At 34.6% G+C, this 115,343-nt stretch carries 108 protein-coding genes, 10 pseudogenes, 3 riboswitches and 1 other annotated feature (2 of these 122 running past the window's edge); of the genes and pseudogenes, 82 read left to right on the top strand and 36 right to left on the bottom strand.

Translation table 11 applies throughout. The features are described from left to right. Together LCF45_RS16360 and LCF45_RS16355 are read left to right on the top strand one after the other, a co-directional pair. Nucleotides 1-262: pseudogene (locus LCF45_RS16360) on the top strand (methyltransferase domain-containing protein); its annotated part reaches 197 nt to the left of the window's first position; the annotation flags it as partial. A 146-nt stretch (nt 263-408) separates the two neighbouring features. After that, complete coding sequence (locus LCF45_RS16355) at nt 409-1,341, top strand: collagen-like protein (protein WP_263892975.1); 933 nt, start codon at nt 409-411, stop codon at nt 1,339-1,341. A gap of 81 nt (nt 1,342-1,422) precedes the next feature. On the opposite strand, the gene LCF45_RS16350 is transcribed toward LCF45_RS16355, so the two are convergent. Together LCF45_RS16350 and LCF45_RS16345 are read right to left on the bottom strand one after the other, a co-directional pair. After that, nucleotides 1,423-1,566: a hypothetical protein gene (locus tag LCF45_RS16350; protein ID WP_000945246.1), complete on the bottom strand. Its 144-nt coding sequence runs from the start codon at nt 1,564-1,566 to the stop codon at nt 1,423-1,425. A 97-nt stretch (nt 1,567-1,663) separates the two neighbouring features. Next, nucleotides 1,664-1,806: riboswitch (cyclic di-AMP (ydaO/yuaA leader) on the bottom strand. A 28-nt stretch (nt 1,807-1,834) separates the two neighbouring features. Next, nucleotides 1,835-2,305, bottom strand: a complete 471-nt coding sequence (locus LCF45_RS16345; protein ID WP_002128309.1) for a GNAT family N-acetyltransferase — start codon at nt 2,303-2,305, stop codon at nt 1,835-1,837. A 231-nt stretch (nt 2,306-2,536) separates the two neighbouring features. On the opposite strand from LCF45_RS16345, the gene LCF45_RS16340 reads away from it, so the two are divergent. After that, entirely contained in the window at nt 2,537-2,785 is a 249-nt protein-coding gene (locus LCF45_RS16340) for a GlsB/YeaQ/YmgE family stress response membrane protein (RefSeq protein ID WP_002014007.1), read from the top strand. A gap of 64 nt (nt 2,786-2,849) precedes the next feature. Further along, complete coding sequence (locus tag LCF45_RS16335) at nt 2,850-3,971, top strand: AI-2E family transporter (protein ID WP_002128308.1); 1,122 nt, start codon at nt 2,850-2,852, stop codon at nt 3,969-3,971. A gap of 28 nt (nt 3,972-3,999) precedes the next feature. Here the strand turns inward: LCF45_RS16335 and LCF45_RS16330 are convergent, their stop codons facing one another. Then, nucleotides 4,000-5,157 carry a 1-deoxy-D-xylulose-5-phosphate reductoisomerase gene (locus tag LCF45_RS16330; protein WP_002014005.1) on the bottom strand — a complete coding sequence of 386 codons (1,158 nt, stop codon included), beginning with the start codon at nt 5,155-5,157 and terminating at the stop codon, nt 4,000-4,002. A 137-nt stretch (nt 5,158-5,294) separates the two neighbouring features. After that, nucleotides 5,295-5,501 (top strand) — a binding site (T-box leader). 5 nt (nt 5,502-5,506) lie between these two features. Between LCF45_RS16330 and LCF45_RS16325 the strand changes: the two genes are divergently transcribed. The 6 genes from LCF45_RS16325 to LCF45_RS16300 all read left to right on the top strand — a co-directional run bounded on the left by LCF45_RS16325 (nt 5,507) and on the right by LCF45_RS16300 (nt 10,498). Continuing rightward, nucleotides 5,507-6,544 (top strand): tryptophan--tRNA ligase, encoded by a 1,038-nt coding sequence (locus tag LCF45_RS16325; protein WP_078203911.1) that lies wholly within the window; start codon nt 5,507-5,509, stop codon nt 6,542-6,544. Between the two features lie 185 nt (nt 6,545-6,729). Beyond that, complete coding sequence (locus tag LCF45_RS16320; protein ID WP_002033363.1) at nt 6,730-7,293, top strand: maltose acetyltransferase domain-containing protein; 564 nt, start codon at nt 6,730-6,732, stop codon at nt 7,291-7,293. Between the two features lie 69 nt (nt 7,294-7,362). Further along, nucleotides 7,363-8,556, top strand: a complete 1,194-nt coding sequence (locus LCF45_RS16315; RefSeq protein WP_003190495.1) for an MFS transporter — start codon at nt 7,363-7,365, stop codon at nt 8,554-8,556. Nucleotides 8,557-8,679: 123 nt separating this feature from the next. Further along, nucleotides 8,680-9,720 carry an ROK family transcriptional regulator gene (locus tag LCF45_RS16310; RefSeq protein WP_078203910.1) on the top strand — a complete coding sequence of 347 codons (1,041 nt, stop codon included), beginning with the start codon at nt 8,680-8,682 and terminating at the stop codon, nt 9,718-9,720. A gap of 45 nt (nt 9,721-9,765) precedes the next feature. After that, the gene (locus LCF45_RS16305; protein WP_002128301.1) at nt 9,766-10,146 is read left to right on the top strand and encodes a VOC family protein; all 381 of its coding nucleotides are present in this window, start codon (nt 9,766-9,768) and stop codon (nt 10,144-10,146) included. A 97-nt stretch (nt 10,147-10,243) separates the two neighbouring features. Then, on the top strand, nt 10,244-10,498 hold the full coding sequence (locus LCF45_RS16300) for a YbeF family protein (protein WP_078203909.1): 255 nt from the start codon (nt 10,244-10,246) through the stop codon (nt 10,496-10,498). A gap of 118 nt (nt 10,499-10,616) precedes the next feature. Here LCF45_RS16300 and LCF45_RS16295 read toward each other — a convergent pair whose 3' ends face one another. Further along, nucleotides 10,617-11,066 (bottom strand): NUDIX hydrolase, encoded by a 450-nt coding sequence (locus LCF45_RS16295; RefSeq protein ID WP_002128299.1) that lies wholly within the window; start codon nt 11,064-11,066, stop codon nt 10,617-10,619. A gap of 17 nt (nt 11,067-11,083) precedes the next feature. Then, nucleotides 11,084-11,923, bottom strand: a complete 840-nt coding sequence (locus LCF45_RS16290) for a DUF2785 domain-containing protein (protein WP_002013997.1) — start codon at nt 11,921-11,923, stop codon at nt 11,084-11,086. A 123-nt stretch (nt 11,924-12,046) separates the two neighbouring features. Here LCF45_RS16290 and LCF45_RS16285 point away from each other — a divergent pair, with 123 nt between their 5' ends. The 3 genes from LCF45_RS16285 (at nt 12,047) to LCF45_RS16275 (ending at nt 14,849) form a co-directional block, all read left to right on the top strand. Next, a complete protein-coding gene (locus tag LCF45_RS16285) occupies nt 12,047-12,769 on the top strand; it encodes a GNAT family N-acetyltransferase (RefSeq protein WP_002128297.1) in 723 nt (240 codons plus the stop codon). A gap of 180 nt (nt 12,770-12,949) precedes the next feature. Then, entirely contained in the window at nt 12,950-13,981 is a 1,032-nt protein-coding gene (locus LCF45_RS16280; protein WP_002128296.1) for a tyrosine-protein phosphatase, read from the top strand. A gap of 157 nt (nt 13,982-14,138) precedes the next feature. Continuing rightward, entirely contained in the window at nt 14,139-14,849 is a 711-nt protein-coding gene (locus LCF45_RS16275; protein WP_078206700.1) for a YjjG family noncanonical pyrimidine nucleotidase, read from the top strand. Nucleotides 14,850-15,346: 497 nt separating this feature from the next. Here LCF45_RS16275 and LCF45_RS16270 read toward each other — a convergent pair whose 3' ends face one another. Next, entirely contained in the window at nt 15,347-15,844 is a 498-nt protein-coding gene (locus LCF45_RS16270) for a DinB family protein (RefSeq protein WP_002128293.1), read from the bottom strand. Nucleotides 15,845-16,380: 536 nt separating this feature from the next. On the opposite strand from LCF45_RS16270, the gene LCF45_RS16265 reads away from it, so the two are divergent. Further along, on the top strand, nt 16,381-17,343 hold the full coding sequence (locus tag LCF45_RS16265) for a tubby C-terminal domain-like protein (RefSeq protein ID WP_263892973.1): 963 nt from the start codon (nt 16,381-16,383) through the stop codon (nt 17,341-17,343). 301 nt (nt 17,344-17,644) lie between these two features. Here the strand turns inward: LCF45_RS16265 and LCF45_RS16260 are convergent, their stop codons facing one another. Beyond that, nucleotides 17,645-17,845 (bottom strand): helix-turn-helix transcriptional regulator, encoded by a 201-nt coding sequence (locus LCF45_RS16260; protein WP_002084410.1) that lies wholly within the window; start codon nt 17,843-17,845, stop codon nt 17,645-17,647. Continuing rightward, nucleotides 17,833-18,192 (bottom strand): DUF3796 domain-containing protein, encoded by a 360-nt coding sequence (locus tag LCF45_RS16255; protein WP_002033294.1) that lies wholly within the window; start codon nt 18,190-18,192, stop codon nt 17,833-17,835. Before LCF45_RS16255 ends, LCF45_RS16260 begins: the two co-directional genes overlap by 13 nt. Before the next feature lie 331 nt (nt 18,193-18,523). On the opposite strand from LCF45_RS16255, the gene LCF45_RS16250 reads away from it, so the two are divergent. The 6 genes from LCF45_RS16250 to LCF45_RS16225 all read left to right on the top strand — a co-directional run bounded on the left by LCF45_RS16250 (nt 18,524) and on the right by LCF45_RS16225 (nt 23,582). Continuing rightward, nucleotides 18,524-18,718 carry a hypothetical protein gene (locus LCF45_RS16250; protein ID WP_002128286.1) on the top strand — a complete coding sequence of 65 codons (195 nt, stop codon included), beginning with the start codon at nt 18,524-18,526 and terminating at the stop codon, nt 18,716-18,718. Between the two features lie 88 nt (nt 18,719-18,806). Next, nucleotides 18,807-19,532: an ABC transporter ATP-binding protein gene (locus LCF45_RS16245; RefSeq protein ID WP_002033261.1), complete on the top strand. Its 726-nt coding sequence runs from the start codon at nt 18,807-18,809 to the stop codon at nt 19,530-19,532. Beyond that, a complete protein-coding gene (locus LCF45_RS16240) occupies nt 19,525-21,189 on the top strand; it encodes a putative ABC transporter permease subunit (RefSeq protein ID WP_002128285.1) in 1,665 nt (554 codons plus the stop codon). Before LCF45_RS16245 ends, LCF45_RS16240 begins: the two co-directional genes overlap by 8 nt. A gap of 56 nt (nt 21,190-21,245) precedes the next feature. Next, complete coding sequence (locus tag LCF45_RS16235; RefSeq protein ID WP_063226515.1) at nt 21,246-22,004, top strand: SDR family oxidoreductase; 759 nt, start codon at nt 21,246-21,248, stop codon at nt 22,002-22,004. Between the two features lie 336 nt (nt 22,005-22,340). Continuing rightward, a complete protein-coding gene (locus tag LCF45_RS16230) occupies nt 22,341-23,054 on the top strand; it encodes a hypothetical protein (RefSeq protein WP_078206702.1) in 714 nt (237 codons plus the stop codon). 375 nt (nt 23,055-23,429) lie between these two features. After that, a complete protein-coding gene (locus tag LCF45_RS16225) occupies nt 23,430-23,582 on the top strand; it encodes a hypothetical protein (protein ID WP_002128281.1) in 153 nt (50 codons plus the stop codon). A 372-nt stretch (nt 23,583-23,954) separates the two neighbouring features. On the opposite strand, the gene LCF45_RS16220 is transcribed toward LCF45_RS16225, so the two are convergent. Continuing rightward, entirely contained in the window at nt 23,955-24,329 is a 375-nt protein-coding gene (locus LCF45_RS16220) for a winged helix-turn-helix transcriptional regulator (RefSeq protein WP_002128279.1), read from the bottom strand. Nucleotides 24,330-24,457: 128 nt separating this feature from the next. Here LCF45_RS16220 and LCF45_RS16215 point away from each other — a divergent pair, with 128 nt between their 5' ends. Further along, entirely contained in the window at nt 24,458-25,138 is a 681-nt protein-coding gene (locus LCF45_RS16215) for an NAD(P)H-dependent oxidoreductase (protein WP_078203905.1), read from the top strand. Nucleotides 25,139-25,222: 84 nt separating this feature from the next. Here the strand turns inward: LCF45_RS16215 and LCF45_RS16210 are convergent, their stop codons facing one another. Continuing rightward, a complete protein-coding gene (locus LCF45_RS16210) occupies nt 25,223-26,896 on the bottom strand; it encodes an alkaline phosphatase (protein ID WP_078206703.1) in 1,674 nt (557 codons plus the stop codon). A gap of 267 nt (nt 26,897-27,163) precedes the next feature. Here LCF45_RS16210 and LCF45_RS16205 point away from each other — a divergent pair, with 267 nt between their 5' ends. Beyond that, on the top strand, nt 27,164-28,216 hold the full coding sequence (locus LCF45_RS16205) for a pyruvate kinase (RefSeq protein ID WP_078203903.1): 1,053 nt from the start codon (nt 27,164-27,166) through the stop codon (nt 28,214-28,216). A 363-nt stretch (nt 28,217-28,579) separates the two neighbouring features. Then, the gene (locus LCF45_RS16200; protein ID WP_002013967.1) at nt 28,580-28,861 is read left to right on the top strand and encodes a DUF1292 domain-containing protein; all 282 of its coding nucleotides are present in this window, start codon (nt 28,580-28,582) and stop codon (nt 28,859-28,861) included. A 157-nt stretch (nt 28,862-29,018) separates the two neighbouring features. Here the strand turns inward: LCF45_RS16200 and LCF45_RS16195 are convergent, their stop codons facing one another. Continuing rightward, nucleotides 29,019-30,314: a histidine--tRNA ligase gene (locus LCF45_RS16195; protein WP_078203902.1), complete on the bottom strand. Its 1,296-nt coding sequence runs from the start codon at nt 30,312-30,314 to the stop codon at nt 29,019-29,021. Between the two features lie 276 nt (nt 30,315-30,590). After that, nucleotides 30,591-32,384 (bottom strand): helix-turn-helix transcriptional regulator, encoded by a 1,794-nt coding sequence (locus LCF45_RS16190; protein WP_002167965.1) that lies wholly within the window; start codon nt 32,382-32,384, stop codon nt 30,591-30,593. 291 nt (nt 32,385-32,675) lie between these two features. Between LCF45_RS16190 and LCF45_RS16185 the strand changes: the two genes are divergently transcribed. The 4 genes from LCF45_RS16185 to LCF45_RS16170 all read left to right on the top strand — a co-directional run bounded on the left by LCF45_RS16185 (nt 32,676) and on the right by LCF45_RS16170 (nt 38,465). After that, nucleotides 32,676-34,838: a serine hydrolase domain-containing protein gene (locus tag LCF45_RS16185; protein ID WP_002033276.1), complete on the top strand. Its 2,163-nt coding sequence runs from the start codon at nt 32,676-32,678 to the stop codon at nt 34,836-34,838. A 225-nt stretch (nt 34,839-35,063) separates the two neighbouring features. After that, nucleotides 35,064-35,540, top strand: coding sequence for a Cys-tRNA(Pro) deacylase (gene ybaK / locus LCF45_RS16180; protein WP_002167967.1), 477 nt, complete (start codon nt 35,064-35,066; stop codon nt 35,538-35,540). A 465-nt stretch (nt 35,541-36,005) separates the two neighbouring features. Further along, a riboswitch (purine riboswitch) is annotated at nt 36,006-36,109 on the top strand. A 175-nt stretch (nt 36,110-36,284) separates the two neighbouring features. Further along, a complete protein-coding gene (locus tag LCF45_RS16175; RefSeq protein WP_002128267.1) occupies nt 36,285-37,163 on the top strand; it encodes a 5'-methylthioadenosine/S-adenosylhomocysteine nucleosidase in 879 nt (292 codons plus the stop codon). A 474-nt stretch (nt 37,164-37,637) separates the two neighbouring features. Continuing rightward, nucleotides 37,638-38,465 (top strand): endonuclease I family protein, encoded by an 828-nt coding sequence (locus LCF45_RS16170; RefSeq protein WP_002033283.1) that lies wholly within the window; start codon nt 37,638-37,640, stop codon nt 38,463-38,465. A gap of 142 nt (nt 38,466-38,607) precedes the next feature. On the opposite strand, the gene LCF45_RS16165 is transcribed toward LCF45_RS16170, so the two are convergent. Further along, nucleotides 38,608-40,038 carry a YfcC family protein gene (locus LCF45_RS16165; protein ID WP_002013955.1) on the bottom strand — a complete coding sequence of 477 codons (1,431 nt, stop codon included), beginning with the start codon at nt 40,036-40,038 and terminating at the stop codon, nt 38,608-38,610. Between the two features lie 198 nt (nt 40,039-40,236). On the opposite strand from LCF45_RS16165, the gene rraA reads away from it, so the two are divergent. From rraA to LCF45_RS16130, 7 genes are all read left to right on the top strand, one after another. Continuing rightward, on the top strand, nt 40,237-40,722 hold the full coding sequence (rraA, locus tag LCF45_RS16160) for a ribonuclease E activity regulator RraA (RefSeq protein WP_002185379.1): 486 nt from the start codon (nt 40,237-40,239) through the stop codon (nt 40,720-40,722). Nucleotides 40,723-41,117: 395 nt separating this feature from the next. Next, the gene (locus LCF45_RS16155; protein WP_078203900.1) at nt 41,118-42,902 is read left to right on the top strand and encodes a DUF4430 domain-containing protein; all 1,785 of its coding nucleotides are present in this window, start codon (nt 41,118-41,120) and stop codon (nt 42,900-42,902) included. Nucleotides 42,903-43,025: 123 nt separating this feature from the next. Beyond that, complete coding sequence (locus LCF45_RS16150; RefSeq protein WP_078203899.1) at nt 43,026-43,832, top strand: DUF4430 domain-containing protein; 807 nt, start codon at nt 43,026-43,028, stop codon at nt 43,830-43,832. A gap of 23 nt (nt 43,833-43,855) precedes the next feature. Beyond that, nucleotides 43,856-44,734 (top strand): energy-coupling factor transporter transmembrane component T, encoded by an 879-nt coding sequence (locus LCF45_RS16145; RefSeq protein WP_033713217.1) that lies wholly within the window; start codon nt 43,856-43,858, stop codon nt 44,732-44,734. Then, nucleotides 44,707-46,368, top strand: a complete 1,662-nt coding sequence (locus LCF45_RS16140) for an ABC transporter ATP-binding protein (RefSeq protein WP_263892970.1) — start codon at nt 44,707-44,709, stop codon at nt 46,366-46,368. Before LCF45_RS16145 ends, LCF45_RS16140 begins: the two co-directional genes overlap by 28 nt. Beyond that, nucleotides 46,341-47,042, top strand: coding sequence for an ECF transporter S component (locus tag LCF45_RS16135; RefSeq protein WP_002167975.1), 702 nt, complete (start codon nt 46,341-46,343; stop codon nt 47,040-47,042). Before LCF45_RS16140 ends, LCF45_RS16135 begins: the two co-directional genes overlap by 28 nt. A 184-nt stretch (nt 47,043-47,226) precedes the next feature. Beyond that, the gene (locus tag LCF45_RS16130) at nt 47,227-47,949 is read left to right on the top strand and encodes a YwiC-like family protein (protein WP_002167976.1); all 723 of its coding nucleotides are present in this window, start codon (nt 47,227-47,229) and stop codon (nt 47,947-47,949) included. A 31-nt stretch (nt 47,950-47,980) separates the two neighbouring features. On the opposite strand, the gene LCF45_RS16125 is transcribed toward LCF45_RS16130, so the two are convergent. Next, complete coding sequence (locus tag LCF45_RS16125) at nt 47,981-48,172, bottom strand: hypothetical protein (RefSeq protein WP_002084448.1); 192 nt, start codon at nt 48,170-48,172, stop codon at nt 47,981-47,983. A 121-nt stretch (nt 48,173-48,293) separates the two neighbouring features. Next, a riboswitch (SAM riboswitch) is annotated at nt 48,294-48,392 on the top strand. A gap of 38 nt (nt 48,393-48,430) precedes the next feature. Here LCF45_RS16125 and LCF45_RS16120 point away from each other — a divergent pair. The 4 genes and pseudogenes from LCF45_RS16120 (at nt 48,431) to LCF45_RS16105 (ending at nt 50,342) form a co-directional block, all read left to right on the top strand. After that, nucleotides 48,431-48,751, top strand: coding sequence for a hypothetical protein (locus tag LCF45_RS16120; RefSeq protein WP_002110869.1), 321 nt, complete (start codon nt 48,431-48,433; stop codon nt 48,749-48,751). Nucleotides 48,752-48,956: 205 nt separating this feature from the next. Beyond that, complete coding sequence (locus tag LCF45_RS16115) at nt 48,957-49,394, top strand: SWIM zinc finger family protein (RefSeq protein WP_003190441.1); 438 nt, start codon at nt 48,957-48,959, stop codon at nt 49,392-49,394. A 22-nt stretch (nt 49,395-49,416) separates the two neighbouring features. Beyond that, nucleotides 49,417-49,992: pseudogene (locus LCF45_RS16110) on the top strand (NAD(P)H-dependent oxidoreductase). Beyond that, complete coding sequence (locus tag LCF45_RS16105; protein ID WP_002167980.1) at nt 49,989-50,342, top strand: hypothetical protein; 354 nt, start codon at nt 49,989-49,991, stop codon at nt 50,340-50,342. Before LCF45_RS16110 ends, LCF45_RS16105 begins: the two are co-directional and overlap by 4 nt. Nucleotides 50,343-50,382: 40 nt before the next feature. On the opposite strand, the gene LCF45_RS16100 is transcribed toward LCF45_RS16105, so the two are convergent. The 3 genes from LCF45_RS16100 to LCF45_RS16090 form a co-directional block, all read right to left on the bottom strand. Continuing rightward, nucleotides 50,383-51,729: a short-chain fatty acid transporter gene (locus LCF45_RS16100; RefSeq protein ID WP_002033241.1), complete on the bottom strand. Its 1,347-nt coding sequence runs from the start codon at nt 51,727-51,729 to the stop codon at nt 50,383-50,385. A gap of 272 nt (nt 51,730-52,001) precedes the next feature. Beyond that, nucleotides 52,002-52,349 (bottom strand): VOC family protein, encoded by a 348-nt coding sequence (locus tag LCF45_RS16095; RefSeq protein ID WP_263892968.1) that lies wholly within the window; start codon nt 52,347-52,349, stop codon nt 52,002-52,004. Between the two features lie 174 nt (nt 52,350-52,523). Beyond that, a complete protein-coding gene (locus LCF45_RS16090) occupies nt 52,524-53,948 on the bottom strand; it encodes an amino acid permease (protein ID WP_002128250.1) in 1,425 nt (474 codons plus the stop codon). Nucleotides 53,949-54,212: 264 nt separating this feature from the next. On the opposite strand from LCF45_RS16090, the gene LCF45_RS16085 reads away from it, so the two are divergent. The 3 genes from LCF45_RS16085 (at nt 54,213) to LCF45_RS16075 (ending at nt 57,750) form a co-directional block, all read left to right on the top strand. Further along, complete coding sequence (locus tag LCF45_RS16085; RefSeq protein ID WP_002128249.1) at nt 54,213-54,962, top strand: IclR family transcriptional regulator; 750 nt, start codon at nt 54,213-54,215, stop codon at nt 54,960-54,962. Nucleotides 54,963-55,037: 75 nt separating this feature from the next. Continuing rightward, on the top strand, nt 55,038-56,678 hold the full coding sequence (locus tag LCF45_RS16080) for a M20/M25/M40 family metallo-hydrolase (RefSeq protein WP_197236392.1): 1,641 nt from the start codon (nt 55,038-55,040) through the stop codon (nt 56,676-56,678). A 403-nt stretch (nt 56,679-57,081) separates the two neighbouring features. After that, nucleotides 57,082-57,750 carry a serine/threonine protein kinase gene (locus LCF45_RS16075; RefSeq protein WP_078203896.1) on the top strand — a complete coding sequence of 223 codons (669 nt, stop codon included), beginning with the start codon at nt 57,082-57,084 and terminating at the stop codon, nt 57,748-57,750. A 271-nt stretch (nt 57,751-58,021) separates the two neighbouring features. Here LCF45_RS16075 and LCF45_RS16070 read toward each other — a convergent pair whose 3' ends face one another. Both LCF45_RS16070 and LCF45_RS16065 read right to left on the bottom strand, forming a co-directional pair. Next, entirely contained in the window at nt 58,022-58,585 is a 564-nt protein-coding gene (locus LCF45_RS16070; RefSeq protein WP_002128246.1) for a GNAT family N-acetyltransferase, read from the bottom strand. A 117-nt stretch (nt 58,586-58,702) separates the two neighbouring features. Next, on the bottom strand, nt 58,703-58,852 hold the full coding sequence (locus LCF45_RS16065; RefSeq protein WP_002185389.1) for a hypothetical protein: 150 nt from the start codon (nt 58,850-58,852) through the stop codon (nt 58,703-58,705). A 391-nt stretch (nt 58,853-59,243) separates the two neighbouring features. On the opposite strand from LCF45_RS16065, the gene LCF45_RS16060 reads away from it, so the two are divergent. Together LCF45_RS16060 and LCF45_RS16055 are read left to right on the top strand one after the other, a co-directional pair. Next, nucleotides 59,244-59,456 carry a hypothetical protein gene (locus LCF45_RS16060; protein WP_215565972.1) on the top strand — a complete coding sequence of 71 codons (213 nt, stop codon included), beginning with the start codon at nt 59,244-59,246 and terminating at the stop codon, nt 59,454-59,456. A gap of 146 nt (nt 59,457-59,602) precedes the next feature. After that, nucleotides 59,603-59,878, top strand: coding sequence for a hypothetical protein (locus tag LCF45_RS16055; RefSeq protein ID WP_002084476.1), 276 nt, complete (start codon nt 59,603-59,605; stop codon nt 59,876-59,878). A gap of 384 nt (nt 59,879-60,262) precedes the next feature. Here LCF45_RS16055 and LCF45_RS16050 read toward each other — a convergent pair whose 3' ends face one another. Continuing rightward, nucleotides 60,263-60,745 carry a PRK06770 family protein gene (locus LCF45_RS16050; protein ID WP_002167984.1) on the bottom strand — a complete coding sequence of 161 codons (483 nt, stop codon included), beginning with the start codon at nt 60,743-60,745 and terminating at the stop codon, nt 60,263-60,265. Between the two features lie 246 nt (nt 60,746-60,991). On the opposite strand from LCF45_RS16050, the gene LCF45_RS16045 reads away from it, so the two are divergent. Both LCF45_RS16045 and LCF45_RS16040 read left to right on the top strand, forming a co-directional pair. Continuing rightward, nucleotides 60,992-61,417, top strand: a complete 426-nt coding sequence (locus LCF45_RS16045) for a hypothetical protein (protein WP_002167985.1) — start codon at nt 60,992-60,994, stop codon at nt 61,415-61,417. A gap of 169 nt (nt 61,418-61,586) precedes the next feature. Then, the gene (locus LCF45_RS16040; RefSeq protein WP_002084479.1) at nt 61,587-62,045 is read left to right on the top strand and encodes a hypothetical protein; all 459 of its coding nucleotides are present in this window, start codon (nt 61,587-61,589) and stop codon (nt 62,043-62,045) included. A 472-nt stretch (nt 62,046-62,517) separates the two neighbouring features. On the opposite strand, the pseudogene LCF45_RS16035 reads toward LCF45_RS16040, so the two are convergent. Then, nucleotides 62,518-62,774, bottom strand: a pseudogene (locus LCF45_RS16035) (IS4 family transposase); the annotation flags it as partial. 366 nt (nt 62,775-63,140) lie between these two features. Here LCF45_RS16035 and LCF45_RS16025 point away from each other — a divergent pair. The 3 genes from LCF45_RS16025 to LCF45_RS16015 all read left to right on the top strand — a co-directional run bounded on the left by LCF45_RS16025 (nt 63,141) and on the right by LCF45_RS16015 (nt 67,053). Then, nucleotides 63,141-64,310, top strand: coding sequence for a serine hydrolase domain-containing protein (locus tag LCF45_RS16025; protein WP_087962841.1), 1,170 nt, complete (start codon nt 63,141-63,143; stop codon nt 64,308-64,310). Between the two features lie 94 nt (nt 64,311-64,404). After that, the gene (locus LCF45_RS16020; protein WP_002167987.1) at nt 64,405-66,489 is read left to right on the top strand and encodes a serine hydrolase domain-containing protein; all 2,085 of its coding nucleotides are present in this window, start codon (nt 64,405-64,407) and stop codon (nt 66,487-66,489) included. 309 nt (nt 66,490-66,798) lie between these two features. Then, on the top strand, nt 66,799-67,053 hold the full coding sequence (locus LCF45_RS16015; RefSeq protein WP_242476675.1) for a MerR family transcriptional regulator: 255 nt from the start codon (nt 66,799-66,801) through the stop codon (nt 67,051-67,053). Between the two features lie 539 nt (nt 67,054-67,592). Here LCF45_RS16015 and LCF45_RS16010 read toward each other — a convergent pair. From LCF45_RS16010 to LCF45_RS15995, 4 genes are read right to left on the bottom strand one after another with little or no spacing between them, the layout of a single operon-like run. Next, on the bottom strand, nt 67,593-68,201 hold the full coding sequence (locus tag LCF45_RS16010) for a response regulator transcription factor (RefSeq protein WP_002128205.1): 609 nt from the start codon (nt 68,199-68,201) through the stop codon (nt 67,593-67,595). After that, nucleotides 68,173-70,314 (bottom strand): sensor histidine kinase, encoded by a 2,142-nt coding sequence (locus tag LCF45_RS16005; protein ID WP_033730040.1) that lies wholly within the window; start codon nt 70,312-70,314, stop codon nt 68,173-68,175. Before LCF45_RS16005 ends, LCF45_RS16010 begins: the two co-directional genes overlap by 29 nt. Continuing rightward, nucleotides 70,307-71,275 carry a polyprenyl synthetase family protein gene (locus tag LCF45_RS16000; RefSeq protein WP_002128202.1) on the bottom strand — a complete coding sequence of 323 codons (969 nt, stop codon included), beginning with the start codon at nt 71,273-71,275 and terminating at the stop codon, nt 70,307-70,309. The genes LCF45_RS16005 and LCF45_RS16000 overlap by 8 nt, the downstream gene beginning before the upstream one ends. Continuing rightward, the gene (locus tag LCF45_RS15995; protein WP_001030236.1) at nt 71,250-71,423 is read right to left on the bottom strand and encodes a hypothetical protein; all 174 of its coding nucleotides are present in this window, start codon (nt 71,421-71,423) and stop codon (nt 71,250-71,252) included. Before LCF45_RS15995 ends, LCF45_RS16000 begins: the two co-directional genes overlap by 26 nt. A 241-nt stretch (nt 71,424-71,664) precedes the next feature. Here LCF45_RS15995 and LCF45_RS15990 point away from each other — a divergent pair, with 241 nt between their 5' ends. From LCF45_RS15990 to LCF45_RS15920, 15 genes are all read left to right on the top strand, one after another. Continuing rightward, the gene (locus tag LCF45_RS15990; protein ID WP_000606628.1) at nt 71,665-71,805 is read left to right on the top strand and encodes a gallidermin/nisin family lantibiotic; all 141 of its coding nucleotides are present in this window, start codon (nt 71,665-71,667) and stop codon (nt 71,803-71,805) included. A 49-nt stretch (nt 71,806-71,854) separates the two neighbouring features. Continuing rightward, nucleotides 71,855-71,995 carry a gallidermin/nisin family lantibiotic gene (locus tag LCF45_RS15985; RefSeq protein WP_000606628.1) on the top strand — a complete coding sequence of 47 codons (141 nt, stop codon included), beginning with the start codon at nt 71,855-71,857 and terminating at the stop codon, nt 71,993-71,995. A gap of 49 nt (nt 71,996-72,044) precedes the next feature. Continuing rightward, nucleotides 72,045-72,185, top strand: a complete 141-nt coding sequence (locus tag LCF45_RS15980; RefSeq protein ID WP_000606628.1) for a gallidermin/nisin family lantibiotic — start codon at nt 72,045-72,047, stop codon at nt 72,183-72,185. A 49-nt stretch (nt 72,186-72,234) separates the two neighbouring features. Beyond that, entirely contained in the window at nt 72,235-72,375 is a 141-nt protein-coding gene (locus LCF45_RS15975) for a gallidermin/nisin family lantibiotic (protein ID WP_000606628.1), read from the top strand. Between the two features lie 86 nt (nt 72,376-72,461). Beyond that, entirely contained in the window at nt 72,462-75,677 is a 3,216-nt protein-coding gene (locus tag LCF45_RS15970; protein WP_002128200.1) for a lantibiotic dehydratase, read from the top strand. Further along, the gene (locus LCF45_RS15965; RefSeq protein ID WP_002128199.1) at nt 75,649-77,532 is read left to right on the top strand and encodes an ABC transporter ATP-binding protein; all 1,884 of its coding nucleotides are present in this window, start codon (nt 75,649-75,651) and stop codon (nt 77,530-77,532) included. Before LCF45_RS15970 ends, LCF45_RS15965 begins: the two co-directional genes overlap by 29 nt. A 17-nt stretch (nt 77,533-77,549) precedes the next feature. Continuing rightward, the gene (locus tag LCF45_RS15960; protein ID WP_263892963.1) at nt 77,550-78,905 is read left to right on the top strand and encodes a lanthionine synthetase C family protein; all 1,356 of its coding nucleotides are present in this window, start codon (nt 77,550-77,552) and stop codon (nt 78,903-78,905) included. A 25-nt stretch (nt 78,906-78,930) separates the two neighbouring features. Then, on the top strand, nt 78,931-79,539 hold the full coding sequence (locus LCF45_RS15955; protein WP_263892962.1) for a flavoprotein: 609 nt from the start codon (nt 78,931-78,933) through the stop codon (nt 79,537-79,539). A gap of 115 nt (nt 79,540-79,654) precedes the next feature. Beyond that, nucleotides 79,655-80,389 carry an ABC transporter ATP-binding protein gene (locus tag LCF45_RS15950; protein ID WP_001058380.1) on the top strand — a complete coding sequence of 245 codons (735 nt, stop codon included), beginning with the start codon at nt 79,655-79,657 and terminating at the stop codon, nt 80,387-80,389. Next, complete coding sequence (locus LCF45_RS15945; RefSeq protein ID WP_002128195.1) at nt 80,386-81,216, top strand: ABC transporter permease; 831 nt, start codon at nt 80,386-80,388, stop codon at nt 81,214-81,216. Before LCF45_RS15950 ends, LCF45_RS15945 begins: the two co-directional genes overlap by 4 nt. 19 nt (nt 81,217-81,235) lie before the next feature. After that, nucleotides 81,236-81,994 (top strand): ABC transporter permease, encoded by a 759-nt coding sequence (locus LCF45_RS15940; RefSeq protein WP_002128193.1) that lies wholly within the window; start codon nt 81,236-81,238, stop codon nt 81,992-81,994. A gap of 25 nt (nt 81,995-82,019) precedes the next feature. Then, a complete protein-coding gene (locus LCF45_RS15935) occupies nt 82,020-82,799 on the top strand; it encodes an ABC transporter ATP-binding protein (protein ID WP_002128192.1) in 780 nt (259 codons plus the stop codon). Next, the gene (locus LCF45_RS15930) at nt 82,774-84,621 is read left to right on the top strand and encodes an FtsX-like permease family protein (protein ID WP_263892961.1); all 1,848 of its coding nucleotides are present in this window, start codon (nt 82,774-82,776) and stop codon (nt 84,619-84,621) included. The genes LCF45_RS15935 and LCF45_RS15930 overlap by 26 nt, the downstream gene beginning before the upstream one ends. A gap of 63 nt (nt 84,622-84,684) precedes the next feature. Beyond that, complete coding sequence (locus LCF45_RS15925; RefSeq protein ID WP_001014563.1) at nt 84,685-85,365, top strand: response regulator transcription factor; 681 nt, start codon at nt 84,685-84,687, stop codon at nt 85,363-85,365. Continuing rightward, the gene (locus LCF45_RS15920; protein ID WP_002128187.1) at nt 85,365-86,819 is read left to right on the top strand and encodes a sensor histidine kinase; all 1,455 of its coding nucleotides are present in this window, start codon (nt 85,365-85,367) and stop codon (nt 86,817-86,819) included. The genes LCF45_RS15925 and LCF45_RS15920 overlap by 1 nt, the downstream gene beginning before the upstream one ends. Before the next feature lie 10 nt (nt 86,820-86,829). Here LCF45_RS15920 and LCF45_RS15915 read toward each other — a convergent pair whose 3' ends face one another. After that, nucleotides 86,830-88,245 (bottom strand): S8 family peptidase, encoded by a 1,416-nt coding sequence (locus LCF45_RS15915; protein WP_000743643.1) that lies wholly within the window; start codon nt 88,243-88,245, stop codon nt 86,830-86,832. Nucleotides 88,246-88,653: 408 nt separating this feature from the next. On the opposite strand from LCF45_RS15915, the gene LCF45_RS15910 reads away from it, so the two are divergent. Beyond that, nucleotides 88,654-88,776, top strand: coding sequence for a hypothetical protein (locus LCF45_RS15910; RefSeq protein ID WP_000541014.1), 123 nt, complete (start codon nt 88,654-88,656; stop codon nt 88,774-88,776). A gap of 128 nt (nt 88,777-88,904) precedes the next feature. Next, a complete protein-coding gene (locus LCF45_RS15905) occupies nt 88,905-89,135 on the top strand; it encodes an alpha/beta-type small acid-soluble spore protein (RefSeq protein ID WP_002128181.1) in 231 nt (76 codons plus the stop codon). A 332-nt stretch (nt 89,136-89,467) separates the two neighbouring features. Here the strand turns inward: LCF45_RS15905 and LCF45_RS15900 are convergent. Continuing rightward, a pseudogene (locus LCF45_RS15900) lies at nt 89,468-90,049 on the bottom strand (recombinase family protein). A gap of 163 nt (nt 90,050-90,212) precedes the next feature. Here LCF45_RS15900 and LCF45_RS27175 point away from each other — a divergent pair. The 4 genes and pseudogenes from LCF45_RS27175 to LCF45_RS15885 all read left to right on the top strand — a co-directional run. After that, a pseudogene (locus tag LCF45_RS27175) lies at nt 90,213-90,308 on the top strand (DUF4158 domain-containing protein); the annotation flags it as partial. A 311-nt stretch (nt 90,309-90,619) separates the two neighbouring features. Beyond that, a pseudogene (locus LCF45_RS15895) lies at nt 90,620-92,151 on the top strand (thiol-activated cytolysin family protein). Between the two features lie 508 nt (nt 92,152-92,659). Further along, nucleotides 92,660-93,889: a serine hydrolase domain-containing protein gene (locus LCF45_RS15890; RefSeq protein ID WP_002128176.1), complete on the top strand. Its 1,230-nt coding sequence runs from the start codon at nt 92,660-92,662 to the stop codon at nt 93,887-93,889. A 472-nt stretch (nt 93,890-94,361) separates the two neighbouring features. Then, a pseudogene (locus LCF45_RS15885) lies at nt 94,362-94,787 on the top strand (alpha/beta fold hydrolase); the annotation flags it as partial. On the opposite strand, the pseudogene LCF45_RS15880 reads toward LCF45_RS15885, so the two are convergent. Together LCF45_RS15880 and LCF45_RS15875 are read right to left on the bottom strand one after the other, a co-directional pair. Next, nucleotides 94,753-95,151 (bottom strand): annotated as a pseudogene (locus tag LCF45_RS15880) (IS4 family transposase); the annotation flags it as partial. The pseudogenes LCF45_RS15885 and LCF45_RS15880 sit on opposite strands and share 35 nt — an antisense overlap. Before the next feature lie 290 nt (nt 95,152-95,441). After that, a complete protein-coding gene (locus LCF45_RS15875; protein WP_002017132.1) occupies nt 95,442-96,842 on the bottom strand; it encodes a MocR-like pyridoxine biosynthesis transcription factor PdxR in 1,401 nt (466 codons plus the stop codon). Between the two features lie 131 nt (nt 96,843-96,973). Here LCF45_RS15875 and LCF45_RS15870 point away from each other — a divergent pair, with 131 nt between their 5' ends. The 5 genes and pseudogenes from LCF45_RS15870 to LCF45_RS15850 all read left to right on the top strand — a co-directional run bounded on the left by LCF45_RS15870 (nt 96,974) and on the right by LCF45_RS15850 (nt 100,454). Then, nucleotides 96,974-97,867, top strand: coding sequence for a DMT family transporter (locus LCF45_RS15870; RefSeq protein WP_033713434.1), 894 nt, complete (start codon nt 96,974-96,976; stop codon nt 97,865-97,867). A 290-nt stretch (nt 97,868-98,157) separates the two neighbouring features. After that, nucleotides 98,158-98,601, top strand: a pseudogene (locus LCF45_RS15865) (acyl-ACP desaturase); the annotation flags it as partial. 194 nt (nt 98,602-98,795) lie between these two features. Then, nucleotides 98,796-99,257: a CarD family transcriptional regulator gene (locus LCF45_RS15860; RefSeq protein WP_002131165.1), complete on the top strand. Its 462-nt coding sequence runs from the start codon at nt 98,796-98,798 to the stop codon at nt 99,255-99,257. A gap of 551 nt (nt 99,258-99,808) precedes the next feature. Next, on the top strand, nt 99,809-99,955 hold the full coding sequence (locus LCF45_RS15855) for a BC1881 family protein (RefSeq protein WP_000738549.1): 147 nt from the start codon (nt 99,809-99,811) through the stop codon (nt 99,953-99,955). Nucleotides 99,956-100,220: 265 nt separating this feature from the next. Beyond that, complete coding sequence (locus LCF45_RS15850; RefSeq protein WP_263892959.1) at nt 100,221-100,454, top strand: hypothetical protein; 234 nt, start codon at nt 100,221-100,223, stop codon at nt 100,452-100,454. 355 nt (nt 100,455-100,809) lie between these two features. On the opposite strand, the gene LCF45_RS15845 is transcribed toward LCF45_RS15850, so the two are convergent. Further along, on the bottom strand, nt 100,810-101,085 hold the full coding sequence (locus tag LCF45_RS15845) for a hypothetical protein (RefSeq protein WP_063225674.1): 276 nt from the start codon (nt 101,083-101,085) through the stop codon (nt 100,810-100,812). Nucleotides 101,086-101,628: 543 nt separating this feature from the next. Then, nucleotides 101,629-101,815, bottom strand: a pseudogene (locus LCF45_RS15840) (hypothetical protein). 848 nt (nt 101,816-102,663) lie between these two features. Between LCF45_RS15840 and LCF45_RS15835 the strand changes: the two are divergent. The 3 genes from LCF45_RS15835 to LCF45_RS15825 all read left to right on the top strand — a co-directional run bounded on the left by LCF45_RS15835 (nt 102,664) and on the right by LCF45_RS15825 (nt 107,273). Then, nucleotides 102,664-104,868 carry a bacteriocin-associated integral membrane family protein gene (locus LCF45_RS15835; protein WP_215576336.1) on the top strand — a complete coding sequence of 735 codons (2,205 nt, stop codon included), beginning with the start codon at nt 102,664-102,666 and terminating at the stop codon, nt 104,866-104,868. A 9-nt stretch (nt 104,869-104,877) separates the two neighbouring features. Then, nucleotides 104,878-105,516: an ABC transporter ATP-binding protein gene (locus LCF45_RS15830; RefSeq protein ID WP_215576337.1), complete on the top strand. Its 639-nt coding sequence runs from the start codon at nt 104,878-104,880 to the stop codon at nt 105,514-105,516. 326 nt (nt 105,517-105,842) lie between these two features. Then, complete coding sequence (locus tag LCF45_RS15825) at nt 105,843-107,273, top strand: IS4 family transposase (protein WP_263892958.1); 1,431 nt, start codon at nt 105,843-105,845, stop codon at nt 107,271-107,273. Nucleotides 107,274-107,567: 294 nt separating this feature from the next. On the opposite strand, the gene LCF45_RS15820 is transcribed toward LCF45_RS15825, so the two are convergent. The 4 genes from LCF45_RS15820 to LCF45_RS15805 all read right to left on the bottom strand — a co-directional run bounded on the left by LCF45_RS15820 (nt 107,568) and on the right by LCF45_RS15805 (nt 111,092). Beyond that, nucleotides 107,568-107,939 (bottom strand): cupredoxin domain-containing protein, encoded by a 372-nt coding sequence (locus LCF45_RS15820; protein ID WP_002084529.1) that lies wholly within the window; start codon nt 107,937-107,939, stop codon nt 107,568-107,570. A 159-nt stretch (nt 107,940-108,098) separates the two neighbouring features. Next, nucleotides 108,099-109,358, bottom strand: coding sequence for a serine hydrolase domain-containing protein (locus tag LCF45_RS15815; protein WP_263892957.1), 1,260 nt, complete (start codon nt 109,356-109,358; stop codon nt 108,099-108,101). A gap of 99 nt (nt 109,359-109,457) precedes the next feature. After that, nucleotides 109,458-110,657: an MFS transporter gene (locus LCF45_RS15810; protein WP_263892956.1), complete on the bottom strand. Its 1,200-nt coding sequence runs from the start codon at nt 110,655-110,657 to the stop codon at nt 109,458-109,460. 15 nt (nt 110,658-110,672) lie between these two features. After that, nucleotides 110,673-111,092, bottom strand: coding sequence for a MarR family winged helix-turn-helix transcriptional regulator (locus LCF45_RS15805; protein WP_002128165.1), 420 nt, complete (start codon nt 111,090-111,092; stop codon nt 110,673-110,675). A gap of 173 nt (nt 111,093-111,265) precedes the next feature. On the opposite strand from LCF45_RS15805, the gene LCF45_RS15800 reads away from it, so the two are divergent. The 5 genes from LCF45_RS15800 (at nt 111,266) to LCF45_RS15780 (ending at nt 114,722) form a co-directional block, all read left to right on the top strand. Further along, nucleotides 111,266-112,183, top strand: coding sequence for an intracellular short-chain-length polyhydroxyalkanoate depolymerase (locus LCF45_RS15800; protein WP_002013809.1), 918 nt, complete (start codon nt 111,266-111,268; stop codon nt 112,181-112,183). Between the two features lie 60 nt (nt 112,184-112,243). Continuing rightward, complete coding sequence (locus LCF45_RS15795; RefSeq protein WP_002128163.1) at nt 112,244-112,468, top strand: hypothetical protein; 225 nt, start codon at nt 112,244-112,246, stop codon at nt 112,466-112,468. A gap of 114 nt (nt 112,469-112,582) precedes the next feature. After that, a complete protein-coding gene (locus tag LCF45_RS15790; RefSeq protein ID WP_002128162.1) occupies nt 112,583-113,779 on the top strand; it encodes an MFS transporter in 1,197 nt (398 codons plus the stop codon). Continuing rightward, on the top strand, nt 113,763-113,963 hold the full coding sequence (locus tag LCF45_RS15785; protein ID WP_000166305.1) for an NETI motif-containing protein: 201 nt from the start codon (nt 113,763-113,765) through the stop codon (nt 113,961-113,963). The genes LCF45_RS15790 and LCF45_RS15785 overlap by 17 nt, the downstream gene beginning before the upstream one ends. 309 nt (nt 113,964-114,272) lie before the next feature. Further along, a complete protein-coding gene (locus tag LCF45_RS15780) occupies nt 114,273-114,722 on the top strand; it encodes a VOC family protein (protein ID WP_002185408.1) in 450 nt (149 codons plus the stop codon). A 147-nt stretch (nt 114,723-114,869) separates the two neighbouring features. On the opposite strand, the gene LCF45_RS15775 is transcribed toward LCF45_RS15780, so the two are convergent. Beyond that, nucleotides 114,870-115,343, bottom strand: partial view of an S-layer homology domain-containing protein gene (locus LCF45_RS15775; protein WP_033730817.1) — the 3' end only. It continues 609 nt past the right edge of the window; 474 of the gene's 1,083 nt are visible here — the last part of the coding sequence; its start codon lies beyond the right edge, outside the window — the gene reads right to left on this strand; its stop codon occupies nt 114,870-114,872.

The raw sequence follows: 115,343 nt of genomic DNA, 5'->3' as shown, positions 1-115,343 counted from the left end.
TTTTAAGTCTTCTTATCATGAGGAAACTCCTATTACGTTTGAAACATTTAAAGGAGAAAATGTACAAGCGACATTATATAAGAGAAAAATAAGTACATACATAAATGAGTTAAATAGAGTGGGATTTACAATTGAGAGAATAGAAGAGCCTGAACCGTCTCGTGTATTTGATGAAGAAGTAGCTACACCTTCTACGAAATATTATTCTTTATATAAAGCTAGAATGGTACCAACTACTTTTATTATTAAGGCGAGGAAGTAAAATGCTTTATAAAAAGAAGCCTATCATTTCAAATAAATGAAATGATAGGCTTCTTTATTTTTAAAAAATGAGGTCAAAGATGTACTTTTCATATAAAAATGCATTTCATATAAAAAGTGTAATTATTTTGGGGAAGGGGGATTGTTGTGCGTCATCATAGAAAGTGCAAAAAATTTGGAGTGGCACTGCCTCTTCCGCTTGAAGGAGCAACTGGCCCTACTGGTAACAGTGGTCCAACAGGCCCAACTGGAGGGCATGAAGGTCCGGTCGGGCCTCCGGGAATCACTGGACCTAGAGGAGCAACTGGTCCACAAGGTCCTCAAGGTATTCAAGGAATCCAAGGTCCACAAGGGATAACGGGGCAGGCAGGAGCAACTGGATCGACGGGAGTAACAGGTCTACAAGGAATTCAAGGTCCACAAGGTGCCACGGGAGCAACCGGAACAACCGGGGCAACTGGAGTAACAGGTTCTCAAGGAATTCAAGGAGTGCAAGGTCCACAAGGAGTGACCGGATCGACTGGAGCAACTGGATCGACTGGTTCAACAGGTGCGACTGGACCGACAGGGATACAAGGAATAAGAGGAGTAACGGGTCCAACAGGTGCGACTGGCCTAACGGGCTCAACCGGAGCAACTGGATCATCTGCTATATCAACAGGTGGTGGGTATTTCTTTTCTACATCAACAAGTACAATTGTAGCAAATGCCAACATTCCAATTAATTCAGGATCTACTGTATATGGAACTGGTGTATCTTTAACTAGTGCTACAACTGTCACAGTATCCACACCAGGAATATATTTAGTAAGCTACTATTTCCAAGGGGATGTAAGTGGTGGGAATGAGACAGTATCTGTCAGATTGCTATTAAATGGAACTCAAGTAACAGGGAGTTTTATACAAAATGTAACGACATCAACTGTAGTAATCGAACCAGCTATTTCAAATACACTTCTTGTGAATGTCGCGAGCGCAAATTCAACGTTAATATTACAAAATGGCCCATTAGGTGTTGGGCATGTGACCACTATAGCAGGCACGATTACAGCAAGTTTAAATGTAGTGAGGATATTATAAAAAGTATAGGGAATATAAAAAACACAAGGAATGTCTTTATAGACACACCTTGTGTTTTTTAATATTAAATAAACATTTTCTTTATCTTTTCGGTTGAAAAATATGCTGAAAGAAGTATTTGTGATGTAAGTTATCTACAACTTTATTTGCTTGATATGTGCGGTGTTGTTCGAGTCGAAGTCTTTGCTCCATCATTTTTATTGCGTGATCTGATAAACGTAACATTGTACCAGTCTCCTTTTCTATAAATATAGTTTTCTGATTGATATCGATTCCATATTTATAACTAAGGAGGCAAAGTGTGTAACATAGGCAAAAAGCACCTTCCTCTCCCATTACGCTTACGAGGTTAGCTGTCGGACTCGGGAAGTGAGAGTTTCCCTACTTAAAAAAGATTCGCCCCAAGTAGCATAGCTACAAAAATGGTTCCCCCGCTCCAAAATTTGGATTCAGCAAAAGGTTGTATAAAGTAAAAAATAACATAAATAAACAATTAAGTCAAACTATTTTGTGTTTTCTGTCTTTTTAGTTGCGTAAGGATCATGCCATCAGGTAGTGTTGTATCTGTTACTTCAATGAAGCTGTGTTTTTTATATAATGCGAGAGCTGGAGTATTGGCTTTACCTGTTTGTACAATGTATGTCATTGAAGACGAGAACATGTTAAATATATAAAGTAGCAGTTTCGTTGCGATTCCTTTTTGAAAAAAATTGGGCGATACAACTAATCTGTGGATATCGATTAGTTCTTCTTCTTGTATAAAAGAAATAAAGCCGACGAGTTTATTTTCAGAGAAATATCCATAGAATGTTTCATCACAATTTTGAATATCGTTTACAGTATCATATAAACGAGGTATTGCAGTACTGTTTAAAAAGTCTGCTTCAATTTTATAAGCTGGAAGTTGAACATTTAAAATGGATGTTGCTACTTCATAAGAAGTGGGAAGTAATTTATGAATCATAGATAATAACGCCTCCTTTAAATATGATATATTAATATAATTGATTTGTGGGTAAGTTTGACAATTTTTTTCTTTTTTGCATATAATATATGTATCTCCATACATAAAATGTTCGTAGGTATATTTCTATAGTAGGATATGGTTAGCGTAGATAAATACGTAATCTTATATAAGAGTTTAGCTACTCTTGTATTTGATAATACAAACTATAATAGAAATGAGGGACTAAAAATGGGATGGATTATTACATTAATAGTTGGTGCTATTATAGGTATAATTGCTAGTTCTATAACGGGTAAAAATTTTCCAGCTGGTATGTTTGGAAATATAATTGCTGGTTTACTAGGAGCTTGGTTAGGTAGTAGATTATTTGGATCTTTTGGGCCATCATTTGGTGGGATTCATGTCGTGCCAGCATTATTAGGTGCAATTGTGTTAATTCTTATTGTATCATTTGTAGTAAAAGTTGCAAGAAAATAAAGGTTATTACTGATTGTTTTATAAAGCCCTTTTAGGGCTTTTCCTAATTAGAGAGGTGGTACATTTGGAGAAAGTAAATATAAGAAAAAGAGATAAGTTGAAAAAGTTTTTTAAAGAACAAAATTATTTAGCTGTACTACTTGGATTCGCGTTGCTGTTTGTAAATATATTATTACTTACAAAAATATCATTCGTCTTTACACCGTTCGTCGTATTTTTAAAAACAATCTTTTTCCCAGTATTATTAGCGGGAGTACTATTTTATATATTGCATCCATTCGTTTCTCTTTTAGAAAGAAAAGGTGTGTCGAGAATTGTGTCAATTGCCTCGATATATATAATTGTTCTTGGATTATTTGTTTTTCTTGCGGTCACGGTTATTCCAATTATTAAAGATCAAGTAAATGCTTTAATAGATAACTTGCCATATTTCGGGCATGAAATCGAAAGGGCAGCACGTAAATTTGGAGAAAGTAATGTAATTGGTAGAATGCAGGAAAGTTTAAATGTTGATTTTGCTAATATTGTAAAAGATTCTACAATGAACTTTACAAAATCATTATCATCAGTAACAGGAAATGTAACTGGATTTTTAAGTACAATTACTGAAGTTGTTTTAACATTTGTAATGGTTCCATTTATTTTGTTCTATCTTTTAAAAGATGGTGAGCAATTACCGAATCATTTTTTAAAGTTTATATCTGAGCAAAGACAACCAGCTGCGAAGAGAATACTAGATGATATGCATTATGCGATTAGTTCGTATATTAGAGGACAAATTATTGTTAGTTTATTTATCGGTATTATGCTATTAATCGGTTATCTTATTATTGGTATTAAATATGCGGTACTACTTGCTATTTTAGCGATGATTGTAAATATCGTTCCGTACGTAGGACCAATCATTGCAATTACACCAGCTTTAATTATCGCATTTATCGACTCGCCATCAATGGTGTTAAAAGTAATTATCGTTATGATGATTGTACAATTAGCAGAAGGTAAATTTATTTCTCCGCAAGTCATGGGGAAAAAGTTAGATATTCACCCGATTACTATTATATTTATCATTTTAACTGCGGGGAATTTATTTGGAATTATGGGGATTATTTTAGCAATTCCAGGGTATGCGATATTAAAAGTTTTAGTTACGCACGGTTATAGATTTGTGAAGTTGAATACGTGAAAAAAGAGCTAAAACAGAGAAACCTGTTTTAGCTCTTTTTCATTAACAATTGATTTGTGTATTGGCGTGCCCATTGATCAGCTTCTAATATATCATCGAGTGAAGGATCTTTTACGTTATGATGAGCTTCAACTGTATTGTAAATTGTTTTTTCGATATCGAAAAATGCAATTTCATTTTTAAGAAATAGTGCATTTGCAATTTCGTTCGCTGCATTTAATACGGCTGGAGTTGTACCGCCAATTTTTCCACATTCAAATGCATATTGTAGACAGGGGAACTTCTCTAAATTTGGTTTTTCAAAATGCAAACTACCAATTTCTAATAAATTTAATTTTTCATAGGATGAAGGTAGTCGAGTAGGGTAGTGAAACGCATATTGAATCGGCATTCTCATATCAGGAGCACCGAGCTGTGCCATGACTGATCCATCAATAAATTCCACTAAAGAGTGAATGATACTTTCTTTATGAATCATAACATCAATTTTTTCATAAGGAATATCGAATAGCCACTTAGCTTCCATCACTTCAAACCCTTTATTCATTAACGTGGCAGAATCTATCGTTAGTTTTGCGCCCATTAACCAGTTTGGGTGTTTTAAAGCATCCTTCGCTTGTAATATTTTCATTTCTTCACGTGTTTTATCACGAAAAGCGCCGCCAGAAGCTGTAACAATTAATTTTTCGATTTCCTTATTATTTTCCCCATTTAAACATTGGAAAATGGCTGAATGTTCACTATCAACTGGAATTAGGCGGCATCCGTTTTGTTTCGCTAGTTCGGTGACGATATGTCCAGCTGCAACTAAAGTTTCTTTGTTAGCGATAGCGATATCTTTCTTCGCCTTTAATGCTTCAATTGTTGGGAGTAAACCTGAAACACCGACAACTGAACTTAATACAAGATTTGTATCAGGATGGGTAGATACTTCAAGTAAACCATCAGTTCCATATGTAATTTTTGTATTTGTTGAAATACGAGAACGTAATGTGTCCGCTAATTCTTTTGTCGCTACGCTTACAATACGAGGCTGAAAAGATTCGATTTGTTTTTCGAGAAGATCGATATTATAATTTGCGGTTAAACCGACGATTTTAAAATGTTCAGGATGAGCGGAAACGACATCTAATGCAGATGTGCCAATGGATCCTGTTGAACCTAAAATGGATATATATTTTACCATGAAAAAACCTCCAAAGTTGTTTCGAGTATTTCTGCAAACCTATATATTATTAGACAATTAAGGTGGAAATTCCTGCTATATAAAACAAAAAATTAGGGTTTAATTGGAAAGGAAATGTGATAAACTGTAAAAAAAACTAAAAAGCAATGAAAGAGAAGAGTACATATTCAAAACTTTTCAGAGAGCTGATATTTGGTGGGAATCAGTAAGTGATGAATATGGAATGGGCTCTGGAGCTTCTAGCTTAAATGAGTAGGCGAAGACGGTTACTTCACGTTAAGAAGTTGAAGTGAGCTATAATATAGCTAATTAAGGTGGTACCGCGGGAGTCTCTCGTCCTTTTTTTAGGATGAGGGGCTCTTTTTATTTTGAGAAAGGAGGAGTTAGGATGAGCGAGAAAATTATGTTAACAGGAATTAAACCAACAGGTTACCCGCATTTAGGCAATTATATTGGTGCGATTAAACCTGCATTACAAATGTCAAAAAACAAAGAAGGAAAAGCGTTATATTTCATAGCAGACTATCATGCGTTAAATGCTGTGCATGATCCAGCAAAGTTCAGTAGTTACACGAAAGAGGTAGCAGCTACATGGTTATCACTCGGACTTGGAGAAGATGTTATTTTCTATCGACAAACAGAAGTGCCAGAGATTCTAGAATTAGCTTGGATATTAGCTTGTCTAACTCCGAAAGGACTTATGAATCGTGCCCATGCATATAAAGCGAAGGTAGAGCAAAATAAAGAAGCGGGATTAGAAATTGATGCAGGTGTGAATATGGGATTATATACGTACCCGATTTTAATGGCGGCTGATATATTATTATTTCAAGCTACTCATGTACCTGTCGGAAAAGATCAAATTCAGCATATTGAAATTGCTCGTGACATTGCGACGTACTTTAATCATACATTTGGTATGACATTTACGCTTCCAGAGTATGTCATACAAGAAGAAGGGGCAATTTTACCGGGACTTGATGGAAGAAAGATGAGTAAAAGTTACGGAAATGTTATCCCATTATTTGCAGAGCAAGAAAAACTTAGAAAGTTAATATTTAAAATAAAAACAGATTCCTCACTTCCGAATGAACCGAAAGAACTAGAAACGTTATTTATGATATATAAAGAATTTGCGAAGGAAGACGAAATTCAGGCGTTACGCGAAAAGTATGAGACTGGAATCGGATGGGGCGATGTGAAAAAAGAGTTATTCCGCGTTGTAAATCGTGAACTCTCAGGACCTAGGGGAAAATACGGAAATTATATGAATGATCCACATTTACTATATGAAGCGTTAGAAAAAGGTGCTGAGAGGGCGCGGGCTATTGCGAAGGTGAATTTGGTGGAAATTAAAAAACAGATTGGATTTGAGAGGGGACGCTGAGCGCTCCCTTGTTTTTTTCTATGTGAATCTTAATTATTTATTCGTTTTATCTGCATGTAAAATGAGGGATTCGCATTTTTTACTGAATTTATTAATTGCATATTAATAAAAATATGTTAATATAGGGTTACTTATTAAACGTGTTTAATAAGTTTGATTCATTCGATAACGAAGGAGATGATTAGATGAAAACTGAGAAAGAAAAGATGTTGGCGGGAGAAATGTATATTGCGGATGACGAAGAATTAGTAGCTGATAGGATTGAGGCAAAACGTTTAACACGCCTTTATAACGAGGCGATGGAGACTGGTGATGAAAGCCGCTTTACCTTGTTAGAGCAGCTTTTAGGTTCTTCAGCTGACGGAAAAACCCACATTAATCCTGATTTTCGTTGTGATTACGGCTACAATATCCACATTGGAAAGAGCTTTTTCGCAAATTTCAATTGTGTTATTTTGGACGTTTGTGAAGTTCGAATCGGTGATAATTGTATGTTTGCACCTGGTGTCCATATTTATACGGCCACTCATCCTTTACATCCGGTAGAGCGGAATTCTGGAAAAGAATATGGAAAGCCTGTAAAGATTGGTAACAATGTTTGGGTTGGTGGGGGAGCTATTATTAACCCTGGTATTTCAATTGGAGACAACGCTGTAATTGCTTCAGGGGCAGTTGTGACAAAAGATGTACCTAATAATGTAGTAGTTGGTGGTAATCCAGCCAAAGTTATGAAAATGATAGACTTATAGAAATCATTTTTCACGGATGCATGAATAAACTGGTGTCGTATCGTATAGACAATGTGAAAGGTGTTTCATATGAAGAAAAATAGTGCGTATAATCATACAAAGACATTACTTGCCTCTCGAAATGCTCTTTTTCTCTTATTTGCTTTGCCAGGTGTCGCGTTTGCTACATGGATTTCAAGAACAGCAGCTACTCGAGATATGTTAGCAGTGTCAAATGCAGAAATGGGCTGGATTTTATTCGGACTATCTGTCGGTTCAATAATTGGTTTACTGAGTGCAAGCCGCTTCATTGACTGTAAGGGAGCTAGAGACGTTATTATAGGCAGTATGTTTTTTATGATTGTTGGATTGATTTGTTTAGGTATAAATATTTATTTTGTTTCTAGTATGGGGGCTTTTAGTAGCTTACTAGTATTTGGAGTAGGCTACGGATTGGCGGAAGTCGCATTGAATGTAGAAGGTTCTTCCATTGAGCAGAAATTAGGAACAACTCTTCTTCCGAAATTCCATGGCTTTTTTAGTGTAGGAACTTTAGTAGGCGCGCTCAGTGGTTCTGTCGCAGCGTCGCTTCACATCCCGATTCTGTATCAGTTTCTTGCGATTTCGGTCGTGTTTGTATTACTTGTATGTATGGTGTATCGTTTTCTTCCGCATGGAACAGGAAAGAAGGAGAAATCGTGGAACAAAAGGAGAGAGAAGCATACGACCTTACGTATGGAAAAAAAGGTGCTTTTAATTGGTCTTTTTGTACTCGGAATGGCATTTGCAGAAGGTAGTGCAAATGATTGGCTACCTATCGTGATGGTAGATGGACACGAGCAAAGTATAGTGGCAGGTTCTATTATGTACACAATTTTTGTATTAGCAATGACGTTAACTCGTATGTGTAGCAGCTATTTCCTTGATCGATTCGGTCGTGTCGCTGTCGTACGTGCCACCATTATGATGGCGATTCTAGGAATTTCAATCGTAATATTTGGGAGTAATTCGTATTTTCTAGCATTTGGTGTAGTACTGTGGGGGATTGGTGCAGCGCTAGGGTTCCCAATTGGTCTGTCAGCTGCTGGAGATGACCGTGAAAATGCGACTTCTAATGTTGCTGCAGTTTCTATAATCGGTTATACAGCATTTTTAGTCGGACCACCATTCTTAGGTATACTGGGGGAAGCATTCGGGATACGCAATGCCTTGTTAGCTGTTTTATTATTTGTTCTCTTGTCTGGAATTGTATCGTCTGTTACGAGAGAGAATAAATCGAGCTAAATAAGGAGTGCATGCCAGCGGAAATGTATCATCTCTATTGCTTTAGAAAATGATGTATGATATATTGTCAACGCAACTTATTAAAAGTGTTTAATAAGTATGTTGATTAAGGTGGTGAGCGATTTGAGTGAACAATTTGTTACTCAAAAATCGATTAAAGAGACGATCCTTCGCGGCATTCGTACAGCTCTTCTAGAGCAAGGTAGTGCAACGAAAGTTGAACTTAGTAATACATTAGAAATCAGTTTTCCAACTGTGAGTAAATTTATAGAAAAAATGAAACAAGACGGAGAAATCACTCTAGTCGGTTTAGATGATTCAAGTGGCGGAAGAAGAGCGAAACGATATGCGTATAATCCGGAATATATGTTAGGTTTAGCGATATTTTTAGAAAAAAATGAGACGAACTATACAATTTTTAACTGTTTAGGGGAAGTAAAAGAACAAGGAAGTACTTCAAGTGTATTAATTGATACTGGCGTAAACCTATTATCTAAACATATAGAAAGTCTTATAGCTACATTTCCGAAAATAAGCTCTATATCAATTGGTGTGCCCGGTTCGGTTGATAATGGTCGTATTTTTTATATACCTGGTTATGAAAAGTTTCAGAATTTTAATTTGAAAAGTCACTTGGAGGACCTGTTTTCTATACCTGTAGTAATAGAAAACGATATGAATGCCGCAGTCCTTGGCTATTATAAAAACACTGGAAATGATGATAATTCATCTCTTGTATATTTGTATTCAGGTCAAAATGGTCCAGGTGCAGGTATTATGATAAATGGAGATGTGGTAAGAGGAAGTACCTTTTTCTCAGGAGAGATATCTTTCGTTCCGCAGTATGATAATAAAAATTTCTTACAAGCTTTGAGAAGTGGAGATGAAGTGAGAGATTCTAATAATCCAGAGAAATATAATATAGATGCTATTACCCGTTTAATCTCTGCATTTATAGCTATTATTAATCCTCATGTGTTTATTTTCTGTAACGATGAAGTGAATCAATTTGTAATAGATCAAATTGTAAAAAGTTGTCCGAAGTACATTCCAGCGGAACATATTCCAAAAATAACAGTGAGCGATTGGAAAGAAGATTATTTATATGGATTAAAAAGTCTTGGACTTGATCTGATGATAACAAGAACAAGCAAAGAAAATTAAATATCAAATTGTTGGTTGAATACTGTAAAAGAAAAGGTGTCGATTATGAAAATTGAACATGTAGCAATTTGGGTAAATGATTTAGAAGGAATGCGTGATTTCTATAAACAGTACTTTGGTGGTGAAGAAAATAGCTTATATCACAATTCGAAAAAGCAGTTTGAATCTTATTTTATAACTTTTGAAGGTGGAGCGCGTCTAGAACTTATGAGACAAGTAGGGATAGACGGTAAAACACAAGTACAAACAATAGGATATGCGCATATTGCTTTTTCTGTAGGTAGTAAAGAAAAAGTGAACGAATTAACTAATACATTAAGAGAAGCAGGATACCCTGTGTTAAACGGCCCGCGTACTACAGGGGATGGTTACTATGAAAGTGTAGTAAGTGATCCTGAAGGAAATCAGATTGAGATAACAATCTAACATTATATTTATTAATAACTGATAAAAAATAAAACTTTGTTGTTCCCCAAAATGTTTACGAGAAACCTATTATTTCTTCAGAAAGGGGGACATAACAGTGAGTGAATTCATTTTTATTTTCTGTATATATCCATTGCTTATTTTTATTTTTTCAATAACTGGGACATATAAATTAGGTACATTTTATGTGATGCCAATGGTAATATTTCTCATTTTTCTTATGTTAAATGTTACATTGTATGATCCATCATTTTTCTTTTGGGTGGGCATGTATACTATTTTTTCATTCATTACTTCTTATATAACACTCTTATTTGTAAGGGGATATACAGCTGTAGAAAGTGAACGTTAATATCATTTGGTTATTTTTGGGGGAATAGGGATTTATGCTGAACGATAACAACCTCATTTCGCGTTATCATGACGGGAAATGAGGTTGTTTTATTTCTATATACAATATGTAATGTTTTTTAATTGGAGTGCTGAAACTCCCTAATAATACGTTCAATAACTGGATGAAGAGTAATAGGTAACTCATCAAGCGGAAAGAAGCGTAATTCTTTTGACTCAGTTTGATCACATATAAGCTGACCGTGGAATTCTCGGCAAATATAAACAACGAGTACACCATGTACTTGATCGCCGTTTGGATAGATTTGAAAGAAATCAGGTCCTGAGTATGTACGGAATAGTTCTGGATTTTTAATGATAAGTCCAGTTTCTTCATATACTTCTCGTTGTAAAGCGTCTTCTAACGTTTCGTTATATTCTAAGGCGCCACCAATAATGCCCCAGCGATTAAAATCTGTACGGAGCTGCAATAATATTTCATTTTTCTCATTTAATATAATGGCGTGTGATCCGATTAAAATGAGTGGATGATTTCCTACTAGATTTCTCATGTCCTCAATATAGCCCATAATTCTTCTCCTTATATTTAATAATAATTAGGCAGTTCTTTTAACATTTTTTCTGTTTTACGTGCTGTAAATGCTAAGTTATGATCATCTTTTGTTCTAAAAAATAATGTGCGTAAAAAGATTTTAATGTTTGCGCATAAAATACAATACTCATTAAGGGAAAGGCGTTTTCTAATTTGAGGAAGCCTTTTTATTTTTTTATAAATAATTGAAATTAACTCATCTTGCGGGAAGTCATGATATAGCATAGATAGTAACGGTGTAACAATTCGTTCATCTTCATTATTATGAAAAAGATCCGATGGGATGAAAATTTTATTTAATAAACAATGAATTAATTCCTCGTACCATTCAAAGGTCGTATAGGAATTGTGAACAATTTCAGAAAAGGCATCAGATACGTGGGCAAGACAATGAGCCCATCCTTTATTTTCAATATAGCCTCGAAAATCCATTTCTAAGTTTGTGTATGTAATGAGTTTGTTTTTTATTTCTTCGATATCCTCCTCTGTAAAAAAGTAGTGCGAGTTAGCGAATTGGAGTATTAATGCAAGTAACGAAACAGTATAAGAACGTGTGAAAACCCCATCTGTAAGTGGGGAGTGAATGTCACAATATAAATACTCATCACTTAAACAAGTTTGTAGAAGTAATTTCAACTGATCATCCATAAGGAATTCATGATGAATGAAATGTGCAAAACATTTATATATAAGTTGGTAACGAACGTAACTATCAGTTGTTCCGATATACTGAAGCATATTGAGCGTTAACTCATTAATATCTATATGTTGCAGTTGCGTATAGTCATTTTGTTGTATAAGCTCTAACTGTTGTTGCAGCGCTGTAATATCCAATGGAGAACCTCCTCCGCACTTTAAAGATGCGATGTTTTCTAGTATTCTATATATTCAAGGACAATCCTGCTCATGCAAGGAGAACAAGTAGAAATTCGAGTATGACATAGATGAGGGAAGTATATGATGACTATAGAACAGTTAGAAAAACATTTTAAAATAAGAAAAAATGCTTCTTCTATAATGATAAAAGAAAATGATGCAGAGGTTTTTACAGAAGAGCAATTAGAAGAGATAATGCAATATTGCGTTGCTGAAGCTGAAAAAGATGGAATAGAAGAATTTCAATTTGAGATTTCTTCAAAAAGCCCAAATTATGATGTGTATAAGAAATGTTTCGAAACGTATTCATTTGAATATATTACTGAAAACATGATTGTATTTAAGGATATATATGAAGTGGAAGATATAAAAAGTGATATTGATTTTAAGCTTATTGAAGAGATGGGCGAAGACGCTTTTTATTCACTGTGGAATGAAGTGACGGGAGAACAAATCGATTATGATCAATTTGTAAATACGATGCTACAAGAAATAGGTGGGCAATGGAAAGAACATTGTTTAACAGCAAGTATCGATGAAGAGCCAATAGGAATTGTAATCCCGCATATTGAAAGAGGTACGTTAGAAGAAGGAAAACTTATGTATTTCGCAGTCGCTCCAAATATGCGAAATAAAGGGTATGAAGCAGCATTCTTTACAGGGGCAATGTTTGTCTTAAAAGAAATAGGCGCATCTTATTATATTGGCGAGACAAATGTACAAAACGAGTGGATGAAGGATGTCTTTGAAAAGAACGGATGTCAGCAGCTGAGCTCTACTGAGCGATATGTGAGAAGGTTTTAGAAGGATGGATGGCTTACTCTCTCGAACTCATTTAGCGGGAATCCGTGTACAACTTATGAACAAGTAAAAGAACTTTTTGCATGTTTGTAAGATAAAAAGAAAAATCGAAACGACAAAGTAAGCGTTCCTATAATACAATAGAGAAGGATTAGACTATACGAAGAAAGCGTTGGTGAAAGTATGAAGCAACAAAGAAATTGGCTACAAGCAACTGTAGAACGAAATGAAGATAATACGTTACATATAAAGTGGGAAAATAATATAGAAGAAGTTCGTATTTATTGGAGTACTTCACCAAATCATATTGAAGAAAATGGAGAATTACTTGTAACAGTAAGTGGGGATTCAGCATGTACAATTGAAAACCCGAGTGAAAATGAGCGTCCATATTTTAGGTTAGTAGGAAGTAATGGACAAGCAGTGACAGTAGCTGAGCGTAGATTACCATTACAAGGTGCGTTTAACTTCCGTGATATGGGAGGATATGAAACGACTGAAGGCCGTAAAGTAAAATGGGGTAAATTGTATCGTTCTGAAGAATTAGCAGGATTAACAGAATGGGATATCGAGTATTTACAGAAGTCTAGCTTAAAATTAATTTGTGACTACCGTACAGATTTTGAAGTGAAGCATAAGCCGAACCCAAGTGTTACAGGTGCTCGTCAAGTGTGCTTACCAGTTATGCAAGACTTGGCGAAAGACTTGAATATAAATGAATTTTTCCAAGTTGGTGACCTTTCTATGTTAGGGAAACCAGGCGAGTATCTTGTGAAAATGAATCAAGATTTCGTAAGTGGTAATGAAGCATTCGTGAGCTTCTTAAAACTGGCGCAAAACCCGGAAAACTTACCGTTAGTAAACCACTGTACAGCTGGAAAAGACCGTACAGGATTTGGCTCAGCATTATTATTACTTTTACTAGGTGTACCGGAAAAAACAGTAATGGAAGACTACTTACTAAGTAACGGTTTCCGTGAAAAGTTAAATGAAAAAATGATGGCCTTTTTAGGTGCGAAATTACAGAACGACGAAAGTAGAGCAATATTAGGTGCAATGTTTGAAGCACGTGCTGAGTATTTACAAGCTGCGATTGATGAAGTTAAAAAGCAATATGGATCAGTGGAAGCATACGCTGAAAAAGCTCTTGGCTTTACGAAAGAATCGTTAGAGGAAATGAAAGTGTTATTGCTAGAAGATAAAGTGAAACTTTAATCAGTGTGGGGGCATCCACACTGATTATTAGCCTTCACCAATCGGACTGCCCGTTAATGCGGGATAAATAATGAGGAGGGAGGCTGATTGGATTAGCCTCCTTTTATTATTGTTGCTATAATTAAGCTATGAGAATATAGGAATTGAGGCGAACATCATGAAATACAAAGTAATACTATTCGACGTAGACGATACATTATTAGATTTCCCTAAAACAGAAAGAAACGCATTACATAACGCGTTTGTACAATTTGGCATGCCTACAGGGTATAATGATTATCTTGCAAGTTATAAAGAGATTAGTAATGGATTATGGAGAGATTTAGAGAATAAAATGATTACGCTAAGTGAATTAGCGGTAGATCGATTTAGACAATTATTTGCTCTTCATACTCTAGAAGTAGATGCGCAGCAATTTAGTGATGTATACCTTGAAAACTTAGGAAAAGAAGTACATCTTATAGATGGTGCAGTGAAACTATGTGAGAATCTTCAAGATTGTAAGTTAGGTATCATTACGAATGGATATACAAAAGTGCAACAATCTAGAATTGGAAATTCGCCTTTATGTAACTTCTTTGATCATATTATTATTTCTGAAGAAGTCGGCCATCAAAAACCAGCGCGTGAGATTTTTGATTATGCTTTTGAGAAGTTTGGGATTACTGATAAATCAAGTGTACTAATGGTTGGAGATTCGCTAACTTCTGATATGAAAGGCGGAGAAGATTACGGTATTGATACGTGTTGGTATAATCCGAGTTTAAAAGAGAATACGACGAGTGTTAAGCCGACTTATGAAGTGGAGAACCTGCTACAAATTTTAGAAATTGTGGAAGTGGCGGAAGAAAAGGTAGTCTCATTTTAATCTTGTTAAGATTTGTCGAATAGTTGATATATTGTAAGTTACGGTAGATGTATTTGAAAATCGTGCATATAATTTCATATACTAAGATATGAGACAAAAAAGATGGCACCAAGTCAAAACAATTTTACTGAAAGAAAACAGAAATAAAATTAGAACTATTTAAACAAGCTGGAATTGAAATTGAGGATTAATGTGGAGAAGGTTTTGGAAAACAGAAATAACACAAAATAATATATTTAGCTGTTTGTAATTGGTCATTACAAACAGCTAAAAAAACGATTGCCTCTTAGGATCCAAGCAATCGTTTTTTTATTTTTTTCGGAGATGAAATTTGTATTTTTATACCCTATCTCCATCAAGTTTAAAAAATGTTTGTTCCCCAGTAATGAAAAAAATGAATTTAATTCTCATAAATAACTGTAAAGTGGTAAAAATTTCGTTTTGGGTGTAATTCAAAATCTTAAGTTAATGGGCATGGAGTGGAACCCTTTCCTTGTTTAGACCGGATATCCGCCTGTTGGCGGTGGCCAAGCACTAAATAATCTGCGAATCAGCACAATTTCTCCTAAATGGTAGGAGTTATGAGATGCAATATTCCGTAGAACACCGCCAGGGGTTTCACCAGGCCATTCCTCCAATGTTTTGTCCAATTGAACAGTTTGGGCGATCGTGCATGCCTGTTCAATCCCTTGAAGAAAATACTGAATAATCTGTTGCCACTCTTCCTCACTGCCAGGGCATTCTTCTTCAGGCCAGCTCTCTTTTACATGGGCAGGCAATGTAGGCTTCTTCCCCTGAGCGGATAATAAGAGAAAATCTTGCCAATAGGTCATGTGTTTCACTAATTGATAAATAGAATAAGGCAGTTCCTCTCTGCGTTTTCCCGCAAGCGCCACGTCTATATCCGATAAAGCATTCTTGATGGGAAGATGTCCTCGTTCTCCTCTTAACGATTTTACTAATGCCTGGCTAAACGCTTTATTTGATTGCTCCATAATAACTGACTCCCATCCTGTTTTATTTTCTAATTTGCTGATGTTATGATTCCGTCTTTTTTATATGTACTAAATAAATTATAGAAGCTTTACGACTATTAAGAGAAAGTAAAATAAGGCAAGAATCACTGACTTCTTAACGTACAGGAAATCGTAGGTTTTTATTTGATTAGTACCTTAATGTACAATTGTATTAACAGATAAATCAAAGGTTCGAATGACAACATTCAGGTCTGCGTTAATGTCAGCCACTTTTGATTTTAGCTTTTCCGATCCCTCCTGAATTTTATCCAATTGATTTTATTGTGAATGAACTATGAGTTGATTATAATAATTAGAGTGAACTCTAAGTCAAGAAAAAAATAATAAAAGGATAGTTATTCTATTATGAGGGAGTTCGCGAAGCAAAAATAGCGCTACTATACTAAGGTCTTTCACGTGTTATAATGCGATAATTAAATATTCATATATACATAGTTTCTCAGAGTGATGCGATGTCATGTATGAGCTGTGTAACAACTAGAGGTGAGTGAAGGATGTTAACGTTTTTATTTGAGTTAGACAAGGCTATCCCGCAGAAGGATGAGCCACGGTATGCCGCTTATGCAAATGGCTTTATTGAAGGAGATTTAACAATTCGCGTGAGTGACAGCGTATTTTTTCAGAAGTCATGCATGAAGGTTGCAGAGCTTGGCATTTATTTAGGACAGTGGATGGAACAAGTGCAACATGGGCAGAAAGAACAATTGAATTATGAAACGAGTGACCGTGAGGAAGTAATTCTCGGATTCGTATATGAAGAGGAAGGTCAGTGGAGAGTTTTTTCCAGTTGGCAGCAATTTGAACTTCAAGAGCGTATATCAACTACAACATTAGTAGAGAGCGTTCAACGCTATTTATATGAGCTAAATAAGGAACTGCGCGCGATAGGATATCCTGTGACGTTTGATCAGTACTTAAGAGGAGAGCGAATGATGCAGCTTTCTTATAAACGACTGTGTGATAGTAAAGCGGATACGACTTCGATAGAGGTTTACAATGGAAGCGAAGGAGTAGGCGCAGTACGGGGCTATTATAAAAATACGTTGATGAAAGTGCTAGACCTCATTCCGAAAGTCGGTAGTAATATCATTTATGAAATAAAGGATAGTAAGAACAATATTCGCGTCATTGCAAAGGATGTAAGTAGGCAGCGTCAAAGAAGGATTTTAGTAACGTACATCGATAATAATGATGCAGAGCATAAAATACTTGTATGTGACGGAAAGTTATTAGATGCAAATTTCTTATTTACTTTTACATATAAGACAGAAGAATATGTTGTTCACAAAACTTCAATTGGGCTTGGAAAATTATTACGAAACGGCTATGTAATCGCAGATTGGAATATTCGTCTTGAGGAAGATATGTATTATATCGAGATGGATGTATATGATGAGGATTATATAGAGGATCAATACTTACTGTTAGGTGTATTTCATGCTGTTTTGTATGGGTGATAAAGTGAAACTTTAATCAGTGGGGGTCTTATTGCCCGTAAATAGTGGGATAAATGAGAAGTACCGGTATTCTTCATGGAAAGAATACTGGTATTTTTTATGTGGTTCTGGAAAAAGTACGGTATTTTCGTTGCAACATACTGGTCGCTTTGATGAATGTAGTGATAAAAACCATAAAAAATAGGCGTATCAAGCAAAGTGTTGATACACCTTAAAACTACATTGTTAAACAACATGCGTCGTCTAGTATATCTTTAATTACTTTAGATTCAGTATTATATATTAAACTTGGTGCCCTTTATTAATCCTCAAAAATAAAAACCTCATCAATCGTACTATGAAGTGCTCTCGCTATATCATGAGCAAGCTGTAAGGAAGGGTTATACTTTCCTTTTTCGAGATGGCTAATCGTTTCACGACGTACACCAACTTTTTTCGCTAAATCTTCCTGCGTCATATGTACTTTGGCGCGGTATTCTTTTATCTTCGTTACGAACGCCATGGTGCATCTTCCATTTCATCAACTGGTTTATCGTAAAAGAAGGTAGAGAATCCGAATGTAAGAATGAGTGTGCTGAAAATAAGAGCAATATCAATCTCTTGTAGTGTAGGATTCGGAAATAACATTTCAATAAAGATAATGATAGCGGTAGTTAATAACGTAACGATAAAGGCGTTGCGGCAAGATTTATTGACGATTTGTTCAAATAGTTCATCGTGTTGAACTTTTCTATACGTCGTGAAAAAGGAGAAGAAACAGAACATAGTAAACAATCCTTTTTCATAAAAAAATCCGAGAAACCCAAAGAAACCGAGAAATCCTAAATATTTTATCCAAGTCGTTTTCATGATAGATTCTCCTTTCGATGTTAGAAATAAAGTGAAACTTTAATCAGTGGGGGGTGTTCATCCCCCACTGATTATTAGCCTTCACCAATCGGGCGTTTACGGGCAGCAGGGCTCCCACCTAACTTCTTTGCTCCAGCCGAATTTTGAGGTGGGAGTCTTACTGCCAGTTAATGTGGGATAAATCACTATATGTTATAAATATATCACATATGGAAATTCATAGTAATAATAGTTTTGCGATTTATTTCATAATAATAGTAAAAAAGGTTAAATATTCTGTAAAATAAAAAGGGAAATATCGTAAAATGGATGTAAGGAGGGGGAGGACGAAATGTTAACTGGGATAATGATCGTTATATTACTTGTAGTTATTACTGTAATTGGAACGGTGTTAATTGGGCGAAATGGTGATGCGAATTATAGTAAAGCGACAAAAGGAAATATTAAACGACTTACGATGATTTATATAATACTAGCCGTTGTTTTAATCGTTGGATTAGGAATTTATATTTATTTTAAAGGTTAAAAAAACTGAAAAATGTAAAAATCTAAAAATATAAGTATGCTATAATATTAATATAGTTAATTGGTAATTAAGGAAAGGATTGGATGTAATGATCGAAATTTTGAATGTGTCAAAAAGTTATAATGGATCTACCTATGCAGTAAAAGATTTAAGTTTATCTGTACCGAGTGGAGAAATATTTGGGTTTTTAGGACCGAATGGTGCGGGTAAATCAACGACAATTAAGATGATTACTGGTATTCATGGGGTGGACAAAGGAACCATTACAATCAACGGTAAAGATATTATGAAAAATCCGATGGAAGCGAAGAAAACATTTGGCTATGTTCCAGATAGCCCGGATATGTTTTTACGATTAAAAGGGATTGAATATTTAAACTTTATGGCTGATATGTATGAAGTACCGAAGGAAGTAAGACAAGAACGAATAGAGTCATTAGCGAAGAAGTTTGATCTGTACAATGCTTTATCTGATCAAATTCAAAGTTATTCACACGGTATGAGACAAAAGATTGTTATTATCGGTGTGCTCGTACATGAACCAGATGTGTGGATTTTAGATGAACCGTTAACAGGTCTTGATCCGAAATCTGCATATATTTTAAAAGAAATGATGAGAGAACATGCAGATAAAGGGAAGATTGTATTTTTCTCGACACACGTATTAGAAGTAGCTGAAAAAATATGTGACCGCGTCGCGATTATTAATAAGGGAAATCTTCAGTTTAAAGGGAATTTAAATGAAATGAGAGATCATTTTGAATCCAATGAATCACTTGAAAAAATGTTCTTGGAGATGACGGGCAATGAGTAAAATTTTGACGTTAACGAAAGTATTATTGAAATTAAATTATGCAGATTTCATAACAGATAAAAAGAAAAGATGGGCGTATTTATTTTCATTTGCAGCCATTTTATTTGTAGGTTTTTTAATATTTGGTTCGATGACCCATGGAATATATGAAGGAATGATACACCTCGGACAGGATCCAGGAATTGTTATTGCGATGGGATTAGCAGTTGCTAGTATATGGGTATTTTTGATGAGTATTATGAACATTTTAACAGTGTTTTACTATAGTAATGATGTTGAAATGTTGCTACCGTTACCGTTAAAACCAGCGCAAATTATTTCGGCAAAGTTCTTTACAGTGTTAATTACACAATATGTAATGAGCTCGTTTATTTTATTGCCTATCTTTATTACTTACGGTTTAAAGAGTGGTGCTTTCATTACATATTACATTTATATGATTGTCATTTACTTATTCTTCCCGATCATTCCGCTAGTTTTAGCTTCGTTAATTATGACAATTATTATGAGGTATACGAATATAGCGAAAAATAAAGATCGAGGAAGTATATTTATTGGAATCGTAAGTATACTATTTATCGTCGGAATCAATGTATTTATGCAATGGAGAAATAAAAGTGCAGTATCTGGAGCTGGAGATTCAGTTGCGAATTATCTTACAAATAATCAATCCTCCCTTTTCATACAAATGACAAATTATTTTCCAACTACATATTTTGGTGCAATGGGATTAGTAGAAAATGCATCGTGGAAGGGAATATTATACGTACTAATATACATTCTTATTTCTATCGCATTTTTCGGTTTGTTTTATTACATTGCAGAGCGTACATATTTAAAAGGGGTTATTGGACTTTCAACGAGTACAGCAAAGAAAGAGGTAATTTCAGCAGAAGGTTTACAGAAATCAACAGTACAAAGTTCTCATTTAAAAGCATATGTGAAAAAAGAATTTAAAACGTTATTCCGTACGCCACAATTTTTCTTAAATTGTATTGTGCAAACTTTCGTTATGCCAATTATGCTGTTCTTTGTTTTGTTTGTACAAGATGGAAATTTAAAATGGATTACGGAATATATTGATAATCCAGAATCAGCAGGTTTCGCAATTGGTGTTGGCCTTTGTGCATCCTTATTTTTAATGGGGAGTAACGTTATTGCAACAACGTCATTCTCACGAGATGGAAGCTCTTGGTTTGTGAATCGTTACTTACCAGTAAAGGCTTCGGATATCTTTTTTGCGAAAGCGATAACGGCCTGGTTAATTAATGTAGTCATTTTAGGAGTATTCGGTATTACAATGGCATTTGTAGCAGGTATTTCGCCAGTCTTCATGATACTTTGGTTCTTACTAAGTGCGAACGGTTTATTGTTAATTAATTTAATCGGTACACGCTGGGATGCACAAACTGCAGATATTCATTGGGATACAGAACAGAAATTATTTAAAAGTCGATATACAACTTTGTGGAATTTTTTAGCTAATATTTTAATAGCTTTAGTTATTGTAGCGGGTGTAAGTGTATTATACTTCTTCCTTCAAGTAGGACTTTGGATTATGTTTATCGTTTTATTTGTAATGTTTACGATTGTAAATTATATCTTTATTAAAATTTTAAAATTAGGCGCTGAGCGTATATTGTCAAATATTAATTAAAAAGGTAGATCCTCTGTATTCGTGCAGGGGATTTATCCATAGATGGAGGAGAAAAGGTGAAGAAAATAGCAATTGTAACAGGGGCAACTCGTCTGAATGGAATTGGTGCAGCTGTATGCAAGGTGCTTGCTCAAAATGGGATAGACATTTTTTTCACGTACTGGCCTCGGTATGATAAAGCGATGCCATGGGGAATGAATGATCAAGAGCCCTTTTTGTTGAAAAAGGAAATTGAAAGTTACGGCGTTCGATGTGAAATGGCAGAAATCAACTTATCGCAGTCTTATTCGCCTAATCGTGTATTGTATATGGTATCAGAACGTTTAGGGGATCCATCTATTCTTATTAATAATGCGGCGTATTCTACTCCTACGAAAATTAAAGAGTTAGATGTAGAACAGCTAGATAAACATTATACGGTTAATGTTCGTGCTCCTATGCTATTAAGTTCATTATTTATTAAACATTTTTCACTTAAAACGAGTGGAAGTATTATAAATCTTACTTCTGGGCAGTCATTAGGCCCGATGCCAGATGAACTAGCATACGTAGCAACAAAGGGAGCAATAGAAGCATTTACAAAGTCAGTTGCACCAGTTGCTATGGAGAAGGGGATTACAGTCAATGCTGTTGATCCAGGACCAACGAATACAGGATGGATTACAGAGGAATTACAGCATCATTTAGTATGGAAATTCCCGCAAGGAAGAGTTGGAGAACCGGTGGATGCGGCACGCTTAATTGCTTTTTTAGTAAGTGAAGAAGCGAAGTGGGTTACTGGGCAAGTCATTCATTCGAACGGTGGTTATTCATAAAAATATTATGTTAACAAGTGTTGAGAAATAAAAAAATTAGTAATTATTTTGTTTTTTGTATAAATAAAATGTCAAGAAAGATAAAAAATTGATAGGGGAGTATGTTGTCATTTGTAGATTGTAAATCTTCATGTGACAACATACTCTTTTTCTTTTGCTACAGAGGAGGAAAATGTAGTAGAAAAAACTCGAATATTAAAATGAATTTATCGTTTTTTGTACGTATTATTATGAAGATTACTGTCGGAAAGATGGTGATTCGTATGAAAAGGGATTTTTTAAGGGGAAATAGAATCGTAAAGAGAAGGATAAAATTGTAAACATAGGGGGATTTTTATGAAAATGAAAAAGGTCGCTATCGCATCAGTAGCAATTGGTACAATGCTTACAATGGCAGCTTGTAGTACCTCCACAGATAAAGATGCAGCGAAGAAGGATCAGGCAACTGCACAAAATGAAGAGCAATCGAAAACGACAAGTGCAGATGAAGCGTCAAAAACAACAAAAGATACTGAAAAAGACACAAATACTTCTTCGAATGAAAAAACAGATAAGGATGCAAAAAATACAAAGGAATCATCAGGAACAGAAAGTAACGGCAAAACAACAAAAGAAAAAGAAACGACAGGAAAAACGAATGATCAAACTACTAGCGGAAAAACGAATGATCAAACTACTAGCGGAAAAACAACAGATCAAAGTACAAGTACAAACAATAACGGAAAAACAACGAAAGATCCGAAGAAAAACGTCGCTGTGAAAACAAATGTAAAAGAAGTCGTTACATTAATTGAAAGCTTGGACAAGCAATTAGCTGCAAATCCTAAATTAGAAACAGTTAATAAACTTGGAAAACAAATTAATGAGAAGTGGGATGTCATTGAAAAAGAGCTAGAAGCATCACATCCGACTGAATATAAAACAATTGGCCAAAGTATGTATCCGTTAATTGTAGGAGCGGAGAAAGAAAAAATCGATATTAATAAAATGAAGTCATTAACGACGAAAACGAAAAAAGATTTAAATCAATTATTAACGAAGCTTTCATAGTTTCAAAAGCCTACTCGAGTGAGTAGGCCTTTTTAGTTTGTTGTACATTCTCGTTTGGTGTTAAGAAATAAAGACTTCATTTAAAAGAAACATCACAATGATAAAAAAGAGTGATAACTATTAAAGATATTTTTTGATAGGAAGTCATATAAAACGCTCCCTTGTATTTATATTTGCAATTTAGTAGTTTTTAAAGTTCATTATTTTCTACAAAAATTTCATTTTGTAGAAAAGGAGAATGAATTGAGATGTACGATAAAGAGGAAGTTTATGATGAAGAAATTGCACCGTTAATGCAGCAGATTCTTGAAATCTGTAAAAGAGAAGAACTTCCAATGGTCGCACAATTTTATTTAGCGGAAGAGTCTCCATACAGTGGCTGTTCAACCATTATATTGTTCGTCAGCAATTGTTCAGGGAGAACATAATGAAGAAGAAGGCATTCAGCAGTTACAATCAATTGCTCAAATTATGAAATACGGAACAAATGGACCACCAGTAGTAATGACGGCAATGATTCGAAAATAAAAAAGCAGCTAACAAAAGCTAGTTGCCCGACTCTCCAAGGGGGAACAAGGAGAAAATCTAATGTCATGTATAGCATTGACGGAATATTGAATTTTATTCAAGGGGGGCTTATTTTTAAATGTAATTTAGGGTTGGTTCCAGAAAATTGACATACCACAAAAATATAAAATTATTAAAAGGACAATTACTATGAAAGCAATTAAAGAAACTTTCTTCCATAAATTTTTCATCAGTAGACCTCCTTTATGAAGAATATTAACACTTTTCCAGAATCTGACCCAAATAATCCTTTTACTCAAAAAAAAATCGCCTGTATACTAAGAGGCAATCTTTTTTGAGTTGTTTGTAATGGCTAATTACAGGTTTTAAATACTATTTAGTGTTATTTCTACTTTCCAAAACCTGCTCCATATTATTAGTCGCCCATTCCATCATTAAAAGGATAATTGGACGTAGCGACTCGCCTAGTTCGGTTAACGAATATTCTACTTTAGGAGGTACTTCACGATATACCTCCCGATGTACGATGCCATCTGCTTCAAGTTCTCTAAGTTGAAGTGTTAACATTCTTTGGGTGATATTAGGTTTTAATCTTTTTAATTCATTAAATCGTTTCTTACCATCTAATAAATGATAAAGAATAACACCTTTCCATTTTCCGCCAATAACCTCGACGATAGCTTCTACTGGACAAGAATATTTATTTAAAAATGGATAATTTACATCATCTTCTTTTGAACTAATCATAAAAAGACTCTCCCTTAACAATAGTATCTTTTTTGATACTATAGCACATAAATGTGGCGTACTTGTATCATTGTTACTTTGAAAATATAATTTGGTTAAATAATAATTTAATGAAAAGGGGATCTTTTATGACTAACATAAAACAAAATACAAAACAAAAAATTATTGAGGCTTTTAACTTTAGACATGCATGTAAAGAATTTGATCCTATGAAGAAAATTTCAGAAGATGATTTTAAATTTATTTTAGAAACAGGAAGATTATCCCCTTCTTCTTTTGGATATGAGCCTTGGAAATTTATTGTGGTACAAAATAAAGAATTAAGAGAAAAGCTATTACCATATTCATGGGGAGCAGGTGGACAGCTTTCAACAGCAAGTCATTTTGTCATTGTTCTTTCAAGAACCATCAAAGATATGCACTATGATGCAGAGTATATTCAGCACATGATGAAAGATATTATTGGATTGCCTGAAGAAGCCCAACAAATGAGATATGAATTCTTCAAAAAATTCCAAGAATCGGATTTTAAATTGTTAGACTCCGAACGTGCTGTATTTGATTGGTCATCAAAGCAATCTTATATTGCTTTAGCTAATATGATGACTAGTGCAGCTCAAATCGGTATTGATTCTTGTCCAATGGAAGGATTCGATAAAGAAAAAGTAGATTCTTTACTTCGTCAAGAAGGAATTTTAAAAGATGATAATCTTGAGGTATCAGTTATGGTAGCATTTGGATACCGTAAAGGAGAACCAAAATTTAATAAAACAAGACAAACTATGGATACTATTGTTGAATGGATTTAATAAGATAAATTTGTATCCATATAACGAAAAAAACGCTACCCTGTCTATAGAAAGGATAGCGTTTTTTTATGTCTGTTTTTAAATTTAGCGAGAATGCTTTGTGAATAGTTGAATTGCCTTTTCAGGTACATAGAATTTCCCGTTGCTTTCTACAACGATGCCTCCTAATTCATAATCTTTCCCACCAATATATATAATGCTTTTATTAACAAACAATTTGGCCTCCGTATTATTGCGTTTTACTACAAGCACCGGGTTTCGTACATCTTTTTTGTCAATCGTTACAGTTGCACCAATTTGTTTAAAGGATGTTTCAGCATCTAAGAATAATTTCTTAGATAATTCTTCTAATTGAAAGCCCATTGCTTTGGCCATTATTTTCGCAATGTCTGTATTTTGGACTAAACCGTATGGCTTTTGAGGACCGTAAGAGTATAAGAATACATCTTCACCCGTATGACCACCAGTTGTAAAACCGATGTTCGCACGGTTGGCCAATAATTTAGTAAGGATTGGACCTACATCAGTTTTCTTTTGTGCAGCTTTTAACAGCTCTTTTTCATTATCAGTTAGGCCGTCTAAACCGTAAAGTGCAGCGACCTCTTTTATATTAGATAAATCATCTTTTAGTTTATTTGTAGCACCTTCAAGTGTCATTTTCGCCTTTTTCAGTGGGGCAATGTAAGCTGATACTGGTGTAGTATCATAGCCTTTTGTGGTATTGCTGTTACCAATGGAAATACCGCTATTACCATGATCCGCTAAAGCAATGACCATAGTGTTACCGTCTTTCTTCGCAAATTCTAATGCTTCTGTAACTGCATCATCAAATGCCAATACATCGCTAATCATCCCGATTGGATCATTTGCATGTGCTGCCCAATCTGCCTTACTACCTTCTACAAATAAGAAGAAACCATCTTTATCTTTTGATAATGTTTGAATTGCTTTTCTCGTCATCTGGGAAAGAGTTGGCTGCTTAGGATTGGTTATTCTACGATCCATATCGAACGCAAGGGCAGTATTAGAGAAAGAACCCCAGATTTTATTTGATTTGGAGTTTAATAACGCATCTTTTGTTTCGACAAAGTCGTACCCTTTGTCTTGAATCACTTTTACTAAATCTTCGTTGTCTTTACGAATTCCGTTGCTTGTCGTAGGCTGAAGTGCTGCTTTTCCACCACCTAATACAACTTCTATATTTTGATACACTTGCTGTTCACCAAGTACTTCGAAATCTTTACGGTTAACGTGGTGGGCAGAGAAACTAGCCGGAGTAGCATGTTGAATTTCTGATGTAGCAATGATTCCTGTCGCGCGGCCGGAACGTTTTGCGCCTTCTAAGACGTTGGCAACTGGACGAAACTTGCATTCTTCTTTCACTGGTTCTAAGCCAGGTGAATTCACAACAGAAGGTAATACGCCCACGTAGCCTGAATTTGATTTATTTCCTGTCGCTAAAGCTGTGGCTGCTGGTGCAGAGTCCGTAATAGCCGATTCTGCTGAGTATGTACGAACACCTCCGGATACAATTTGATCTAGCGCAAGAGGTGAACCTTTGTACCACCGGGCTAATGTTGTAGCAGAAGAACTTGTCCCATCTATAACCATGAAAATCACATTTTTAGGTTGCTTTCCTGCTTTTTTTACCTCAGCTTTTACCTCATTATCGTTCATTATGATTCCTGTTGCTAATGTAAATAGTGCTACCGTTCCCGCTAATGTTAGTCCCATTATTTTTTTTCGAAGAGTAGTCATTGTGGTTCCTCCATAGGTCGTTTTCGATATCCCAATCTAACGTTCGTATGTAAACAAGATTTATTATTAGTAGTACCCCATTGCAACGAAACTAACAATAACGATTGAGTCAAAATGTTGGGCACAAAAAGTTAAATTAAAGCTATTTCTTCAGCAAAATATTCTCTTCATATAAAACCTCTTTGCACCCTTAGTTACACGGTCTTTCCTATAAAAAGAATCTTCTCTTTATTTTATGGGAAACATTTAAAAAAGGATGGTGGGGACATGACAATTGATCGAGTTTGTACAATTGGGCCAGCGAGTAATAATGAAGAAACGTTAGCGCAGTTAATAAACAATGGTATGAAAATTGTTCGGTTAAATTTATCACATGGTACGCATGAAAGTCATAAAGACATCATTCGTTTAGTAAAATCGTTAGACGATTCTATTAAAATTCTAGGGGATGTACAAGGTCCTAAAATAAGATTGGGTGAAATGAAAGAAGAACAAATTACACTTGAAGCAGGGGAGTTATTTACTTTATATACCAATCCAGTGCAAGGGAATAAAGAAGAAGCAAGTGTTGATTATGTGGGGATTGCGAATGACGTAAAAGTTGGAAGTAGAATTCTTATTAATGATGGAGAAGTTGAGTTAATCGTTGAAAAGATAAGTTCGGAAAAAATAGAAACAAGAATAAAAACAGGTGGCAATATTTCCTCTCATAAAGGGGTGAACTTACCAGGTACAATTGTTAGTTTGCCAGCTATTACGGAGAAAGATAAAAAAGATATTCAATTTCTTCTAGAAGAGGAAGTTGATTTTATTGCGTGTTCTTTCGTTCGAAAACCTAGTCATATAAAGGAAATACGAAGTTTTATACATGAACATAAAGAAACTTCCCCAAATTTAATTGCAAAAATAGAAACGATGGAAGCAATCGAGAATTTTCAAGACATATGCAAAGAAGCGGATGGCATTATGATCGCAAGGGGAGATTTAGGTGTGGAATTGCCGTATCAATTTATTCCACTGTTACAAAAAATGATGATTCGTGAGTGCAATCGAACGAATACATATGTCATTACAGCGACACAAATGCTTCAATCTATGGTAGATCATTCTATTCCTACAAGAGCTGAGGTGACAGATGTATTTCAAGCTGTATTGGACGGGACGAATGCTGTTATGCTTTCTGCTGAAAGTGCGTCAGGAGATCATCCAATCGAAAGTGTGAAAACGTTACGTCTCGTTTCTGAATTCGCTGAGCATGTAAAAAAAGACGGTCCTTTTGCGATGAAAGATGTATTGGAATTGCTGCATAAGTCTCTTTAGTTTATATAGAAGGATTTATCTCTCATCCTAAAAACGTACGGAAAGGAATCAGGATAGGAGGTGCTATTTTAGTATTTACTTACAGATTGAAAGGTGGCATTCCAGCTGCCTATATGAAAGAACCATTATGGAACATGGAGGTCTTTCGGAAATCTAAAGAAGGATTTTAAATTAATTAATCCAATTATCTCATTTAAAATATGTTCATTCCTATTCATAAATGATATCCTTATAGTTGAATACTTTTGCTGAATCAGCAAGAATTTGTTGTTCTTTCTGTATGAATTCAACTTTTTTATGGAAAGATATGTTAGTAAGTGTGCAATTTGAACGTTTTATTTTTTAGAGTATGATAGGAGGAGAATGAATATGGAAGCAATTGAAGTAGGCGAAATTTTTAGTCTTACCGATGAGAATAATGAAGAACAGGAAGTTGAAGTGCTTGGAGCGATGGATGTCGAAGGTGCAGAATACATTGCGGTTGCCTTTGTAGAAGACATTCAAACAGAAACTGAGGAAGACATTGATATCTTCTTTTTAAAAGTAGAAGAAGATAATGAATTCTCATACATAGAGAATGACGAGGAATTTGAAAAAGTATCTGCGGCGTTCGAGAAGATTATGGACGAGCAAGAACAAGAATAATAATAAAAAGAGTTAGAAAAAAGAGGGAGATGCATATCTGCCCTCTTTTTTTATATGGTTGAAAATTACATTTATAGAAATCAATAATTATATTATGTAAACTGAATGACTCTTTATTTATGCACTAGAAAAACCACCCGAATGAGGGTGGCGCTTATTATATATAGTTATTAAATATGTTATTTTCCAAGGAAGAGAGGGGAATCTTCACTTCAGTACCTTCCTTCATATTACGCAATACAACTGTTTCTGTAGATAGTTCCTCTTCACCAATTATTAGCACATACGGGATATTTTCTTTATTTGCATAATTAAGGGCACGTTTCAATTTACGTCCGGCTAGTTCAAGTTCGACTTTTAAGGAAGTAGTAGAACGTAATTGCTGGGCAATTTGTAAGCATTGTAATTCTGTCCCGAGTGGGATGATAAATAAATCCGCTGTAGATGATATGGTTTCTTTCTGTGATAGTGCTGTATAAATAACGTCTAAACCGAATGAAATACCGACTGTTGGATAGTTCATATTATCACCACGGAATGCTCCGATAATATTATCGTATCGACCACCGCTACCGATGCTAGATGTAATCGTGCCATCTTTTAGAAAGATTTCATACACAGTGCCTGTATACATTGTGAGTCCTCTTGCTAAAAACGGATTGAATATCGTATTTTCATTTATTCCGAGAGCGAGTAAGTATTGCTGTAGTTGTTGCAATTCGTTTACTCCATCGGCGACAAGTGTATTATTGAAAGTGTCTTTAAAGTCGGCTATAGGGAGCTTTAGGCAAGATAAAACAGTATTACATATTGTATCGGACATTTCTACAGTAATCCCGCGCTCCAATACATCTTTTCGTACACCATCAATCCCAATCTTTTCAATTTTATCCAATGATAAAATTACGTCACTCGTTAGTTCAGTAGGGATGTTAATAGACTGGAGAATACCGTTTAACAATTTTCGGTTATTATATTGGATCGTTACTTCTAAGTTTAACGTTCGGAACAGCTCAAACGCCATGCTCATGAGTTCAGCTTCCGCCATGACTGATTCTACACCGACTATATCAACGTCACATTGAATGAACTCACGGAATCTTCCTTGTTTAATTGGCCCATCTCGAAATACTTTCCCAATTTCATAGCGTTTAAAGGGTAGGCGGATGTTCGGATTCATCGCCACGACTTTTGCGAATGGAATTGTTAAATCATAACGTAAGGCAAGATCGCGTTTTCCTTGATCCTTAAGTGTATATATTTCTTTTAAAATTTCATCGCCACCACCGTACTTGTAAGACATAAGCTCATACATATTTAACGTTGGTGTCTCTAAAGGTTTACAGCCATAACGTTCAAACGTATCTTCACAAGCTCTTTTAATTTTATTTCGTAGTACTTGTTCCTCTGGTAAATAGTCTTTTGTCCCTTTTACATTTTTCATTTCCACCATAATCACTCCTCTTTTAAATTAAAAAAAGCTATGCGGGTATAAAAATACCCACATAGCTTTATGAACGCTTCGTGGGTCAACAGGAAAAGCCCTGTACCCACGAAGAAAAATTTTTCTTCGGATACACGGCGTTACGTATGATGATGAAGTTGGAAAGACGTATTGAAAGTACACATATGAAATCTCTCCTTAATAAGTTTTTTACAAAGTATAACAAATGATTTTTGAAATATCAATATTTTCAGTTTTGAGAGAAACATATTAATTTTACAGTACCTACAGAATGTTTTCCGTTCGTGCCATTTTAATTGCTTCTTCACGGTTGTTGACACCAAGCTTTGAGTAGAGATTTGAACAGTAATTCCGAATCGTTCCCTCCGATAAAAGCAGTTTAACGGCAATTGATTTGTAGCGTAGCCCGTTTGATAGATGCTCTAAAATTTCCATTTCGCGTTTTGTAAGTCCGTACGGGTAAGTTTGTTTAGTCAATCTGATTTTTTCTAATTGCTCACGTTGACGTTTCATTTCCTCAAAAACTCGCGTAGCAACCGATTGGTCAATCCAAGTTCCTCCGTTATAAATAAGTTTCAAAACTTCGTTCATTTCCTGTGGATGAATAGATTTCAACATGTATCCTTCAGCGCCATGCTCTAGTGCAGTTGCTGCTTGTAAGGAATCTTCAAACGTTGTCATAAGAACAATCTTCATATTAGGCCACCGTTGTTTCATTTCAAGTAAAGCTTCAATACCATTCATTTCTGGCATTTGAATATCCATTAGTACAATGTCAGGCTGTAACTGTTCACACTGTTCTAATGCTTTAAGTCCGTCTTGTGCTTTACCAACAACAGTAAAATTCGCGTGTTGTTCTAAAACTTGCTCTAAACTATTCGTAATAAGTGCCTGATCATCGACCACCAATAAGCGGATTGTGTCATGTACAAGCTCTATTTGCAATGGAATATTACAAATGATGAATGTTCCTTGCTCAGCACTAGAATGAACCGATAATGTACCGTGAAATTGTTCAAGTCGCTCCTTCATTCCACTGAGTCCAAAGCCAAATTGAATTTCTTCCATTCCAATACCGTTATCTTCAATTTGTAATCGAAGCTGTTGTCCATCGAAATGCAATTGAACAGATATAGCGCTCGCTTTGCCGTGTCGAACCGCGTTTGTTAAAGATTCTTGAAGGCAACGATATAAACAAAAACTGATTTTTTGGATAACGAGAGTTTCACTACCAATTACACGGAATGTAACGGTTGTACCTGTTGATTTCATAAAGTCTTTTGTTAATTGTTGCAACGATTCACTTAATAAGTTGTTTAATGGATTATGAGATAGCTCGTGTAGATGTTTTCGGATGTCATCTAAACTATGCTGGGCAATACCGATAAGTGAATCAATCTTTTTAAACTGTGAATCTGGTACTGATGATCGTAGTGATTCGACACCGACGATGAGCGAGGTAAGCGTATGACCAATCGTGTCATGTAGCTCATGTGACAGCCGATTACGCTCTTCTATAAGGGTAAGCTCCTCAATCCTCTTAATATGTTGTTCTAGCAATAGCTTTTGCTCTTCAATAATTTGAGATTGCTTATGATACTGAATTAGTATATTAAAAGCAATGCCAATGGCAAAACCAAGACTGCAACTAACGATAAGCTCGTATGGAAGGCGGTGGGCAATCCAAGCGTTCAATGCTGGAAATACGAATCCGCAAAAAATACCAGTCCATATATAATTTTTTTGGTTGCTACATAAACCAATAACGATTACGAGTAGAACGAAAGACCAAAGTAATTTCGGAGCTACGTATGCTAAATAAAGATAGAAGCAGCCCGCGGCGATAATATCGACTGCAGGGTACCAGCCTTTTTTTTTATAACGGATCATTAATGGAACAAGATAAACGACGAAAGCAAGAGAAAGCACAATCAAAACTGACGTATTAATTAATGGTGGAAATATAAAATTAGCACCGATAATAACGAATAGCCAAAACGTTCGTACTAATATAAATATCCAATCGTACCAAAACCATTTTTTTGTGAATGAGAACATAAATTATGCACACCTACTTGTATTTTTGGAGTAATTATCTAGCGATTCAGACTTATCATGTAACATAACTTTCAATTCGTCAATAGAAAGAAGGGGAGAAGATTAGAAGCACAGTCTGTAAAGTATGTCATATGAGACAGTTGACAATTTATCACATGAATCATGTGACAGACTTGCGGACAGTGTCATGAAAAAATTAAATCATTTCGTCACTATTCTATTTAACAATATCGGAGTTAAGGTGAGTGTGTGAAGCAATAGAAAAATTCAAAACAATAGGAGCGATGCATTATGAAATCATTCATCATTAAAAAAGGAACTGCACTTACCTTAACAGCAACTATATTAGTTGGAGCGCTAGCAATACCTTCTTATGGAAACATACAAGCGGTGAATAAAAAGACATCAACCGAGCAAGCTGTCGATAAAGCTGCCGATACGAAAAATATTCCAGGGGTCATTGTTACTGTGAAAAATGGAGAGGCAAGTTGGTCATATGCTTCAGGTGAAGGGAATATTGAGAGAAATCATAAAGTAGATGCTGATTCTGCTTTTAGAATCGGGAGCACAACGAAGTCGTTTGTGGCTACAGTAATGTTGCAGCTTGCGGGAGAGAAGAAGCTAAGTCTTGATGATACGGTAGAGAAATGGTTGCCAGGACTTATAAAAGGGAAAGGCTATGATGGTAACAAAATTACAATTCGTCAATTATTAAATCATACAAGCGGAATTGCAGATTACTTGACTCCAGATCTTAAAGCGAAATTAATAGAGAATCCAAGTGAGAATTATAGATCGGAACAATTAATTTCCCGTGCCTTAGAATTAGAACCGGTAAAAGGCTGGTCATACTCGAATACGAATATGGTTATTGTAGGATTGATTATTCAGAAGATAACAGGGGAATCATATGCCGAGCAGATAAAAAAACGAATTATTGAACCTCTTAGTTTAAAAGAAACGGTCCTTCCTGGAAGTTCGATGGATATTCCGAAAAAAAATGCCCGTGGCTACTTGAATACGGGAGATAAATTAGTAGATATTACTTTGTTTAATCCATCATTTGCTAATGCTAGTGGTGAAATGATTTCGACAGGAGAAGATATGACAACGTTCTTCCATGCCTTATTAAGTGGTAAACTACTGACACCGGAGATACAGAAGGAAATGGTGACTAACACAGTTGATACCCCATTAGGAAAGTATGGGCTTGGCATTCACGCAACAAAATTGCCAGACGGTACTGAAGTATGGGGACATGGTGGTGGTATTCCTGGTTTTACTAACTTTGCTGGTGGAACGGAAGATGGTCAACATGTTATCTCGATAAACATTAATGTATTAGGAGCGGAAAAACAGATTAGCAATATTTTAGCTTCAGAATTTGCAGCAAAATCAAAAAAGGAACCTACGGATAAGGAAAAGAAAAGTAAGCATAGAGAAGAAGTTAAATACGTAATGGATCGAGTAGTAACGAATAAAAAAATCCCAAGTGTTATAGCTGGCGGATTAAAGGATGGAAAACGGTGGTCTTACGCTACAGGGACGGCAAGTTATGAAATACCACGCCCAGTGGAACCGAATTTTTCATTCCGTATCGGAAGTATCACTAAGGCATTCACAGCTTCTGTTGTACTGCAATTGGCTGAAGAGAAACAATTAAACCTTGATGATTCAGTCGAAAAATGGTTGCCAGGAGTCGTACAGGGTAACGGATATGATGGAAATAAAATTACAATTCGTCAGTTGTTGAATCATACAAGTGGAATTGCAACCAATATAGATAAGGATATGCGAGATTTTACACTGCCCCAAAACCCATTTCGTTACTATAGTACCGATGAACTTATCAGTTTAGCACTTGCAAAGCCGCCTGTATTTGCACCAGGGGAGGGCTGGGACTATTCGAACACAAATACTGTTATAGCTGGGAAGATTATTCAAAAGGTAACAGGAGATACGTATGCGAAGCAAATTAGAAAAAGATTCATTGAGCCACTGGGGTTAAAAGAGACATTCGTAATGGAAGCAAGTTCGCACATACCAGGTGAACATGCTAATGGGTATAATATGGACAGATCGGGTCGTTTATATGATTTGACAGAAATAAATCAGTCATGGGCGAATGCAGCTGGAGATATGGTTTCAACAGTGAAAGATTTGACTACCTTCTTCAGTGCACTGTTGGGCGGAAAGCTTCTAAATCAAGAGCTAATGGATCAGATGTTCAAAACAGTAGATTCACCTATAGGTAAGGTTGGACTAGGAATTTATGAAGAAAAAACACCGGACGGACAATCATATTGGGGGCATGCTGGTGGGACTTATGGATTTGAAACGAGGGTCGGTGGACCAATTGGAGGAGAGCATATTTTAGTAACTGCTATCAATGCAGTAGGTCCGGAGGTTATTGAGGGGAGGGATAAAATATTTAATAATGAGTTTGGACGTTAAATGTAAAACCGACATCAAGCCTTTTATTTGAAGGTGAGAGTCGGTTTTCTTTTTGCTCTCTTAGTACCTTTAAGTTGAGGATGTTTAGAGTCAAAATCTAATAATTAAAGTTTTAATTTAAATTGAACAATATGTGAAGTTTTGTAGGAGAATTTGAAAAAGGTGTATAATAAAAGGAAAATTAATGATATGAAATAAATTTCTATGTATTAAAAGGAGAGCGTCATGAAAAAAGATAAAACAAATGCGATGCGAATATTAGATAAAGAAAAAATTGAATATTCGATGATGTCATATGATCCGGACGATGGGAAAATTGATGGCGTATCAGTTGCTGGGAAAATTGGTAGAGAAGTGAGAGAAGTATATAAAACACTTGTCGCTCAAGGGAATAGTAAGGATTATCATGTGTTCATTATCCCAGTAGATGAGGAACTAAATTTAAAAGCAGCCGCAAAGGCGGTCGGTGAAAAGAAGATAGAAATGATCCCTGTTAAAGATATTACGAAAGTTTCAGGGTATATTCGCGGTGGTTGTTCACCAGTAGGAATGAAGAAATTATTTTCTACATGTATTGATGAAAGTGCCCAATCACTTGAAACAATCATTGTAAGCGGCGGGAAAATCGGCGTGCAAATTGAGCTTAAAGTTGAAGATTTGATGAAAGTGACGAGAGCGCAGTTTGGAGAAGTAACGAAATAAATAGTGAAATTAAAAGGGATATAGAATCCTTACATATTTGAAAAAAGAAGTGCTAGTAAACCAGTGAATTTGAAATACAATCCTTATTAAGGCTTACTTTCTAAAGAACACTTTAATTTAAATCCCACAGCATATTTATAATATGTTGTGGGATTTTTCTATTTGAACCTCTAAAATTGAACAACTTCATTATTTTTAAAATAACGTGTATTGAAGGGAAAAGATAAAACTTTTAGTAGGTATAACGTTATATCACTTCAAAGAGAACTCATTGTACGCCATATTTTTGATAAATGAACTAATTATAGTTTAGTACATGGATTTCAAGTTTTAACGTTTTAATACATCGAAAAACAATTATTTTCATTTTTATACTATTAAAAAACGAACATTTTTATAGATTTAAATAAAAATGTTCATATTTTTGTTGTTTATTCACTAATAGTTTGTTATATTATCAATATAATAATTTTAAATAACATCACTCGTATATACTCGGTAATATGGTCCGAGCGTTTCTACCTAGTTCCCAATGAAAGAACTGGACTACGGGTTAAAGTATTCGGTCGTTCGGTGTATTGAGCCGCTACCGTTCTATAATTTAGCAATGGCCTTATCTTTTGCTTAATTAACTTTGACTACCGTAGTTCTAGAAAGTAGAGATTTTTCTACAATTTCTAGAGCTTTTTTCTTTGGACCAAAACATCGAGTATAGAAAACAACAAGAGAAAGAGGAGATTATTTATGAAGAAGAATACGTTGAAAAAATGTGCTGCCCTAGTAACTACTGTTGCATTGTCATTCTCAATACTTGCGGGATGTAATGCGGGTCCGAAACAAGTTGAGGCAAAAAGTAATCAAAAACCAATCTTAATTCAAGGTCCAATGCCAATAGAAGCTGAAAAATTTGCAAAAAGGTTAAAAAATGTGAAAGAAGAAAAATCTGGAACTTTTACCTTTTATAAAGGAACTGTAGACAATTATCCTGTAATCGTTGCGAAAACAGGTAAAGGAATGGAAAATACAGCAGCCGCTACAGCAGTGGCTATTGAAAAATATAAGCCTATAGCGATTATTAACCAAGGAACATCAGGTGGACATGATCCTAATTTAAACGTATTTGATATTGTTTTAGGAAAACAAGTCGCGAATATAGGGTCATTAAAAACAACAAATATGGATGAGAACCAAGGGATTGAACCGGCAAAATGGATATCTATGGACTTAATGGCTTCTGAAGGAAGTGCAGGAGAAGATCCAAATGCTGAGAAAATCCGATACTATGAGGGAGATAAGGATTTACTTGCAGCAGCTAATGCAGTGAAAGATAAATATACAAAAGGTAAAGTGGTGGAAGGTACTATAGGTTCAGCAGACGTTTGGAATAATGAAGTTGATAGAATTAAATGGTTCCATACAAAATACGGTACATCTGTAGAAGAAATGGAAGGTGCAGCAGCAGCGCAAATCGCAAAAGCTTATGACGTACCATTCTTAGGGATTCGCGTATTATCTAACAATAAAACAAACGGCGGAAAATACAACCCAAATACCGCAGCGGCAAATCAAGAATATGTATATGAAGTAGTTAAAAAGTATATAGATTCGATACCAAATAAATAGTAGTAGTTCTGTCTCAATATAAAAATGTTATCATTACTGCACAATGTGTTGTGAACTCAGAATTACCAAAGTTTCTTTAATTAAAATAGATTGGTGCCTTACATGGTATCCAATCTATTTTTGTACTTATTCTACAGAGGAAGAAGGGTTTTACACAAAAAATAAAGACAGTTATAGAAAAAAGAAAAGTCGAACGATTTATCAAATATGCATAATTGCATAAAAAAATTGAAATTTATAAGTTAACATTAAACTACTTTTTAATTGTAAAGAATATTTTAATAATCTTTACTAGAGAAGGATATTCCTTGTGAAAAGTAGATAAACAAAAAGTGTGGAAATAATACAGACTCAATAGAGTTTTGTATTAAATAAAAAGAAAAGGATGGGTATGGCTTTCTAAAAGTTTTTGGGAGCTAGAAAGCATTTTTTAGTTAATAGCTTCAAATTATATTTTAAAGGGGAAATGGGTATATGAAGTTTAGAAATACAAGGCTTGCTATGGTTACACTATCTTCATTTTTTATTTTAGGTACTGCATCTCTATCATTCACAGATATCATACACGGTGAAGTAGCTTCTGCATCACCACAAGAGATTATTGTAAAAAGCTATGACGATACATATTATAATAATGCAATAGGAAAAATGGGTTTAGAATTAAAGAAGGAACTTCATAATATTATTGATGATCATACAAAGTTATCATACAGTGCGGTTTGGGAAGCACTAAGAGATACTGATGAAGATCCAAATAATAAAAACAATGTGCTACTCTTATATACTGGGCGTTCGCAAGGGAAACTTACGAATGGTTCAGGAGTTGATAATTGGAACCGAGAGCATGTTTGGGCAAAATCTCACGGTGATTTTGGAACGACTGCAGGAGCTGGAACAGATTTGCATCATTTAAGAGCGACGGATGTATCTGTAAATAGCTCACGTGGAAATCTGGATTTTGATAATGGTGGTGTGAATCATTCAGAAGCGACAGAATGTAAGTACGATAGTGATTCTTGGGAACCTCGTGATAGTGTAAAAGGAGATATCGCTAGAATGCTATTTTACATGGCTGTTCGTTATGAAGGAGACAACGGCGAAATAGACTTAGAATTAAATGAAAAGGTGAATAACAATAAAGATCCATACATGGGTAAACTATCCGTTTTACTAAAATGGAATGAACAAGACCCTGTCGATGATTTAGAGCGAAAGCGTAATGAAGTGATTTTTACGAAATATCAACATAATCGTAATCCTTTTATTGATCATCCAGAATGGGTAAATAAAATTTGGAATTAAAATATTTAAAGGTATTTTGCTTTGAGAGAAGGGATTGATCACTATGATCAATCCCTGTTTATATCTATACTAGAATAAGTGATTTTTATAGGATTGGAGAATAGAATAGATATTTTATTAAGTTAAGTATAATATGATTCTTTTAATACGGTCCCCACTCAATATTCACGCCAACAATAAGAAAAATAAGTCCAATGATAAACCAAATGAATGCAAGTGGAGCCATGAAGCGAATCCATTTTCCATAAGAAATGCCGCTCGCTGCGAGAACGCCCATTAAAACACCGGAAGTTGGATTGAGGCAGTTCACTACACCTTCTCCAAGCATAACAGCCTGTACTGTAACTTGGCGTGTAATATGCATGAAATCGGCTAATGGAGCTAATATCGGAATGAAAATAACAGATTCTCCTGTCCCGGATGAAATGAGGAAATGTAATGCGGCACTACTTACATACATGCCGAGAACGCCAAATACAGGGCTATGTCCTTCGAGAGACTGTGCGAGTTGATTAACGATTGTATCAAGTAATTTGCCTTGTTCTAAAATGACTGAAATACAACGAGCCATTCCGACGATCAAAGCACCGTATATGAGATTTTGGCAGCCTGCTAGAAAAGTAGAAGCGATATCGTTTGCTTTCATACCACCTATTATTCCCGCTGTAATTGCTATGAATATAAAAGTAGCGGTCATTTCTGCGTCCGTCCAATGTAGACGAAAAGCGCCTATTAAAAATGCAATTAATGATAAAGCTGAAACGAGTAAAATTAATTTATGACGTATTGTCCAAGGAACTTCTGTTTTCTCTGTTTCTTTCTCACTTGAAAGAGCATTACTTGGAAACCAGTTATCTCCGAGTATGCTTCCTTTATTCGATTTTTTTAAGCGTTTTACATACCAATTAATATACAAAATGGTAGCAATTAAAAAAGAGATATAAATTGCCGTACGTAAACCAATTCCTGAAAACATCGGGAGTTCTGCGATTTTTTGTGAAATGCCTAAAGGTGAGGGAGATAAAATAGTAGCATTAAAACCAGCATAAGTGCCTAAATAAATAATTGCTACGCCGACGATAGCGTCCCATTTTAATGTGCGTGCAACGATGATGCCGATGGGGATAAAGCCGATAACTGAGTTCACGATAATACCAGTCGTTCCGAGAATAGAAAAGAGTGCGGCGACAATACAAATGAAAAGTAATTGCTGATTCCGAAATTTGTTAATTACATGATAGATTAAACCGTCAAGAGCACCTGTTTTTTCAAGAATTGCAATGGCTCCACCTGTAAATAAAATTAAGAAGATGATAGGAGCAGCAAGTGTCATTCCTTTTTCAATAGCGGTAAAAAAAGAAACAAACCCTACCGGCGATTGTGGAACAGAATGATAACTTCCTGGTATTGTCGTTGTAACAGTACCGTTTGTGACTCTTTTAAATTCTCCAGCAGGAACGAAATATGTAGCTATTGCACAAAGTAAAGCAATAAAAAATAGTAGTACGTACGCGTCAGGCATTTTAAACTTTCGTTTACTAGGCTGTTTTTTTGCCTCGGTCTGTAATTGCATAAAACCCCTCCTTTTTCACTTGGTTAATTTTTAATATTCTGAAATTTATCTGTGAAATAGATTATAATAAAGGTGGCTTCTTAAGGCAATAGTTTTTCTGTCCTTTTCTTACACATACAAATTGTTGCAACATTAGACAGGGAAACGAAAAAAATCCAAGAATATGTAATATAAAAGGAAAAGAAAAGAGGGAAAGAGATGTGGAAAACTACGGATCTATGTGATGAATTTGAAAAGGAATTACAAATATGTCGCCAGTCTTTTCAATCTTATGGGAAGAAAGAACAATTCTATGGAAAAATCGCAACGGTAAAAGTGAAGGATGATAATGTACTAGTAAAAGAGGGGTTACAAACACTGCCAGAAGGAACAGTATTAGTTGTTGATAGCGGAGCTTCTAAAAATTGCGCGTTACTCGGTGATAATTTAGCAGCTATTGCGGAAGAAAGAAACTTAGCAGGAATTATTGTAAATGGATATGTTCGTGATTCTAGTGAATTAAAAAATATTAATATTGGTATTTTAGCGTTAGGGACGATGCCAAATAGAAGTGTAAAAGAAGGAAAAGGAGAGCGAAATATTCCGGTGCAATTTGGTGAAGTTGAATGGAAACCGAATGAATATGTTTATGTAGATGAAGATGGAATTATTGTTAGTGATAAAAGCTTACATAGTGAGGGATGACTTCTAATAATGGAAGGCTATTAAGCTATTATTCTTAGAAAATAAATCCGATAAAGCATGGACAAAATTCTTTGTCAATAGTAAAATAATACAGAAAATCAAAATTTGTAGAATGTATAGGTTTATCGTATTTACGATAAAGTGAAATTTTAATCAGTGGGGATTTTGTTCATCCCACTGATTATTAGCCTTCACCAATCGGGCATTTACGGGCAGTTGATCCCTACCTAACTTCTTTGCTTTCGTTGAATTTGAGGTGGGGGTCTTACTGCTCGTTAATGCGGGTAGGAGGTGTTGTACATTTTTGTTCGACACTTACAAAAAGAGAGTGTCAACCGCATACCCTTAAAGGGTCTTTTTTTGTGTGAATGTTAGTAAAGGGAGGGAATTTTGGGATGGCAATGTTAAAGAAATGGCTGCTTACATCATTAATGGCAGTGGCACTTGTATTTGTTTCTTTTGCGAATACAGTACATATTACGTTTGCTGAAGGAAAGACAGCGAAACTTGCAATTATTGGTGAATCACAAAAAGGAATTATGTTATGTCCGAAAGAAGTTTCCATTGAAGATGGAGAAACAGCTTTTAGTTTGCTACAAAAAGTTATGGGTGACAAAGTAACATCTGAAAGTATGTCATTTGGAACGTATATAAAGGGCATCGATGGATTAATGGCCGGAGCAACGAGCGGTTGGTTGTATGATGTAAATGATAAATCTGCAGAAGTTGGGGCGGATAGTTATAAATTAGAGTCTGGGGATGTTGTTGCATTTCGTTACGTTGCAGACTGGAGCAATATGAGTCAACAAACGTTGCAACAAACGTTAGATAAATTTGGCACTTGTAAAACTGTAGAAGAGCCAAAACCAGAGGAACCGAAAACAGAAAAGCCAGATGGTAAACCAGAGGAATCGAAAACAGAAAAACCAGATGGTAAGCCAGAAGAACCGAAAACAGAAAAGCCAGATGGTAAACCAGAGGAACCGAAAACAGAAAAACCAGATGGTAAACCAGAAGATAAAGTAACAGAACAACCAAAGCAAGAGAAAGTCGAAATTCCAGCAGCACAATTAAACGAAGCGATTTCTAAAACGTCAGAAAAGATGTTACAAGATGGAATTGGTAGTGATTGGGTTGCGATTGGACTTGCTCGTTCAGGTGTAAATGTTCCGCTTGAAACGAAAATAAACTATGTTAAGCCAGTAGCTGAAAAGGTTAAGAAGCGTTTAAATCGTTTTTCAGCAACAGATTTAGCTAGAACGATTATTATGATGAATGCAATGAATGTCGATCCTACAAAGGTAGAGGGACAAAATTTAGTACAAAATTTATTTGAATCAGATAAAGTGAATTCCGTTACAGGATACGCATTTACATTACTTGCATTAGATACAAAGAAATATGAGATTCCGGCCGAAGCAAAATGGAACCGAGCTGCTTTAGTACAAGCACTTTTACAAGCGCAGCATACAGACGGTGGCTGGACATATGATAGTTCAAGTAGTAAAGAAAGTGCTAGTAACGTTGATGTAACAAGTATGGTATTAGCAGCGTTAGCTCCTTATCAAGATCAAGCAGATGTAAAGCCAGCTATTCAAAAAGCTGTTGATTATTTATACAAGCAGCAGCTAGGTAATGGTGGTTTTGTCGCTGATGGACAAGAGAATTCTAATAGTACTGCACAAGCAATTATTGGACTATCGCTAGTTAAAGATGTAGATCAAGCTCGTCTTAATAAAGCAGTACAAAATTTAATGTCATACCAACTTCCAAATGGTGAGTTCAAATGGTTACCAAGTGATCAAAAAGGTAGCGGAATGGCTACAGAGCAAGCATTTTTAGCTTTACTTCAGTTTAAAGATCTTGGGAAATCGATTTATGATTGGTCAAATGTAGTAGAGAATGAAATTGATACGAAACCAATTGTAGAGCCAGAGACAACTGTAGAAGAAAAAGAAGTTGTAGAACAGCCGAAACAACAAGAAGAGTTACAAAAACAACCAAAAGATGAAAATCTAAAAGTTGTTGTAGATAACGAACGAGTTAATAAAGAAACAAACAAGAATAAGAATCAATTACCACAAACAGGAGCGTCTTCTCATAGTGCAGCTACACAAGTAGGTATGGGTGTATTATGTATCGCTTCTGCATATGTATTATGGAGACGTAAAGCAGCTTAACAAAAATTAGGAGCAATCATTTGCTCCTAATTTTATTATAAAAGTGAGGGCTAATAATGAGTGGGGATGAACAAAATCTCCACTCATTAAAGTTTCACTTTAATATGAAAGGTGAGGGACAGCATGAGTAAGATGAAATGGTTCATTTCTTTAGTTCTTTCATTGGGATTATTAGCCGGATGTGAAGAAACGGCTGTAAAACCTGAGAAGAAGGCAGAACCGAAGCAAGAAGAGCAAAAAGAAGTAGCGAAACAGGAAGAACAAAAAGATGTACCGAAACCAGAAGAGAAGCAAGCTGAACCGGAACAGAAACAACAAGAAGAGCAGAAAGATAAACAAGAACAAAAAGTAGAAGAGAAACCGAAAGAAGAAAAAGCGCAGGAACAACCTGAAGTAAAGAAAGAAGAGAAACCAAAGGAACAGCCTGCTGCAAATAAACAACCAGAGCAACAAAAAGTACAAGAAGAGAAACCCCAGCAGCCGAAAGCACCTGAAGTAAAAGAAGAAGCAAAGGTTGTGAATCAGCCCAAAGAAACACCGAAGCAGGAGCAAAAGAAAAATCCAGAAGAGAACAATAATCTACCAGCTCCGCCAACACCGGTACCACCAGATGTAGTACCAGTACCTAAAGCAAAACAAGTTACTATCTCCGTAAAAGGAAATGAAGGGTACTTATTAGGTGCGAAAAAGGTTGATGTACAAGAAGGCGACACAGTTTACAGTGTGCTCACGGGCACAGGATTAGAGATTGATGCAATGGGCTCTAAAGGTGATATTTATGTAAAAGGTATTAATAATTTATACGAGAAAGATATTACTGCTACTAGTGGCTGGAAATATCGTGTGAACGGTGCTTTTCCAAACTATAGTGCTGGTGTAGTTAAAGTAAAACCAGGCGATACAATCGAGTGGGTGTTTGTATTAAAATAGGAAAGGATCTTCGGTAAAGGACTATGAAAATAAGCTTTTCTTCTTTACATCCTTTTGTTAATTTTTTCTATTATATTGGGGTGATGATACTATGTATGATGTGTCTTCATCCTCTTTTTTTAATTGGAGCGATTATACTAATTATAATCTTAAATATAGTACAGGGAAATGGTGAGAAAATAAGAAAGATGCTACCTAGTACTATCGTATTCTTTTTGATGGTTATTTTATTTAACTCTTTATTAACGCATAGAGGAGCGACTACGTTATTTTATTTAGGAGATAGCCGGATTAAGCTTGAGGCCTGTATGTATGGACTTGTTATGGGTTTATTATTAGTTGCGATTATGTTTACGTTTGCTTCTTATAACGATATTATTTCGAGTCATAAATTTTTATATTTATTTTCAAGAATTTCACCGAAAGTAGCATTGTTAACGATGATTACAGTGAGGTTTGTTCCTTTGTTTATTAGGCGGTTAAAGAAAATTACACTCGTCCAAAAAACGAAAGGTGTGCAATTAGATTCAGGTTCACTCATTGAGCGTATAAAAAATGGAATGAAATTACTGCAAGTGTTATTAGTTTGTTCGTTAGATGATGCACTACAAACAGCAGATTCTATGCAAGCTCGTGGGTTTGGTGTAACGAAACGTACGACATATATTCGATATAGAATGGAAAGACGTGATTTGTATACGCTAAGTTATTTAGTTTTTCTATTAATAACTTCATTTATATTTAGTTATTATGGCGGAGGGAAATTGATTATCTATCCGAAAGTGGAATCAATACTGTTCCAGCAATACGATGGAATTATGTTTATATTATTTATGATGTTTGTTAGTTTACCAATTATGATGGAAGGAAGGGAATGGATATGGTGGCGCATGCAGAAATGAAGAATTTATCATTTATATATATTGATGAAAATGAAGAAGCGTTACAGCATATTTCTCTTTCTGTTCAAAAAGGAGAATTTATAGTACTTGCTGGCGGTTCAGGTTCTGGGAAGACAACTTTATTAAAACATTTTAAAAAGGAGTTACTTCCAATTGGCACGCGTTCTGGACATACATATTATGATGGTGCTTTATTAGAAGAAGTACCAGATTTATTATCTGCCCAAGAAATTGGTATGGTATTTCAAAATCCAGAAAATCAGATCGTAATGGATACCGTTATTCAAGAATTAGCATTCTCTTTAGAAAATATCGGATTACCATCACATATTATTCAACAAAGAATAGCGGAACTCATTAGCTTTTTAGGATTTCAAGATTTGTTACATCAATCTGTTCATACTTTATCTGGTGGTCAAAAACAACTTGTAAATTTAGCTGCGGTGTTAGTCATGCAGCCGAAACTATTATTACTGGATGAACCGACAGCACAACTAGATCCGATTGCTGCGAAAGAGTTTTTAGGATTATTAAAACGTATTAATGAAGAACTTGGAATTACGATTATTTTAAGTGAACATCGTTTAGATGAAGTTATACCGCTCGCAACACGCGTTGTTTGTATGGATAATGGCAGAATCATTTATGATGGTACTTCTAAAAGTGTGATAGCGAACATGTGGAAAGTAGAAAAATTTCGTCCATTCATTCCGCAAATTCCAAGATTGTTTTTAGAGTGGAATGTGAAAGAGATTCCATTTACAGTGCGAGAAGCACAAATGAAAATGAATGATTTTTCAGCGATATCATATAGGAATGGGCAAGTAGAACAATGTGAAAAGCGAGATGTAATTTTAAGTGCAGAACATATATCTTTTCAATATGAAAAAAATAGTCCACTTATTTTACGAGATTTAACAGTGAACATCGAAAAGGGAAAATGGACAGCTCTAGTTGGGAAAAACGGAACCGGGAAGTCTACACTGTTAACGATTTTAGCAGGATTGCAAAAAGCTAGAAGAGGTAAGGTAAAGTGGAATGGGAAAGTGGTACATAAAATTGATTCGAAAGAACGATTTAAAAGTATAGGGTACGTATCGCAATATCCGTACTATCATTTTACTTTTGATACAGTATGGGAAGAGGTTTATGAGCGTGCGCGTGAATTATATGGTGAAGAGGGAAAAACAATAGCAGAAGAAATGTTGAAAAAGTTCTGGTTAGATTCACTTAAAGAGCGCCATCCACATGATTGTAGCGGCGGAGAGCAACAATTACTCGCATTATGTACAACGTTATTATCAAAGCCAACTTTATTATTACTTGATGAGCCGACAAAGGGACTAGATCCATGGAAAAAGGAAAGAGTAGGAGAGCTATTTAAACAGTTGCAAAAAGAAGGTACAACAATTGTAATGGCAACGCATGATATTGAGTTTGCAGCGAAATACGTTGATCAGTGCATGATGTTATTTGACGGGAAAGTCATTATGAATGATGCACCGAAAGAGTTCTTTAGTGGTAACTTCTTTTATACAACATCTATTAATCGATTCATTCGTAGAGAGTTGCCATTTGCATTAACGTGGGAGGATGTGTACGAAGCGTGTCCAAACGATATGTTGCATTCATAATATTTATTTTTGCTGTTGTAATATGTACACTACTCTTTACGACTTTTATTATGGACGGGTATTACATGGTAAGTAGTTTGTTTTTATTAGCTGTCATTATGTTACCTTTCTATGTTCGTTTTGAAAGGAAGGCGTTTGTTTCACGTGAAATTGTTATCGTTGCTGTGTTAGCGGCGATTGCAGCGGTTAGCCGGGTACCATTTTCTATTTTACCAAGTGTACAACCGACTTCTTTTGTCATTATCGTTTCTGCAATTGTTTTTGGGAGTGAAACTGGCTTTATGATTGGGGCAACGGCGGCTATTGTATCTAATATTTTTTTAGGACAAGGTCCGTGGACGCCGTGGCAAATGTTCTCTTGGGGCATGATCGGGTTTATAGCAGGACTATTACGTAATACATTTTTAATGAAAAAACTGTGGGGAAGACTGTTGTACGGATTTGCCGTTGGATTTCTATTTGGCTGGATTATGAATTTTTGGGGTCTTCTTGGTTTTATACAGGAAGCAACGTGGGAAACAGTTATTGCTTACTATGTCGCAAGTTTTTACTTTGATCTGAGTCACGCGATATCGAATGTTATTTTCCTTCTGCTATTTAGTACGTCATGGATTACGATCCTCACAAGATTTAAAAAGAAATACGGTATATTAGATGAGCATAACGTGACATAGAAAAGCATACTCATATAAGGTAGGGTCGCGACTTACATATTCGTTTGCCTCTTTCATGCTTCTTACATATTGTAAGGAGCATTTTTTATTGTCAAAAAATAGATTCAATATATGTCCGTTATTATATGAATTTATTTGTATAATAGTAGGTGAGAACTATTTTCAAGAGGGAGGTGTATAGTTAATGAAGTTAGTTATTCCGAAGCAACATGGAGCATGGGCGATGCTTGTCATACCATTTCTATTAAGTGTATTACTTGGTAAACCTACTTTTTATCATATCCCATTGTTTTTAGCCTGGTTCTTTATCTATCTAGCTACTTATCCATTTCTCATGTACATAAGGCAAAGACGAAAAAAAGAATTTCTACACGCTGCAATTATTTATTTTATCATTGCATTTGTATTTGGGATGATTTCTTTATTATATGAATGGCGAATTCTTTTATTCGCAGTATTAATGATTCCATTGTTTATTGTAAATATGTATTACGCTCGTCAAAAAAATGAACGAGCATTACTAAATGATGTTTGTGCGATTATAGTGTTTTGTATAGGTGGTTTAATCAGTTATTATTTCTCCGTGAAATTCATAGATAAAACAGCATTATTCATTGCGCTTATTTCATTTCTATATTTTTTAGGAAGTACGTTTTATGTAAAAACGATGATTCGTGAAAAAAATAATCCGAAGTATCGTTTTATATCTTGGGGATACCATATTGTATTAACGGTAATTGTATTTGCTATAAATCCATGGTGTTCACTCATATTTGTACCAAGTGTAATTCGGGCCATTATGTTGTATGGCAAAAAGATTTCTATATTAAAAGTAGGGATTTTAGAAATTGTTAATTCTGTATATTTTTTAATAATAACGGTAATAATGATGAAGTATGCCATTTGAAAAAAACTTCCCATCTTTTGATGGGAAGTTTTCATTCTTGTTCTAAAATGTGAACGGTGTAATCGCAACGTTGAAGAGCTTGCTCTACAGCGTAAAGGGATTGTTCAATACGTGCGCGATTAAAATCTTCTTCAACAGTTTGTAATGCATCTTCTAAACAATGTTTCGCTTCTTGTAAGGAATGAAAAGAATCTTGTACGTATCCACGAGCATTCTTTTTCAAAGTAGTAGCCTCCTTTTGTACATCTTTTTGTAGTATGAACAATAAAGAAGAAAATATAATTTTTTATATTTATTTGACAATTATAATAAAATTACGTATAGTTAAATTTAAAGTGAATATTTTCTTATCCAGAGAGGTGGAGGGACTGGCCCGATGAAACCCAGCAACCGCGATGCAGGTGCTAATTCCAGCAGAACATATTTGTTCTGGGAGATAAGACGAAGATATACGTAACTTCTTCTTATCGGAGAGGTTTTTTTGTTGCAAAAAAACCGATTACGAAAACATATAATAAGAAGAAAGGGGTTGCGAAGTACTGTGACACTCGAAAAATACGTAAAACTGCGTAGTACAGTTTATGAATATATGATAGAGCAAGATAAGCCAATATCATTGTTAGATATTCAAGAACATATCGTTTCGCATCATGAAGGAAAATTCACTAAAAAAATGTTACATCAATTTTATTTATCAAGACTATTAGATGAACTCAAACTGGATGGGAAAATTACTTTAGCTGATGATGAATATCGCTATGCTGAAAAAGGGGTATTTTATAAGGCGGGAAAAGGGAGCTGAGCTCTCTTTTTTTTGAAGTATGTAGAGTAAAAGACTGCTAAAGCAGCCTGATACAAGGGAATGGTGTTGAGTGTGTAGTGTCAAAGATTGAATGTGCCTGAAAGAGGCACTTCATATCGGCTGCAAATGAAAAGAGACACCTCCGCCGAATAGGTGTCAGTCGTTTTGTCACGTAGACTCGCTACTTGACAGTTATTAGAATAACATGCAGGATTTTGGAAGTCAAAAGGGAATTAGAGGAAGAGGTGTTGTGATGTATGCATACTTATTAAAAGATATAATGAAATGGATTCCAAAGTACATTATAGATAGAGGATATGAATATTATGAAGAGGGACATGTAGAAGATGTTGAAATACACGACAAGAAAGTATTTGCTTTCGTTACTGGAAATGCAGGGAATTATGAAGTGATTATTGATCTTGAAGATTTTGCAGAAAGTAGCTGCGAGTGTCCTTATGAAAATTATTGTAAACATATGGCGGCAGTTGTGTATGAAATTCAAGGTACTGGTGAGAGTACAGTTAAAGAGCAATTGAAAGGTTTAGAAAAAGAAGAGCTACTAACAGTATTAAATCGTTTGTTACAAAGTTCGAAAAATGTGCAAATTGTAGAGAAGATGTTAAAGAAGGGGAAACTTTAACTAAAGAGGGAGTTGTTTTGTAGTGAACGTACTAATTATATACGCTCATCCTAATCCTTCAAGCTTTAATGGGGCAATTTTAGAGCATGTGCAAAAAGGACTTGAGGAAACAAATCATTCTGTTACGCTACTTGATTTATATAAAGAACAATTTGATCCAGTGCTTGTATTTAATGGAGAGAAGAAAAGACGTGATTTACTAAATGAAGAAGAGACGAAGCGATATAGAGAATTAGTGCAGAAAGCGGATATTCTTCTTTTCATATATCCGATATGGTGGTGGAGCATGCCTGCTATTTTAAAAGGATTTATCGATCGTATTTTTATAGCTGGATTTGCTTATAAATATGAAGGAGCTTTACCGAAAGGGTTATTGAAAGGAAAGAAGGCGTGGGTTATTAATACGTTAGACTCACCGTTATGGTACGTGTCCCTATTATATTGATCAGCGGATTGGATTATGATGAAAAGAGGGGTTTTACGTTTTTGTGGTATTCGCGATATAAAACGTTCTACTTTTCAATCTGTGAAAACGAGTAAAGTAACGAAGCGTGAAAAATGGCTGTTACAAATAGAAGAAGCGGCTCGTACATTATGAATGAAATCGATCGTATTATAAAGTGTTGCAATTATGATGACGAACTTTTGCGTACGTATATTAATTGTTTAGTCCAATTGAAGAAATACAGTGAAACGTTTCAACAAATTCAAATACAATTAAGAAATGATTATTTAATAAGAGGGATTTGTGAAAGAGAAGTTGATGAGGTGATAAAGGGAAGTAAAGAATATGAAACATATTTTCTTCCTAAAGTATTGCAGTGGAATTTCCTTAAGAACAATCCTCATATGATTGAAAAAGTATGTGAAGATTTGTTTACATATGAAGCATTAAATCATGCAGAGGTAGAGTGGAGAAAGGTAATAAGCTGTATAGATAATGAATGATTTATTATATAAAAAAGCTAGTATAAAACTAGCTTTTCGTTTAAATAAATAAGAAACATAGACTAATGATAAATCCTGCATATAGTAAGTTAACAACACAAAATCCCATAATATCACGCGCGCTTAAACCAGCTATCGCTAATGCCGGTAATGCCCAGAAAGGTTGAATTAAATTTGTCCAAGCATCGCCCCATGCAATTGCCATCGCTGTTTTCGCGGCAGGTACACCAAGTTCAGCGCCAGCTGGAATCATAATTGGTGCTTGCACTGCCCATTGACCGCCTCCAGATGGAACGAAAATATTTACAATGCCAGCACTTAAAAATGTAAAGAGCGGGAATGTGGTTTCATTTGAAATACTAATAAAGAAAGTAGAAATAGCTCCTCCAAGCGAAAGACCTTCACTATTTACTCCAATCATCATCCCCATAATTCCAGCATAGAACGGAAACTGAAGTAAAATACCTGAAGCACTCTTAGTTGAGTCAGAGAAAGCGCGAATATATTGAATCGGAGTACGGTGGAAAATAAGACCGGCAATTAATAACATAAAAATAACGATATCAAGTGTAAGGTTAAAGCCTTTCGTACTAAAATAGTTAAAAATATAAATAAGACCTAATAATCCGATGCAAAGTGTAATAATCATACTATTTTCCATTTTTTCAGCGAACGTATTGTTCCCTACTTCTTGAGCGGCAGCTTCTTCATGGAATACGCTAGGATCTACAGTAATTGTATGCTTTTCATCTGGATGCATGGCCCGGTTAATGAGAGGCATCGTAACGAGAAAAATAATAACTGGCACGAGTGCGTATGGTGAGAATAACGTTTCTGTTATTGGAATCGCTTCTTTAATACTTCCAGCTGTCGTTTTAATTAACGTTTCGCCGCCAGTTGCTAACGTAAGAGGGATAGAAGCAGACAGACCTGCATGCCAAATGAGAAATCCAGAGTAGGAAGAAGCAATTGCTAACCTATAATCTAAACCTTCTAATTGTCTTGCCACTTCTTTTGCATATAAAACAGATACAACAATACCAAATCCCCAGTTTATGTATGCTCCTAGTAAACTTACGATTGAAATTGCAATAATACCTTGTCCATTTGTTTTCGGTAATTTCGCTGCTCTCGTTAATCCTTTTTTAATAAGAGGAGCGTTTGCTAATGCAGATCCTGTCACGAGTACAAGAGCCATTTGCATAGAAAAGGCGAGAAGTCCCCAAATGCCATTGCCCCAATGCGTAATCATTTCGACCGGTGTTTGGTGCGTGGCAAACATGCCGAAGAAGATAACGAAAACAGTTAATAAACATGATAAAATAAACGGTTCTGGTAAGAAACGCTGCACAAGGGCAACACATCCATTTGTAAATGAACGAAACAAAATAGATCAACCTCCTTATGTATGTTTATTACAATGTTCGAGGTTGTTTGGGGGATAACCTTTAATTTACGGAAAATTCAGACATTCAAGATGATTGTAATTTATTGATAGATTGATATTATTAATAAATGGATAGGCTTATACTAAGTTGGATAGATTAAAAAAGTGCACCTCCGATTGTTAGACTGTGTCTAATAATCGGAGGTGCACTTTTTTATTTACCTTATTGAACTAAAGCATCTGTTAGCATAATAGCAAATGATTAAAATCCACTATTTCTCCCAAAGCTCAATCAATCGCCCTTCAGGATCTTTAATCCAAATAAACTTTCCAAATTCACTAATCTCTTCTTTCTTTTCAAGAGGTACGCCAATTTGTTCAAGATGCTGAATAGTCTCGTTTAGATTATGTACTTGGAAATTTAACATCACTTGTTGTTCTGTAGGAAAATAACTATCATTCTCGGCAAAGAAAGAAAAGATAGTCTCAGTTCCTAATTCGGGTTTAATCACAGTCCCGTTCCAATTTTCTATTTCAATATTCAACACTTCACTGTACCATTTTTTTATAACATCAAGATTTTTAGTTCTCCAAAATATTCCTCCGAAACCTTTTATCATCGTATTTAACTCCTATCTGTCTTTTAATTTTTAATGTGACTATGTATTCAATATATCAAAACAAAAGAGTAATAGTAAGTGGGAAATAGGGGGCCAGGAAAAATGAATAAAGCAATGATAAAAGACCGCACATGAAGTAAAAGCAATGTGTGGTCTTTTAAATATCGTACAGTATTACGAAGTTTCGCTAATTTTAGTCTCTATATGAGTGTTATTAGCAATTTTTTTCTTAATCTTAAAGTGATAGTATGTGTAGCAAAAAATGATAAATGGTACAGTGCAATAGATTCCTAGTCTTTGACTTGGGATAAAGATAAGACTTATTAATATAATGCCATACAATCCAAAACCAAGAATTGGTACAAGAGGATAAAGTGGAGTTTTAAATTTTAAGTCTTCTAATTTTCCACCGTCGGCTAAATAATGTTTACGGAAAAAGAATTGAGAAACACAAATTGACATCCAAACAATAATTGTAATGACTCCAGAAATTGAAATGAGCCATAAGTAAACAGTTTCAGCAGCTACAACGCTTGTCAAAAGAGAAAAAGCAGAAATAGCTATCGTTAAGATTAAAGCGTTTAAAGGTATCCCTCGTGATGATAATTTCTTTAAAAAGGCTGGAGCCATATCATTTTTTGATAATGACCAAAGCATTCGAGTTGCAGCGTACAGTCCTGAGTTTGCGACAGAAAGAACAGCAGTAAGAATAACAAAGTTCATAATATCAGCTGCATATGGAATACCTATATTATCAAATACAGCAACAAACGGACTCTTTGTTAATCCTGCCTCTTCCCAAGGAATTAAAGCCACGAGAACAAAGATTGCTAAGACGAAGAAAAACATCGTGCGCCATATTATATTTCTAATAGAACGAGGTAAAGTCTTTGCTGGATCTTCACTTTCACCTGCTGCGATTCCAACAAGTTCTGTACCTTGGAAGGAATAATTGACTGTAACCATTGTTAAAAGAATAGCGGCAAGTCCATTTGGGAATAAACCACCATGATTTACGAAATTTGAAAGAAGCGGAGCGGGTTCGTTTCCTTTTAAATCAATAAAACCGAACATAGCGGCGCCGCCAAGAATAATGAAAGCAATAATGGCAGATACTTTTATACTTGAGAACCAAAATTCTGTTTCTGCATAACTACGAGCGGATAATGCGTTAATAGTGAATATTGTAACACCAAATATTAAACACCAAACCCAGACAGGAATATCAGGAAACCATCGCTGCATTGTAATACCAGCAGTGGTAAATTCAAGACCAGTCGTATTCGCCCAGCTTAGCCAATACAACCATCCGATGGTAAACCCAGTTGCGGGATTGATGAACTTAGTGGCATATTCCTGGAAGGAACCTGAAACTGGCATTGCTACAGCAAGCTCACCAAGACATAGCATAACGAGATACATTAATAATCCACCGGCCATAAAGGCAAGTACGGATCCACCAGGTCCAGCTTGACTTATAATAAAACCAGATCCGTTAAATAACCCCGTTCCAATCACACCACCGAGTGCAATCATGAATAAATGTCTACCTTTCATCGTGCGCTTTAATTCATTGTTTGTATTGTTTACTTGCGTCATTGTTTTCCTCACCTTCATAATTAGTAGTATGAAAATTGATGTTTTTCCGTATTATGGAATGTATTCCGTGATGTGAAATCTTGTTCTAATTTTCAGATAATTAAAAAGAAAAGTCAATATTTTTTTGTTTGCGTTTTCATTTTTTTGATAGTGTTATACCTCTATTTTTAGAAAATTAAATAAATTAATTGATTTCAGTTTGGATTTTTGATAAATTGATAGGTAATTAGGCTAAACATACTACAAGTAAAGTTGAGGCGAGTTATGGTACAGTCCATTGATCGAGCGATAGGTATTATTAAGTTACTGAATTCTACAAATGAAAAAGAGTATTGGGCTATTTCTGATATAGCTGATAGAACACATCTCCCGGTTAGTACAGTACATAGGTTACTGAACTCTTTAATGGAGCATGGATTAGTTACGCAAATTTCAGAAACAAAACAGTACAAGATTGGACCAATGTGGATGGAAATAGGATTACGTCAATTGGAGAAGGTAGACTACAGATCTGTTGCAAGAGAAGTGATGAAGCGTTTGGCCTCTGAAGTTGAAGAAAGTGTTTATTTGAACATTCCAAATGGAACACATTCTATTATCATTGAAAGAATTGATAGCCCTTTAAAAATTCGAGTTATCGATAACTTAGGGGAGCAGATTCCACTTTCGATTGGAGCCGCAAATAAAACGATGCTTGCCAATATGAACACGAATGAAATGGAACACATTGTAGAACATTTACTTTCTTCTTTACCAGAACAAAAGCAAATTCTTTTCGATCAAATAAAGCAGATCAGAAATGAAGGATATGCTGTGAGTTATGGTGAAAAAACAGAGGGGACAGCTTCAGTAGCTGCACCTATTATAGGATTTAATCATAAAGTAGTAGGAGCATTAAGTGTTGGGTTAATTAGTCATCGAATTAATGATGATCGACTATCTTTTCTTATTAGTAAGGTAAAACAAGCAGCTCATGAAATATCAGTAAAAATCGGCAGTACATCAGAATTATAATTTTGATAGCTGTCGTCATTTTTTATTCATATATTGGAATTGATTTTCACAATGCGGAAAAATAGGGGGATTTATATGTCAAAGTGGCAATCTAAAGAACAATTGGTTCAATTATTAAGCAATCTTGTTGAAATTCCTAGTATTACAGGTTCAGAAGCTGAAGTTATATTGCCAGACTTTGTTGTAGAACAATTATCTGACTTACAGTATTTCAAACAAAATCCGCATCATTTACAAAAAAATCCGACGGGGGATGGACGATATTTTGTTACAGCTCTAGTAAAGAAAAGTGATAGTACGAAAAATACTGTAATTCTTGTTAGTCACTTTGATGTTGTAGATGTACAAGATTATGGAGTGTGGAAAGAAGATGCATTTAACCCTAAAAAATTAACATCTATGTTTTATTCTCATAAAGATGAGCTACCAGATCATGTACGTGAAGATATTGAACAAGGAGATTGGCTATTTGGTAGAGGAACGATGGACATGAAATGTGGTCTAGCTTTACAAATGGCGATGGTTGAGCAAGCTTGTGAAGGAAGATTTGATGGGAATGTTCTTTTGTTGGCTGTTCCAGATGAAGAAGTGAACTCTGTAGGGATGAGAGCTGCTGTTCCAAGATTATTAGACCTAGTAAAAGAACATGACTTAGAGTATAAAACGGTCCTAAATTCAGAGCCTATGTTTTCAAGACATCCTGGTGACCAAAATAAGTATATTTATACTGGTTCTATTGGGAAGGTGTTACCTGGTTTCCTTTGCTATGGAAAAGAGACACATGTAGGCGAACCTTTTGCAGGATTAAATGGGAGCTATATGGCTGCATTATTAACAGCTGAATTAGAGTTGAATACGGACCTTTGCGATATTGTAGATGGTGAAGCAAGTCCTCCACCAACTAACTTGCTTCAAAGAGATTTAAAGGAGGATTATTCTGTACAAATTCCTCATCGTGCAGTCACGTTATTTAACTTGTTTTTACTAGAAAAAACGATGACAGATGTAGTTTCATTGTTACGCCAAAAAGTAACGAAAGTAGCAGAGAAAATTGAAGAATCGTATGAGGAGCGAGCGTATCATTTTTCTAAGTATAATCCGTTCATACCGCCTAATCTTAAAGTAAATGTATTAACGTATGAAGAGCTTATCGCTTATGCAATTGAACAACATGGAAGAGAAAAAATAGATGAAATTCAATCCGATATTATAAAAAATAGAGAAGATAAAGATGATCGTGCAGTAACTATTGATTTAGTAGACAAATTAGCTATCTTATGTAAAGAAAAGGCTCCAATGATTGTACTTTTCTTTGCGCCGCCATACTATCCAGCTGTGAGTTCACGCAACAATCCTTTAATTAGAGAGGTAGTTGTAGAAATGGAAAAGTATGCCCACTATAATCATAGCATTACATTTGAAAATCAAAATTATTTTGGGGGAATTTCAGATTTAAGCTATGTCGGCTTACAAAACCCATTGGATTCAATGAGTTCTCTTGTCGACAATATGCCATTATGGGATAAAGGTTATTCGATTCCACTTCAGGAATTAGAAGAGTTTGACGTTCCAGTATTAAATATGGGACCAGTAGGAAAAGATGCACATCAATGGACGGAGCGTCTGGACGTAAATTACGCATTTGAAACGTTATTAGATATGTTACCTATATGTATTGAAAAACTACTTGTTTCTAATAAAGTTACACAGTCATAGTATTTGCATAAGAGGGAGAAAAGGACCGTAGTGATACGGTCTTTTTTTCGTAATGAATAGTTTGAAACCTTAGATTTATGAAATTGTGATGTAAGAATTCTCCTTAAAATAGATTCGCAATAAATTATTTAGAGAGAGTAGATATGGCTTGTACACTTTTTGTAACGGTATTTGCTGAGTTTTTGTATAATATAATTATGTGAAGTTAACATAACTTATTGTATCAATAATATATATTTGCGTAGAATATCCATTTTAAGATTTTGAAGTACCCCCCTAAATGAAAAATTTATTTCGCTAAAGTTAGTTACTTAGTGAAGTCTGCTCATTTTTTTCGTATTAGGGAAGAATGTACTTTTTAACTTGATGGGTATGGGGGAGTACCCCTTGTAGCAAAACCGGAGTGGAAATGATGAGTATAAATAGTTTTGTGAGATTGATAAAGGACGAATTATTAAAAGAGGTAAGCATAAGAAGTGAGGATGAATTCGAGCCTATAGTAGTTAAAGATATTCCTAGACTTTGGAAGTGTTTAGGGACAGGTAATTATGCCGCAGTATTTATGCACAAAGAATACAAAGATTGGGTAGTGAAAGTTTACGCGCGAGAAGGAGAAGGAATTGAAAAAGAGGCAGAAGTATACCGAAGAATCGGAAATCATCCTTCTTATTCGAATCTTATATATAAAGGAGAAAATTTCATAGTATTGAAACGTTTAAAAGAAATTACCTTATACGATGCTATTCATAAGGGGATTAAAATTCCTAAGCAGGTAATCCTTGATATCAATGAAGCTATAGAGTATGCAAGGGAGCAAGGATTAACTCCTTGTGATGTTCACGGAAAAAATGTGATGATGGAAAATGGAAGGGGATATGTAGTCGATGTATCTGATTTCTTAAAAACAAAAGAAGATAGTAAGTGGAGAGACTTAGAAAAGGCATATTTTACATTTTACTTGCCTTTCATTTATAAATTGCCTTTCCCTGTTAAAATACCGTATTTCATGTTAAACATTGTTCGACGTTCATATAGAAAATATAAGAAGCTTAAAAAGAAATTCAAATTGTAAAAGGACCACATACTTATCTTTAGGTTAGATAAGTGAACCACTAGTAAACAAAAGGACCGTACATTTTAGATATGTCTAATATGTACGGTCCTAATTTTATAACTTCATGAAGTAATTTATTTATAAAATGATTGTAACAATAGAATATACCCATTTCAGTACATTTCATTTTAAACATATTGATGTACTATAGTTCTAAACAAATCACAATAATGGATTAGAAGGGGAATAAACTATGTACACAGACGCAATTGAGTATTAAAATTTCAATCTAATTTACCTTTGCATAGATGCAGGTATCAGTTAGTTTTTTACCGTCAGCTGAAAGATCTTCATTACGTAATATCCCTTCAAGCTCAAAACCTAGTTTTTCAGGGATCGTACGACTTTTAGTGTTAGTAGATTCACAGCGTATTTCAATCCTTCTAAATTTGAGTAACTGAAATCCAAGGTTTGTTAACTCACTTACTACCTCTGTCATATATCCATTGCCACTAAATTGCGTATTAATCCAGTATCCAATTTCACATTTAGAAATTTTCCAATTAATTCCGTGAAGGCTAGCAGTTCCAATAAAATCATTAGTATCCTTATGATAGATAAGATAGCGAAAGCTTTCTCTTTTCAAAAAATCTATATGGGCATTTCTCAGGAGAATTTCCGTTTCTTCAACAGTAGGAATTGACTGAAATAAAAGCAACCATTGTTTTAACTCATTAATTGAATCCTTAATAGCTTGGTGTACGACATTCCCGTCACCAGCTTGAAGTGGTGCTCGAAGAATTAGTCTGTCTGTTTCTATTTGTAACGGAACATCTAATAAAATAGAATTCATATCATTTCTCCTCTCGAAAACTTTAAATTATGACAGAATGAAACGTATATAATAAAAAAACTTTCACCCAAAAGAAATAATTCTTGAGGACGAGAGTTGCAATTTCATGGCACGTTATTATGATAAATAAATTAAAAAACACCCTATCTCACTAACAGGAGATCCCGTCACAGCATTACTATAAGTTATTACAGAACCGTGCGAAGCTCTTAGTCTTTCTTCATTAAGAACTTGATATGTAGCAATACAGTAAAGTTTATCTCCCATAAAGGGACCTCCCAAAAATTAGTAAACAATAAATATATATTCAATTAATCACTTAGAAATCCCTTTTCACATATTGAAAACCAAACTGCCAGTTGGTACAAAAAATGGCTACCGAAGCAGCCTTAGGTTGTTTAACTCATGCATGCGTTAGTTGAATAAGGAATTATTATTTTTTTATCTATTGGCTTACAATTTTTATCTTTTGCATTTCTTAGCTTGATGGTGATGGGGGGGTACCCCTACTAGAAAAATTGTCTCCGCGTGAACGTGAAGAACTTGAAAAATTTAAAGAAAGCACAAGATGCTTTTGATAAACATGAAATCGGGAAAGCTATGAATAATGTTCAAAAGGCAAAAAGTGATGAAAATAAAGAATTAACAAAGCAATGCATTGCAAGGTGAGATTCAACAAGAATTTTTAGCTACATTTAATAAGCTGAACATGAATGATATTACTGGCGATGTAAAAGAAGCCCGTAAATCTTTAGATGATCTCATGGATTGGATACAACAATCTGACTTATTAAAATCTCAAAAGAATTTTGTTGATACGTTACCTGAAAAAGAAGCGAGTATCTCTAAACTAGAGGAAAGTAAAAAATAAAGAAAAGAGGTTACCTAAAAGTAACTATCCAGCGACTTTTGGGACAACCTCTTCTTTTCGTTGTAGATTTTCAAGAAAATTTAGAATAAAATAAAAATATAACCATCTACCTATTATTTACTAATGAAAAGAAAAGGGGTAGCGAAATGCAACTGAAGTATGGGAAGCACATTAATATATTATCTATTGTTCTAACTTTGTTCTCTTTTTCCGTAATTGTAAGTTTCTCTACCTGGTTGAGTGGATATTCAATTCCCAACCTTTCTACAATGCTTAAGGTAACAATGTGGAGTGCATTTATTCTTGGAATTATAGGGTTTAGACAAGAGAAAAGCGCACTAGCGATTATAATTATGGGAATATGTGCCTTTGCTCTAGTCGTTCTATATACTTATGCGGTTATAAGTTTTCTTGAGCATTAAACACAAAAAAAGAAACGAACATTTTTGTTCGTTTCTTTTTTTGGGGGATGATTATTATAAAATAGCCTCTTCTAATGATTGAGTGCTGAATCCAAGAATTGATTTTTGAGTGTTATTCTCATGATCTTTTACAATGATATATGGAACGCCCTGTACGTTAAAGAATTCAAACTCTTCTTTTCCTTCTGGGGTATTAGAGGGGTACCACCCACATTTTTTACTGAAAAAGAAATTGTATTTATAAAGCGAAAAAAACGCTATTCTTTTTGTAACAATATACAGAAACGCCATCCTTTCCTATGATTCTACAGAAAGAATAGCGTATTTTTTCATTTTAGGGGGCATTTCTTTTTATTAGTTTGATAGCGAGGTGACGATACCCCTTTATTGTTTTTCAGACTTCGCTTGTTCTAAAATGTATGCTTCTTCTTGTTCCGGTGTCGCTAATTCGTATGCTTTACCAGTGCTGCTATTGTCCCATTCCCATAATAAATTATGCTCCTCAACCGATTGAGAGAAATCGCCTTCATACCAACGAACCAAAATCTTAAGGTACTGTTCTTTATGTTGTAAGGTTCCACTATTACTTTCATCAATCGCTTGACGTACTTTTTCGATGTTTTCTGGAGTCATTTTGATAAATCCTTGCTTTTCGTGGGATAATACTTTTTGATGAGTCATTTTGTGCATTGCATTGATTATATGACGATCAGAGTTGAGGTCAAGTATTACCTTTTCCCCTTTAATTCTCTCAGTCTGCTTTTCCTTAACGTCTGAACCTGCATACGTACCGACTTTGTAGCCAGTAAAAATACCAACTGCTATAGCAATAACTAAGGTTGATGTGATTTTAATCCACTTTTTCAAACCTCTTACCCCCCTTTTATTGAAGTGTACCATAAAAGAAGAACTGTATGCCCATATCTATCTGTGAGGTCTACATAACGTATCATTATCAATAGTCAACGATGTATAAAATTTTCGTTATGGGGGTAGTTAAAAATATTAGCTTGATAGCGATGTGGCGGTACCCCTTAATGGGCATCTTTTTCATATTCAGCAATAAATTTCATAGTATACTAATATTTAGGTATTTATATTGGGAGGATTAAAATGATGAAGAAATCAGTATTAGCAGTTGGTTTATCGGTTGCAATGTTAGCGGCTTGCGGCGAAAAAGAAGTGGTTCAAAAAGAGAAGCCAAAAGCACAACAAACAACTGCGAAAACAGAACAACCAAAAGATGAGCAAACACGAATGATGAAAAGTTTTGAACGTAGAACCAAAGAAATTAAAGAATATTTCGGTGGTACTGTTACAGCGGGTGAATTAAAAAAAGAAAATAACTTGTATGTCTTATATGTTTTCGTTGACAAAACAGCATTGTCAAATGCAGACGAAGGCCTACGGGAAAATTTCGGCTACAGAACGAGAACAAAGTTAAAAGATGCCGTTGCGCAGAGTGGCTTGCAAGAATACGGCAAAACAACCATAAGATACTTCACATCAGACAATAAAACAGAAATTGAATTTGAATAAGTATTCCTGCGGGAGTGCTTTTTTATTTTATTTGCAGGAAATTATCACCATTTGTCGAATTATATAAGCTGAAGGGTGATAAAAATGAGACATAGAAATCTTTTTATGCTGGCAATGAATACGTAAAAACAAAAACATTCACTTATAACGGTTAATAGGAGGAATTATCATGAAAAAATTAGCTACAATTGCATTAACAGTAGCTTTAGCTTTAGGCGGTTTGACGGTTATGAACATTAACACACCTGAAGCACAAGCAAGTGAAGATTGTCATTACATCTGTGGTCCTAGCGAAACGGTGAATGGTGTTACAGTTCAAGTTCACGCTACGGAATACACTTTTGGTGGAAACGTAATTGCAAGAATTACAAATAACCGAGCTGAGGACATTCATTATAATGTCAGCATCGAAAAGAAATATGGAGACAACTGGGGAGAATATGATACTTTCTTCCATTGGCAAAATCAATGGGTTCCAGCTGGAGCAAATGATGAAATTTCAACTTTCACAGGATATGGAGAAAACATTTACGACAATGGAACATACCGTTATAAAGTTGAAATTGTAAGTGCTGACGGTTCTGTAGATACAATTTACACAGCAGCAATGACGGTAACAGGGCGATAGCTCATGACTGAGCTTCATTATTTATGATTGTATTATCAATAATATCATTGATAATTGCGTTGATATTATTATTAAAATAAGCTCTTCGGAGCTTATTTTTTTATATAAAAATTGAATATTAATATTCTATTATTGAGTTTTATCCTCTGTTCATAAACATAAGATTTTCTGGACAGATGTCTCTTAACGGACAGAAAACGCTTAAAATATGTCCGGATTGTGTCTAAACGTACAATTTTCCCGAAATGGTATGGTGAGACCACATCCATCAACTTAAGAAAAGTAAACACCCCAAAAACAAAAAAATGAGCTGACTTCTCAAAAAAACTAACTGTAGAGAAAGAAAATTTTCATTTAGGGGGTACTTCAAAACCTTAGCTTGATGGGCTTTTTTCTTTTTTCTAAAGATCCAGTGTAAGTTCTTTAAATATTTTCATACCAGATAAACCCTATTGGGTTTTAATTTTTTGGATTACGCTACATGCTTGTGAGGCATAGAAAGGTTATATACGACGCCTAAGATATCAAAGACGGTTTCTTCTCATACCTATGGGATTTTCGTCCGTTTTTCTGTAAGAGATCAAACAGACGAAACAATATCTTTGTTAATTCTTTGGTGTCTTTTTGTAGAGATTCATAAATAAGTAGAAAATAATCTTTTATGATATAAATCGTTTTATATTCGCTTAATTCTCGTTTTCTCTTGATGAGAATTAATTGGCAGATTTGAGACACAGAAGCTATTTTGAACGTAAGGGATTTGTAAGGAATAGGTAAGGAAAAAGAGATTTTCATTGTGTATGATGAAAATATAAAGAAGCATGAAAGGAGGAACAGATATAACTTATATATGAAAAACAAACCAGTTAATAAGAGCGTTTCATGGAAAAGAAATAAATTCTGAGGTTAACATACATGCAAAAAGAGGGATTTACCGTTTATTAGGACAGAATGGAGCTTGTAAAAATAATCATTATGAAGATGATTACGAATTCAATGTTGAATTTTTGTCATCGGTAGAGATGATAGCTGTGTGGTGAGTATGAAATATCAAGCAACCACCTATACAATATGAATAGAGGAGAGGAATGCCTTATGAAAACACGTAGTCAAATTACATTTGCAAGTCTGGCTCTTTTAATAGCTGGAAGTTCCCTGTTATATACAACGCCAGCCTCAATTGTAAAAGCAGAGCCCACTCAAAATGTATCTAGTTCGTTACAAACAAGCACTCAACGAGATCGTACTTCCGTCAAGCAAGCAATGCGGGATACATTGCAACTTGGATACCCGGGGATACTTGCTAAAACTTCTGAGGGTGGAAAAACGTGGAGTTATGCCGCTGGGATAGCGGATCTGAGAACCAAGAAACCAATGAAAACAGATTTTCGCTTTCGCATTGGCAGTGTGACGAAGACGTTCACAGCAACGGTTGTACTTCAATTAGTCGGAGAGAACCGCTTGAATCTAGACGACTACATCGAAAAATGGTTGCCTGGTGTCATTCAAGGAAACGGATATGATGGTAACCAGATTACTATCCGGCAGATATTGAACCATACAAGTGGTATCGCTGAATACTCAAGGTCAAAAGACGCTGACTTTACGGATACAAAAAAATCGTATACGGCTGAAGAGTTAGTGAAGATGGGGATTTCTCTGCCCCCAGACTTTGCCCCAGGAAAGGGCTGGTCTTATTCAAACACAGGATATGTATTACTAGGTATTCTTATTGAAAAAGTAACCGGAAACAGCTATGCGGAAGAGATTGAAAATCGGATTATTGAACCGCTTGAATTGTCGAATACATTCCTACCTGGCAATTCAAGCGTTATTCCAGGCACCAAGCATGCCCGTGGATATGTCCAACCAGACGGAGTAAGTGAGCTAAAAGACGTTACTTATTATAACCCAAGTGCAGGTAGCTCAGCTGGAGATATGATTTCTACTGCTGACGACTTAAATAAATTCTTCTCTTACTTGCTCGGGGGTAAATTACTGAAAGAACAGCAACTAAAACAAATGCTTACTACAGTTCCTACAGGAAAAGAAGGAATCGATGGATATGGTCTTGGAATCTATGAAACTAAGCTTCCAAACGATGTCTCGATATGGGGACACACAGGTGGCATTCTAGGGTTTACTACTCTTGTTGGAGGTAAACTTGGAGGCAAGCATACGTTGGTCGTCAATTGGAATAGTTTGGGTAGAGCTGACAGTCCTAATCCTTTTAAAAATATTTTACTTGCTGAATTTGGTAAGTAGGTAAAAAGGAAAAACGGATAAATTTTGTCATATTTTTTATAGTTAAACAAATAAGTGATGAATTCGATTACTTGTCTAAGGAGGCAATTCTCTCATGAAAAATAAACTATCTGGGGTGTTAGCCGCTACATTAGCGCTAACGATGATCCTACCAACAGGGGCGATAGCATCTTCAAGCAGTAAGACTCCGGTTGTAGCTAACCAAGAAGTTGCTAACCAAGAACTGGAGAAGATTGCGGCAGAGAAGGCTGCGCTACTCACGAAGTCCTATGGGACGACTAGCGTGCAGTATGCGCTAATTGATAATGGTAAACTTATTTTGTCGGGTCAGACAGGCAAGAACGATATGGAAGGAAAACAGCGGCTGAACAAAGATACTCTATATGGGATTGGTTCAGTCAGTAAAATGTATGCAACAGCGGCTGTAATGAAATTGGTCGACGAAGGAAAAGTCGATTTGGATGCTCCTGTTGTCCACTATGTTCCTGATTTCAAGATGAAAGACGAGCGGTACAAACGCATTACGCCACGTATGCTGTTAAACCACTCCTCCGGCTTGCAAGGTTCCACGTTAAGTAATGCATTTTTATTTAACGATAATGATACCTATGCCCATGATGTCTTGATGCGGCAATTGTCCAACCAAAGCTTGAAGGCGGATCCTGGCGCGTTCTCGGTATACTGCAACGACGGCTTTACGCTGGCCGAGATTTTGGTGGAAAGAGTCAGCGGTATGAGCTTTACCGAATTTATACATCAACGGTTTACAGAACCCTTACAGCTGAATCATACGAAAACGCCGCAGGACAAATGGGAAGACGATAAGCGGGCTGGACTCTATTTTCCGGCGTACCAAGGGAAGCTTCCCATTGAATCGGTGAATGTGATTGGTTCGGGAGGGATCTCTTCCACGGCAGAAGATATGGTACGATTCTCACAATTATTTATGGGACAGGGAAAAGGGATCCTCTCTGATAAGGCAGTCAAGGCGATGGAGCAAGAGGAATATAAAAAAGGAATGTGGCCGGGGGATGGAGGTAATATTTTCAACTATGGTCTTGGCTGGGATAGTGTGAAACTATACCCATTCAGTGAATATGGGATAAAAAGCATGGCTAAGGGCGGCGATACAACACTGCAACATGCTATACTGGTCGTGCTTCCGGAACAGAAGATGGCAGTGGCTGTGTTGTCATCCGGCGGCCAAAGCTCTACAAATCAACTACTGGCAACTGAATTACTGCTCGCCGCGCTTAAAGAGAAGGGCACAATTAAGGACATCAAGCCAAACAAATCCTTTGGCAAGCCGGTCAAGGCCAAGATGCCTCAAGACGTGACGAAGAAAGCGGGCTTTTACGGCAATAGCGAAAGTCATTTCAAAATAGAAATTACGAAGAATGGAGAACTGTTCTTACCATCTAATCGAGAAGAAAAATATGTATATACTGCGAATGGAAGCTTTATTAATGAGAAGGGTACTTCCAAGCTCAACTTCGTCACTGAGAAGAATGGAAGCACTTATTTGAAGGTGAGCACATATAAATCGACGCCAGGCTTAGGGCAAAATGTGATGACTCACTATTTAGCCGAGAAACTAGAAGACAACGTGCTATCGAAGAAAACCGCTGCCGCATGGGCGAAGCGGGAAGGCGTCAAGTTCTATCTCGTGAACGAGAAATTTAGTTCTATTGAATATCTCGTTCAACCGAAACTTATTACCACACAAATTACTCGCAAGGAAGGCCTGGAGGGCTATTGGGACGGCAGAAAAATTACAGGTCCGAACACCGCGGCGCATCAGCTCCAGATCCCTGTGATGAATGGCCGTGATACGACGGAAACTCATTTCTATACAGAAGGCGGCAGTGAATATATGGAGATGGCCGGATTGTTATATGTAAGTGGATCCAACGTAAAACCGCTTGATGCAGGCCAATCATCCAAAGTTACGCTACAAGCAAATGGGCATGCGAAATGGTTTACGATCCCACAAGCGACAGCAGGGAAAACGATGAGCGTGACGTTGTCATCGAAGAGTTCATTCGCGGTGTATGATGAGAAGGGAGTATGCGTCAATTTTACCGTTGTGAGCGGCAATAACAAAGTAAAATTGCCGAAAAACGGATCGGTTGTATTTGCTGGCGCGCCGAACTCGGAATTTGCAATCACGTTGAACTAGCTACGATTCAAGATGGACTTCAACAAAACCAGTAAGACACAGAAAAGGTGTTTTGCTGGTTTTGTTTGTATTTACGCATTATCTTTACCGAAGAGGCTTTCCACGAATAATATCACGCTCAAACTCTGCAAGAACAGCTATCATACCAACTTTTTAGCTGTTAAGAAACTTTGCAACAGAACCAGACATGTACTCCTTCATCACTAAAAACAGCCAGTTTTGATTTTAAATTTTTTTATTTATTGACTATGAAGTAACCACATAGTTTATAGTATGAACATTATTCCTTATAGGAGGCAATATAATTAGATGGATAGCTATAAGTTAACTAAAAGTGATGTAATTAAGATTTTTAATACTACGAAAGAAATACTTCGATTCTATGAAGAAAAAGGATTAGTTCAGCCAAAGGTAGGTAAAAATAACTATAGATTGTATGGAAATGAAGACCTACAAAGAATTAGCCAAATCTTCTTTTGTAAAGATATGGGTTTTTCAATTGAAGAAATTGATTTAGTAATAAATAAGAGAAATATAATAAACAATATGAATACCAGGATTTAGTACTTTTGCTGGAGGTATACTTGGAGGTAAGCATACGTTGGCCGTCAGTTTGAACAGTTTGGGTAGAGCTGACAGTCCTAATCCTTTTAAAAATATTTTACTTGCTGAATTTGGTAAGTAGGTAAAAAGGAAAAACGGATAAATTTTGAGGTTTTTGGAACTTTGACGGTAATCCAGCGCTATTAAGCTAATAAAATAAAATCCTCCCTAAAATAAAAAAATACGCTATTCTTTCTGTAGAATCATAGGAAAGGATGGCGTGTTTTCATTTTGAGCAAGATTTTGCTTTTCCAGCCTGAGAGAAATGTGGTGGGAACATATACAGAATGAATTTAAAATATAATGGGGAGGGAATTTATGAATATAATAAAAGATTGTAATTTTTATCTGGTTAAAGTTATCTCAAATGAAGAAATAGGACCCAATCATGAGTCCTATTTCTTCATTTGCAGGTATTGGTGGTTATATACTATGATTCTGTGTCTCTGTATTTATCAATAAACTTTTAGACATAACAGTTCTGCAATGTCACCTTATCCTTAAAAACCTTCAATTAATCCTTTTTTAATCCCTTTTACGACTGCTCCAACTCTTGAATCTACACCCAGTTTTCTAATAATTGAAGAAATGTGATATTCTACAGTTCTTTTACTGATTGAAAGGTCCGTACTAATCTCATAATTTGTTTTATCTTTTGAGATTAAGAGTAATATTCTTTGTTCAGCAGAAGTTAGTGCTTCAATATTATTTCCCATAATCTGATTCTTAGAAAATAGTATATATCCCATGTGACTTTGACGAATTGCGTTAGCTAGGTCAAATGCTGATCTTTCTTTCGTAATGTATGCACTTGCTCCAGCTTCAAAGGCCGCATTATAATATTCTTCATGATCATATCCTGATAGAATTACAACCTTTACATCCGGAAATTTTGACAATAAATCTTTTGTAAGTTCAATACCATTATACTGCTTCATCCTGATGTCTGTAACAATTACATCAGGACGGGTATCTTCCACAGTTTTAATTAATATGGAAGGATCGTGAACGGTATTAATCACCTCAATATCTTCCTCAGATTCTAGTAGTCTTTGGATGCCTAGCATAACCAACAAATGGTCATCCACTAGTAGTGTATGTATACTCATTATTTTCCTCCCAATTTACTGGTATGGTAAATGTGACTAATGTTCCATGTTCTTTTTCAGAAGATATTCTCAAATTTCCGTTCAACTCGGAAATTTGACGCTGGATGGTCATTAGACCAAGGTGGTTGCTTGTACTAAATTCAGAAAAACTGTTCGGAACACAAAAGCCTATGCCGTCATCTTCTACAGTACAAACATAGCAGCCTCTTTCTTCTATGATATGTATTTGAACATTATTCCCCTTGGAGTGCTTAATAGCATTATTCAGTAGCTCTTTTATAATACGATAAATCTGTATTTCGAGATTTTTCGAGAGAATTTTTAATTTGCAATTAAATTGTATATGAATGAGAATGCGATAATTTAATTCGAACTCGCGTTTTAGTGTGTGTAAACTTGCTTCTAAACCTAAATCTTCTACGATAATAGGGTGAAGATTATGACACATTTTTCTAATGCTATAGATAATATCTTCAAGTTGCTCATCCATTGAATTTAATATGTCTATAGAAAAGTTTCTTTTGGTCTGAAGCATTCTTATTTCGTTTAATTGCAAAATAAGAATTTGAAGAATTTCATCATGTAAGAAAATCGAAAGTCTTTTCCTTTCATTCTCTAGAGATTGAATAATCTGATAGTTAAATTGTTTCCAGTTTTGAGCTTTTACCTTTGCTTTTCGAATTTCTTTTTTATTACTATTGAGGGTATTAACACTTAATAGTAAATTTGCCGAGTTTATTACAACCTCTTCAAGTTCATTAATTTCTTGAGGTTTAAATAATGTATAATCATTTTTTTCACCAATAATAATAGCTCCCTGCATGCCTTGGTAAATGAGTATTGGAAAACAAATTAAGTGGTATTTTTCAAACTGAATATGAATAGGAGTAGTACCTTCCTTTAGTAAGTAATTCTGTTCAAGTTGATTCAATTGGTTAAACAGCTCAAATTTATCCATATCCTGAAAAATACCTGTCTCATATAATGAATGATAAATACTATTTGAATTCCATATTATGGAAACGCCGTTAATGTTAAACATCTGGTTAATAAGCTGTCCGACTAATTTTGCAAGTTCTTTAGCATGTTTTTCCTTCGAGAGTGTTTGAAAAAGCTCAATCTTATGTAAACCTGATTGTGCATCCTTTTTTATGTTTAAATACCTAAATAATGAGAGAATAAGTTTATATATATATACAGAGAGTACAACAGATAATACACTTAAGCCGCATAGTATAAATATTTCTTTTTGTGACAAATCTATGAATTGCTCAACCGAAAAATTTAAAAATAAGAAATTGAGCAAGTAAAAGAGTAAGTTTGTTAGCCATTTAGAAATTCTAATCTCAAATTCGATAACTTCTTGCTTTATTAATAAATAAGAAATAGTTAAAGGAAATATAATAATACTAGGTAAACAATATGTAAATGGAATTTTAGATTCCCCAAAAAGTAGACCGGGAATCAGATTAAGTAGAACAATAGGTAAAAAACTAAGAATAATACCAAAAATCAGAATATATAATTGACTTTTCACCTTAAGGTTATTTTCTCGTAAATGTAATGAAACAAGAAAAACACAGATGCTAATACTCAGAAATAGGTTAGTAATTAGTAAAACTTTAAATAAAAAGCTAAAATTATTGTTAGACATATATCCAAAACAACAAAAAATTATATAAATAATTGTCAATCCTGTTGAAATTACAAATGATACAAGGTTGAATATTTTTACATATTTTGGTTTGGTAGATACAGGGAAATTAGAGAAAAAACTTATTAAGAGATAAGAAAGTATAAAAATACTACTCACCTCTATAGCTTTAAAAATATTTATATCATAGCTAGATAATAAGGATGTTAAAATAGCTATCCCAAAGACTGATGTTAGAGAAAAGAATTTTTTTGCTACAATAGATTGTCTTTTTTTTAAAAAGCTAATTAATCCTATAGTAAAAAAAATAAGACTAATAACGCTGATCATATAAAAATGACTAATTAATAAAGAGTTAACGCTTTCTTTAAAATTACTAGAGTGAAAATAGTAAGTATTTATTAAAAGTATTAATAAATATAAAATGCTTAAAGGTATACAGAACCAAATATTACGCATAGGAGTGACCTCTGCCCATAACCATCATTTGAAAATAAGTCATTTCGTCTTTAGAAAGAACAAAATGCATTTCTAAGAGTGCAAATGCTTTTCTATAATATAGTTGAGATAGGATACGACAATAGTGAAGTGCTCCAGATTGTTCTATGTAATCCCGGACTAATGCCCGAACTTCAGGTGACGAAGATATTTGTTCATCCGTTAAATTTTCAAAAAAATTATCCTGTGTTTTGCAACTATATTCATAAGCTTTTAAAAAAGGAAGATAAGCCTTTAAGTCCTGAAGGTCATTTTTATTATCTGTCATGGCATCATTAGCATCATTTCTTAGCTGACCAGCTATCCCTATATAAGATGTAATTTCTTTTAAAATTCTATTTTCAGGATTAATAGTTCGAAAGATAATTTCTGTGAGTAGACCGGATTTCTTTTCAATAAGTTTCATATATTCTTCTTCACTTAAAATTATTTTTTTATCTATTGAAAAACAAAATTGGATATCTTTCCATTCTCCACAACACGAATGTATCAATTGTTGGAGAAGATCTCGTGTTGCAGTATCTTTTGTCTTATAAGTTAAGTATATCAGTCCTTGCATAAGTAAATATTGAGAAACTAACAAAAAACGAGGATATTCGTTTTTAAAATATAATGGATCTAATACGTCTCCATCACACAAATCATCTATTATATCCGCTGATAAAAAGATAAATTCAACCCCCATTGCCTTATCTAATTCTCTTTTTGTTATTGGTTGTCGTTTGGTCAAAAAAGAAAGAGCTAGATATAGCTCTCCCCACGAGAAGCCAGAATATTCAGGATTTAAAACCTTTCCTTTATGAGAAAGACATTTCTGAATAAGTAGAAGTATTTCAGATTCATCACTTTGATTACGGTAGGAGATATGGTAATCAATATGATTGATTAAACAATCTTTAAACCCACTGATTTCCACCATCAATTTTCACCCGGAAATCCTTTGCATACTCATCTAATACAATTCGCTCTTCAACTGATAGTGTCTCCAATGAAGGACATAATTCATAAGTTTCAAAGGTAAGTTTGTTTTTTTTCATCTCCATTAAAAATTCCCATATTGCTTTATTCATAAAAATAACCCTCTTTCCAAATATTCTGTATTTTAGTTCTATATAAAAAAAATACAATAAAAATGGGATATTTTCAATATAGTCCTTAAATTTTTAATACTTAATTTACATATATTTTTTTTATTATGCGTGAATTTACAATATAAACTTGCGGAATATACGGATTCTACTAGGATATTTATCTGATAAATTAGACACATAAGACATAACGTCTTAATAAAAATTTTAGGGGGAAAAGAAAATGATTAACGAAAAAAACCTTTTTGATTTGGATGTTCAAGTAACAACAGCTTCAGGTGATGTAGATCCACAAATTACAAGTATTTCAGCTTGTACGCCTGGTTGTGGAAACACAGGTTCATTCAATAGCTTCTGTTGCTAATTGCTACATAAGACATATTGTCTTAAAAAAACTTTAGGGGGAAAAGAAAATGATTAACGAAAAAAACCTTTTTGATTTGGATGTTCAAGTAACAACAGCTTCAGGTGATGTAGATCCACAAATTACAAGTATTTCAGCTTGTACGCCTGGTTGTGGAAACACAGGTTCATTCAATAGCTTCTGTTGCTAATTGCTACATAAGACATATTGTCTTAAAAAAACTTTAGGGGGAAAAGAAAATGATTAACGAAAAAAACCTTTTTGATTTGGATGTTCAAGTAACAACAGCTTCAGGTGATGTAGATCCACAAATTACAAGTATTTCAGCTTGTACGCCTGGCTGTGGAAACACAGGTTCATTCAATAGCTTCTGTTGCTAATTGCTACATAAGACATATTGTCTTAAAAAAACTTTAGGGGGAAAAGAAAATGATTAACGAAAAAAACCTTTTTGATTTGGATGTTCAAGTAACAACAGCTTCAGGTGATGTAGATCCACAAATTACAAGTATTTCAGCTTGTACGCCTGGCTGTGGAAACACAGGTTCATTCAATAGCTTCTGTTGCTAATTGAATGCCAAAAAAGAGGGAACACAGATGTGTCCCTCTTTTTCTCCTATTATAATATTTGATTAGAACAGAAGGGAAGATTCCAAATGATTACAGAAAAAAGGAAGACTATTCATACATCAAATAAAACCGCATGTAATAATATATTTGAACCTCTACCATTTTTTATGATTAGATCCCCGTTTTTACCATTTAACGCACTATATCAAATTAAGGATCAAGAATTATTGATTGAAAAATTAAGGGAATATGCAGAAATGGATTACATTAAGGAAGCCATTGCCATTGCAAGTCCTTCATTGCTTGAATCTCTTAAATATATACATGGTGATTTAAGTAATAGGAAAACACAACAAGTAATATCTTCTGTATTACGATATATGTTAAGAATGACAACACGCCCAACACCTTTTGGAGCTTTTTCCGGGGTAGCATCCGGAGAGTTTAAAGAAAAATCTTTACTTGAAATGAGCCATTTTGAACAATTTAAGAAAAGAACTCGGCCTGATATGGAATGGTTATTGGGAGTGGTTTCATCACTTGAAAAAAATCCTTGTATTCTCCAATTTTTAATGGTTAGTAAAAATCATGCTACTTATCGTGTCGGAAACCGCCTATATTTACCTTTTTCAACTGAATGTGGACAACTTCGTAAGAAAGATATGGAGAAAAAAGAAAATATTTCAATTACATATAGTGAAGTTGTTAAGAAAGTTTTAGATTTAGCTGAAACACATATTACAGTGAAAGAGCTTCTCCAAAAGTTGAATAATGACTATCCAGGCACAGATATAAAGGTAATGGAAAACTTTATTCTCCAGTTGGTAGAGCAAGAATACCTTATAACTGAGCTAAGACCGCCACTTACATATGACTCCCCATTTGATTATGTGATTGACAAGTTAAAAGTAAGAGTTGGTGAAGATCAAATATGGGAAGATTTACTGAAGGTAAAAGATTTAATACTTGTTTATGACCAATTACAGCTTGGAAAGGGGCTTTCTATATACAACGATCTTATCCTATTAATGAAGGGGATTTATGAAGTTTCAACGCCTCTTCAAGTAGATTTCGCTTTAAATATGCATGATTTAGCTATAGGAAAAAACGTAGCAAATGATGTTAGTAAAGCAGCTCAAGTGTTATGGAGCATAGCCGATAGCGGAGTTGGATTTCCTCATCTCCAAAAATATCATATTGAATTTTTAGAAAAATACGGAACAACTAGGGAAGTTCCATTGGTAGAACTTTTAAGTGAGGAATTAGGGCTTGGAGCACCCGCGACATATAAAAATCCAAAAGGAAATAGGGATGGAGAAAATTTTACGCCGCCTTTAGATGAAGAACGTAATGTCCAATTATCATATATGCTTATTGAAGCTATTCATAATCAGCAAAAAGAAATTGAAATTACTGATGAAATAATTAGCAGAATTGGAATAGAAAAAGATACTCGATACGCTCCAGATTCATTTGAAGTATATGGAGAATTGTATGCTACTTCGCAAGAGGAATTAGACAATGGAAAGTATAATTTATGCCTAAGCCCAAATCCAGGATCTCATGCAGCAGGAAGCACATTTGGTCGATTTTTAGATATCTTAGATCCAAATGTTAGACGTGAAATTCAGCAACAAGAAGCGGAGATTGACCATCAATTTAATAATGATATCGTTATGGTAGAGGGAAGTTTTCTTCCGGCAACTGGCCGTTCAGCGAATGTGGCAATTGGAAAAACTACAAGAGAAGTAACTGTAACTCTTGGAACAAATGGAGATGAAGATACTTTGCAAATTCCAATTGATGATATTGTCGTTGGAGCATCATTAGAAAACTTTTATCTGAAATCTAAAAAATTTGGGAAAAGAATTAAAGTGGTAGCTGGTAATGTACTAAATTACCAAAGTGGCCCTAATATTTATCGCTTTATGAGAGAAGTTTCCCTAAATGATTTAGACCACTGGAGAACATTCAATTGGGGTAATATGACATCTTCACCTTATTATCCAAGGATTCGTTACAAAAATATCATTCTGTCTCCTGCAATTTGGAAGTTAAATAGAGAAACTATTGGTATGAAAAATAAACCTAAAAGTGATGATGAATTTTTAATCCTATTTGAAAAATGGAGAGTGAAATGGGCTGTTCCACGCTATGTATTTATGACGTATAGTGACAATAGGATTTTAATTGATCTTGAAAATATTCTTCATCTTCGAGAATTAAAGAATGAACTTTTTAAGCAGGGTAGATTACAGTTGAGAGAATCATTACATGACATCAATAAAAATTGCCTTAGCAGCCCGCTGGGTAGTCATGCAATGGAAGTTGTATTTCCGTTGAAAAAAATGAACGATGTCGCTAAAAGGAAGAGTTTAGGAGCTGTTGAAGACGGAAAAAAAGAGATGGTTAGTGAGAAAATGATTTATCGTTTGCCCGGAAGTGAATGGCTATATGTTAAGCTCTATGTTCCACAAGCAAGAGAGAATGAATTTATTTCAAAATATATGACATCATTTGCTAATAATATTGTACAAAATGGTTTGGCTCAATCATGGTTCTTCATGCGATATCGTGATCCAGATGCTCATATTCGTTTGCGATTTTATGGAGATCCCAAGAAGTTGAATGCATCTGTTCTTACTCATTTAAGGGATTGGGCAAATAATTTAATGAACTCTGGATTTATTCATAAAATGACGATTGATACGTATGAACGAGAAATAGAGCGATATGGTGGTCCGTATCTGATAGAATTGGCCGAGAATTTCTTCCATTACGATAGTAGGTCAGTAACAATGCTTCTTAATGTGATCGGACAACAAGCTGAACTGCCAGTACATGCACTGGCATCCTTAAACATAATTGAGATTATGGAGAATTTTGGTTTAACTTATGAACAACAATTGGAAACTATTGAAAGAAATACAGATAAATATGAATTCATGGATGAATTTAGACCAATGAGAAAATTATTAAATAACATTGGAAATCCTGAAGGTGATTGGAATAATTTACGTAATTACAATTCATCAATTGGACTAGAGATTTATAAAAGTCTATTAGTTCGGAGAGAATCATTAAAAGAATATTTTTCCAGTATTCAACAATATAAAAATGAAGACAAGCTCTGGAATAAACAACAAACAATTATGGGAGCAATTATTCATATGCATTGTAATCGACTATTGGGAGCTAATCGGGAACTAGAAAAAAAAGCACTTGCCTTTACGCGGCATATCTTATCAAGCCAGCGATATTGGAGGAATCAGAATGAAACAGATACTCAATCACACACCTGAAGATGAGAAACTATCATTTTCAAATATTTTAAAGTCTTTTCATTATTGGCCTGGTTTATTTAAACTTTTATGGGAAACGCACAGAGGATATTTCTTCTGTGTGCTTACCTTAAATTTTGTAAATGGATTATTACCTGCAGCATTGATTTTGACAATCCAATACCTTGTTAATACAGTACAAAACATCTACCAGAATGGGTACAAGGATGATTATTTTACTCATGTTTTACCGTTTTTTATAGCCTTTGCACTAGTTACAATTTTAACGGGTGTTACAGGATCAGTTTTGGAAACATATAAACAGCTTTACCGAAATCTTCTTTCTAATAAAATCAATGTAAAATTAATAGAAAAAGCAAAAAGATTACCTTATTCCAGTTTCGAGAACCCAGAAATTTACAACAAACTTCAAAGGGCGCGCCAAGATTCCACATATAAACCATTTGCTATTTTTGAAGAACTTATGGGGATTATAAAAAGTGGAATAACTGTGATTTCTATTTCCGGTATCTTAATGATTTGGAACTGGCAGTTTACCCTAATTTTAATTCTATTACCACTAATCTCTTCCTGGTCAATCATGAAAATTGGAAAAGAAATTTTTTTAATTAGTCATAAGCGTGCCGAAGAAACAAGAAAACAATTTTACTACTACTATTTGCTAACGACAGACATCACAGTAAAAGAAGTGAAATTATTTGGATTGGGCAATTTACTTCTAAAAAATTATTCAAATATGTTCAATCGATTTTATCTGCAAGATAGACGTCTGCTTTTAAAAAAGATGAGGATTGACCTGTTTTTTCAATTAATCAGCGTGGCTTTTGTAATGTTTGTGCAGTTTATGGTGGTTATGGATGCTGTAACAGGGATTATTGCTATTGGAAGTCTTATCGCTTATTTTCAAGCTGTAAATACTACACAAAAAACATCTAATGAATTAATGTATATGATTTTTAATATGCACCAAAACAATCTTTATATGACTCAACTATTCTCATTTTTGGACGTTCCTGAAGAAAGGGATGTTTCAAATAATGGAGACAATACTTATTTAGATAGCATCTCTTTTGAGGAAAAAGGTATTCGATTTATAAATGTCTCTTTTAAGTATCCTGGTCAAAAAGAGTATACATTAAAAAAAGTGAATTTTCACATAAAACCAGGTGAAACATTGGCTCTTGTCGGATCTAATGGTTCGGGTAAATCTACGATTGTAAAGTTAATTACAAAACTTTATACGGACTTTGAAGGGATTATTCTATTAGATGGAAAACCCATTCATCAATACAGTACAAACGAATGGCAGGATAAGATTAGTGCTATTTTCCAAGACTTTGTTAGATATGAACTAGATGTTAAAGATAATATTGGCTATGGTGACTATAAAAAAGCCGATCAAGTAATGGCTATACAAGCTGCTGCTAAAAAATCTGGAGCATTAAAGATGATTAATAGTTTGCCTAACCAAATGGATACACAACTTGGGAAAACTTTTGCGAACGGAATTCAGTTATCTGGAGGGCAATGGCAAAGAATCGCCATTTCAAGAGCATACATGAGGGATGCGAGCCTATATATTCTAGATGAACCTACTGCCGCATTAGATCCAGAAGCAGAAGAAGAGGTTTTTAGAGATTTTAAAGAAATTACAAAGAATTGTATGGGGCTCTTTATATCCCATCGGTATTCAACTGTAAGGCATGCTACAAAAATTATGGTCCTCGATAAAGGTAGAGTCGTGGAACTAGGTACTCATAATGAACTATTAAAGATAAAAGGAATATACGCAAGACTATTTGAGTTACAAGCTAAAAATTTTATAGATTATTCCAAAATTCAAGTGAATGTTTAATTAGAGAGGAGAAAAATATGCAATTAACTACAGAAAAAAAGTCATTTTGGTTACAGGGAATTAGTATTGAAAAAAGAAATAAAGCATTAAAGTTAGTTCGTGATATAGCAGAGCAATTAAAGGATCCGATGTATGTAGAAAAAATTGTTATGGAGCCTGATAATATACCAAATGGAGGAAAACTTCATCCATGGGACCCCATTACTTTATCCCATGGTTATCCAGGTACTATAATGTTATTTGCAGAATTAGATCGACAGTTTCCAAAAGAGGGATGGGATCTTATTGCACATAGTCACTTGGTAGAAATACAAAAGGCAATAGAAAAACAAGGTGTGAATAGTATCTCTATGTTTGGCGGTGTTTCTGGTATTGCGTATGCGACATCGTATGCTTCGCGTAACTATGAAAGATATCATATATTTTTACAAAAGTTAAATGAATTTGTACTTTCGCAGTTACATCTTGTATTGAACTACGGGAAAGAAGAATGTGGTGTTCATCCATTTATGTACGATACAATCCAAGGTGCTACTGGAGTAGGGCGTTATTTACTGCAAAATATTCAACTTGAATCAAATTTGGAAGCACTCAAACAAATTCTCAATTGTTTTATTAATATGTCTAATGACATTGAGGTGAATGGAGAAGTTCTACCTGGTTGGTACGTACCGTACACCAATCAGTTTTTGGAAACAGATAAGATACTATTTCCGGATGGGAATTTCAATTGCGGCCATGCTCATGGAATGCCTGGCCCACTTTCCTTGATGGCGTTGGCTATCGAACAAGGAATTGAAGTTCCTGGACAAAAGCAAGCGATTCGTAAAATGATAGATTGGCTAATAAAATGGCAAGATGAAGGTTCGTGGCCTGCGAGGCTTAGTTTTAAAGAAGTGGTCAATGACCAATCATACCACGTGTATCCGAAGCGAAAAGGCTGGTGCTATGGAAATCCAGGAGTGGCAAGAGCTCTCTATCTGGCTGGGAGATCCTTGAAGGATCAGAAGGCCATGAAAATTGCATTAAGTTCTTATCAAGATACACTTTTGCAAAGTGAGGAAGAATGGGATTTATCTTCTCCAACATTTTGTCATGGAAGAGCGGGATTATTACAAATGTCTATTAGGATGGCAAAAGATGAAGATGGGGAAATATCGATGCAATCCATTACAAAATTAATAGATTATGTAATGGATGCATATGATCCTCAAGCACCATTTGGCTTTAAAGACTTACAATCCAATGAGCAGACTTCAAACGAGCTAAACAAGGTAGGACTATTGGAAGGTGTAAGTGGTGTACTTTTAACATTATTAAGTCTAAGCGCAGTAGAGGAACCATGGTGGGACGGAGTATTTCTAATTTCCTAATCAAGAATTGAGAGGATGTTACAGTATGAACCAAATGAATCAATTGCTTAATTCTAAGAAAATATTAGTAGGAGTAAGCGGCTCTATTGCAGTAGCTGGAATTTTTCAATATTTAGCTATATTGAAAGCGAATTTTAGTGAAGTAAAGGTTATCATGACAAAAAGTGCAATAAAACTTATCCCTGCAGAAACCGTGAAATTATATTGTAATGAGGTATTTATCGATGAGGAACTTACCCTAAGTGGTAAACCAGGTCATGTGGAATTGGCTAGATGGGCAGACTTACTAATGGTATTACCAGCTACAGGAAATACTATTTCAAAAGTAGCTCATGGTTTAGCTGATGATTTATTAAGTACAGTCATTCTTGCTCATGATAAACCAGTTCTCTTTTTTCCTAATATGAACAAATTAATGTGGGAGAAAAAAGTAGTTCAGAATAATGTTAAACTTTTAAAAGAATATGAACATATAGTGATTCCGCCTTTGAAAACAACAGCTTTTGAAATTGCGACTATGTCTTTGAAACCGAACTATGTTTTACCTAATAATCAAGAAGTATTGCATATACTCTTTAAGGAATTTGAGAAAAGAAAGTCAGTAACTGTACATGAAACGGTTGAAATGCACTAAAACTCACATTTTTGTGAGTTTTTTTCTTTTCTTTATTCTTTTCTTTATTTTTTTTCTTTTCTTTATTTTTTTTTAATATTTGTCTTCTATATTAGTCCATAAGGAGGGATTTTATATGAATAATGAAATAGTTTTAGAAGCAAATCACTTAACAAAAACTGTAGGTGGCAAGACAATAGTAAATGATTTTTCAACTAAAATATATAAAGGAGATATTTGTGGTTTTCTGGGGCCGAATGGGGCAGGAAAAACAACTGTTATGCGTATGTTTACAGGATTAATTCGCCCGACAAAAGGAGTCATAAAAATAAGTGGTCAAGATGTAAATCAAAATAGACAACAGGCTTTGATGAATATGGGCGCAATTATCGAATCACCAATATTCTTCCCGTATATGACGGGTAGAAAAATGCTACAAAATTTAGCGAGATTATACCCTGCTCTTTCTCGAAAAGAACAATTGGAACAAGTAGAAGCAATACTATCTATTGTAAGGTTAACTGACGATGCAGATGTGAAAATTAAAAATTATTCATTAGGAATGAGACAGCGACTCGGGATTGCACAAGCTCTTCTAGGTGATCCAGATGTTATTTTATTAGATGAGCCAGCCAATGGTCTGGATCCTATGGGCATGAGAGAGCTAAGGGAATTAATTCTTGAACTTCGTGAAAAGAAAAATTTAACCTTTTTTATTTCAAGCCATTTACTAGATGAAATTCAGCAAATGTGTGACCGCCTTGTCATAATTAGAAATGGAAAGCTTATCACCCAAGGAAGGAAAGAAGAGTTAATTACAGATCCAACAAAAAGGTTGGAAGATGTGTTTGTGGAGATGATGACATCATGAGGGGGCTTTTTATTTCTGAATTTGAAAGGCTTTGGACGCAAAAAATAACTTGGATAATCTTGTTTTTCTTACCTTTAATGGTAGTTGCGTCAGTTAAATATTATCTAAACTGGAATCAACATACTTCTCCTGGAAGACCAGATTACGTTACTGCTTTAAATTTTCCTATAATAAGTATTTCTGAGCATCTTGTGGTTTCGTTTAATATTATCGCTATAATACTGATTTCTACTGTTATAGCGCATGAAGTAGAAAATGGACAATTAAGAATGATTTTGATTCGTCCATTTTCTACCTCACAACTTTTTGTAGCTAAGCTTGCTACTATATTAACTACCATGTTCCTATATTTAACTTTGTTTTGGATTTTTAATTCCATAGCAGGCTATTTATTCTTTCCAAAAGTAGATACATTAATAACATTTATAGATGAAACCAAGGTTTCTATTGCAGGGGCGATACTATATAACTTAAAGTATTTCTTTGCATGTTTCATTACTATGATTTGTATTGTTTCTGTATTTACATTAATAGGGGCGTTAAGTAGAAGTACGATGATCACTCTTGGATCAGGGGTGGCCTTTATTTTCTTTGCTATTGCAATTCCACAGATTTTAGAATTCTCTAGCCAAACGATAATTAGCGCTAATACTGTACTACATCTTATGTACATGTCAATCGTTAAAATTCAGCATACAGGTATAGCATTTCTACTTTCATCAAGTAATAGTATAAACATTTACATTGTTATAGTGGAAGCGATTTATATTTTCTTATTTGGAATGTTCGCATACTTGTCATTTGTGAAAAGAGATTATTTTATTTGAAAACTAGGAGGGAGTTCAATTGAAAGCATTAGTTATAAGTGAATGGGAACGACTATGGAATCAGAAAAAAAGTAAATGGATGTTGGGGATTTTTACTGTTATTGTTTTTCTTCAAGCTTGGTTTTTGAAGTACTATGGGGTTGGGATTTATAATGATGGGCAACAAGTGCCACTAAATTCTTGGAATTTTTCATGGTTTTTATTAAAGGAATCTTCTTTCTTAATTACTTTGATTTTCATGCCTGTATGTTTCTTGAATAGCTTAAATGTAGAATACAACTCAGGAGCATATCGTCTATTTTTAATTAGGCCTTTTCAACGATTAACCTTTCTTATGTCAAAATGGTTTTCTCTTTCTGTAATGGTATTACTCTACTTATTTGTTGTTCTTTTTATTGGCATAGTACTTGGGTTGGTGTTTTTTAAAGCAGATGATGCTTTTACTTTCTACGGTCAACAAAAGACCTCTATAGAAGCAATATTCTATACGGTACAAGTATATGGATTGTTTTTTATTATTCAAATGTGTGGTTTAGCTATTGCTAGTTTAATAAGTATCATAATTTCAAATGCAGTTATTAGCTTTTTCCTTCTGATTGGAATTTACATCGGCTGCTTGTACATAAGTCAGTTATCGTTCTTTTTATTATCCGTTCAAAGTATCTTCCATGCTCTCAGCACAGGAAGTAACAGTTTATACGTCCTGATTCTAGGTATCATGATTATTAGTGTTAGCGTTTGTATAAGCATTTGGAATAAAAAAGAATTTACATGTTAATAAAAGGATAGAAGGGAGGTTTACCATGATTATGTTAGAAGCTAAAGGAATTGAGAAAGTTTATAAAACTAATTTCCAAGAATATCCAGTTTTAAATAATGTCAACTTAACTGTTCATGAAGGAGATTTTGTAGGGATTATGGGACCTTCAGGGAGTGGAAAGTCTACACTTTTAAATGTGCTTTCCTCTCTTGATTTTCCTTCAAATGGAGAAATTACAATTAAGGGACAGAATTTAACTAATATGAATAGTGATCAATTAAGCAATTATCGTCGCGAAAATATTGGTTTTATTTTTCAAAATTACAATTTGTTAGATCACTTAACAATTGAAGAAAATATTCTTCTACCCGCAGCTTTAAGAATGGGGAGCAAAAAGGGTGTTAGGGATAAACTCGAAACATTAGTGAATGAACTAAATATTGAACCGCTTTTGCCAAAGTATCCCTATGAAATCTCTGGGGGACAACAGCAAAGAGCTGCTATTATTCGTTCGTTAATTAACGATCCTTATCTGTTATTTGCTGATGAACCGACGGGAAATCTAGATTCAAAATCTGCTTATGATGTATTGAATATACTAAAAACATTGAATGAAACACATAAATCAACAATCTTAATGGTAACTCACGACTCTGTAGCTGCTAGTTTTTGCAACAGGGTCATATTTTTGAAAGATGGCAAGATTGTTCATGAGATGCAACGTTCCCATGAAGAAAAGCAATTCAGTTTCAATCAACGTATACTACTCTATATCTCTAAGGAAGTGGGGGAGAATGATGTCAATATTTTCACTCGCACTTAAAAATATAACTCGCAATCTTTCACTGTATATAGTGTATCTTGTAAGTTGTATTCTATCAGTTACAATTTTTTATATGTACGCAGCATTTCTTTCATATCCAAAAGTTTCTGGAATAGAGCAACTGTTAATTGCGTGTGAATTCATCATCTTGCTATTTTCATGCTTTTTCATTTCATATTCTTATGACCATTTTCTTACTGAACGGAAAAAGGAAATTGGTATTTGGAAAACATTCGGAGCTTCAAAAAAACAATTATTTATTATCATAGTTTTAGAAAATTCGATAATTGGAGCAATTTCTATCTTAATTGGGATTATGATTGGTATAGTACTATCCAAAAGCTTTTTTGATTTCATCGGGAAATCTCTCTTCTTAAGCGAGTCATTTTCCTATTTCTTCTCTCCAATTGCTACCTTTTTTACAGTTATTTTGTTTGGAGTTCTGTTCTTTTTTGTTTCATTGCGTAGTTATTATAAAATCGGACGCATTTCTGTTTTGGAATTATTTCAAGAGACAAGAAAACCAAAGGATTTACCTAGGTTTTCAAAGAAGAAATTCATTATTTCCCTGTTAATTTTGGTTATTTCTTATGTTTTTATCCTTAATGCATCTTTACCCGTACTATTATTCTCTTTTCTACCTGTAGCTGCTCTTTTATTATTAGGAACGTACCTTTTTTGTTCGCACGGATTAGTAGGAACTGTGTCCTATTTAATCAATAAAGAAAAAAAGCATTTAAATGGCATTCGAATGCTAATATTTATAAGTCTAAGGAAAAAACTTTATTATAATGCTAAAATTATCTTCCTTGTTTCAATACTCTTATCAATGATAATGATATTAATCAGCTCCATATATTTATATTCAGAGTTGAATGATCAAAGAATGCGAAATAGCCACCCACAGCCAGCTATATTTATTGTTGATAAAAAACAAGAGAATACACTAGAATCTGCTTTAGAGAAAAGCTTCAAAGGAGAGGTTGAGGGATTTCATAAGAAAAAATGGGAAGGTATATTACTGAATTCATCAAAGGGAGAAGGTAAAACCTTTATACTACAAACAGATTCATTCTTTATAAAGGACTGGACAGAAACAAAAAAAGATAACCTGTTATTTAGTAAAAAAAATGAGAATATCGATAAGTTGCATATCCAAACAAATAACGGTAATACAGAATTGATAGTAAAAAATATGGTCGAAAAACAGGCGATTAACTCGGTATCTCGGATAGATAATGTAGCTTTTGTACCAGCAGATACTTTTAATGAATTAGAGAAGGGATCATTACCTACTCAACATGTTTCATTTTACACATTAGATTTCAAGGAAAATAATAAGGGTTATAGTGCACTAAAAAAATTATTTGAGACACTCCCTTTAGAGATAAAGGAACAGTCCAGTGTTCGTCTTCTACATTATGAAAATACAGTTCAATTAACTTCAGTTTTATGGATAATAGCATTATTTATCGGTTTTATCTTGTTAATTGCTTTATCCAGTCTTCTTTGGTTTAAGTTATATGAAGATATATCTAATGATAGAAAAATATTTCACTCTTTAAGAAAAATCGGTTTGAATTTCAATGAAATAAAAAAAACATTAAGGGTTCAAATTGCTATAATTTTCTTTGTACCAATTATTCTGGGGGGGATAAATCTATTTATAGCAATCTACGCCTTGCAAAATATATTGGGAGGAATTAAAATTTACTCAATAATATTAATATTTTTTATTTTCTTAGTCTTCCAATTAATATTTTTCTTCATTTCAAACCACTATTACTATAAAAAAGTTGTTCATGAAAAGAATATTAATTAACAAGAAAATATATTTTACAAAATAATAAGATTTTTAATCTAAACTAGAAAGGAGTGTTTTTTTATGAATGGAACGATTCTTGTTGTAGATGATGAGTCAGAAATTGTAGATGTACTCTCTGATATATTCTCTGATCGTGATTATAAAGTTCTCAAGGCCTACAATGGAGAACAAGCGCTAGATCATTTAAAAACACAAGTTGATTTAGTCATTTTAGATATTATGATGCCTAAAATGGACGGTTTTGAATTTTGTAAGGTCGTTCGTGAACAAATAAAATGCCCGATTCTATTTTTGAGTGCTAAACATTCAGAAATAGATAAAGTAAAAGGCTTTACTTTAGGTGGAGATGACTATATTACAAAACCATTCCAAGTTAAGGAGCTAATTGCACGTGTTGAGGCCCACTTGAGGCGTGAGAAAAGAGAACGTGTAAACTTGCAAAATCAACGTTTCTTAGGAAACTTGACCATTAACTATTCACAGCATGATGTTTTCATTGATGGAGTAAAAATAGATGTAACGAGTAAAGAGTTTAAAATATTAGAGCTTTTAACGGTAAATCTAGGACAAATCTTTTCTAAGGAACAAATTTATGAAAAAATTTGGGGGCTGGATGCAGTTGGGGATCTCAATACAATAATAGTACATATTAATAACTTAAGAGCTAAGTTAAGTTTAGGTATGTCAACTTACCATATTAAAACCGTATGGGGAGTTGGCTATAAGTTGGAGAAATGTTAATGTTAAAAAAATTATCGTTGAAAAACCAATTTATTCTAACATTTGCAGCTGTAATATTTTTAAGTATTGTCAGTACGGTTTGTACGTTAATTTTAATATACTCTTTTCTTTTTATTTATAATGAAAAATCTGTTTTACCTGCCAACCATTATGAAAAACAAGTGCCCAGCATTGAAAAATTTGTAGAAATGAATGGGGATAAAATAGTAGATTTATCCTATCAAAAAAAACTAGAGAAAGTGATTCCAATGCAAGGAATTACTTATCAAGTTATGAATACGAATGGAAATAGATTATATGGTACATTGAGCGATGAATTATTGAAAAATGATAAAGAAGTGTATCATAAAATAAATACATCTACTCAAAATGGTAAACTAATTACAAAATACATTCCAATTATAAGTAATGGTAAACTAGTTGGTGTGCTTGCTGTACGATACATATTAGCTGCATCTATTGATTATTACATAGAATATGTATTTATTATTGCTTTTCTTGTTCCTTTTATATTTTTAACGCTTTATTCTTATTTATTAGCTAAGCGTTTAGGAAAACAGTTGAATAAACCTATCAAAGAGGTAATAATGGCCTCACAAAAAATTAAAAACAAGGATTTAGACTTTGAAATAAAATATGAAAGTGAAAATGAAATAGGTATATTAATTGATTCTTTCAATAGTATGAAGGAAGAATTAAAAAATTCATTGTATGTTCAATGGAAATTAGAACAGGAACGTCGGGATATGGTTGCTTCCATTGCACATGATTTGCGAACACCGTTAACTATTATTTTGTCTCATGTAGAAGTATTAATGGAACCCATGCCAAATAATCAAAAACGGATTCATCACTACTTGCAAACAATTAAGAATAATACAGAAAGAGTATTGCATTTAACAGAAGAAATGAGGAGAGTCTCTGAAGTGGACAACCCTGATTTCACTCTTATGATTTGTAATATAGCTCCAGCTGAAATGATTCCAGAAATGCTTGAAGAGTTTAAGGAATTGGCAGAAAATGAAGATATACAATTAACCTATACTTTACTTATTAAATCAGAAGAAAAAAATCTTAAGTTTGCACTTGATCCGAATCGTTTGCATCAAATTCTTACGAATATTATTTCTAATAGCATTCGTTTTACTCCAAAAAAAGGAAGAATTGATGTGCAAGTGGAGGTGAAAAAAGACGTTATGTCTTTTTCTATCTCGGATTCTGGAGTTGGATTTAATACAAAAGATATTCCGTTTTTATTTAGTAAATTCTACCAAGGTGACCTTTCAAGGTCAAATCAACTACATCATGGACTTGGTTTGTATATCGTGGAAAAATTGGTTAAAAAACACGGTGGAGAAATTCATGCTGAAAATAATGAGATTCAAGGGGCATGCATTTCATTCACGATACATTCTCTTTTTAGTAACGAAAAAAGGAACTATGAATTGTCATAGTTCCTTTTCATTATTTAATAGCATTATATACGTCCAGCTGTCCGTTCCCCCAAGAGGCTTTATCAGGTGCTATATCTTTCTTTATTCCGTTTTTGTAAAGGTGTGAAATTGATCTTTTCGGTTGATTTTTAAAATTATAGTGATTGATAATTAGAGCTAGTGTAGCGGATACTTTCGGAACTGCCATTGATGTACCAGCGGCAAATAAGTATCTTCCAGTATTAAAAGTTGTCAGTACTTCCTCTTGTCGGAAAAGACCAGTATTCCACCATACCTCTTCGCCATATTGTTGCCATAAACGATAATCTCCTCCTGGAGCAGATATGTCAATGACCCCTTCTCCGTAATTAGAGAATACAGAACGTTGTCCGGTTGGACCGGTTGATGATACTGTTACTACACCTGGTAATTCCCCAGGTGCTTCTATTCCTACACCAGTAAATATTTTCCCCTCTTTTTCATATTTTTGTTTAAGAAAGTTATTTAGCTCCTGTTTATTAGCCACGTTTACAGAATCATTTCCTGCAGAAGCTACTACTACACTACCATGCTGATTGGCATATTCTATAGCACGTTTGTAACCTTCTACTTCTGCCCATCCATTGTCTACAAGTTTTCCATTTTCATAGACTTTTCCATTTACATAATAGGAACCAAGACTAAGGTTGATAACATCTACATCATCCTTAGCTGCTTCGATGATGGCATTAATGACCCAGGCTGCATCAGCTGATTTATTTCCAAATACACGATATGCTCTGATTCCCGTATCAGGAGCAACGCCTTTTAATTCCCCATTTGCAGCAATAGATCCTGAAACGAGAGTTCCATGGCCATTGATATCATTTATATTATTAATATCACCTGTCTCTTCAGGTTCAGTACCTCTCAATCCTCCCTTTGGAACGAAGTTTTTAGATCCAGGAATAAGATTTTTTACTAAGTCAGGATGATCCACATCGACTCCCGAATCAATAATTCCAACAACCACATTATGAGAGCCAGTTTCTTTTTTATAACTTTCTCCATTATGAGTAATTTCCTTCATGTCCCATTGCATATCCCATAAGGGAGGTAGGTTTGTATCTAATGTTTTTGTTGAAAGAGTTGATAAATTAGGCATTTTTATGGAATGAGGAACCTCTGGTTTTTCGACTTGCAAAGAAGGATTAACTGATTCAAATAAGGGAGATTGATTTTTAGAAATTTGTGTATCTCCTTTGAATTGAATGAGTCCTATCTCCGGGACAGTATAAGTAATTTCTCCATTCTCCTTTTTTATCTCAGTGATGCCTTGCTCAAATTTTGATGGGTCTTTTAATAAAACGGTGTAATATTGCTTAGGTTTTTCCTGAGCATGTCCTACATTAGAAAGTAAAAAACACGTTAACGCGGTTGAAATGACAGTGATTGCTTGTTTTTTCATAATTATCCCCTTACTTTTATAAATTGGAGGTAGAATTTGAAGATGAACCGCAGAACAAGGCCCTATTGCCCACTTTATAATTCCACTTAGATCCTATAAATAAGGTAACAAATCATTCGGAATTTTAAATCTGTATATACCGTACATATAAGTGGTATTTAGCGCAATATTACTTTCTTTGGAGTTACTTTAAAAACAGAAGCATAATTCTTTTGGTGGAGAAGCCATCAATTTTTTGTTCTAATGAGTGAATGAAATTAAAAAAGTATCCTAAAGTAAATAGGGGGTATCTGTATTTAGGTCTTTATTCAGTAGGGAACTTATTGTTTTTGTATTTGAAGGTTATAAATATGTATAGCAATAGCAATAAAAATGAAATGTGAATTTAAATATTTAGGAGAGTGTATGATGGGATATTTAAGAGTTTTCACCTTAAGGGATGGTCGTGAAAAAGCAATAATAGTAGAGCCATGGCGTTTATTTAAAGAAGAAATGAATGTTTTAGGAATCAAAGATTCGGATGCGTTCTAAATTCATCTAATCGAGTATAAAAAAGAAAAGCAATTTACTAGACAGAATATGAGACAGAAATGAATCGTGTTATGTATAAATATCATAATTACGCACATGTTATATACGAATAAAATGGAGGTGTAATTATGAATATTCAAAGACACGAAAACAATAATAATGAAATTCATATTTCCGCTGCTGCAAGTGCAATCGAGCAGATGAAATGTGAATTTGCTCGTGAACTAGGGATTACACTTGGTCCAGAAACATCTGCGCGTGCTAATGGTTCTGTTGGTGGAGAAATTACTAAGCAAATTGTTCAAATGGGTGAGGAACAATTAATGGGACAATATAGATTGCATCAACATACCATATAAGCAATTAAAAAATATCCTTTCTTTAAACGAAAGGTATTTTTCCTATATTTTTACATTGATTTCAAAAATATAGAATCTATACAAAAAAATGAAGGGTCATATTAGTTTATAACGCATTATAGGTATCTAAATGTCTTGAATTCGTTTTGAGGTAAAATGAATGGTTTGAAAGGTTTTAAAACATGAATTGTCTTTCCCTGTAGTTAAAGTGTATGCTTTCACTTATTTTGAACAAATTCCCCCTTTAATTATTTGCATGTTATTCTTTATATAGACAACCTAATGTTTGTATAATATATTTCTACTTATCTGTTAATTATTACATCTTTTCATTATATATGGGGTGAGGAGGGAAGGGGTACACATGCATATGAAGCTCTAGACACATTCGTAATTTCGCAAAGTTGATTTACAGTCATATTTCCTTCTTTATATAGCTTTACTGCATAATTCATTCCTGCGTGATTTTCATGATACTTCTTTAAACGACCTTTAAACTTTCCTTCTTTTTTTGCAAACTCAATCCCTTCACGTTGTCGCATACGAATAAGATCTCGCTCTAATTGGTTAACACCAGCCATTACAGTAATTAAGAACTGGCTGTATCGATTATCTTCTGATAAATCTAGCTATGTATCCTTTAGTGATTTTAAGCTCGCTTTTTTACCTCGTATAAACTCAATTAATTTAAACAAATCCTGTGTGTTACGAGTGATCCGAGTTAAGTTTGTAACATAAATAATGTCACCTTCCTGTAAATCCTCAAACATTTTTTGAAGTTGCTCGCGATCCTTTGTTGCTCCAGAAACTTTTTCTTCAAAAATAATATCCATTCCAATTTCGTTCAGTTGCTGAAATTGCCTTGAAGGGTTCTGGCTAGTCGAACTGACATGTATATAACCGATTTTCCGCAAAACATCACCCCCTTTTTTGAGATTAAGTCTTATGAGACGCTCTTAACTAAGATTTTATAAGTCTACTATAATTGTATCCATAGAGTACACTCTATTGGGATGGATTTAAAATATATACGATTCAAAGACCAGTTTAAATATGGAGTGCTTCTAATTTGAAAAAGTAAAAAAACAACGTGGAGTCGCTAATAGATTAGGATTTGCCATACAAATTGCTTACTTACGTTTTCCAGGAAGACCATTATCTGAGAATGGAAAATATGATTAATGCTACTCTTATTAACAATGCAAAGGGAACCTGCTACATTCTCATATGCAATATTACATATAAGAATGTATTAATAATAATGTAAGCGCTTACTACAATAAAAACATAAAGATAAATCACATCTTAGCAACAACAAAAGAGGAGGAAATAATATGGAAATCGCAATGGCAGTTTTGAAATTTTTAGGTGGAGTAATTCCATTAGTTCAAGAACTTTTAAAAGTATTTATGTAAGTTTATTATTCGGCAATTATTTATAAATAATTATCATACCTTAATACGAAAAACAGAAGGGGATATTTTTTGAAAATTAAGAAAAACAACAAAGGAATAAAATTTCTAACATGTTATTAGTTAGTTTATGCACTATTAATTATTCATCTATTTCCTTCGCGGAAACACAAACAGGTAATGCAAATGATGCAACAAAAAATGCTAGTGGCATTGATACTGGCATAGCAAGTTTAAAGTATGATAGTAGAGATATTTTAGCAGTAAATGGTGATAGAGTAGAGAGTTTTGTTCCGAAAGAAAGTATCAATTCAAATGGTAAATTTGTAGTAGTGGAACGTGAGAAAAAATCACTTACAACTTCACCAGTCGATATTTCGATTATTGATTCTGTGGTGAATCGTACGTATCCAGGAGCCGTACAACTTGCAAATAAAGCTTTTGCAGATAATCAACCTAGTTTATTAGTGGCTAAGAGAAAACCTTTGAATATTAGTATAGACTTACCTGGCATGAGAAAAGAAAATACAATAACCGTTCCAAATCCAACATATGGTAATGTGTCTGGAGCAGTAGATGATTTAGTATCTACTTGGAATGAAAAGTATTCTAAAACACATACGTTACCTGCAAGAATGCAGTATACAGAATCTATGGTTTATAGTAAATCACAAATCGCAAGTGCCCTTAACGTTAACGCTAAATATCTTGATAACAGTCTAAACATTGATTTTAATGCGGTTGCAAATGGAGAGAAAAAAGTGATGGTAGCGGCATATAAGCAAATATTTTATACCGTAAGTGCTGAACTACCTAACAATCCATCCGATCTTTTTGATAATAGTGTTACTTTTGGTGAGTTAACTCGTAAAGGTGTAAGTAATTCGGCTCCACCTGTTATGGTCTCAAATGTAGCTTATGGTAGAACTGTTTATGTAAAATTAGAAACAACATCTAAGAGCAAAGATGTACAAGCTGCTTTTAAAGCCTTACTTAAGAATAACAGCGTGGAAACGAGTGGACAGTACAAAGATATTTTTGAAGAAAGTACTTTTACCGCTGTAGTATTAGGTGGAGATTCAAAAGAGCATAACAAGGTTGTTACAAAAGATTTTAATGAAATACGAAATATCATTAAAGATAATGCAGAATTAAGTCTTAAAAATCCAGCATACCCAATTTCATATACAAGTACTTTTTTAAAAGATAATGCAACTGCTGCTGTTCATAACAATACAGATTATATTGAGACTACAACTACAGAATATTCAAGTGCTAAAATGACGCTTGATCATTACGGTGCATATGTTGCTCAATTTGATGTATCTTGGGATGAATTCTCATATGATCAAAATGGGAAAGAAGTACTAACACATAAAACTTGGGAAGGAAGCGGTAGAGACAAAACTGCTCATTTCTCTACAGTCATACCACTTCCACCGAATTCAAAAAATGTAAAAGTCGTAGCGAGAGAATGTACAGGTCTTGCATGGGAATGGTGGAGAACAATTATTAATGAACAAAATGTTCCGTTAACAAATGAAATAAAGGTTTCAATTGGAGGAACAACATTATACCCAACGGCTAATATTAATCATAATTAAAGGCAACGTATACGTTCGAAGCACCCTGTTTACAGGGCGCTTTTTTACTTAGTTGAAAGTATATCGGCGTTTTTCAAATATATCATAATCAATTCGCAAATCTTATAATCATATTTTTTGATGGCTGCATGAATGTTTTCAATGATTTCATTCCTTATTATTAAATCCCTATAAATTTAAATTAGCCTATCTTTATTAATTCATTATGTATCAGCATTTGGATTTTTTATAAAGAAAAGGCACTATCCTCAAAGTACCTCTTCCTACTTAATCCACAATGGGATAGCAACACATCGCCATCCTTTCTGTATATTTCTACAAAAAGAATAACGTTCTCTATGAATTATAGATATAAATTTATCTTAGGTTGATAGTGATTTATGATGCCTCCATATACATAAATACATTTTGTCGAAATTATTAAAAAGGGGAATTTTTCTATTTGAAGAACTAATAATTGATTGTCAATATGTATTAGAAATCTCAATCTAAACTAAAGGAGAACAAAATGGGACAAAACAATAAAGGCTTTTCTGAAACAGGATTGCGCAAAATGCGCAATGTACTGGCGCAGCATGTCGATTCTGGAAAGATTCCTGGGCTCGTCGCCTTAGTCAGCCGAAACGGGGAGACGCACGTCGAAGCGCTTGGAACAATGAGGCATGATGGTGGCGCACCAATGCGTCGGGACACGATCTTTCGATTGGCGTCCACTAGCAAGCCGATCGCAGTTTCACCAGTAATGGTTCTGCTCGACGAGTGCAAACTGCATTTAGACGACCCAGTAGACAAATGGCTGCCCGAACTCGCTGACCGGCAGGTGTTGAAACAGCCCGATGGTCCACTGGAAGAGACCGTCCCAGCACGGCGTCCTATCACTGTACGAGACCTGTTGACCTCCACATTCGGTCTCGGAGTGGATCTCACGTTGATGGGTTCTCCGATCATGAACGCGTTCTTCGAGAGTGGGATATTCGACACGCCAGGGCAGGATATGCCCGATCCAGATGAGTTTATGTGTCGCCTAGGTGCACTTCCGCTAAGCTACCAGCCCGGAGAGCGGTGGCAGTATCATATCAGTATTGAAGTGCTCGGCATTCTTGTTGCCAGGGTCACGGGTCAGACATTCGAGTCGTTCCTGCGCGAACGCATATTCGATCCACTGGGAATGAAGGACACTGGTTTCTACGTGCCTGAGCTCAAGATTGACCGGCTTCCACCTGCCTTCAACCCCGATCCGCAGACAGGTGAGTTCATCGTGTGGGATGAGGGTGCAGGCGGACGTTACAGCAAACCTCCAGCATTTCAAGCAGGCGGTGGTGGGCTGCTCGCAACCATCGACGATTATCACGCGTATTTGCAGATGCTGTTGAACAAAGGGATGCACGGAACCAAACGGATTCTGTCTAGGCCCGCAGTCCAGCTGATGACCACCAACCGTCTTACTCCTGAACAACAAGTATACCGAGACGATTTGGCCAAAAACAACGTCCATTTGTCGTTTGGACAAGGGATACAAGGTGGCTGGGGCTTTGGGATGGGGGTGCGTACCTATCTTGGAGACTACGCGTCTATCGGTCAATTCGGCTGGGATGGCGGAACTGGCACTACAGCTTACGCTGATCCAGACAAACAGTTTATTGGAATTCTGTTCACCCAGGTTGGGATGTCAACTCCGGCCCCATCGCATCTTATCCAAGACTTCTGGACCACGGTCTACCAAGCAATCGAAGACTGAAACCGAACTTAGGTATTGTTTAAAGGAAAACTCCAAGACAAATTATACGCATGATGGCCACCATCAACACCATGGTTAAAAGCTATGGCAGGACGGGAAGTGTTGGAAGTACTAGGAGAACAGTTTGGCATTATTAATAAGAGCCCAATAAAAAATCCTCTTGGATGCAAGAGGATTTTTTATTGGGAATAGTAAGGATGAGGGGAGGTGCATTACATATGGGAAAAGGTAGAAGTAATAATGCTGGTAAAAAGCAACCGAATTTCGATGATTCATCTAATTTCGCTAAACAAAGCCAACCGACAGAAAAGAAGAAATAAGAAAAGGATCTCTCTTTATTAAGAGAGATCCTTTTTTAAATATATTGACGTTTCAGCACAACATATCGATTGCTTAACCAAATAGTCATAAATACAAGGCTTAAACTCCTGCGAATGGAAGCCAATTTAATATTATTGTCCTGCTTTTTCTAATGGGTGGAATGATTGCTCAAATTGTAGCCTTGAGGAACCCTCAGCGAGTTCTAAGTATAACTTTGATTGCATCAAGTATTTTTGGCTCTGAAGACAACAAACGGAATTTGCCTCCGATCGATGAGAAGATACTCACTTACCATGCTAATGGGGCCAAACTAAATTGGTCGGATGAAGAATCTGTTGCAAATTACTTGGTTACAGGATCAGTGTTACTCTGTGGTTCAAAGCATAAGTTCGATGAGAAGAGGGCTTATAAGCAGGTAGAAAAAGAAATAAAACGAGCAAATAACCTACTCAGTATATTTAATCACTCACTTCTTAAAGGCGATGATTCTTATGAGGGGAAGTTAAAAGAAATTAATATACCTACTTTGGTTATCCACGGTACAGAAGATACGCCGGTGAATCTAAAATACGAATACGCTTGAAAACAGAAGTGTATGGAGAAGAAATTGGCATAGATGTGGCCAATTTTTTGCTTAGTAGTTCGGCTAGTAGGTGTTGTAAAAGTTGGACGGCCGCCTTATTAAACCGTTGATTCAGTCCCTCAGGACTGATGAGTACTTCTGTTGATGCTTCTAAACAGCTAGATAACTGAGTTAAAGAAGTCATAGCTACATTTTGGCTCACCCATACACATAAAGCTACTAAATCTTTTGCTTGGTACTTACTGGTTCGTTGTACAAAACCAACATCTCTAGCAAGATCCCGTAAGGTATTTGGAGATAAAAAACTTTGAATCTCTTGAGCGAATAGTTGTAATTCGTCAGATACAGAAACAGACATAAAAAACGCCATCCTTTCCTATGATTCTACAGAAAGAATAACGTATTTTTTTCATTTTGAGGATATTTCTTTTTATTAGCTGGATAGCGACGGGGTACTTCAAAATCTTAAGTTGATGGGCATGTATGGTACCCTAATATAAACTCAACATTAATTTGAGAAGACTCTTCAAAAAAAATCTTTTTCAAAAAATCTTTTTTGATTATCTAGTTTTTGAAACAATGTGCTTGCTTCTTGACCATAATCTCTAAATATACCTCCAGTAACAGGATCGTTTACTTCATTTAACTTTAATTTTTTTCAAGCCATATATTTGCTAATTTACAGATACCTTCAGTAATCTCATGTTCACTTAAGTTTCCTAAACCTAATTGAATATGTGGATATTTAGGTGCTTTTTTAACAAAATATTGAGAGCATGGATAAACAGTAACGCCATTGCTAAATGCTTTATTTATCAAATCTTTCTCGCTCATTTGAGTTTTGACTTCAATAACTACATAAATACCAGAGTAGTAACCCTTGATTTTTATATTGTTTTTAAAATGCTTATTGATCTCTTCGCATAGTACTTTTATTTTACGTTTATAAAGAGTTTTCATTTTCCTTAAATGTGCATACCAATATCCCTCTGATATAAAGTAGGCTAGCGTTCTTTGATGAACAGAAGAAGCAGTTTGTTCTAGTAAAGGCCCAATTTTCTCATACGTAGGAAGTAATCGTTTAGGTAATACCATGTAACTTACACGGATTGAGGGTAATAATGCTTTAGAAAATGTGCTTAAATACACAGTTCTATCATTAGAATCTATACTATGTAAAGAGGGGACAGGTTGATGAATATAACGAAATTCACTATCGTAATCATCCTCAATAATATATCCATTAACCTGTTCAGCCCAGTTAATGAGTTGTAACCTTTCACTAACAGGCATCGTTAATCCATATGGAAAATGATGAGTTGGTGTAACGTATACCAATCTTGTGTCTGTTGTACACAATTGATCAACGTCAAGGCCATTTTCAATAACAGCTATAGGTTCAACGGAGAATGACTGTAAGGAAAAAAGTTCCCTTGCTCCATTGTAACCAGGGTCTTCTACAGCTATCCGATGAAATTCTTTTTTTAAAAGAAGGGTCAAAATCAATAACAAATGTTGTGTACTGCTACCAATCAGTATTTGCTTATTAACAGCACTTACACCTCTTGATTGAAACAGATAATCTGATATAGCTGTCCTTAACAACATGTCCCCTTGTTTTTCCCCGTAGGAATACATGATAGGATCCATTAAGACTTTATTTGTTAGGCTTCTCCACTTTGCAATAGGAAAGTTCTCCCTGTCCACCGTACCAATTTTAAAATCAATGGTTTTTCTTATATCTTTTTGTCTTCCTCTAGGAGTTACTACAGTAGGCTCATATGTAAGTACTTGATTAGACATATTTGCCTGTACAAAATAGCCCTTTTTATTTTCACTTCGTATATAACCTTCTGCTAGAAGTTGTTCATAAGCCACTTGTGTAGTATTTCTACTTACATTTAAAAGTTCTGCTAATTGTCGAATAGAAGGTAGTTTTGTATCATAGGTAATTTTTCCTGATAATATTTGCATCCGTATATAAACATATATTTGCTGATACATTGGAACATTACCACTCTGATCTATATTAAAAATGAGTTCTTTCACTTAATACACCCCAACTGTCATTTTAAATTATTATAAACTGTACCTTTTACAAATGACAGTAAAGATTAGTATTAAGTATAGGAATTCATACAATATTTTTTAAGAGGAATGATGATAAGTTGGTTAAAATTATGTATTTATTTTGTTTAATTGTTTGGGGACTTAATTTTATTGTAGTTAAGATTCAAGGTACACCAGTTAGTCTAGAACTCTCGTTATTATACCGTTTAGTTCTAACGGCAATCTTATTTTTAGTTCTCATATGGTTTATTAAACCTAATGGAAAACCTAATAGAAAAGATATTCCATTTGTCGTTTTATTTGGCATTTGCAATTTTGCATTGAGTTACCTATGTCTCTATTATGCTACTATAATGAGTTCTGCCGCTATCGTAACTTTGATTTTTTCATTGAAAGTTATTTTAACTCCAATTGCCCTTCGAATTTTTTTGAAAGAGAAGCTACATTCTCGTGTTTTAATTGGAGGAATTCTAGGAGTGCTAGGCGTATGTATTCTTATCTATCCGAATATAAACAGTTTTAAAGGATTTGATGATGTAAAAGGAATTATGATGGCTATTCTAGGTACTATTCTTACAGCGATAGGAGATGCTAGCTCTGCAAGAAATTCAAAACATAAGGTTAATCCCGTATATGCAAATTCAATTGGCTTTACAGCAGGAAGTGTATTGATAGGAGCGATTGTATTACTTCAAGGAGAAAAACTAGTCTTTCCAACATCTATTTCATACTTATCTGCTTTACTATACTTAACCCTAATTGCTTCTTTTGCAGCATGGTTATTCTATTTGAAACTTGTAGATAGAATTGGAGGGGCAAAAAGTGGTTATATGGTAGCACTTTTCCCTGTAATTGGAGGAATAGCTTCTGTGATAATTGGCGAATCAGATTTATCTGTATATTTATTTGCTGGCTGTCTTTCAAGTTGTATTGGAGCTGCTATTGCTTTAGGATTTGGAACAAAATATCAAAATATAGAATTACGGATAAAAAAGACTAGTTAAAAATCAGAATTTAGTGTTGATAATGGTTGGAAGCGGAACATGGTTATTTATTAGGGGGCACTATACATGCCCATCATGCTAAGGTCTTGAAGTACCCCCTAAACGGAATTTTTACTTTTCTACAGTTATTTATGTGAATTCAACTCGTTTTTTTCGTTTTGGGGGTGATTGATTTCTTAGGTTGATAGCGGTGTGGCGGTACCTCATTTAGAAGACTAGTATATACTGCTAGTCTTTTTTTGAAGTAAAAAGGCCACCTATTCCCTAGGAGGCCCTTTTATTTTATATAACTACAAGAACTTGCAACGATGGTGTTTTACAATAATGTCGCTAAGATTGCAAGTAAGCATGATCCAGATCTTGCTACATTATTACGCCGCCTTGCCAAAGATGAGACCCTTCATTATGTTTTTTATCGAGACGTCATTTGAACACATTTGGAATTGGAACTTAACTATTGCTATCATATTGCCAATATAATTAGAAATTTTAAAATGCCAGGTGCTGTCATGCCTGATTTTGAAAATAGAATGGCTGTGATTGCAAAAGAAGCGAATTATGGACCATTACATCCAGTACTTGATGTAGTGGTTGATTATTGGGGTTTAAAAGACTTACGACCAATTGCACCTCTAGCTGAAAAAGCAAGAATTGAGATTATGGAGTACCACACAAGATTGAAAAAAATACGGGAGCGATTTGGTCGTTTTCAAGGGAAAACTGATCTATGTTAATGAGTAGAGATTTCAGAATATAAGTGGGGAATCTGACACACTCCCTATTGTTTTGGGGGTGTTTTTTACTTAATTTAATTTTTACCAAAAAAGTAGTTGACTACAAAAAAGATTTTATGATATTATAAAATATTTGATAAAAAACAACATATATGTTAAGGTTAAGAAGGTTACCATATATGGAGGTGGATTATATGTTTCAAATTGGCGATAACATTGTTTATCCAATGCACGGAGCAGGTATAATTGAAGCCATAGAAGAAAAAGAATTCTCAGGAAAAAAGCAACAGTATTATGTTATAAAAATGTCAATCAGTAATATGCAAGTCATGATTCCTATGGGGAAAATATTAAGTTCGAGTATACGCCCAGTTACTGATATACTTGCATTAAAACACATTATACACATTTTTCAGCATGGAGAATCAGATAGATTATTACCGTGGAAACAAAGGTATAAAGTGAACACGGACAAAATAAAAACGGGTGAAATACAAGAAGGTGCCGAAGTTGTACGTGATTTAATACGTATGAAGAAAGAAAAAGCACTGAATACAAGCGAAAAAAAAATGTTGGATAACGCACATGAATTTTTGATTAGTGAACTAGGATTAATTAAAGGGATCACTGAAAATCAAATAAAAAGTTTCTGTTAAGATTCATTATAGATAATGTATTACATACCCCGAAAATATCCTGAATTTTTCGGGAATATGATTATTATTAAAAGTAAATCATTTCAAAGATATTCAACTTCTTCAACTCACTTTTTGAGTAGAAACCTCTTTTGTTATTACTTCAATCTAATCCATTTTTATTTTTAAATTTCTTTTACGAGCGTTCGAAGTTTCATCAAATAACGCGATCAAATAGTCACTTGATTTTTGAAATCCTGATTCACATTGGCACGGACAAGGATCCGTAAGGATGAAAGAGAGGTAGGGCTTTCATTGTTTTAGGTAATATATTATCTAAGTCATTATTTCTAGAAGAAAAAACAATCGATCTCACCGCTATCTCTTTAAGAGTTCCTTACATCTACTGAGACAGTGAATAGGTAATTGTTTATCTCTTCTTTACGTAAAATTGATAAACGAACTGGTAACACCATATGGTCAACTACAAAAAATGGTTTCCAGACCAGGAAACCATTTTTAATTTCATTTACATAACAATAATAAATTAAGCAGTAAGAAGGAGTGCACACATGAAAAAAATGTTAACAAAAGAATTAAGTAATGAATTAAAGAAGCGGGAAGGGGTCATTTCTATTACAGTTGAGCCTTATGAAAAAATCGAAGTTGGTGGAATTCGTGTAGATGGACCAGCTGTTATTCTAATTAATCAAGAATAGTTGAATGCATGAAGAAAAGGATCAGCCTTTAAAAGAAGGGAGGATCCTTTTTGTTTGCTACTTTTATCTGATGTGTTGGAGTTAAAACGGAAGGAGAGGGTCGGGATTATCATGGTGGAAAGCTTAATATTGGTAGGATTTCTTTTTACGTTATATAAATTAGTTGATAAAAAAACAAGCTAATTATTTAAAAAGATATATTGTTTCCCTTTTAAGGGCGAGATTTATTTGATAGTGAAATGGATAATGTAAAGGAGGAATTTAGATGGATGCAAGGAAAGAACGCATAAAATACGAGAAGATGTCAAAGAACTATGAACATATTTATTTAGTTTCGTTGCTCCTACTAATTGTACTTGTTTGTAGTAGTGTGGTTATCATAGGAGCTACAGGGGGAACATATGGAGTGTTTTTGTTGTTTGCAATTTTACTTAACGCACGTATTACGAAAGAATCTCAAAAAAAGTATGAGCACTATTCTAATAAAGGGCGTATTTAAAATGATACATAGCCTGAAAGGAACAACCTAGATGTACATGCAAAGTATCCCTATATCATTACCTATTAACTAGTAAAAAAGAATCGTATATAAATAATTTTTTAGTAATTTAGGAATAGAAAACGTAACTTATTAAAATGTTATTTTCGTTCATATAATGAATTATCCTTCTAGCATATTTATAGGATTTATATCATATAGTGAGAGAAAGAATGTAAGTTAGAAAGGAGTCTTATAGAATGAGTTGTTTGGAGGGAAATGACTTTAGTGAATAAAATATGGTAAGTGTACCTAATCCCTTAATTTGATTTATAATAGATTGGCGTCATAGACGACCAAATAAAAACACAGGGTTTTATCTCTGTGTTTCTTCAGATTTTCGTTTTTGAATATATGCTTGTGCATGAATAATTTCTTCCTGAAGCTCTTTTAATTCTTTCATAGATTCTGATTCAATAACCATGTAAGTAGTAACTAAACTGATCATCATATCCATCTTCTCTACTATATTTTGAATGACCTGTTCAGATTGCTCTTTTTTAGGGTGTTGTATTGCCTTTAATACATTTTCCATATAATTGTTTTTTCTTTGCTGGATATCATAAATAAACTGTTTTGTGTTTGAGTTCATTTGTTGTTCCTCCGTTTTGGATATACTTCTATTCTATCATATTTGAATAGAAAATATTGGATTCCCCTAAATTCACACCTGTCTCGTACATCTCCTCAAACAAACTTAGCTTGATGGCCATGGGGTACCGCCACATATCCATCAAGTTAAAAAACTATTTATCCCCCAAAACGAAAAAAACGAGCTGAATTCACATAAATAATTGTAGAGAGATAAAATTCCGTTTTGGGGGTACTTTAAGATTTTAAGTTGATGGGCATGGGGTAGCACCACATCACTATCAAGTTAAAGTTTTATAATGCCCTTAAAATGAAAAATACGTTATTCTTCTTGTAGAATTATAGGAATGGGTGGCGTATTTTTCATTTTGTTTTGCTAACTTGATGTTGGTGTGGTGTAACCTTAAGTATTTAAAAATTAAAACAAGGTCCCTTAATCATGTTAAAGGGACCTTGCTCACGCAAATGATCTGTAAATCAATTTATCTTTGATATACAGATCATTTGTATGATAATTTTTGTGAATAATTGCTAAATAGTGAACTTACATAAATGCTTTTAGAAGTTCTTGAATTAATGGGATTGCTCCACCTATAAATTTTAAAACTGCCATTGCGATTTCCATATTATGCTCTCCTCTTTTTTCGTATTAAGATGTGATAAATCTTTATAATCTTATTATAGTAAGCGCTTACAATTATAACAATGAATTTTTGTATGCAATATTGCATATTTATACATTAGATGTCTATTATTCATTTTTTAATGGTACTATAGCGAGGTGAGAGTCTTTAAGGGTTCTCCTTAATAGGAGGAAATATGGAAAGAGTGCAGGCGATTTACAGTAATCAAAAATTTAAGAGTTGGGTTAAACAGGTATTAGCTGTAGGAGGAGTAATAGGGTGCTGCTATTTGGTGTTATATGTTTTCTGTTTCTTAGTTATCATGTAAATATTATACAACTAAACTAGTAGAGTCTTGCCTAGAGAGGTAAGGCTCTTTTATTGTATTACCTGGAGATGGGCAAACAATATACAATACTTCTTAGGTTTGTCAGATTACTTTGTATCGTGCTTTGTTTCTCTATATTCTAGAACACTAACTCCTATCATTGAGAGTTAATAAACTTCTATTTAAAGTTTCCATTTATATTGAAAACAGAATTCTATTGATAAAAAATATGTTTTTACTAGATACATATTAAAAAGACAAGCATAAATTATATTAGATTTTAGCAAAATCTTTTTGCCTTGGAAAAGGATTTAAATCTTACTTATAGATTTGATTCCTTTTTATATACCATAATCCTTATATTACTACGTAAATATAATACAGTAAAAATGATTTAAAAGCAAGAATATTATTAGGGGTACGTTCACATCACAATCAAGCTAAGAAAAGCAAATACACCAAAACGAGAAAATTGAAACTTCCAGATGAAAATGTACAATTTTTTGTTTTGGAGCGTTATAAAATTCTTAAGTTGATGGGCATGATATGGTGACCCCATATAGACAACATTCACCCTGATGTTTCCATTTTTATTGAAATATACTAAAATATTACAGGGGAGGGTGTTATGAAAAAAGTAGTTGTGTTTTTTCTTATTGTAGCTTCTATATTGTCAGGTTTTATTGCATTTCAACAAACGGATCATAAAGAATTTGAAAAAATGGAAAAGGTAGAACAGAGGATAGGTAAAGAGTTTGTCATCCCAGATGTACTGGGTTTTGCGAATCCTAGTGAAATTTATCCTATATTACTCGAGGCAGCAAAGGAGTCACATACAAATATTTTTCGTACAAATGTTGCGTATCATGAAGATGAACAGGCAGAAATTTTGAAGTATGTGTTACTAACAACTGAAACGATATATTTTAAACAGTTTCAGTTAAGTGGGGGGGATGTGTTAAAGCCAAAAGACACATTCCAAGGTAATGCTTTTTTATCGACAGTACATACGAAAGATACAAAACAAAAGGGAGTAATAAAAGATTTTGGAGATAATCATGTGATTACAATTAAACCGCTTCAAACGTCGTACGAACATTTACCTATGGCAGGAAGATATGTTGTAGAAGGAGTAGATGATAAATCATACGATGCATTTTTAAAGCTTTTCTCTAAAAAGTTAAATCAGCATTTTAAGCCGAAACAGTATATTGTTGCTGACGATTTTAAACGGAATCTTAGTAATAACGAAGAAGCTCTCGATTCACCAATTAATTCTTTATCCTATATTCAGTATATGGTGTTTATCGTGCTCCTATGTTTTCTCATTTATTATGTATTTAACGAAGCGAAAAGGATTGGCGTTATAAAAATGCACGGGGTATCGAATTTGCGTTTATGGTTTATCGTTATAGGTAGAACTATTGCGAGTATGTTTGTTTTATCGATAGGTATTTCCGTACTTGCAACTGCTTTCGTAAAAAATGTAACTTCAGGGTTTATCTACACCATTATGTTCGATCAATGTAAAACGTATCTCATTATTACAATATTATCTCTCGTTTCATATTTTTATATTTCTAAAATTAAAGTCAATCAAATGATTAAAAATAGAAAAGATACAAAAGGTATATTTGTATTCAATACGCTGTTGAAAGTTACTTGTTCTATTATATTTGTTTTATTAGGGACGTCTATTTTAGAACAATATATTACAGTGAAAGAAAAACAAGTGAATTTAAAAAACTGGGAGAAAAACAAAGATTATGGTGTCTTTTATCCGCTTTCTGTAGGGAATGATGAAGAACAACAAGGGATGCATAAAACGGAGTCAAGTATAAATGGTGATTTGTATCCTATTTTGAATAAAATGGGAGCGGTATTAATTGATTCCAAGGAGTATGAAGAAATAGAATTGTCTAGAAATAAAGATTATAAAGGAATTTGGTCAGTTACCGTAAATAATAATTACCTTCGCGAATTTCCGCTATATGACATACATAATCAGCGCGTGCAAGTTTCAGAAGATACGGAAAACTGGATTTTATTAGTACCTGAAAAATATCAGAACAGGGAAAAGGAAATTCTTCGCTTTTTTGAAGAACGGAGAAAGCCAGCAATAGAATATGAAGAAAAAAGAATGCACAGAGAGGTCCCGAATCATTTACGCAATCGAAAAATAGACATTATTTGGATAAAGAATAATCAGGAAATCTTTAGTTTCAATCCAGATGTATATAAATCTGACAATAACAAAATTAGAGATGAAATTATTGAAGTAATGACAGAAAAGAATAGTTTTGTTGGAGAAAGAGATCTTATATTAGGCGGAGGGGCGAAGGATCCTTTAAAAATTAAGTTGATAAAGCGAGATGCAGGATTAACGTATAAGACACTAGAGCCAGAACTTAAAAGATTAGTATTAGATGATAATTTAAGATATCTTGTAACAGTTGACCAATATATTTCAAAAGATATATACAATCTGCAAAAAACAATGAAAATACTATTGACGGTTACTAGTGGACTAATTGTCGGCATATTATTTTTGGTAACACAGAATATTATTGTGTATTTCAATAAAAATCAGCAGAAAATAGTGGTGCATCGCTTATTTGGCGTAGATTTTTTTAGAACATATAAGGGATACATGTTGCAATTTGTATTAATGTGGATTGTACAACTATCAATTTGCTTCATCGTAAAGAAAGAGTTTGATTTGAAATTACTTACAGTGGTGGCAATGCTTATTTTAATTGAATTTACCGCCTCAATTATTGCATTAATCACGATGGAACGAAGAAATAAAAAAACGGTGATAAAGGGAGGTTAATATAAACGCATGCAATATATATGTGAACTAATAGATGTTTGTAAAAGTTATGGAAATCATGCAGTTTTAGATGAGTTCAATTTAAAAATTTATGAAGGGGAAATGGTTGCGATTATTGGAAAAAGCGGATCTGGTAAAACAACGATTCTAAATATTATAGGAATGCTAGAGAACCCAGATAGCGGAGTCGCTAAATTATTTGGTGCAGAGAGTCCTAATATGGGTTCTAGTAAAGCAAATAAGCTTCTGAGGACAAGAATGTCGTATCTCTTTCAAAATTATGCACTCATCGACAATGATTCTGTAAATAAAAATTTAGAAATTCCCTTGATTTATGCAAAAAAAACAAAGACGGAAAAGAAAGAATTAAAAGCAGCCGCCTTAGAAAAAGTTGGACTGAGCGTATCATTACAGCAAAAAATACACGAGCTTTCAGGTGGTGAGCAACAAAGGGTTGCCATAGCAAGGATACTTCTAAAGCCTTGCGAGTTAATATTGGCCGATGAACCAACAGGCTCTTTAGATGATAACAATAGAAATGAAATCATACAAATTTTAAAAAATCTAAATAAAGAGGGAAAGACAATTGTTATTGTCACGCATGATCCATATGTAGCACAAGTATGCGATAGAGTCATAGAATTATAATTTTTGCGAGAATGAGATTATAAAGGGAGAGGAAAATATACATATCGAACAATTCAAGCAACACATTGAAGAACTATTTGGAGAACATTTACTATTAAACAAATTCCAGCATAAACTAATGTGAATTTTGTCACGCTAAGAAAACCTAACAACAGAAACAAGTATAAATTTTTCTCTAACTAATTGATTATAGCGAATATGACTTCGGTATAGTTGATAGATGAAAATTTATTAAGTTTATCTATATTAATTTACCAAACTTTATGTCACCGTTACAAAAATACGCTATTCTTTCTATAGAATCATAGGAAAGGATGGCGTTTTTTATGTCTGTTTCTGTGTCTGACGAATTACAACTATTTGCTCAAGAGATTCAAAGTTTTTTATCTCCAAATACCTTACGGGATCTTGCTAGAGATGTTGGCTTTGTACAACGAACCAGTAAGTACCAAGCAAAAGATTTAGTAGCTTTATGTGTGTGGTTGAGCCAAAATGTAGCTATGACCTCTTTAACTCAGTTATCTAGCTGTTTAGAAGCATCAACAGAAGTACTCATCAGTCCTGAGGGACTGAATCAGCGGTTTAATAAGGCGGCCGTCCAACTTTTACAACACCTACTAGCCGAACTACTAAGCAAAAAATTGGCCGCATCTATGCCGATTTCTTCTCCATACACTTCTGTTTTCAAGCGTATTCGTATTTTAGATTCAACTGCATTTCAACTCCCGGATGTATTTTCATCGGTTTATCCAGGTGCAGGAGGATGCAGCCATACGGCTGGGATAAAAATTCAATTTGAGTATGATTTGTTAAGTGGACAGTTCTTACATATTCATACAGGTCCAGGTAAACAACATGATCGCACTTACGGCTCTCTGTGTGCCCCAACTGTGACAGCGAATGATTTATGTATCCGAGATTTAGGTTATTTTCATTTAAAAGACCTTCAATATATACAAGATAAAGAGGCCTACTATATCTCTCGTATCAAGTCGAATACACGTATTTATCAAAAAAATCCTAACCCTGATTATTTTCAAGACGGAAGAATTAAGAAAGGTACAGAGTATATACAGATAGATATGGAGACGGTAATGAGCTCCCTTCAACCAGGACAAACATGTGAAATAGCTGATGCTTATGTAGGAATGATTGATAAAGTGCCAGCTCGTGTAATTGTTCACCGATTAACAAAACAACAGCAACAAAAACGATTACAAGATCAAGCTGTAAGAGAAAAAAAGAAAGGAATAAAGTATTCTCCTCGTAGTAAACGACTCAGTGGTATCAATGTATATATGACAAACACCCCTACAGATATTGTCCCGATGGGACAGGTACATGACTGGTATTCTTTGCGTTGGCAAATCGAAATTTTATTTAAAACGTGGAAGTCATTCTTTCAAATCCATCATTGTAAAAAGATAAAACCAGAACGACTGGAGTGCCATTTATATGGTCAATTGATTGCCATTCTACTCTGTTCTTCTATCATGTTTCAAATGCGCCAATTGCTCCTCATGAAGAAAAAACGAGAGCTTAGTGAGTATAAAGCCATATATGTGATTAAAGACTATTTTCTTCTTCTATTCCAAACTATTCAAAAAAACACCCAAGAGCTATCAAAGGTGTTACTTCGCCTGTTCAATCTCCTACAGCAAAACGGGCGAAAATCTCATAGGTATGAGAAGAAAACAGTCTTTGATATATTAGGTGTCGTTTATAATGGTACCATGTCTGATAACCAAGCAGCTTAATTCAAAAAAGGAAACCCGTTAGGGTTTATTTCGTATGCAAATCTTTAAAGCATCTACGTATAGACTCTCGAAAAAAGAAACAATCTTGCTTATCATTGACGTTACATGGGCTTAGCTTGATAGCGATGGGGTAGCACCAACCAAACACAAATTTCGTACGCTACGACAGCGTAACGATTTTATGCTACCAGTAAAAAACTGATTAGTGAGAGCTCATAATGTGCGGGGGAGGGACAACCCCGCGAATTTAAGTTTCACTTTATAAAAAAAGTAAGGATCGACCGGTACCGCTCGTTATTGGACTATTACTTTTCCATCCATTCCTTTCAAGTAGTGGAACCGACATATTAGTTCATATGTACCGGGAGTTTCAGGTTTTACGGTAATTGTTATTTCTTTTCCTGACGGGACTTCGGCGTCAATTCCGAGTTTTTTCACCGTAAAGGTATGTTCTCTATTTCCTTTGTTTTTCAATAGCAACGTCGTCGTTTTCCCAACCGGAACAGTGATGATACTCGGATTAAAGTAATCATCATTCAATTCAACCTCAATAGGCTGTCTCACAACGTCGGATTCGGCAAATACACGGAGCGAACCTAAAGTAGTCATAACTACAATCATCGCAAGTGAAATGATTAATCCAGTTAATAGCTTTTTCACAGACATTTGTAATCCCTCCTTTCCTAAGCACTAGTGTTTTCAAATTACTAAAATATTATCAATATAAATGGGGTTTAGGCGTGGCTTAAATAGTAATTCTTTCGGCAACTCCTACTAATCAAGTACTAACTGGAATAGGATTTGGGTAAATAAAAAAAGCCTCCACTACTGTGGAAGCTTCTCCAAATGATGTGCAATATCAATATACATATCGGAATAAACCGAATGGATTTCATTACTAGGCGCAGCGTTAGAAGAGAAGTGGACGATTACCATACTTGCTTTCGGGTCGATGTAAAGGGTTTGTCCGTAACTGCCTAACACTTCGAAAGCACCTTGTTCATTGTGCGGAATCCACCATTGATTATGATAAGAAATGGAAGCACCACGACCAATTGCGAGCTCACCTTCTTGTACATTTTTCACACTTTCTGTAATAGAAGAAGGGACGATTTGTTTTCCGTCATATTGACCATTATTTAATAGTAATTGTCCGAACCTCGCCATATCTCTAGCAGTTGCATTTAAACCAGCGCTTGCTTGTTCTACTTTTGTTTCATCTGTAACGTAATACGCGTTTTCTTCCATACCAATTTGAGACCAAATTCGTTCGCTTACATTTTCAGCTAACGATTTCCCTGTAATCGTTCGGATAATCCAAGCGAGTGTTTCAGTTGATCCGTTATTGTAAGAAAAAGCTGAACCAGGTGGTGCAGTTTCTTCTGCTTCTAGTAACATATCATAAATTTTCATAGGCCCCTCGTAATTTTTACCTCGGGGTAAAATATTACTAGCTAAATATAGTTGTGCATCTTGATTTTCTAGTCCTAGCTGCATATATCCGTGAGTAGGGTATTCAGCGGAAACTTGCATGTCCATTAATTGCTGAAGTGTTGCTTTTCCAAACGGTGTATTTTTTAATTCTTTTATGTAAGTGTCAGCTGTTTTCTCTACATCAATAAGATTTTCTTCAGCGAGAGATTGTATGATTGCACCAGTAAACACCTTTGCTAATGATGCCATTCCATGAGGTTCACTCTCGTTATATCCATTGAAATATCGTTCATAAACAAGTTGACCATTATGTACAACGACAAAAGCATCTGTTTTGTTTTCGTCTAAAAGTTTTTTTAGAGGAGTCGTATTTCCAAATCTACGCTCCACAGCAAAATCGTCTAAGTTTTGTAACGCGGTAGGGAAGGGAGTAACTTGGTCAGGGATGTTTTTTACTTCATTTATTAAAGTGAATTCTTTCATATGTGTATACGACCAGCGTAAGTAAGGATCGTCCAACCAGTTTTCTTTTGTGACATTTGCTTTAGTGGGGGGCGTTTTATTATTTTTAAAAAAAGTAAACCCAAGCCCTGTAACTACGAATAGTAATACTAGTAACAGTAATAGCAGGGGAGATTTCTTTACATTCATATAGGTACCTCCTTTAGTTTCTATTATAAGTATACGCTCGTCTTAAAATAAATACAAAATAAGGAAAGTAAACGGGTAAGTTTACTTTCCTTATGAACGTTAAGCAGATATTTGTCCGTCTGTACTTTGTTTCTTGAATTTTTGTTTTCGTCCGTGTAATCCATAATATAGAAGTAAAGTGAACGCAACGATAATAGCTGCGATAAAATACATATTATGATAACTTGATTTGGCAGCCACTATACCTAAAATGAAAGAACCGAAGCCAATGCCACTATCAAAGAACGAGTAGTAAGTAGCTGTCGCAGAACCACGTCGATGGTTTGGAGCGGCAGAAATTGCAATCGTTTGGAAACTTGGAATTAATGTTCCGTATCCTAAACCGATTAACATACCTGCGCCAAGGAACCAAAATGAAGTTTGCGCTTGGCTTAAAATGAACATCCCAATTGTGAAAATAATAATAGCGGGATAAATAAGTACATTTTCACCGAAACGATCAAATATTTTCCCTGTAAATGGACGAGAAATGACCACAACAAGTGCGTATAAAATAAAGAAGTAACTTGCAATTTCGCTTAAACCGAGTTCTTTCGCATAAATAGGAATAAAGGATAAAATGCCACTATAAGAAAAGGCTAAAACAAATCCTGTTAGAGCGATTGGAATAGAAGATGGTTCAATTAAGTCTTTCCATTTCATTTTTTCTCGTTTTTGTTTGTTTACTGGTGCTTCATGCGGAATATTGACTAGTAATCCTAATAAAAATGCGAGTAATGAAAATACTGAACAAACGATAAATAGTACAGTAAATGAAAAATGAGAAATAATTGTTAAACCTAAAAAAGGACCAATTACCATCGGTAGACTCATAAATACGCCGTAATAAGCAAGTGCTTCGCCGCGTCTATGAGCTGGTGCTACATCAGTTACAATTGTTCCAGTTGCTGTTGTTGCCATTCCGAATCCAATACCATGTAAGAAGCGAAGGGCAAGTAATAAAAATAAACTTTGCGTACCGAAATACATAACAGTAGCGGCTAAAAATAGTGAAAGTGAAATAAATAATATTTTCTTTCTTCCTAAATCATCGAGCCATTTTCCTGTGAATGGTCTACATAAAACAGATGAAATAAGAAAAACAGTTGCAACTAAACCAATTTCCTCAGGTTTTCCTTTTAGGCTGTCTATAACATAGACAGGCAGAGTAGTCATAAGTATGTAAAATGTTAAAAAGAGAAACAGACTACTAAAACAAGTTCCGAGGAAATCCTTCGTCCAAAGTTTTTCACTTTGCATCGTCATCCCTCCATATTAATGATCTAAATTTTTGATAATTTGTTGTAACAATTGAAAAGCTTCATGTAAGTCTTCTTCTTTAATACCTTCTAGCGTCTTTTCTTCAAAGGAATCAACTTCTTCTTGCCATAGTGGAATCATTTTTAGTGCAGTATCAGATAATGAAATCAACTTTTCACGGCGATCTTTTCCTTCAGTACGAATAATCCAGCCCATCGTTTCCATACGTGTTAACGTACGAGTCATCGTTGGTGATTCAACATTTAAATACTGACATAATTCTGTTTGGGTACAAGATCCAGTTTGATTAATGCGGAAAATAACAGCCCATTGCGCACTAAATAATCCTGTTGGAGATACACGTTCATTAAATTTCTTCGTAAACTTACGAGAAGTTTGACTGACAATGTGGAAAAAATGTTGTTTTTCGTCCATGTATTTTGATCCTTTCAAATTAGTTACCTAGCTAACTATATACCTTTTTATTTTACTTGTCTAGTAATAGACATGTTGTTTTATGTGGAAATTTCGTATAGATTTTGTATTGAGAACGTACATTCTACATGTTATTCTTTAATTAAGTAAAGAATTTTCTTTCTATTAAAAGAATGGGGGAACTTGTGATGATTAAGCCTGCAACAATGGAGTTTGTTTCACTATCGAACGGAGAAACGATTGCGTATCAGGAAGTTGGAAGGCAAAATACAGAAATTCTTGTACTCATTCACGGGAACATGACATCGTCACAACACTGGGATTTAGTTATTGAAAAGTTGCAAGATCAATACCATATTTACGCTCTTGATTTAAGAGGATTTGGCCAATCAACATATAATCAATCGATAGATTCTTTACAAGACTTTGCAAGAGATGTAAAACTATTTATCGATCAATTAAAACTAGAAAAATTTTCATTAATGGGCTGGTCAATGGGCGGTGGTGTTGCGATGCAATTTACAGCGAATCATCCAACATTTGTCGAAAAGTTGATTTTAGTAGAATCAGTGGGAATGAAGGGATATCCAATTTTTAAAAAAGATATTAACGGGCAACCGATCGTATCAAGTTTAGTAAAGACGAAAGAAGAAATCGCGCAAGATCCCGTACAAATTGCTCCAGTGCTAGATGCGATAAAAAATATGAATAAATTATATTACCGTACAGTATGGAATCTATTAATATATACACATAATCAACCTGAACCGGATCGTTATGAAAAGTATTTAGATGATATGTTAACGCAACGTAATTTCGTAGATGTGAATTATGCGCTCATTACATTTAATATTTCGGATGAACATAACGGGGTTGTAGAGGGGAATAAGCAAATTCATCATATTAAAGCTCCAACACTCGTCATACAAGGTGACAGAGATTACGTCGTACCGCAAGTAGTCGGTGAGGAATTAGCAAAACATTTGCCAAATGCAGAGTTGAAGATATTAGAAGATTGCGGACACTCACCGTTTATAGATTGTTTAGATGTGTTTATAAAACATGTAGAGGATTGGTTAGACAATAAATAATTCCCGAAATATAAAACTTGCATATACTATAGCATTTGTATGTATAAGGGGAGAGAGTCAATGCATAATCCATTTTTAATATATCATTCTCCATATAATGATCATCAATATATAAAAATGATTATAAATCCGATGTATATGGAAGTTTCATCAGCTGTAGTTCCTTTGCAAGTGCAGCAATCAATGGTCCATACACATCCGATTTTATTTGGGCCTTCATTTTATGAAAATCCATATTTTAAGCATTTTCATTACAATGTGAAAGCGCAAGTATGGGAAGGATAAGAAGCTAAAAGGTTCATTCTTTTAGTTTCTTTTTTATTATGAATATTCGTACACGCATTTGAAGAAACAGTTTATAATGAAAAGTGGAAAGCGTGAAAAGGAGAGGGGAAAGGGATGTCGATGCGTTTTACTTTTTGGATTATGGTTGGAATTGTAGCAATCTCAGGTTTGTCACAAGGGATGCTTTTACCTGCCATTGCAATGATTTTTGAACAAGAAGGGGTTAGTTCAAGTATTAACGGTATTCATGCGACGGCATTATATATTGGGATATTAGTTATTTCACCGTTTCTTGAAAAACCGATGCAAAAGTTTGGAATGAAGCCAATTATCGTTATTGGTGGGTTTCTCGTTATTATTTCATTATTCTTTTTTACACAAACTTTTTCATTTTGGGTATGGTTCGTTCTTAGATTTCTAGTTGGAGTCGGAGATCATATGCTTCATGTCGGAACACAAACATGGATTACGACAACATCAGACCCGAGTAAAATAGGTAGACAAGTATCGATATACGGTGTATTCTTCGGAATTGGTTTCGCAGTTGGCCCGTATTTAGCAAGCACTGTTCAGTACGGTCTTGCAACACCATTTATCGTATCTACTATACTTTGCTTAATAGGATGGCTTTTACTACTACCAACGAAAAATGCATTTCCAGCACAAGATGAGGCAAAAACTGAAAGTGAATCATCCTTTTCTCGTTATAAACAAGTCGTTGGATTAGCTTGGATTGCGCTAATTGGTCCGCTCGCATACGGCGTACTTGAAGCGATGTTAAATAGTAACTTACCAGTATACGCGCTTCGTAAAGGATGGTCTGTATCGGAAGTTTCCTTCTTATTACCAGCATTCGCAGTTGGAGGTATTATTACACAAATCCCGCTCGGTATATTAAGTGATAAATACGGAAGAGACCGTATTTTAACGTGGACGTTCAGTGTAAGTACGGGCATTTTCCTACTTGCAGCAGTATTTGATCAATATTACTGGATCGTCTTTGCATGTATGCTTATAGCAGGTATGGTCATTGGCTCGTGCTTCTCACTAGGGCTTGGATTTATGACAGATTTATTACCGAGACACTTACTACCAGCGGGTAATATATTATCCGGAATCGCCTTTAGTATAGGAAGTATTATGGGACCTGTATTAGGAGGCGTATTTATAGAAAAAATACAGTATACAAGCTTTTTTATTGCGGTTATGATTATAATGGGAATTCTCGCAATGGTATATATGGTCTACATGAAGAATCAATTCGCATCAAGAAAAATAGAAAGTAGGTTAGGGCATGACAAAACAACCTAATAAAAAGAAATTTGAAGTACTCGAAAACGAAACAATTACAGACTGCTTAGCGCGTATGGAACAAGAAGGATATGCACCGTCTCGTCGCATGGAAGAACCAATCTTTCATGAAGTGAAGAAAAACGGCAAAACAGAAGTTGAACCATGCGGTAGAAAAATTGTTTTTGAGGGGAAATTGAAGTAATCTCATAACAAATAGCCATCCAATTCATTTGAGTTGGATGGCTTGTTTTTTTACTGAACAATGAAAGGCTTAGCTAGAGATCTTTGTTAGTGAAGGTAGTATAGAGAGAAACTAACTACATGAAAATGTAAATTTAAGGATGATTAATGTATTGAATTTTAGGATTGGGACATCAGTTATAGAGCTGGATACCTATACATTTGAAGGAAAGAACAATTATACAAAAGTAGGATGTTTAAAAATATATTAATTTGTATGATAAAAACAAAACATATTTTAAAAAAATTAGAAAGGAGGGAGAAATATATAATGATACAAAGCATATATGAAACTCATTTACATGTCAGAAATTTAGAAAAGGCAATAGATTTCTATCAAAATAAGTTAGGTTTAGCATTAGCAAAAAGACTATCGAAAAGACGAGTTGCGTTCTTTTGGGTAGGAGAAAATAAAAAACAAATGCTCGGATTATGGGAAGTACATATAAATGAAGAATTTGAGACGAAACACTTCGCTTTTCGTGTAGATTTAGAGTTTTTAAATGCTTCAAAATTATGGTTAGAGAAGCGTGGAATAGAGGTAGTAGGGAGTCAAGGGAAAGGAAATCGAGAACCAATTGTCCAAAGGTGGATGCCAGCTGCAAGCGTATATTTTCTAGATTGTGATGGAAATAAATTAGAGTTTATTTCTATGTTATATGATGATCCAGATGAACTAGAATATGCAACGTATTTAAGTGAATGGAATGCGGAGCACTAAGAAAAATAAAGTGGAACTTTAATCAGTAGTAGTTTTACAGCTTTGTATTATGTTAAATAGATAGAAATAAAATAAAATCCCTCAAGAAAAGGCACGTTCTTGAAGGATTTTTTTATGCTTTATATATTTTATATTGCTTGTAACGTATTAATGATGTTCACTTTTAGATATTTCAGCGCGTTGAATATAACCATCAGAGAAGCTGAAATAAAGAGAATAGCTTCCTCGATTATATATAAAGCCTTCACTAGTCATATCCTCTCCAATTCCATCTGGCTCACCAAACCACTCTTTTAATTCATCGATAGTGATATCCATTTTTACCCATATATATCTAGCGTCCGAAGGGTACATATCAATATTATAATCTCCATATACCGCTGTAGTAGGTGCATCACATTCTGTACATGGTGCTTGCTTCCAAACATCAGGCACTCCAAATTCTTTTTTTACCTCAGATATATCTTTACCCAGTACATCTAATTTAAATGGACCAAACGTCCCATCCTGTAAAGCTGTTGCTAACATTTGTTTCAGTTCTTCTTTTGTATTGATGTTGAAATTATAAGATCTGTTCTTTGCTATTGCATTATAGAAAAATTGTGCATACTGCTCACGTTT

The organism is Bacillus sp. 41-22 (assembly GCF_025809295.1).
Lineage (GTDB): Bacteria > Bacillota > Bacilli > Bacillales > Bacillaceae_G > Bacillus_A > Bacillus_A mycoides.
This window is presented reverse-complemented; position numbering and strand designations above follow the sequence as displayed.

Excerpts from the sequence above, each read along its gene's own strand:
- LCF45_RS16350 (WP_000945246.1), bottom strand. The coding sequence starts at position 1,566 with ATGTTACGTTTATCAGATCACGCAATAAAAATGATGGAGCAAAGACTT.
- LCF45_RS16345 (WP_002128309.1), bottom strand. The coding sequence starts at position 2,305 with ATGATTCATAAATTACTTCCCACTTCTTATGAAGTAGCAACATCCATT.
- LCF45_RS16340 (WP_002014007.1), top strand. The coding sequence starts at position 2,537 with ATGGGATGGATTATTACATTAATAGTTGGTGCTATTATAGGTATAATT.
- LCF45_RS16330 (WP_002014005.1), bottom strand. The coding sequence starts at position 5,157 with ATGGTAAAATATATATCCATTTTAGGTTCAACAGGATCCATTGGCACA.
- LCF45_RS16325 (WP_078203911.1), top strand. The coding sequence starts at position 5,507 with ATGAGGGGCTCTTTTTATTTTGAGAAAGGAGGAGTTAGGATGAGCGAG.
- LCF45_RS16320 (WP_002033363.1), top strand. The coding sequence starts at position 6,730 with ATGAAAACTGAGAAAGAAAAGATGTTGGCGGGAGAAATGTATATTGCG.
- LCF45_RS16315 (WP_003190495.1), top strand. The coding sequence starts at position 7,363 with ATGAAGAAAAATAGTGCGTATAATCATACAAAGACATTACTTGCCTCT.
- LCF45_RS16305 (WP_002128301.1), top strand. The coding sequence starts at position 9,766 with ATGAAAATTGAACATGTAGCAATTTGGGTAAATGATTTAGAAGGAATG.
- LCF45_RS16295 (WP_002128299.1), bottom strand. The coding sequence starts at position 11,066 with ATGGGCTATATTGAGGACATGAGAAATCTAGTAGGAAATCATCCACTC.
- LCF45_RS16285 (WP_002128297.1), top strand. The coding sequence starts at position 12,047 with ATGATGACTATAGAACAGTTAGAAAAACATTTTAAAATAAGAAAAAAT.
- LCF45_RS16280 (WP_002128296.1), top strand. The coding sequence starts at position 12,950 with ATGAAGCAACAAAGAAATTGGCTACAAGCAACTGTAGAACGAAATGAA.
- LCF45_RS16275 (WP_078206700.1), top strand. The coding sequence starts at position 14,139 with ATGAAATACAAAGTAATACTATTCGACGTAGACGATACATTATTAGAT.
- LCF45_RS16270 (WP_002128293.1), bottom strand. The coding sequence starts at position 15,844 with ATGGAGCAATCAAATAAAGCGTTTAGCCAGGCATTAGTAAAATCGTTA.
- LCF45_RS16265 (WP_263892973.1), top strand. The coding sequence starts at position 16,381 with ATGTTAACGTTTTTATTTGAGTTAGACAAGGCTATCCCGCAGAAGGAT.
- LCF45_RS16260 (WP_002084410.1), bottom strand. The coding sequence starts at position 17,845 with ATGGCGTTCGTAACGAAGATAAAAGAATACCGCGCCAAAGTACATATG.
- LCF45_RS16255 (WP_002033294.1), bottom strand. The coding sequence starts at position 18,192 with ATGAAAACGACTTGGATAAAATATTTAGGATTTCTCGGTTTCTTTGGG.
- LCF45_RS16250 (WP_002128286.1), top strand. The coding sequence starts at position 18,524 with ATGTTAACTGGGATAATGATCGTTATATTACTTGTAGTTATTACTGTA.
- LCF45_RS16245 (WP_002033261.1), top strand. The coding sequence starts at position 18,807 with ATGATCGAAATTTTGAATGTGTCAAAAAGTTATAATGGATCTACCTAT.
- LCF45_RS16240 (WP_002128285.1), top strand. The coding sequence starts at position 19,525 with ATGAGTAAAATTTTGACGTTAACGAAAGTATTATTGAAATTAAATTAT.
- LCF45_RS16230 (WP_078206702.1), top strand. The coding sequence starts at position 22,341 with ATGAAAATGAAAAAGGTCGCTATCGCATCAGTAGCAATTGGTACAATG.
- LCF45_RS16220 (WP_002128279.1), bottom strand. The coding sequence starts at position 24,329 with ATGATTAGTTCAAAAGAAGATGATGTAAATTATCCATTTTTAAATAAA.
- LCF45_RS16215 (WP_078203905.1), top strand. The coding sequence starts at position 24,458 with ATGACTAACATAAAACAAAATACAAAACAAAAAATTATTGAGGCTTTT.
- LCF45_RS16210 (WP_078206703.1), bottom strand. The coding sequence starts at position 26,896 with ATGACTACTCTTCGAAAAAAAATAATGGGACTAACATTAGCGGGAACG.
- LCF45_RS16205 (WP_078203903.1), top strand. The coding sequence starts at position 27,164 with ATGACAATTGATCGAGTTTGTACAATTGGGCCAGCGAGTAATAATGAA.
- LCF45_RS16200 (WP_002013967.1), top strand. The coding sequence starts at position 28,580 with ATGAATATGGAAGCAATTGAAGTAGGCGAAATTTTTAGTCTTACCGAT.
- LCF45_RS16195 (WP_078203902.1), bottom strand. The coding sequence starts at position 30,314 with ATGGTGGAAATGAAAAATGTAAAAGGGACAAAAGACTATTTACCAGAG.
- LCF45_RS16190 (WP_002167965.1), bottom strand. The coding sequence starts at position 32,384 with ATGTTCTCATTCACAAAAAAATGGTTTTGGTACGATTGGATATTTATA.
- LCF45_RS16185 (WP_002033276.1), top strand. The coding sequence starts at position 32,676 with ATGAAATCATTCATCATTAAAAAAGGAACTGCACTTACCTTAACAGCA.
- ybaK (WP_002167967.1), top strand. The coding sequence starts at position 35,064 with ATGAAAAAAGATAAAACAAATGCGATGCGAATATTAGATAAAGAAAAA.
- LCF45_RS16175 (WP_002128267.1), top strand. The coding sequence starts at position 36,285 with ATGAAGAAGAATACGTTGAAAAAATGTGCTGCCCTAGTAACTACTGTT.
- LCF45_RS16170 (WP_002033283.1), top strand. The coding sequence starts at position 37,638 with ATGAAGTTTAGAAATACAAGGCTTGCTATGGTTACACTATCTTCATTT.
- LCF45_RS16165 (WP_002013955.1), bottom strand. The coding sequence starts at position 40,038 with ATGCAATTACAGACCGAGGCAAAAAAACAGCCTAGTAAACGAAAGTTT.
- rraA (WP_002185379.1), top strand. The coding sequence starts at position 40,237 with ATGTGGAAAACTACGGATCTATGTGATGAATTTGAAAAGGAATTACAA.
- LCF45_RS16155 (WP_078203900.1), top strand. The coding sequence starts at position 41,118 with ATGGCAATGTTAAAGAAATGGCTGCTTACATCATTAATGGCAGTGGCA.
- LCF45_RS16150 (WP_078203899.1), top strand. The coding sequence starts at position 43,026 with ATGAGTAAGATGAAATGGTTCATTTCTTTAGTTCTTTCATTGGGATTA.
- LCF45_RS16145 (WP_033713217.1), top strand. The coding sequence starts at position 43,856 with ATGAAAATAAGCTTTTCTTCTTTACATCCTTTTGTTAATTTTTTCTAT.
- LCF45_RS16140 (WP_263892970.1), top strand. The coding sequence starts at position 44,707 with ATGGATATGGTGGCGCATGCAGAAATGAAGAATTTATCATTTATATAT.
- LCF45_RS16130 (WP_002167976.1), top strand. The coding sequence starts at position 47,227 with ATGAAGTTAGTTATTCCGAAGCAACATGGAGCATGGGCGATGCTTGTC.
- LCF45_RS16115 (WP_003190441.1), top strand. The coding sequence starts at position 48,957 with ATGCAGGATTTTGGAAGTCAAAAGGGAATTAGAGGAAGAGGTGTTGTG.
- LCF45_RS16105 (WP_002167980.1), top strand. The coding sequence starts at position 49,989 with ATGAATGAAATCGATCGTATTATAAAGTGTTGCAATTATGATGACGAA.
- LCF45_RS16095 (WP_263892968.1), bottom strand. The coding sequence starts at position 52,349 with ATGATAAAAGGTTTCGGAGGAATATTTTGGAGAACTAAAAATCTTGAT.
- LCF45_RS16090 (WP_002128250.1), bottom strand. The coding sequence starts at position 53,948 with ATGACGCAAGTAAACAATACAAACAATGAATTAAAGCGCACGATGAAA.
- LCF45_RS16085 (WP_002128249.1), top strand. The coding sequence starts at position 54,213 with ATGGTACAGTCCATTGATCGAGCGATAGGTATTATTAAGTTACTGAAT.
- LCF45_RS16080 (WP_197236392.1), top strand. The coding sequence starts at position 55,038 with ATGTCAAAGTGGCAATCTAAAGAACAATTGGTTCAATTATTAAGCAAT.
- LCF45_RS16070 (WP_002128246.1), bottom strand. The coding sequence starts at position 58,585 with ATGAATTCTATTTTATTAGATGTTCCGTTACAAATAGAAACAGACAGA.
- LCF45_RS16065 (WP_002185389.1), bottom strand. The coding sequence starts at position 58,852 with ATGGGAGATAAACTTTACTGTATTGCTACATATCAAGTTCTTAATGAA.
- LCF45_RS16055 (WP_002084476.1), top strand. The coding sequence starts at position 59,603 with ATGCAACTGAAGTATGGGAAGCACATTAATATATTATCTATTGTTCTA.
- LCF45_RS16045 (WP_002167985.1), top strand. The coding sequence starts at position 60,992 with ATGATGAAGAAATCAGTATTAGCAGTTGGTTTATCGGTTGCAATGTTA.
- LCF45_RS16040 (WP_002084479.1), top strand. The coding sequence starts at position 61,587 with ATGAAAAAATTAGCTACAATTGCATTAACAGTAGCTTTAGCTTTAGGC.
- LCF45_RS16025 (WP_087962841.1), top strand. The coding sequence starts at position 63,141 with ATGAAAACACGTAGTCAAATTACATTTGCAAGTCTGGCTCTTTTAATA.
- LCF45_RS16020 (WP_002167987.1), top strand. The coding sequence starts at position 64,405 with ATGAAAAATAAACTATCTGGGGTGTTAGCCGCTACATTAGCGCTAACG.
- LCF45_RS16015 (WP_242476675.1), top strand. The coding sequence starts at position 66,799 with ATGGATAGCTATAAGTTAACTAAAAGTGATGTAATTAAGATTTTTAAT.
- LCF45_RS16010 (WP_002128205.1), bottom strand. The coding sequence starts at position 68,201 with ATGAGTATACATACACTACTAGTGGATGACCATTTGTTGGTTATGCTA.
- LCF45_RS16005 (WP_033730040.1), bottom strand. The coding sequence starts at position 70,314 with ATGCGTAATATTTGGTTCTGTATACCTTTAAGCATTTTATATTTATTA.
- LCF45_RS15995 (WP_001030236.1), bottom strand. The coding sequence starts at position 71,423 with ATGAATAAAGCAATATGGGAATTTTTAATGGAGATGAAAAAAAACAAA.
- LCF45_RS15990 (WP_000606628.1), top strand. The coding sequence starts at position 71,665 with ATGATTAACGAAAAAAACCTTTTTGATTTGGATGTTCAAGTAACAACA.
- LCF45_RS15985 (WP_000606628.1), top strand. The coding sequence starts at position 71,855 with ATGATTAACGAAAAAAACCTTTTTGATTTGGATGTTCAAGTAACAACA.
- LCF45_RS15980 (WP_000606628.1), top strand. The coding sequence starts at position 72,045 with ATGATTAACGAAAAAAACCTTTTTGATTTGGATGTTCAAGTAACAACA.
- LCF45_RS15975 (WP_000606628.1), top strand. The coding sequence starts at position 72,235 with ATGATTAACGAAAAAAACCTTTTTGATTTGGATGTTCAAGTAACAACA.
- LCF45_RS15970 (WP_002128200.1), top strand. The coding sequence starts at position 72,462 with ATGATTACAGAAAAAAGGAAGACTATTCATACATCAAATAAAACCGCA.
- LCF45_RS15965 (WP_002128199.1), top strand. The coding sequence starts at position 75,649 with ATGAAACAGATACTCAATCACACACCTGAAGATGAGAAACTATCATTT.
- LCF45_RS15960 (WP_263892963.1), top strand. The coding sequence starts at position 77,550 with ATGCAATTAACTACAGAAAAAAAGTCATTTTGGTTACAGGGAATTAGT.
- LCF45_RS15955 (WP_263892962.1), top strand. The coding sequence starts at position 78,931 with ATGAACCAAATGAATCAATTGCTTAATTCTAAGAAAATATTAGTAGGA.
- LCF45_RS15950 (WP_001058380.1), top strand. The coding sequence starts at position 79,655 with ATGAATAATGAAATAGTTTTAGAAGCAAATCACTTAACAAAAACTGTA.
- LCF45_RS15945 (WP_002128195.1), top strand. The coding sequence starts at position 80,386 with ATGAGGGGGCTTTTTATTTCTGAATTTGAAAGGCTTTGGACGCAAAAA.
- LCF45_RS15935 (WP_002128192.1), top strand. The coding sequence starts at position 82,020 with ATGATTATGTTAGAAGCTAAAGGAATTGAGAAAGTTTATAAAACTAAT.
- LCF45_RS15930 (WP_263892961.1), top strand. The coding sequence starts at position 82,774 with ATGTCAATATTTTCACTCGCACTTAAAAATATAACTCGCAATCTTTCA.
- LCF45_RS15925 (WP_001014563.1), top strand. The coding sequence starts at position 84,685 with ATGAATGGAACGATTCTTGTTGTAGATGATGAGTCAGAAATTGTAGAT.
- LCF45_RS15920 (WP_002128187.1), top strand. The coding sequence starts at position 85,365 with ATGTTAAAAAAATTATCGTTGAAAAACCAATTTATTCTAACATTTGCA.
- LCF45_RS15915 (WP_000743643.1), bottom strand. The coding sequence starts at position 88,245 with ATGAAAAAACAAGCAATCACTGTCATTTCAACCGCGTTAACGTGTTTT.
- LCF45_RS15910 (WP_000541014.1), top strand. The coding sequence starts at position 88,654 with ATGGGATATTTAAGAGTTTTCACCTTAAGGGATGGTCGTGAAAAAGCA.
- LCF45_RS15905 (WP_002128181.1), top strand. The coding sequence starts at position 88,905 with ATGAATATTCAAAGACACGAAAACAATAATAATGAAATTCATATTTCC.
- LCF45_RS15890 (WP_002128176.1), top strand. The coding sequence starts at position 92,660 with ATGGGACAAAACAATAAAGGCTTTTCTGAAACAGGATTGCGCAAAATG.
- LCF45_RS15870 (WP_033713434.1), top strand. The coding sequence starts at position 96,974 with ATGTATTTATTTTGTTTAATTGTTTGGGGACTTAATTTTATTGTAGTT.
- LCF45_RS15860 (WP_002131165.1), top strand. The coding sequence starts at position 98,796 with ATGTTTCAAATTGGCGATAACATTGTTTATCCAATGCACGGAGCAGGT.
- LCF45_RS15855 (WP_000738549.1), top strand. The coding sequence starts at position 99,809 with ATGAAAAAAATGTTAACAAAAGAATTAAGTAATGAATTAAAGAAGCGG.
- LCF45_RS15850 (WP_263892959.1), top strand. The coding sequence starts at position 100,221 with ATGGATGCAAGGAAAGAACGCATAAAATACGAGAAGATGTCAAAGAAC.
- LCF45_RS15845 (WP_063225674.1), bottom strand. The coding sequence starts at position 101,085 with ATGAACTCAAACACAAAACAGTTTATTTATGATATCCAGCAAAGAAAA.
- LCF45_RS15835 (WP_215576336.1), top strand. The coding sequence starts at position 102,664 with ATGAAAAAAGTAGTTGTGTTTTTTCTTATTGTAGCTTCTATATTGTCA.
- LCF45_RS15830 (WP_215576337.1), top strand. The coding sequence starts at position 104,878 with ATGCAATATATATGTGAACTAATAGATGTTTGTAAAAGTTATGGAAAT.
- LCF45_RS15825 (WP_263892958.1), top strand. The coding sequence starts at position 105,843 with ATGTCTGTTTCTGTGTCTGACGAATTACAACTATTTGCTCAAGAGATT.
- LCF45_RS15820 (WP_002084529.1), bottom strand. The coding sequence starts at position 107,939 with ATGTCTGTGAAAAAGCTATTAACTGGATTAATCATTTCACTTGCGATG.
- LCF45_RS15815 (WP_263892957.1), bottom strand. The coding sequence starts at position 109,358 with ATGAATGTAAAGAAATCTCCCCTGCTATTACTGTTACTAGTATTACTA.
- LCF45_RS15810 (WP_263892956.1), bottom strand. The coding sequence starts at position 110,657 with ATGCAAAGTGAAAAACTTTGGACGAAGGATTTCCTCGGAACTTGTTTT.
- LCF45_RS15805 (WP_002128165.1), bottom strand. The coding sequence starts at position 111,092 with ATGGACGAAAAACAACATTTTTTCCACATTGTCAGTCAAACTTCTCGT.
- LCF45_RS15800 (WP_002013809.1), top strand. The coding sequence starts at position 111,266 with ATGGGGGAACTTGTGATGATTAAGCCTGCAACAATGGAGTTTGTTTCA.
- LCF45_RS15795 (WP_002128163.1), top strand. The coding sequence starts at position 112,244 with ATGCATAATCCATTTTTAATATATCATTCTCCATATAATGATCATCAA.
- LCF45_RS15790 (WP_002128162.1), top strand. The coding sequence starts at position 112,583 with ATGTCGATGCGTTTTACTTTTTGGATTATGGTTGGAATTGTAGCAATC.
- LCF45_RS15785 (WP_000166305.1), top strand. The coding sequence starts at position 113,763 with ATGACAAAACAACCTAATAAAAAGAAATTTGAAGTACTCGAAAACGAA.
- LCF45_RS15780 (WP_002185408.1), top strand. The coding sequence starts at position 114,273 with ATGATACAAAGCATATATGAAACTCATTTACATGTCAGAAATTTAGAA.